This window comes from Nocardia sp. CC213A (assembly GCF_030766805.1).
Lineage (GTDB): Bacteria > Actinomycetota > Actinomycetes > Mycobacteriales > Mycobacteriaceae > Nocardia > Nocardia otitidiscaviarum.
Genome location: NZ_JASFXA010000002.1, coordinates 461,372 through 573,669, shown reverse-complemented (window position 1 = coordinate 573,669; position 112,298 = coordinate 461,372). Strand labels below are relative to the sequence as shown.

Annotated in this window: 115 protein-coding genes, 1 tRNA gene and 1 riboswitch (2 of these 117 running past the window's edge); of the genes, 51 read left to right on the top strand and 65 right to left on the bottom strand. The window is 69.3% G+C overall.

All coding sequences use genetic code 11. The annotated features are described in order from the left end of the window. From QJS31_RS05805 to QJS31_RS05765, 9 genes are all read right to left on the bottom strand, one after another. Positions 1-102 carry the beginning of a hypothetical protein gene (locus QJS31_RS05805; RefSeq protein WP_306356099.1) on the bottom strand. 2,145 nt of this gene lie to the left of the window's left edge, so the window shows 102 of its 2,247 coding nt (coding positions 1-102); it begins with the start codon at positions 100-102; its stop codon lies off the left edge, out of view. Between the two features lie 632 nt (positions 103-734). After that, positions 735-2,321 (bottom strand): FAD-dependent oxidoreductase, encoded by a 1,587-nt coding sequence (locus QJS31_RS05800; protein ID WP_282784853.1) that lies wholly within the window; start codon positions 2,319-2,321, stop codon positions 735-737. After that, positions 2,322-3,326 carry a diiron oxygenase gene (locus QJS31_RS05795; RefSeq protein ID WP_282784851.1) on the bottom strand — a complete coding sequence of 335 codons (1,005 nt, stop codon included), beginning with the start codon at positions 3,324-3,326 and terminating at the stop codon, positions 2,322-2,324. Positions 3,327-3,510: 184 nt separating this feature from the next. Further along, a complete protein-coding gene (locus QJS31_RS05790) occupies positions 3,511-4,515 on the bottom strand; it encodes an Hsp70 family protein (RefSeq protein WP_306356098.1) in 1,005 nt (334 codons plus the stop codon). A 345-nt stretch (positions 4,516-4,860) separates the two neighbouring features. Continuing rightward, positions 4,861-6,336, bottom strand: coding sequence for an N-acetylmuramoyl-L-alanine amidase (locus tag QJS31_RS37320; protein ID WP_372341488.1), 1,476 nt, complete (start codon positions 6,334-6,336; stop codon positions 4,861-4,863). Between the two features lie 152 nt (positions 6,337-6,488). Next, complete coding sequence (locus tag QJS31_RS05780) at positions 6,489-6,968, bottom strand: Rieske (2Fe-2S) protein (RefSeq protein ID WP_306356097.1); 480 nt, start codon at positions 6,966-6,968, stop codon at positions 6,489-6,491. 74 nt (positions 6,969-7,042) lie between these two features. After that, positions 7,043-7,618, bottom strand: a complete 576-nt coding sequence (locus QJS31_RS05775) for a DUF6529 family protein (RefSeq protein WP_282784846.1) — start codon at positions 7,616-7,618, stop codon at positions 7,043-7,045. Next, positions 7,602-8,261, bottom strand: coding sequence for a hypothetical protein (locus QJS31_RS05770; RefSeq protein WP_306356096.1), 660 nt, complete (start codon positions 8,259-8,261; stop codon positions 7,602-7,604). Before QJS31_RS05770 ends, QJS31_RS05775 begins: the two co-directional genes overlap by 17 nt. A gap of 29 nt (positions 8,262-8,290) precedes the next feature. Next, positions 8,291-8,875: a sigma-70 family RNA polymerase sigma factor gene (locus tag QJS31_RS05765; RefSeq protein WP_282786301.1), complete on the bottom strand. Its 585-nt coding sequence runs from the start codon at positions 8,873-8,875 to the stop codon at positions 8,291-8,293. Positions 8,876-9,296: 421 nt separating this feature from the next. Here QJS31_RS05765 and QJS31_RS05760 point away from each other — a divergent pair, with 421 nt between their 5' ends. The 4 genes from QJS31_RS05760 to QJS31_RS05745 all read left to right on the top strand — a co-directional run bounded on the left by QJS31_RS05760 (position 9,297) and on the right by QJS31_RS05745 (position 13,307). Next, on the top strand, positions 9,297-9,668 hold the full coding sequence (locus QJS31_RS05760; RefSeq protein ID WP_306356124.1) for a hypothetical protein: 372 nt from the start codon (positions 9,297-9,299) through the stop codon (positions 9,666-9,668). A 43-nt stretch (positions 9,669-9,711) separates the two neighbouring features. Further along, complete coding sequence (locus QJS31_RS05755; RefSeq protein ID WP_282786302.1) at positions 9,712-10,461, top strand: SDR family oxidoreductase; 750 nt, start codon at positions 9,712-9,714, stop codon at positions 10,459-10,461. A 205-nt stretch (positions 10,462-10,666) separates the two neighbouring features. After that, positions 10,667-11,125, top strand: a complete 459-nt coding sequence (locus QJS31_RS05750) for a hypothetical protein (RefSeq protein ID WP_306356095.1) — start codon at positions 10,667-10,669, stop codon at positions 11,123-11,125. Positions 11,126-11,540: 415 nt separating this feature from the next. Continuing rightward, the gene (locus QJS31_RS05745) at positions 11,541-13,307 is read left to right on the top strand and encodes a sigma-54-dependent Fis family transcriptional regulator (protein WP_306356094.1); all 1,767 of its coding nucleotides are present in this window, start codon (positions 11,541-11,543) and stop codon (positions 13,305-13,307) included. 102 nt (positions 13,308-13,409) lie between these two features. Here QJS31_RS05745 and QJS31_RS05740 read toward each other — a convergent pair whose 3' ends face one another. Next, positions 13,410-14,276 carry a LuxR C-terminal-related transcriptional regulator gene (locus tag QJS31_RS05740; RefSeq protein ID WP_282783552.1) on the bottom strand — a complete coding sequence of 289 codons (867 nt, stop codon included), beginning with the start codon at positions 14,274-14,276 and terminating at the stop codon, positions 13,410-13,412. Positions 14,277-14,345: 69 nt separating this feature from the next. On the opposite strand from QJS31_RS05740, the gene QJS31_RS05735 reads away from it, so the two are divergent. The 3 genes from QJS31_RS05735 to QJS31_RS05725 are packed head-to-tail and all read left to right on the top strand — an operon-like array spanning position 14,346 to position 17,939. After that, the gene (locus tag QJS31_RS05735) at positions 14,346-15,989 is read left to right on the top strand and encodes an AMP-binding protein (protein ID WP_306356123.1); all 1,644 of its coding nucleotides are present in this window, start codon (positions 14,346-14,348) and stop codon (positions 15,987-15,989) included. Beyond that, the gene (locus QJS31_RS05730) at positions 15,986-17,689 is read left to right on the top strand and encodes an AMP-binding protein (protein WP_306356093.1); all 1,704 of its coding nucleotides are present in this window, start codon (positions 15,986-15,988) and stop codon (positions 17,687-17,689) included. The genes QJS31_RS05735 and QJS31_RS05730 overlap by 4 nt, the downstream gene beginning before the upstream one ends. A gap of 58 nt (positions 17,690-17,747) precedes the next feature. Beyond that, on the top strand, positions 17,748-17,939 hold the full coding sequence (locus QJS31_RS05725; RefSeq protein ID WP_029932022.1) for a hypothetical protein: 192 nt from the start codon (positions 17,748-17,750) through the stop codon (positions 17,937-17,939). A gap of 7 nt (positions 17,940-17,946) precedes the next feature. Here QJS31_RS05725 and QJS31_RS05720 read toward each other — a convergent pair whose 3' ends face one another. The 4 genes from QJS31_RS05720 to QJS31_RS05705 form a co-directional block, all read right to left on the bottom strand. Continuing rightward, positions 17,947-19,266, bottom strand: coding sequence for a serine hydrolase (locus QJS31_RS05720; protein WP_306356092.1), 1,320 nt, complete (start codon positions 19,264-19,266; stop codon positions 17,947-17,949). A 134-nt stretch (positions 19,267-19,400) separates the two neighbouring features. Then, a complete protein-coding gene (locus QJS31_RS05715; RefSeq protein ID WP_282783560.1) occupies positions 19,401-20,171 on the bottom strand; it encodes a DUF4184 family protein in 771 nt (256 codons plus the stop codon). 78 nt (positions 20,172-20,249) lie between these two features. Continuing rightward, positions 20,250-20,708, bottom strand: coding sequence for a hypothetical protein (locus QJS31_RS05710; protein WP_282783562.1), 459 nt, complete (start codon positions 20,706-20,708; stop codon positions 20,250-20,252). A 138-nt stretch (positions 20,709-20,846) separates the two neighbouring features. After that, positions 20,847-21,287 (bottom strand): hypothetical protein, encoded by a 441-nt coding sequence (locus QJS31_RS05705; RefSeq protein WP_306356091.1) that lies wholly within the window; start codon positions 21,285-21,287, stop codon positions 20,847-20,849. A gap of 210 nt (positions 21,288-21,497) precedes the next feature. Between QJS31_RS05705 and QJS31_RS05700 the strand changes: the two genes are divergently transcribed. Together QJS31_RS05700 and QJS31_RS05695 are read left to right on the top strand one after the other, a co-directional pair. Further along, the gene (locus QJS31_RS05700) at positions 21,498-22,745 is read left to right on the top strand and encodes an MFS transporter (RefSeq protein WP_306356090.1); all 1,248 of its coding nucleotides are present in this window, start codon (positions 21,498-21,500) and stop codon (positions 22,743-22,745) included. 25 nt (positions 22,746-22,770) lie between these two features. After that, positions 22,771-23,205: a T6SS immunity protein Tdi1 domain-containing protein gene (locus QJS31_RS05695; RefSeq protein WP_157533845.1), complete on the top strand. Its 435-nt coding sequence runs from the start codon at positions 22,771-22,773 to the stop codon at positions 23,203-23,205. 23 nt (positions 23,206-23,228) lie between these two features. On the opposite strand, the gene QJS31_RS05690 is transcribed toward QJS31_RS05695, so the two are convergent. Then, a complete protein-coding gene (locus tag QJS31_RS05690) occupies positions 23,229-23,732 on the bottom strand; it encodes a flavin reductase family protein (RefSeq protein WP_306356089.1) in 504 nt (167 codons plus the stop codon). Positions 23,733-23,871: 139 nt separating this feature from the next. Between QJS31_RS05690 and QJS31_RS05685 the strand changes: the two genes are divergently transcribed. The 4 genes from QJS31_RS05685 to QJS31_RS05670 are packed head-to-tail and all read left to right on the top strand — an operon-like array spanning position 23,872 to position 26,580. After that, positions 23,872-24,690, top strand: a complete 819-nt coding sequence (locus QJS31_RS05685) for an RNA polymerase sigma factor SigF (RefSeq protein ID WP_282779178.1) — start codon at positions 23,872-23,874, stop codon at positions 24,688-24,690. 1 nt (position 24,691) lies between these two features. Further along, positions 24,692-25,696 (top strand): iron-containing redox enzyme family protein, encoded by a 1,005-nt coding sequence (locus tag QJS31_RS05680; protein ID WP_282779180.1) that lies wholly within the window; start codon positions 24,692-24,694, stop codon positions 25,694-25,696. Positions 25,697-25,727: 31 nt separating this feature from the next. After that, positions 25,728-26,384, top strand: coding sequence for a HemK2/MTQ2 family protein methyltransferase (locus tag QJS31_RS05675; RefSeq protein WP_282779182.1), 657 nt, complete (start codon positions 25,728-25,730; stop codon positions 26,382-26,384). Continuing rightward, positions 26,362-26,580, top strand: a complete 219-nt coding sequence (locus tag QJS31_RS05670; RefSeq protein WP_143979936.1) for a CDGSH iron-sulfur domain-containing protein — start codon at positions 26,362-26,364, stop codon at positions 26,578-26,580. Before QJS31_RS05675 ends, QJS31_RS05670 begins: the two co-directional genes overlap by 23 nt. Here the strand turns inward: QJS31_RS05670 and QJS31_RS05665 are convergent. From QJS31_RS05665 to QJS31_RS05635, 7 genes are read right to left on the bottom strand one after another with little or no spacing between them, the layout of a single operon-like run. Next, a complete protein-coding gene (locus QJS31_RS05665; RefSeq protein WP_282779185.1) occupies positions 26,577-27,047 on the bottom strand; it encodes a CinA family protein in 471 nt (156 codons plus the stop codon). The genes QJS31_RS05670 and QJS31_RS05665 overlap by 4 nt on opposite strands. A gap of 41 nt (positions 27,048-27,088) precedes the next feature. After that, complete coding sequence (locus QJS31_RS05660) at positions 27,089-27,820, bottom strand: hypothetical protein (protein ID WP_282779186.1); 732 nt, start codon at positions 27,818-27,820, stop codon at positions 27,089-27,091. Between the two features lie 43 nt (positions 27,821-27,863). Next, positions 27,864-29,585: an asparagine synthetase B gene (locus QJS31_RS05655; protein ID WP_282779188.1), complete on the bottom strand. Its 1,722-nt coding sequence runs from the start codon at positions 29,583-29,585 to the stop codon at positions 27,864-27,866. Between the two features lie 10 nt (positions 29,586-29,595). After that, positions 29,596-30,081 carry a hypothetical protein gene (locus QJS31_RS05650; RefSeq protein WP_306356088.1) on the bottom strand — a complete coding sequence of 162 codons (486 nt, stop codon included), beginning with the start codon at positions 30,079-30,081 and terminating at the stop codon, positions 29,596-29,598. Positions 30,082-30,109: 28 nt separating this feature from the next. After that, entirely contained in the window at positions 30,110-30,922 is an 813-nt protein-coding gene (locus QJS31_RS05645) for a hypothetical protein (protein ID WP_306356087.1), read from the bottom strand. After that, the gene (locus QJS31_RS05640) at positions 30,907-31,920 is read right to left on the bottom strand and encodes a hypothetical protein (RefSeq protein ID WP_282779192.1); all 1,014 of its coding nucleotides are present in this window, start codon (positions 31,918-31,920) and stop codon (positions 30,907-30,909) included. Before QJS31_RS05640 ends, QJS31_RS05645 begins: the two co-directional genes overlap by 16 nt. Before the next feature lie 52 nt (positions 31,921-31,972). After that, the gene (locus QJS31_RS05635; RefSeq protein ID WP_282779194.1) at positions 31,973-33,376 is read right to left on the bottom strand and encodes a condensation domain-containing protein; all 1,404 of its coding nucleotides are present in this window, start codon (positions 33,374-33,376) and stop codon (positions 31,973-31,975) included. Between the two features lie 546 nt (positions 33,377-33,922). Here QJS31_RS05635 and QJS31_RS05630 point away from each other — a divergent pair. Then, on the top strand, positions 33,923-34,237 hold the full coding sequence (locus QJS31_RS05630; protein WP_306356086.1) for a hypothetical protein: 315 nt from the start codon (positions 33,923-33,925) through the stop codon (positions 34,235-34,237). Positions 34,238-34,489: 252 nt separating this feature from the next. Next, positions 34,490-35,020: a hypothetical protein gene (locus QJS31_RS05625; RefSeq protein ID WP_282779197.1), complete on the top strand. Its 531-nt coding sequence runs from the start codon at positions 34,490-34,492 to the stop codon at positions 35,018-35,020. A gap of 12 nt (positions 35,021-35,032) precedes the next feature. Here the strand turns inward: QJS31_RS05625 and QJS31_RS05620 are convergent, their stop codons facing one another. Next, positions 35,033-35,620 (bottom strand): helix-turn-helix domain-containing protein, encoded by a 588-nt coding sequence (locus QJS31_RS05620; protein WP_282779199.1) that lies wholly within the window; start codon positions 35,618-35,620, stop codon positions 35,033-35,035. Positions 35,621-35,713: 93 nt separating this feature from the next. On the opposite strand from QJS31_RS05620, the gene QJS31_RS05615 reads away from it, so the two are divergent. After that, positions 35,714-36,925 carry a pyridoxal phosphate-dependent aminotransferase gene (locus QJS31_RS05615; protein ID WP_306356085.1) on the top strand — a complete coding sequence of 404 codons (1,212 nt, stop codon included), beginning with the start codon at positions 35,714-35,716 and terminating at the stop codon, positions 36,923-36,925. Positions 36,926-36,931: 6 nt separating this feature from the next. Here QJS31_RS05615 and QJS31_RS05610 read toward each other — a convergent pair whose 3' ends face one another. The 9 genes from QJS31_RS05610 to QJS31_RS05570 all read right to left on the bottom strand — a co-directional run bounded on the left by QJS31_RS05610 (position 36,932) and on the right by QJS31_RS05570 (position 48,040). Beyond that, positions 36,932-38,143 carry a glycosyltransferase 87 family protein gene (locus tag QJS31_RS05610; RefSeq protein ID WP_306356084.1) on the bottom strand — a complete coding sequence of 404 codons (1,212 nt, stop codon included), beginning with the start codon at positions 38,141-38,143 and terminating at the stop codon, positions 36,932-36,934. Positions 38,144-38,257: 114 nt separating this feature from the next. Next, positions 38,258-40,300 (bottom strand): M3 family metallopeptidase, encoded by a 2,043-nt coding sequence (locus QJS31_RS05605; RefSeq protein ID WP_282779205.1) that lies wholly within the window; start codon positions 40,298-40,300, stop codon positions 38,258-38,260. 53 nt (positions 40,301-40,353) lie between these two features. Beyond that, positions 40,354-40,680, bottom strand: coding sequence for a hypothetical protein (locus QJS31_RS05600; protein ID WP_306356083.1), 327 nt, complete (start codon positions 40,678-40,680; stop codon positions 40,354-40,356). Between the two features lie 29 nt (positions 40,681-40,709). Further along, complete coding sequence (locus tag QJS31_RS05595) at positions 40,710-41,012, bottom strand: hypothetical protein (protein WP_282779207.1); 303 nt, start codon at positions 41,010-41,012, stop codon at positions 40,710-40,712. Positions 41,013-41,086: 74 nt separating this feature from the next. Next, the gene (locus QJS31_RS05590; protein WP_282779209.1) at positions 41,087-42,310 is read right to left on the bottom strand and encodes a hypothetical protein; all 1,224 of its coding nucleotides are present in this window, start codon (positions 42,308-42,310) and stop codon (positions 41,087-41,089) included. Positions 42,311-42,351: 41 nt separating this feature from the next. Further along, positions 42,352-42,948 (bottom strand): alpha/beta hydrolase family protein, encoded by a 597-nt coding sequence (locus tag QJS31_RS05585; RefSeq protein ID WP_306356082.1) that lies wholly within the window; start codon positions 42,946-42,948, stop codon positions 42,352-42,354. Between the two features lie 45 nt (positions 42,949-42,993). Beyond that, complete coding sequence (locus QJS31_RS05580) at positions 42,994-45,468, bottom strand: ATP-binding cassette domain-containing protein (protein WP_306356081.1); 2,475 nt, start codon at positions 45,466-45,468, stop codon at positions 42,994-42,996. Continuing rightward, positions 45,465-46,442 (bottom strand): ABC transporter permease, encoded by a 978-nt coding sequence (locus QJS31_RS05575; RefSeq protein ID WP_306356080.1) that lies wholly within the window; start codon positions 46,440-46,442, stop codon positions 45,465-45,467. Before QJS31_RS05575 ends, QJS31_RS05580 begins: the two co-directional genes overlap by 4 nt. A 2-nt stretch (positions 46,443-46,444) precedes the next feature. After that, positions 46,445-48,040 carry an ABC transporter substrate-binding protein gene (locus QJS31_RS05570; RefSeq protein ID WP_306356079.1) on the bottom strand — a complete coding sequence of 532 codons (1,596 nt, stop codon included), beginning with the start codon at positions 48,038-48,040 and terminating at the stop codon, positions 46,445-46,447. Positions 48,041-48,077: 37 nt separating this feature from the next. Beyond that, a riboswitch (cobalamin riboswitch) is annotated at positions 48,078-48,204 on the bottom strand. A gap of 170 nt (positions 48,205-48,374) precedes the next feature. On the opposite strand from QJS31_RS05570, the gene QJS31_RS05565 reads away from it, so the two are divergent. The 4 genes from QJS31_RS05565 to QJS31_RS05550 are packed head-to-tail and all read left to right on the top strand — an operon-like array spanning position 48,375 to position 51,928. Beyond that, a complete protein-coding gene (locus tag QJS31_RS05565; protein ID WP_372341489.1) occupies positions 48,375-48,980 on the top strand; it encodes an ABC transporter permease in 606 nt (201 codons plus the stop codon). Further along, on the top strand, positions 48,973-50,202 hold the full coding sequence (locus tag QJS31_RS05560) for an ABC transporter ATP-binding protein (protein ID WP_306356078.1): 1,230 nt from the start codon (positions 48,973-48,975) through the stop codon (positions 50,200-50,202). The genes QJS31_RS05565 and QJS31_RS05560 overlap by 8 nt, the downstream gene beginning before the upstream one ends. Then, positions 50,199-50,948: an ABC transporter permease gene (locus QJS31_RS05555; RefSeq protein WP_282777944.1), complete on the top strand. Its 750-nt coding sequence runs from the start codon at positions 50,199-50,201 to the stop codon at positions 50,946-50,948. Before QJS31_RS05560 ends, QJS31_RS05555 begins: the two co-directional genes overlap by 4 nt. A 47-nt stretch (positions 50,949-50,995) precedes the next feature. Then, a complete protein-coding gene (locus QJS31_RS05550) occupies positions 50,996-51,928 on the top strand; it encodes a glycine betaine ABC transporter substrate-binding protein (RefSeq protein WP_282777952.1) in 933 nt (310 codons plus the stop codon). Between the two features lies 1 nt (position 51,929). On the opposite strand, the gene QJS31_RS05545 is transcribed toward QJS31_RS05550, so the two are convergent. Further along, on the bottom strand, positions 51,930-53,519 hold the full coding sequence (locus QJS31_RS05545) for an alpha/beta hydrolase (RefSeq protein WP_306356077.1): 1,590 nt from the start codon (positions 53,517-53,519) through the stop codon (positions 51,930-51,932). Positions 53,520-53,592: 73 nt separating this feature from the next. Continuing rightward, a complete protein-coding gene (locus QJS31_RS05540) occupies positions 53,593-53,853 on the bottom strand; it encodes a metal-sensitive transcriptional regulator (RefSeq protein ID WP_029931973.1) in 261 nt (86 codons plus the stop codon). Between the two features lie 127 nt (positions 53,854-53,980). On the opposite strand from QJS31_RS05540, the gene QJS31_RS05535 reads away from it, so the two are divergent. The 7 genes from QJS31_RS05535 to putP all read left to right on the top strand — a co-directional run bounded on the left by QJS31_RS05535 (position 53,981) and on the right by putP (position 58,676). Then, entirely contained in the window at positions 53,981-54,370 is a 390-nt protein-coding gene (locus QJS31_RS05535) for a carboxymuconolactone decarboxylase family protein (protein ID WP_143979922.1), read from the top strand. 24 nt (positions 54,371-54,394) lie between these two features. After that, entirely contained in the window at positions 54,395-54,556 is a 162-nt protein-coding gene (locus QJS31_RS05530) for a hypothetical protein (RefSeq protein WP_186000733.1), read from the top strand. Positions 54,557-54,571: 15 nt separating this feature from the next. Then, the gene (locus QJS31_RS05525) at positions 54,572-54,970 is read left to right on the top strand and encodes a DUF302 domain-containing protein (RefSeq protein ID WP_306356076.1); all 399 of its coding nucleotides are present in this window, start codon (positions 54,572-54,574) and stop codon (positions 54,968-54,970) included. Between the two features lie 95 nt (positions 54,971-55,065). Further along, positions 55,066-55,455 carry a YbaB/EbfC family nucleoid-associated protein gene (locus tag QJS31_RS05520; RefSeq protein WP_282777935.1) on the top strand — a complete coding sequence of 130 codons (390 nt, stop codon included), beginning with the start codon at positions 55,066-55,068 and terminating at the stop codon, positions 55,453-55,455. A gap of 165 nt (positions 55,456-55,620) precedes the next feature. Beyond that, positions 55,621-56,652, top strand: coding sequence for a hypothetical protein (locus tag QJS31_RS05515; protein WP_306356075.1), 1,032 nt, complete (start codon positions 55,621-55,623; stop codon positions 56,650-56,652). A 14-nt stretch (positions 56,653-56,666) separates the two neighbouring features. After that, the gene (locus tag QJS31_RS05510) at positions 56,667-56,951 is read left to right on the top strand and encodes a hypothetical protein (RefSeq protein ID WP_282777930.1); all 285 of its coding nucleotides are present in this window, start codon (positions 56,667-56,669) and stop codon (positions 56,949-56,951) included. A 219-nt stretch (positions 56,952-57,170) separates the two neighbouring features. Further along, a complete protein-coding gene (gene putP / locus QJS31_RS05505; protein WP_306356074.1) occupies positions 57,171-58,676 on the top strand; it encodes a sodium/proline symporter PutP in 1,506 nt (501 codons plus the stop codon). A gap of 78 nt (positions 58,677-58,754) precedes the next feature. Here the strand turns inward: putP and QJS31_RS05500 are convergent, their stop codons facing one another. Then, positions 58,755-59,210 carry a MarR family winged helix-turn-helix transcriptional regulator gene (locus QJS31_RS05500; RefSeq protein ID WP_306356073.1) on the bottom strand — a complete coding sequence of 152 codons (456 nt, stop codon included), beginning with the start codon at positions 59,208-59,210 and terminating at the stop codon, positions 58,755-58,757. A gap of 83 nt (positions 59,211-59,293) precedes the next feature. On the opposite strand from QJS31_RS05500, the gene QJS31_RS05495 reads away from it, so the two are divergent. Next, complete coding sequence (locus QJS31_RS05495) at positions 59,294-59,707, top strand: hypothetical protein (RefSeq protein ID WP_306356072.1); 414 nt, start codon at positions 59,294-59,296, stop codon at positions 59,705-59,707. Next, a complete protein-coding gene (locus QJS31_RS05490) occupies positions 59,707-60,090 on the top strand; it encodes a hypothetical protein (RefSeq protein ID WP_282777922.1) in 384 nt (127 codons plus the stop codon). The genes QJS31_RS05495 and QJS31_RS05490 overlap by 1 nt, the downstream gene beginning before the upstream one ends. Before the next feature lie 12 nt (positions 60,091-60,102). Here QJS31_RS05490 and QJS31_RS05485 read toward each other — a convergent pair whose 3' ends face one another. Next, positions 60,103-61,662 carry a DASS family sodium-coupled anion symporter gene (locus tag QJS31_RS05485; RefSeq protein ID WP_306356071.1) on the bottom strand — a complete coding sequence of 520 codons (1,560 nt, stop codon included), beginning with the start codon at positions 61,660-61,662 and terminating at the stop codon, positions 60,103-60,105. Positions 61,663-61,742: 80 nt separating this feature from the next. Next, a complete protein-coding gene (locus QJS31_RS05480) occupies positions 61,743-62,837 on the bottom strand; it encodes an esterase-like activity of phytase family protein (RefSeq protein WP_282777919.1) in 1,095 nt (364 codons plus the stop codon). Between the two features lie 333 nt (positions 62,838-63,170). Between QJS31_RS05480 and QJS31_RS05475 the strand changes: the two genes are divergently transcribed. Then, positions 63,171-64,304, top strand: a complete 1,134-nt coding sequence (locus tag QJS31_RS05475) for a beta-mannosidase (protein ID WP_306356070.1) — start codon at positions 63,171-63,173, stop codon at positions 64,302-64,304. On the opposite strand, the gene QJS31_RS05470 is transcribed toward QJS31_RS05475, so the two are convergent. The 5 genes from QJS31_RS05470 to QJS31_RS05450 all read right to left on the bottom strand — a co-directional run bounded on the left by QJS31_RS05470 (position 64,305) and on the right by QJS31_RS05450 (position 71,823). Beyond that, positions 64,305-65,963: a glycosyltransferase family 39 protein gene (locus QJS31_RS05470; protein WP_306356069.1), complete on the bottom strand. Its 1,659-nt coding sequence runs from the start codon at positions 65,961-65,963 to the stop codon at positions 64,305-64,307. Next, positions 65,960-67,423 carry a glycosyltransferase gene (locus tag QJS31_RS05465; protein WP_282777913.1) on the bottom strand — a complete coding sequence of 488 codons (1,464 nt, stop codon included), beginning with the start codon at positions 67,421-67,423 and terminating at the stop codon, positions 65,960-65,962. The genes QJS31_RS05470 and QJS31_RS05465 overlap by 4 nt, the downstream gene beginning before the upstream one ends. Then, entirely contained in the window at positions 67,420-68,859 is a 1,440-nt protein-coding gene (locus tag QJS31_RS05460; RefSeq protein WP_282777911.1) for a hypothetical protein, read from the bottom strand. Before QJS31_RS05460 ends, QJS31_RS05465 begins: the two co-directional genes overlap by 4 nt. A gap of 46 nt (positions 68,860-68,905) precedes the next feature. Continuing rightward, the gene (locus tag QJS31_RS05455) at positions 68,906-70,897 is read right to left on the bottom strand and encodes a hypothetical protein (RefSeq protein WP_306356068.1); all 1,992 of its coding nucleotides are present in this window, start codon (positions 70,895-70,897) and stop codon (positions 68,906-68,908) included. A 389-nt stretch (positions 70,898-71,286) separates the two neighbouring features. Next, positions 71,287-71,823, bottom strand: coding sequence for a carboxymuconolactone decarboxylase family protein (locus tag QJS31_RS05450; RefSeq protein ID WP_282777907.1), 537 nt, complete (start codon positions 71,821-71,823; stop codon positions 71,287-71,289). Positions 71,824-71,965: 142 nt separating this feature from the next. On the opposite strand from QJS31_RS05450, the gene QJS31_RS05445 reads away from it, so the two are divergent. From QJS31_RS05445 to QJS31_RS05435, 3 genes are all read left to right on the top strand, one after another. Beyond that, a complete protein-coding gene (locus QJS31_RS05445) occupies positions 71,966-72,616 on the top strand; it encodes an RNA polymerase sigma factor (RefSeq protein ID WP_282777905.1) in 651 nt (216 codons plus the stop codon). Continuing rightward, on the top strand, positions 72,609-72,887 hold the full coding sequence (locus tag QJS31_RS05440; protein ID WP_282777903.1) for an anti-sigma factor: 279 nt from the start codon (positions 72,609-72,611) through the stop codon (positions 72,885-72,887). The genes QJS31_RS05445 and QJS31_RS05440 overlap by 8 nt, the downstream gene beginning before the upstream one ends. 68 nt (positions 72,888-72,955) lie before the next feature. Then, on the top strand, positions 72,956-73,360 hold the full coding sequence (locus QJS31_RS05435; protein WP_306356067.1) for a DUF4383 domain-containing protein: 405 nt from the start codon (positions 72,956-72,958) through the stop codon (positions 73,358-73,360). A gap of 22 nt (positions 73,361-73,382) precedes the next feature. Here QJS31_RS05435 and QJS31_RS05430 read toward each other — a convergent pair whose 3' ends face one another. Then, entirely contained in the window at positions 73,383-73,925 is a 543-nt protein-coding gene (locus tag QJS31_RS05430; protein WP_282777900.1) for a dihydrofolate reductase family protein, read from the bottom strand. 142 nt (positions 73,926-74,067) lie between these two features. Here QJS31_RS05430 and QJS31_RS05425 point away from each other — a divergent pair, with 142 nt between their 5' ends. Both QJS31_RS05425 and QJS31_RS05420 read left to right on the top strand, forming a co-directional pair. Beyond that, positions 74,068-75,084: an AraC family transcriptional regulator gene (locus QJS31_RS05425; RefSeq protein WP_282777898.1), complete on the top strand. Its 1,017-nt coding sequence runs from the start codon at positions 74,068-74,070 to the stop codon at positions 75,082-75,084. 145 nt (positions 75,085-75,229) lie between these two features. Next, positions 75,230-75,670, top strand: a complete 441-nt coding sequence (locus QJS31_RS05420) for a hypothetical protein (RefSeq protein ID WP_306356066.1) — start codon at positions 75,230-75,232, stop codon at positions 75,668-75,670. A 214-nt stretch (positions 75,671-75,884) separates the two neighbouring features. Here the strand turns inward: QJS31_RS05420 and QJS31_RS05415 are convergent, their stop codons facing one another. Further along, positions 75,885-76,781 (bottom strand): TetR family transcriptional regulator, encoded by an 897-nt coding sequence (locus QJS31_RS05415; protein ID WP_306356065.1) that lies wholly within the window; start codon positions 76,779-76,781, stop codon positions 75,885-75,887. A gap of 74 nt (positions 76,782-76,855) precedes the next feature. Here QJS31_RS05415 and QJS31_RS05410 point away from each other — a divergent pair, with 74 nt between their 5' ends. Further along, a complete protein-coding gene (locus QJS31_RS05410; protein ID WP_282785504.1) occupies positions 76,856-78,076 on the top strand; it encodes an MFS transporter in 1,221 nt (406 codons plus the stop codon). Positions 78,077-78,186: 110 nt separating this feature from the next. Here the strand turns inward: QJS31_RS05410 and QJS31_RS05405 are convergent, their stop codons facing one another. Further along, positions 78,187-79,191, bottom strand: a complete 1,005-nt coding sequence (locus tag QJS31_RS05405; RefSeq protein ID WP_306356064.1) for a LacI family DNA-binding transcriptional regulator — start codon at positions 79,189-79,191, stop codon at positions 78,187-78,189. 159 nt (positions 79,192-79,350) lie between these two features. Here QJS31_RS05405 and QJS31_RS05400 point away from each other — a divergent pair, with 159 nt between their 5' ends. The 6 genes from QJS31_RS05400 (at position 79,351) to QJS31_RS05375 (ending at position 84,098) form a co-directional block, all read left to right on the top strand. Further along, positions 79,351-80,373, top strand: a complete 1,023-nt coding sequence (locus QJS31_RS05400; RefSeq protein ID WP_195120584.1) for a substrate-binding domain-containing protein — start codon at positions 79,351-79,353, stop codon at positions 80,371-80,373. Beyond that, positions 80,370-81,347, top strand: coding sequence for an ABC transporter permease (locus QJS31_RS05395; RefSeq protein ID WP_255222369.1), 978 nt, complete (start codon positions 80,370-80,372; stop codon positions 81,345-81,347). The genes QJS31_RS05400 and QJS31_RS05395 overlap by 4 nt, the downstream gene beginning before the upstream one ends. Before the next feature lie 8 nt (positions 81,348-81,355). After that, complete coding sequence (locus tag QJS31_RS05390; RefSeq protein WP_282785506.1) at positions 81,356-82,120, top strand: ATP-binding cassette domain-containing protein; 765 nt, start codon at positions 81,356-81,358, stop codon at positions 82,118-82,120. Then, positions 82,117-83,055, top strand: coding sequence for a ribokinase (locus QJS31_RS05385; protein ID WP_306356063.1), 939 nt, complete (start codon positions 82,117-82,119; stop codon positions 83,053-83,055). Before QJS31_RS05390 ends, QJS31_RS05385 begins: the two co-directional genes overlap by 4 nt. Before the next feature lie 29 nt (positions 83,056-83,084). Then, entirely contained in the window at positions 83,085-83,480 is a 396-nt protein-coding gene (rbsD, locus tag QJS31_RS05380) for a D-ribose pyranase (protein ID WP_282785966.1), read from the top strand. Between the two features lie 315 nt (positions 83,481-83,795). After that, entirely contained in the window at positions 83,796-84,098 is a 303-nt protein-coding gene (locus tag QJS31_RS05375; RefSeq protein WP_306356062.1) for a DUF6342 family protein, read from the top strand. 99 nt (positions 84,099-84,197) lie between these two features. On the opposite strand, the gene QJS31_RS05370 is transcribed toward QJS31_RS05375, so the two are convergent. The 6 genes from QJS31_RS05370 to QJS31_RS05345 all read right to left on the bottom strand — a co-directional run bounded on the left by QJS31_RS05370 (position 84,198) and on the right by QJS31_RS05345 (position 89,559). Next, complete coding sequence (locus tag QJS31_RS05370) at positions 84,198-84,851, bottom strand: LppP/LprE family lipoprotein (protein WP_306356061.1); 654 nt, start codon at positions 84,849-84,851, stop codon at positions 84,198-84,200. 513 nt (positions 84,852-85,364) lie between these two features. Then, a complete protein-coding gene (locus tag QJS31_RS05365; RefSeq protein ID WP_282785969.1) occupies positions 85,365-86,021 on the bottom strand; it encodes a TetR/AcrR family transcriptional regulator in 657 nt (218 codons plus the stop codon). Positions 86,022-86,177: 156 nt separating this feature from the next. Next, positions 86,178-86,687: a DoxX family protein gene (locus QJS31_RS05360; protein WP_282785970.1), complete on the bottom strand. Its 510-nt coding sequence runs from the start codon at positions 86,685-86,687 to the stop codon at positions 86,178-86,180. Positions 86,688-86,801: 114 nt separating this feature from the next. Continuing rightward, complete coding sequence (locus QJS31_RS05355; RefSeq protein WP_306356060.1) at positions 86,802-87,596, bottom strand: alpha/beta fold hydrolase; 795 nt, start codon at positions 87,594-87,596, stop codon at positions 86,802-86,804. Positions 87,597-87,799: 203 nt separating this feature from the next. After that, a complete protein-coding gene (locus tag QJS31_RS05350) occupies positions 87,800-89,065 on the bottom strand; it encodes a hypothetical protein (RefSeq protein WP_306356059.1) in 1,266 nt (421 codons plus the stop codon). Then, positions 89,062-89,559 (bottom strand): thioesterase family protein, encoded by a 498-nt coding sequence (locus QJS31_RS05345; RefSeq protein ID WP_306356058.1) that lies wholly within the window; start codon positions 89,557-89,559, stop codon positions 89,062-89,064. The genes QJS31_RS05350 and QJS31_RS05345 overlap by 4 nt, the downstream gene beginning before the upstream one ends. Before the next feature lie 154 nt (positions 89,560-89,713). Here QJS31_RS05345 and QJS31_RS05340 point away from each other — a divergent pair, with 154 nt between their 5' ends. From QJS31_RS05340 to QJS31_RS05310, 7 genes are all read left to right on the top strand, one after another. Then, positions 89,714-90,550, top strand: coding sequence for a helix-turn-helix transcriptional regulator (locus QJS31_RS05340; RefSeq protein WP_282784119.1), 837 nt, complete (start codon positions 89,714-89,716; stop codon positions 90,548-90,550). A gap of 348 nt (positions 90,551-90,898) precedes the next feature. Continuing rightward, complete coding sequence (locus QJS31_RS05335) at positions 90,899-92,857, top strand: ATP-binding protein (RefSeq protein ID WP_306356057.1); 1,959 nt, start codon at positions 90,899-90,901, stop codon at positions 92,855-92,857. Further along, complete coding sequence (locus tag QJS31_RS05330) at positions 92,854-93,225, top strand: DUF742 domain-containing protein (protein ID WP_282784121.1); 372 nt, start codon at positions 92,854-92,856, stop codon at positions 93,223-93,225. Before QJS31_RS05335 ends, QJS31_RS05330 begins: the two co-directional genes overlap by 4 nt. 188 nt (positions 93,226-93,413) lie before the next feature. Beyond that, positions 93,414-93,884: a VOC family protein gene (locus QJS31_RS05325; RefSeq protein ID WP_306356056.1), complete on the top strand. Its 471-nt coding sequence runs from the start codon at positions 93,414-93,416 to the stop codon at positions 93,882-93,884. 787 nt (positions 93,885-94,671) lie between these two features. After that, positions 94,672-94,968, top strand: a complete 297-nt coding sequence (locus QJS31_RS05320) for a hypothetical protein (RefSeq protein WP_282784124.1) — start codon at positions 94,672-94,674, stop codon at positions 94,966-94,968. A gap of 152 nt (positions 94,969-95,120) precedes the next feature. After that, positions 95,121-96,287 carry a sensor histidine kinase gene (locus QJS31_RS05315; protein WP_306356055.1) on the top strand — a complete coding sequence of 389 codons (1,167 nt, stop codon included), beginning with the start codon at positions 95,121-95,123 and terminating at the stop codon, positions 96,285-96,287. Then, a complete protein-coding gene (locus tag QJS31_RS05310; RefSeq protein WP_282784127.1) occupies positions 96,284-96,979 on the top strand; it encodes a response regulator transcription factor in 696 nt (231 codons plus the stop codon). The genes QJS31_RS05315 and QJS31_RS05310 overlap by 4 nt, the downstream gene beginning before the upstream one ends. A 127-nt stretch (positions 96,980-97,106) precedes the next feature. Here QJS31_RS05310 and QJS31_RS05305 read toward each other — a convergent pair. The 6 genes from QJS31_RS05305 to QJS31_RS05280 form a co-directional block, all read right to left on the bottom strand. After that, positions 97,107-97,182 (bottom strand) — tRNA-Ala (locus QJS31_RS05305). Positions 97,183-97,399: 217 nt separating this feature from the next. Continuing rightward, a complete protein-coding gene (locus tag QJS31_RS05300) occupies positions 97,400-97,837 on the bottom strand; it encodes a hypothetical protein (protein ID WP_282786371.1) in 438 nt (145 codons plus the stop codon). After that, a complete protein-coding gene (locus QJS31_RS05295) occupies positions 97,834-98,655 on the bottom strand; it encodes a hypothetical protein (protein ID WP_306356054.1) in 822 nt (273 codons plus the stop codon). Before QJS31_RS05295 ends, QJS31_RS05300 begins: the two co-directional genes overlap by 4 nt. Before the next feature lie 529 nt (positions 98,656-99,184). Next, on the bottom strand, positions 99,185-99,982 hold the full coding sequence (locus QJS31_RS05290; protein WP_306356053.1) for a DUF6585 family protein: 798 nt from the start codon (positions 99,980-99,982) through the stop codon (positions 99,185-99,187). Positions 99,983-100,127: 145 nt separating this feature from the next. Next, the gene (locus tag QJS31_RS05285; protein WP_306356052.1) at positions 100,128-101,261 is read right to left on the bottom strand and encodes a lipase family protein; all 1,134 of its coding nucleotides are present in this window, start codon (positions 101,259-101,261) and stop codon (positions 100,128-100,130) included. Positions 101,262-101,325: 64 nt separating this feature from the next. Next, positions 101,326-102,252, bottom strand: a complete 927-nt coding sequence (locus QJS31_RS05280; protein ID WP_306356051.1) for a cyclase family protein — start codon at positions 102,250-102,252, stop codon at positions 101,326-101,328. A 161-nt stretch (positions 102,253-102,413) separates the two neighbouring features. On the opposite strand from QJS31_RS05280, the gene QJS31_RS05275 reads away from it, so the two are divergent. Continuing rightward, positions 102,414-103,325, top strand: coding sequence for a triacylglycerol lipase (locus tag QJS31_RS05275; protein WP_282785176.1), 912 nt, complete (start codon positions 102,414-102,416; stop codon positions 103,323-103,325). A 62-nt stretch (positions 103,326-103,387) separates the two neighbouring features. Here the strand turns inward: QJS31_RS05275 and QJS31_RS05270 are convergent, their stop codons facing one another. From QJS31_RS05270 to QJS31_RS05260, 3 genes are read right to left on the bottom strand one after another with little or no spacing between them, the layout of a single operon-like run. Continuing rightward, positions 103,388-104,050 carry an isochorismatase family protein gene (locus tag QJS31_RS05270; protein ID WP_282785175.1) on the bottom strand — a complete coding sequence of 221 codons (663 nt, stop codon included), beginning with the start codon at positions 104,048-104,050 and terminating at the stop codon, positions 103,388-103,390. A 29-nt stretch (positions 104,051-104,079) separates the two neighbouring features. Then, positions 104,080-105,234 (bottom strand): isochorismate synthase MenF, encoded by a 1,155-nt coding sequence (locus QJS31_RS05265; RefSeq protein ID WP_282785174.1) that lies wholly within the window; start codon positions 105,232-105,234, stop codon positions 104,080-104,082. A 9-nt stretch (positions 105,235-105,243) separates the two neighbouring features. Then, the gene (locus QJS31_RS05260) at positions 105,244-106,050 is read right to left on the bottom strand and encodes an SDR family oxidoreductase (RefSeq protein ID WP_282785173.1); all 807 of its coding nucleotides are present in this window, start codon (positions 106,048-106,050) and stop codon (positions 105,244-105,246) included. A gap of 92 nt (positions 106,051-106,142) precedes the next feature. Between QJS31_RS05260 and QJS31_RS05255 the strand changes: the two genes are divergently transcribed. Next, a complete protein-coding gene (locus QJS31_RS05255; RefSeq protein WP_306356050.1) occupies positions 106,143-107,795 on the top strand; it encodes a (2,3-dihydroxybenzoyl)adenylate synthase in 1,653 nt (550 codons plus the stop codon). Between the two features lie 131 nt (positions 107,796-107,926). On the opposite strand, the gene QJS31_RS05250 is transcribed toward QJS31_RS05255, so the two are convergent. The 5 genes in view from QJS31_RS05250 to QJS31_RS05230 are tightly spaced (at most 38 nt apart) and all read right to left on the bottom strand, a layout consistent with a single transcriptional unit that may run on beyond the window. Continuing rightward, a complete protein-coding gene (locus QJS31_RS05250; RefSeq protein WP_282781345.1) occupies positions 107,927-108,166 on the bottom strand; it encodes a phosphopantetheine-binding protein in 240 nt (79 codons plus the stop codon). A gap of 6 nt (positions 108,167-108,172) precedes the next feature. Beyond that, positions 108,173-109,009: a siderophore-interacting protein gene (locus QJS31_RS05245; protein WP_306356049.1), complete on the bottom strand. Its 837-nt coding sequence runs from the start codon at positions 109,007-109,009 to the stop codon at positions 108,173-108,175. Between the two features lie 5 nt (positions 109,010-109,014). Further along, a complete protein-coding gene (entS, locus tag QJS31_RS05240) occupies positions 109,015-110,238 on the bottom strand; it encodes an enterobactin transporter EntS (RefSeq protein ID WP_306356048.1) in 1,224 nt (407 codons plus the stop codon). Next, on the bottom strand, positions 110,235-111,233 hold the full coding sequence (locus tag QJS31_RS05235) for an ABC transporter substrate-binding protein (protein WP_306356047.1): 999 nt from the start codon (positions 111,231-111,233) through the stop codon (positions 110,235-110,237). The genes entS and QJS31_RS05235 overlap by 4 nt, the downstream gene beginning before the upstream one ends. Before the next feature lie 38 nt (positions 111,234-111,271). Then, positions 111,272-112,298, bottom strand: partial view of a non-ribosomal peptide synthetase gene (locus QJS31_RS05230; protein ID WP_306356046.1) — the final stretch only. It continues 7,154 nt past the right edge of the window; the window shows 1,027 of its 8,181 coding nt (coding positions 7,155-8,181); the start codon falls outside the window, past its right edge; it ends in the stop codon at positions 111,272-111,274.

Sequence of the window (112,298 nt, the reverse complement as noted above, 5' to 3'; positions counted from 1 at the left end):
GGCCGTGCGCCGGACTCGGACAGCGGGTCGATTGCGTTCACCCGCCGCCCGCGAGGTCGAGCTGGTGATCGCCCACACGGAGTTCACTGTGCCGATGCTCATGCCAAAACCAACAGTCATCGCTATCCCGTCAACGCACCGTGACCACGGCCCCACGTCGCACAACCATGTGGTCGCGGTCGTTTACCAAACAGCGCGTTCAGGTTAGCTGGCTCGTGCCGGACGTGAATGTTGAATCGGTGGAAAAGTTTTCGTGAACGGTAGCCAAGTTTGCGAATCTACTGGTCGGACAGCATCAAGACCAAGATCGCAGCCAACTTACAGCCCAGAAATACCGACCAGTCTTGCTTTGTGGCTACAACTCAGCGAACGCCATTCAATACCAACCGGTACGCGAGAAGAGTCCGGAAAACAAAACCGCGACGTCCGTACGGCACGGCAATTTTCGGGTCACTGCTGGGTTGCTCACCCGAAACTTCGGTATTTGGAATGGAATAGACCGCTACCCGGTCGACACTCGGACGGTCACACGAAGGACGTCGTCCGGCCGCCCCGCGGTATTACACGCGATCACACAACTCACACATCCTGGACGGTCGCGCAGCGATTCTCGCCCGGAGGAAACTCTCGAATCGCGGTACGCAGCAGGATTATTCGCCCAAACAGGACGACCGCCGTATGCAGGTAGTTCGCATACGGCGGTCGTGAGGTCGGTTTCCGAGCCCTACTCGGGACTAGCGGCTCCGCACCAGCAGACGCAACGAACGTCGTGGATGGTTGGCGGCACCACCCCGGACGACCTGCGGCTGTCGAGTTCCAACCAAGCGGTCGAATTCGGCTGCGCTACCAGCCGGTTCGGGCAGCCGTCCCGCATTGAAGTCCGCGACCAGCTGCCGCACGGTTTCCTGTGCGCAGGACTTGTTGGTGCCGATAAAACCGGTCGGTCCCCGCTTGATCCACCCAGTGACATAGGCCCCGGACACCACCGCACCACCCGCGGCCTCCAACACCCGGCCGTCCAGATTCGGCACCACCCCGGCCCGCTCGTCGAACGGCAGCCCGGTCAGCGGCACACCCCGGTACCCCACCGAGGTGAGAACCAGTCCGGTATCCAGGGTTTCGGTCTGCTCGGTGGCCACGGCCCGCACCGCACCGTCGGCGTCGGCGACGAGTTCGTTGCGCACCAGCTCCATCCCGGTCACCCGGTCCACCCCGGTGAGCGCGGTGGGCGACGCCAGATACTTGAAGACGATGCGCTTGCGCCCGCCGGTCGGCCGCTCCGCCAGTCCGCGCAGCAGCTTCAGCTTCTGCTCGACCTTCTGCGGGGCGTCGGCCGGGGTCTCGGGAATCTCGCCCTCGACGACGATATCCACGTCGGCGCCCAGCAGACCCACGAATTCCGGCACGGTGAAGGCGGATTCGGCCGGACCGCGACGCCCGACGACCACTACCTCCTCGATCTTGCTGTGCCGCAGCGCCTGCAACGCCTTGGGCGAGACCTCGGTCCCGGCCAGCAGCTCCGGATCGGTGGTCAGCAGCCGCGCCACATCGAGGGCGACATTGCCGTTGCCGACGATGACCGCCCGCCGCTGGGACAGGTCGAAGTACCGATCGGCATGATCGGGATGCCCGTTGTACCAGGCCACGAACTCGGTGGCCGAGACGCTGCCCGGCAGCCCCTCGCCCGGAATGCCGAGCTTGCGGTCCGCGGAGGCACCCACCGCGTACACCACGGCGTGATGGTGCCGCAGCAGCTCCTCGTGCGAAATATGCTTGCCGATCTCGACATTCAGATACGAGCCGAAGCCCGGCTGCGCCGAGATGGTGTCGAAGAGCTTGGCGACCTGACGGGTCTTGGCGTGATCGGGCGCGACGCCGAAGCGGGCCAGACCGTACGGCGTGGACAGCCGGTCGAACACCGTCACCTGCACCCCGGCCTGGGTGAGCAGCTCGTCGGCGGCGTACATGGCCGACGGTCCGGAACCGATCACGGCCACCCGCAGCGGCTCCCGGCCGGGCTTCACCTCGGGCGCGGGAATAGGCCGCGCCAGCAGCGGCCGGGGCCGCTCCTGCCGGTAGAAGTCGGCGTTGATCTCGATGAACGGCTGCTGATCGGCGGTCAGCTTCTTGGAGGAGGTGATGGCGTCCACCGGACAGGCGGTGGCGCACGCGCCGCAGTCCACGCACGCCTTCGGGTCGACGTAGAGCATCTCCGCCGTCCGGAAGTCGGGCTCGTCGGGCGTGGGGTGGATGCAGTTGACCGGGCAGGCGTAGACGCAGGACGCGTCGCTGCAGCAGGACTGCGTGACGACGTACGGCATCTAGGCCACCTTGTTGCCGCGGAGGGGCTCCGAGCGGTAGCGGGAGGTGGGGCCGTCGATGCGCAGCAGCTTCCACACCGCCTTGGAGACCGGGTTCATCAGGCCGATCTCCTTGGCCAGGGCGCGCACGTCCACGAAGTAGTCGGCGAAGACCTGCTTGGCGTCGGAGGACCCGTAGAACAGCTCCTTGCGCACCTTCTCCGGGATGTCGAACTCCTGGAAGAACGCCTTGGGCGGGGTCGCGATGGAGCGGCCCAGAATCCACATGACGATCGGCATGGCGATGGAGAGCACGAAGCGCTGCGGCGCGCCCTGCTCGGGCACATGCTGCTTGAGGAATTCGTGCGCGAAGGAGATGTGACGGGCCTCCTCGGCGACGTGGATCGCCATGACGCCGCGCATGATCGGGTGCACGTCCTCGCCGGAGCGCAGGATCTGCTTCTGGATGTGGTCGATGGGCTCCTCGCCCGCGAGCACGGCCATGAAGAACAGGTTCGGGAACATGACGGCCACGGGTACGCCGAAGTGGCGCAGCTGGCGCACGAGCGGGCCCATGCCCGGCACGTCCATGCCGATGCGGTTCACCATCTCCTGGAACATCAGGGTGTGGTTGAGCTCTTCGGCCATCTCGTGGGTGCAGTACCGGAACTCGGGGTCACCGTTGGGCAGCGAGAAGGTGTGCTGCACCATGCCGCTGATCAGGATGGACTCGAACTGCAGGCCGACCTTGGCGACATTGGCCTGGCGGTACTTGCCGATGGCGATCTTCTGCTCATCGCTCAGCGCGCGGTACCAGGGGTGGCGACCCAGCGGGTCGGCGGACTCGGGCAGGATCCAGCGCTCGGGCTTGGTGTTCGCGTCGAAGTCCGGGTTCTCCCAGTCGATGTCCTCGTAGGGGTCGAAGTGCTTGTTCACCGACCCTTCCGACAGCAGCAGCAGCTTCTGCGCGTATTCCTGAGCTTCCGCGACGATCGGGTCGTCGATGGGCGTTGTGGCTACGGACATCGTCGTCACAGCCTCTCCAGTTCAGTGTCGGTAACTGTGTCCCATGGTTACACCAAACCGGAGTTACGTCAATAATGCTGTCACGGATATCTGGTTACCCGCGAGTCGTGACCGGGGAGGATGCGCGCGAAACCGCGAAGAGACCCGCATCACAGCGCACGGAAGTATCCGTAACCCGAACCGCTCAGATGGCGGCGACGCGGGCCAGGCGGCGACGGAAGAGGCTGAAGCCGGGGTGTCGGTGGGTCGCGGCCTCGTGGTCGAGTTGGGCGTCGCGGGCCGCGATGGCCGCGCCGTCGGCAATGGTGCGTTCGGGGTCCTGCGCAACGATGACAGGGCGTGCCAGTTCGGCCGAGAGCACCTCGGCGACCTCGGGCGGGCGGGCCGCACCGCCCACGACCAGTACGCGGTCGACATCGGCCATGGTGACGTCGGCGATGCGCAGACCCCGATAGACCAGAGCGAGGGAGCGGCGCACATGGCGGGCGCGCAGATCGCCGGCATCGGCGTCGGAGACGTGGGAGACGACCGAACCGCCGTGGCGCTTCAGATGCTGGGCGAGCATGCCGCCGAAGGCGCGACCGCCGTAGTCGGTCGAGCGCAACGGCTCCCCCACGATGGGATCGGCGGGCGCGCCCGCGCCCACGCGCACGAGGGTGACGGTGAGGCCGGAGCCGCCCAGGTCGTAGACGAGCGCCAGTCCCGGGGTGAGCGGTCCGCGTTCGGCGGCGAGCCAGGACACCGCGGCGAGGGGCTCGGCCAGCAGGGTGGCCCGGTCGAGCCCGACGCCCGCGAGCGCGGCACGCAGGTCGGCCACGTGATCGTCGGAGTACCCGGCCGGATGGGCCACCGTGACGGCGGTATCCGCGGCCGGAGCCTTCCCCAGCACCTCCTCGATCACGCTGTACGCCACGGTCGCCACCAGATCGGGTGCCGTGAGCGCGCGGTGGCCGACGCGCGCGGTCGGCGCGCCGCGCTGGGTCAGATCGGCGAATTCGGTGATGACGCGACCGTGTTTGGGTATCCGGCCGACGCGGGCATTGCCCGAACTGTCGAAGGTGAGGGTGGTCCGCCAGGTGACGGGGACCGCGCCGCGGCGACGGCCGGGCGGATTCTTGCCCGCACGGTCCGATGCCGTCGCGCACACCGTATTGACCGTGCCGATACTGAGACCAACGCCGAACACCATCAGTTCACCTCGATCGACGAGTCGTTGTTTCGCCAGTCACCATGACCCGACCCGTGTTTCAGGCAACCACCGCGCCGGATGCTTGCCAAGCAGAGGACACCCGGTTGTCCGCAGTTGCGCCTCCCGGTGACGGCACCGCCGGTGAGCGGGGGCTGGGTGACGCCACACCCGAGCGGACATCGAGATCGCGAGAAGTTTGCCCGAATCCCACGCACCGGTCGGTCCGTGTTGATCTCGGCGCCACGAACCGCCCGCCCCCGCCGCGCCCGTGCTCGCGGACAACGAAAACCGCCCTCGCACCGGGTAATTCGGTGCGAGGGCGGCACGGGTCGGCGGGCACGGCGCTCAGTTGGTCGGCGCGATCAACTCCGACATGAGGGTCGAGACCAGCGTGTAGGCGAGATTGACCAGACTGGAGGCGATCCCGGTCTCCTGACTGTTCATGCCGAGCATCTTGGCCATCGGCCCCAGCAGCTGCACGGCGGTTTGCACCAGCGTCTTCAGCGAACCGGATTCCGACGGCTTCGTCTGGTCCGCCCCCGGCGTGGCCGGTGCCGTCGCCCCCGGACTCGGCTTCGCGTTCGGCAGTTGCGGTGCGGCCGGTGCCGCCTGATTCGGCTTGGCGGCCGCGGCGGGCACCTGCGGATTCGGCTGTGCGCCGGGAGCCTGCGGGGCGGCCGGAGTGCCGGCCGGAATCGGCACACCCTCCGAGATCGGCCGGATGCCGTTGCCGACCGCGTCGCCCGGAACCGCCTGCTGCGGCGCGGTCGCGTCGTCGTGGGCCACCGGTTGTGCCTGGAGCCGCACCGGCGCGCCCTCCGCCCGCGGTTCGTCCGGAGTTCCCGGCTGCACCGCGGGTTGCTCAGCGCCCGGGGCCGGGTCCGGCTCGATCGCCTGCGCGGGCTGCACCGGATAGGCGGGGACCTCCGGCGCCGGAGCGGGCGCCTGCGCCTGCACCTGTGGGTCCGGTTCCGGAACGGCCGCCTGCTGCGGCTCGGCCGGGCCCGGGTCCAGTCCGAGCAGGAAGGCCGCCAGGCCGGTGGTGATGGCCACCGCGTGGCGCAATTGCCCCTCGGGCGATTCGAGCAGTCGCGCGTCCTCGGGGTTCGCGCCATTGCCCATTTCGAGGAAGACGTCGGGCACATGGGTCAGCGCCGGTCCGGCGATATCGGCGCGGGTCTGCAGGCCCTCGTTCCCGCCGTAGGAGGCGATGGGGAAACCGGCGCGCACGTAGGCGTCGCGCATGGCCTGGCTGGCGGCCAGCCCGGGTCCGCCCTGCACCTCGGTGGCCTTGGCGTCGGGCACCGGTAGTTGCGGAACGATGAGGTGGAAGCCGCGCAGTTCGGCGGGTGCGCTGTCGGCGTGGATGCTCACCGCGACATCGGCACCGGACCGGTTGGCCGCGGCGGCGCGTTCGTCGATGCAGCCGCCCCAGCCGGTGTCGTCGGACCGGCTGAGCACGACCTCCGCACCCAGGCCCTCCAGCGAGGTCCGCACCAACTGCGCGACATTCCAGTTGATGGTGTGCTCGGGGACGCCGTTGACGGTGACCATGCCGGTGGTCTGACACGGTTTGGAGCCGCCGCGGCCGTCGGAGACCGGCCGGGCGATGTTCTGATTGTGATTGGGGCCCTGGTGTCCCGGATCCAGGAAGACGGTCTTCCCGGCGAGCTTCTGGGGCAGTTCGGATATCGCGGGGCTGTCGGGCGCGGGGTTGTCGGGCGCGGCCAGCGCGGTAGCCGGGACGAATCCGGCCACGGTGGTGATCGCCGCGGCCGTGACGGCAGTGCGAATACCAGCCTTGATGATGCTTGGCTTCATAAGCGGTGACGGCGATCCGGGCGGAACGCCCCTCCCTTCCCACTAGTAACACCAAACCCAATGGTTCACTCTCGCAACGCTGGTTATCTTATGGCAAGTGCCAGGCTGCGCCGTGATAGAACTGTTACCAGTGGTCAGGAGGTATTATACCGTCACGCCGACACGATGCGGTCGCCTTCCACCCGGATCGAGCGATCTTTCAGCGGACGTGCCGCCGGACCGCTGGCGACCGTGCCGTCCAACCGGAAGCTGCTGCCGTGGCACGGGCACTTGATCAGGCCGTCGGACACCTCGTTCACCGTGCATCCGGCGTGCGTGCAGGTCGAGGAGAAGCCCTGGAAGGTTCCGGCCGCGGCCTGCGTGATCACCACATCACCGGCGATGAGCCCGCCGCCCACCGGCACGTCGGCGGTCTTGGCCAATTCGGCCGGGGGCTGCCCGTCCGCCCGCTCCTCCGGCGCGCCCGAATCGGCCTGGTCGCCGCCGTAGCTGGAACAGGCGGCCAGGGTCACGGCCGCCGCGGCCACGCCCACACCGGCCAGTGCGGTGCGGCGGTCCAGCCGCGGGCCGCCGGGCTCGGCGTCGGGCGTCGAGTTGTCAGTGTCGGTCGAGTTGTCATTGTCGTGGGTCATGGATTCACTCCTGTTCGCAGGGGGCCGACGAGACGACCGCTCACGGTTATCGACGTACGGGCGGGCCGCCGGGTTCACGCGCCGAAGCCCTTGACCCGGAAGTACCAGACCGCCGAGCTGAACCACAGCCCCACGAATCCGGTGAACAGCAACCCACCCGCGACCGGAATCACCCAGCCGGGTAACCCTTTTCGGGTGAGCAGCAGCATCTTGGTGACGAAGATGCCGTAGACCAGGCAACCGAGCAGCGAGTGCACCAGCACCCGGGTGTCGAAGGTGGCGAAACCGAAGGCGTAGAGACAGTGCACCGCGACCGGCAGGCTGATCAGCACCGCCAGGCGACCCGACCAGACGTGCCAGAACGAGGCCCACCGGCCGGGCCGGACCTTCGGCAACAGGCCGTACATGGCCAGCGCGCTGATGTCCTGCCCGACGGCCAGCACCACCACCGCGGTGGCGAGCCAGGATTTCACCGCGCCCGGGCTGGAGAATCCGGCCAGGCTCACGGCGGTGCCCGCCGGGGTGTGCACGGCGCCGTAGACACCGAGCGCGACGGCGGTGGCCGCGCCCGCGAGCACGATCAGGGCGATGGCCGAAGCCGTTGCGCTGCCGCCGGTTTCGCGGGCCGGAGGCTCAGAAGTCGTCGTCATCGCCGGTCACCTTTCGGGCGTCGGGGGCCAGGCTCGGGGCGGGTGAGGTGGTCCCGTCGGCATTGCGGCGCACACCCGTGACCGAGCCGTCGGGGGCGACCACCCAGCTGTCGCGCGCGCCCGCGCCGCGGTCGATGTAGATGCCCGCCGGATCGCGCACGGCGGGTGCGGTGAATTCCCAGCTGCGCTCCCCCATGGTCAGCACCCCGGTGAGGGCACCGTCGAGGAGGGCGGCCTCGATTCGGGATTCCTTGCCCGACAGCTCGGTTCGCCCGGCGGCGGCGTCGCCGCGCAGCCAGCTCTCGACGCTCGCGCCGTCGCAGACATAGGCGACGGAGCGAGCGCCGGCGACCGTCACCGACAGGGTGAGCGGACGCCCCTCGTTCGCGATGGTGGTCACGTAGTCGGCCTGAGCCGGGAACGGCGTCACACTGGCCGTGGGGGTCGCGGTGGTGGGAGTCGCGGTGGTGGGAGTCGCGGTGGCGGGAGTCGCGGTGGCGGGCGCCGTGACGGCGGTGGCGGGACCGGCGCTGTCGGCGGGCGCGGGGTCGCTGCCGCCCCCGGTGACGATATTGGTCAGCAGCAGGCCGCCGCCGACGGCGGCCACCGCGAGGAGGGTGAGGACGGGACCGGCGCGTTTCATGGGAACTCCTGGGGCGTCGGGACGGGGGATCAGGCACTGAGGGGCAGTCGGCGCAGGGAGCGCAGGGCGTAGTGCACGCGGGTTTTGACGGTGCCGACGGGAACCCCCATATCGGCGGCCACATCCTGGTAGGCGCGATCATTGAGGATCACCTGCACGACGGCGTCGCGCTGTGGCGCGGGCAGCCGGGAGAGCAGTTCCGCGACCAGCAGCCCGTCGGCGAGGGTATCGGCGAAATCCGGGCGGGCGTAGTGGCCCTCGGCCACGTCGCCGAGTTCGTCCCAGGCGCTGTCACCGGGGCGAGCGGCGCGCACCCGGGCGATATCGGTGAGGACATTGCGTTCGATGGTGAGCAGCCAGGTGCGCACGCTGCCGCGGTCGGGGTTGTAGGTGCCGCAAGCGCGCCAGGCCCGGAGCAGGGTCTCCTGGACGGCGTGTTCGGCCAGCCCGGGGTCGCCCAGGCGACGCAGGGCGCGCCAGTGCAGCAGGGCCTTGTCGGCGCCCAGCACCTCGGCGAGGCCGGAGTCGGTGCACAGCCGGGCGCAGCGGGCGGCGCACCCCGGCTGGCCGGTGCGGGTGGCGGTCAGGGTGGGGAGGGGCCGCAAGTGTGTCATGTCCTGAATATCGCGAGCCGACCCGGGAACGACATCGGTGGTTGATACCTAATTCCGAAACGTCCGGGCGGTCGGATTGCCGCCCAAAATCATTCGCAGAGCTAAGCGAATGGATGATTTGCCCAGTTGTGAAACCATCCGGTACCTTTTTCTACGCGCCACCGCCTCGAACCCGGCGGCGCGGTCCCCGTGGGTCCGAGGGGAACCCGCGGGGACGATCCGGGAACCGCCGCACGGCACCCTCGATCGAGCACATTGAAACCGGTTTGTACGCAATGAATTCGGGCGTTCCTCACATTTACCCACGTTTTCTCTGATAGACCTGCGCCCGGAGAGATTCGGGGATCTTTCACCACGGGGCCGCACGCACCGGAATTCCGTGTGCGGCCGTCGCGAACTGCGAGGGAGGACCGTCGTGCGTATGCGCACGCTTGCGATCGCGGGGGTCATGGCGTCCGCGCTCATACCGCTGACAGCGGGTGTCGCCGCCGCGGCACCGGCCGCGGAAATGCCGGGTGATGGTCAGTATCTGGTCGGCGTGGATATTCAGCCGGGTTACTACGAGGCCAGTGGCGTCGAAGATCCCGCCGTCGCCTGTTTCTGGCGGCGGTTGTGGAAAGTCCAGACCGATACCGACTACAACGATCCGAACTATTACATCATCGCCAGCGACTTCACCCGGGTCCGTCCCGTCCGGGTGGAGATAAAGGCCACCGATGTGGCATTCCGCAGCGACAACTGCGGGAGCTGGCGCATGGTTCCCAAACCACCCAGCACCGGCTCGTTCGGCTGACGAGCACAGCATTCCGACCGTGCGGTCCGGCTAGGGTGGCGGTATGACGAGGCGCAGAATTCTGATCACCGGGGCGAGTTCCGGACTCGGTGCGGGCATGGCGCGCGAGTTCGCCCGCCGCGGCCGCGATCTGGCGCTGTGCGCGCGCCGACTGGACCGGTTGACGGAACTGCGCGACGAACTGTGCGCCGCCCATCCGGACATCACCGTCGCGGTGCGCGCCCTGGACGTGGACGACCACGCGGCGGTGCCGAAGGTGTTCGGCGAGTTGCGCGAGGAACTGGGCGGGCTGGACCGGATCATCGTGAACGCGGGCATCGGAAAGGGCGCCCGACTGGGCACCGGCCGCGCCGAGGCCAATATCGCCACCGCCACCACAAATTTCGTGAGCGCGCTGGCCCAGGCCGAAGCCGCCCTGAGCATCTTCCGCGAGCAGCGGTCCGGTCATCTGGTGCTGATCTCCTCCATGAGCGCGGTGCGCGGGCTGCCCGGTAGGAAGACGGCGTACGCGGCCAGCAAAGCCGGGCTGTCAGCGCTCGGCGAGGGTCTCGCCATCGAATTGCGGAGCAGCCCGATCACCGTCACCACCGTGCAGCCGGGATTCATCGCCACCGAGATGTCGGCACAGGCGGGGGACGCGAAACTCGTTGCCTCGCTGGACAAGGGCGTGGCCGCCATGGTGGCCGCCATCGAGCGCGAGCCGGTGCGCGCCGATGTGCCCGCCTGGCCCTGGCGGCTGATCGGCGCGGTACTGCCCCGGCTGCCGCGCGCGGTGGTGGCACGAGTGAGCTGACCGCGACCGTTCATGCACCGCCCCAGCAAACCGCGCCGCGGACCGCACAATGGAGCCGACCGAACAATATGCGTAATGAAACGCCCAGTAGTGCAATATATTTCGTCGTATCCTGAAAGATCACAACGAGTCCCGGACCGCTGACGGACCGGGATATCGGCGAACGGCACGACAGGACAAGGGGTTGATGCGGATGATCGCGACCGTGGGTACGGCATATGCCGTCGTCGTGACCGCGGTGAGCGATCCGCGCGCCGTGGAGGGCCTGGAGTGGGACCGTGCCGTCGAGTTCCTGCCCAGTATCGCCTCCAACAATCTGCGGGCCTGGTTGCGCGCCCAGGAGGCGGCGGGCACGACACTGCGCCACGGCGTGGTCATCCCGGCCTCCGCGCGCGCCCGACCCGCGCACCGAACACCGGCCCGTGAGGTCTGCGTGCCCGCGGTGGAATACCTGCTCTTCGTGGACGCCCTCCGAGCGGACCTGCGCACCCGCCGCGCGGCGCTGGCGGAGCGGCGGCCGTCCGGATCCCAGCAGCGGGCCGATCGGCGAATGACCGCCCGGCTGGCGGCGGACGGCGTGATCGACGTGGAGGAACGACTAGACGAGCGCGAGTTCCCGACCGAACTCGACCGCATCGCGGCGCTCCTGACCGCTCGCCGCTGAGTAGATCAGGCGACTTCCAGCGCGCCCGAGCCATTTTCGAGACGCACCCGGAGCTATCGTGCGAAGCGGCCACCCGCTCGAACCCGAGGGCACTTCGGGCTCGTGCGGGTGGCCGAGGGAGGGGTGCAACCTGTTCCGAGGCAACGCGGCCTTGGGCGGGCGGCCACGGGCGACGACGTTGTCACCATGCTCCGGAGCAGACCGTCAACTGACGCCACGGCGCGAGACTCGGATTCGCTCACACCGCACGCGGATTCGTCGTCGGTTCTACCAGTGTGCGCAACCGAGGAGTCGGTCCGCTGTCCTACTTTGGGACAGTTACCCCTTGACGAGTCCGGCGCGCACTGCGGACAATCCGCTGACGGCGTATGCACCCCGCCGTTCCTTCCGACGATTCGATGGCTCGAGGAGTGCGGTGGACGCTGGAGATGACACGATCGGTGTCGAACGCGCACGAGAGGTATTCGTCTCCGCGGGCGATATTCCCTCCGGCGCGGTATCGGACCTGGTCGTGGCCTCGTGGCAGCGCTCGGTGAACGCCGGGGTCGACGATGTCGAGAATGTGCTCGACCGGACCTATCTGGACGATTTGGATCTGCACGGCCGATTCGCGCGCTGCGCGGTGCCGGTGATCGACCGGCTGGAACGCGAGCTGAGCGATATGCCGGTGAGCATCGCACTGGCGGATCAGAACGGTCGTGTGCTGCTGCGCCGAGACAATCAGCGCTTTCTGACCGGTCGCTTCGACGGCGTGTTCTTCGCGCCGGGTTTCGTCTACACCGAGGACACCGTCGGCACCAATGGCGTCGGCACCGCGCTCGCCGCCGGAAAGGCCGTGCTGATCCGGGGCGCGGAGCATTACGCGGAGAACATCACGGTCTTCGCGTGCGCGGGTGCGCCCGTGCGCGATCCGCTGACCGGGGCGGTGCAGGGCATTCTGGATCTGAGCTGCCTGGCCAAGGACGCCAACGGCCTCATGCTGGCCCTGGTACGGGAGGCGGCCCGCGGTATCGAGAGCGAACTGCGCGCCGCGGCGTCGCTGGGGCAGCAGGCGGTGCTGAACAGTTTCCTGCGCATCGGCCGGATGGGCCGCACCCCGACGGTCGCACTCGCGGGCGAGGTGTTCATGACCGATGCCCGCGCGGATGCGGAACTCGGCCCGCACGACCGCATCCGGCTGCGCGAACTCGCGGCGGGGCTGACGGGTGCGCGCGGCACGGTGGTGTCGGTCGATCTGCCGACCGGCCGGAAGGCTCGGGTGCGTTCGATTCCGGTACCCGCGGACGGGCCGGCGGCCGGTGTGGTGTTGCAGGTGGATCTCACCCCCGCGACTGCCCGTGCGATCCCCCACGCCACCAGGCGAATCGGGTTGGCGGAGGTACCCGGCGACTCACCCGCCTGGCGGATGGCCTGTTCCGATGTGCTCGAGACCGCGCGGATCCGCCGACCGCTGGTCATGCTCGGCGAGCTGGGCGTCGGCAAGCGCGCCCTGATCGCCGCCGCCCACCGCCACACCTATCCGACCCGGTCGCTGGTGGTGGTCGACTGTCGCGACGACGCCGTGCCGAGCGGCTTCGATGCAGCATGGAGCCGGTCGCGGCCGGCCACCATCGTGCTCGCGCACCTGAACGAGCTGCCCGACCGGTCGGTGGAAGAACTGGCGGCCCGGCTCGAGAACGCGGACGGCTCGGACCACTGGCTGGCGGTGACCATGACGACCACCGAATCGGCCGAGCCCGGGCGGCTGGACGCCGTGCTCCGGCATTTCGAGCATTCGATCACGGTGCCCGCCCTGCGCCATCACGTCGACGATCTGCGCCAGATCGTTCCGCGCCTGCTGCACACGCTGGCGCCCCGGCGGGCGGTGCACCCCACCCCGGATGCCATGCGCGTGCTGCTCGGCTACGACTGGCCCGGCAATATCGCCGAACTCCGCGACGCCCTGCGCACCGCCCTGGCTCGCCGTCCGGCGGGCGATCTGCGCCGCGCCGACCTGCCGGAATCCTGTTTCGCCGCCAGCCGACGGGTGCTCACCCCCATCGAGGTGGTGGAACGCGACGCCATCGTGCGGGCGCTGGTCCAGGTCGGCGGTAACCGCCATCACGCCGCCCGCATGCTCGGCATCGCCCGCTCATCGCTCTACCGCAAGATCGAGTCCTACGGCATCCGGCCCACCGCCTAGCCGGAAGCACCGCGCAGCCGGAAGCGCCAAACCTCCCGCGCCGCACACGAGATCCGACGCGGTGGCGACGCGCCCCGGGACCGGGTCACCCGCACACCCGGGCTACGGCAGCAGGCCGTGGCGGCGGGCCTGCACCACCGCCTCGTGGCGGGTGTGCGCGCCGAGTTTGACCATGGCGCTGCGCAGGTAGCTCTTCACCGTTTCGGGTTTCAAGGAAAGTCGCTGGGCGGCTTCGATATTGGTGCAGCCGAGGGCGATCTGGGCGAGGACGTCGACCTCGCGCGGAGCCAGGGTGACCGGATCGTCGGGCGCGGTGACACCGGAGACCAGGCGCGCGAGCCGTTCGGACATGGCGCGCAGGCGGTCGCGGGCGGTGGCGTCGGAGACTTCCTGGGTGAGACCGCGCAGTTCGGCGTGCAGGTCCCGAAGCTGTTCGGTCACAACGGCATCCGCCGCGGGCACGACGGGTCGCCGGGGTTGCGCGGTGTGCAGGCGCACGCGCCGGTCCACCTCGTCGCGAATGGTGAACTCCAGGCTCAGGCGGCGACCGGCCTGCACCATGAATTCGGCGATACGGTCGCCGATGGGGCTGGGGTCGCGGTTGGCGACGTAGAGCACCGCCCGGGACTCCCCCGCGACCACCACCGGCACCGCCACCACGGCCCGCAGCCCCTCGCCGAGCACCGGAACGTCGTAGTGGTGGGTGATAGTGGCGTCCGAGCGGTAGTCCGCCACCGAGGTCGGCCGCCGACTCGCCACCGCACGGCCGCCCAATCCCGACTGCGGTTGCACCGCGAGTCCGCGCATGCCGTTGGTGCGGGTGCCGATGAACTCGCTGAGCACCAGCGTCCCCGCTTGGACCGCGCCGCCGAAGGCGACCGGAGCCCCGGTCGCGGTCGCGATCCGACGCAGTTCGGCCCGCAGCGCATCGGCGTCGCGGGGCCGCAGCGAGTCGGCTGTGCGGGTCATCGGGATACACCTTTTCGGGGGTAGTCGTCGGATCGGTGTGATGTGGATCCTATCGGAGTGAGCAAGAGCATGGACCGGCTCCGGCCGGTGAGCTATACCTTCGGCGTCTGGGATGCGCCGCTGCTCGGCGACACCATCGGCGACAATCTCGACCGCACGGCCGCCGCGCATCCGCACCGTGAGGCGCTGGTCGACTACGGTACCGGCGAGCGCTGGACCTACCGGGAGTTCGTCGCCGAGGTCGACGCGCTGGCGCTGGGTCTGCTGGCGGCGGGGATCGGGAAGGGCGACCGGGTGGGCGTCTGGTCGCCGAACTGCCCGCAGTGGACGCTGACGCAGTACGCGACGGCCAAGATCGGCGCCATCCTGGTGAACATCAATCCGGCGTATCGTTCGCACGAGCTGCGCTACGTGCTGCGGCAGGCGGGAATTCGCGCGCTGATCGCGGCCCCGGCGTTCAAGACCTCGGACTACGCGGCCATGATCGACGAGGTGCGGGCCGACTGCCCCGACCTCGACCGGGTGATCCTGCTGGATTCCGGCGACTGGCGGGGACTGTTCGAGGCCGGACGCGCCGCCGATCCGAGCGAGCTGACGCGGGCACAGGCCGCCCTATCCCCCGACGACCCCATCAATATCCAGTACACCTCGGGCACAACGGGTTTCCCCAAGGGCGCGACGCTGAGCCACCACAATATCCTCAACAACGGATATTTCGTGGGCGAGCTGTGCGGCTACACCGAGCAGGACCGGATCTGCATTCCGGTGCCCTTTTATCATTGCTTCGGCATGGTCATGGGCAATCTGGCGGCCACCAGCCACGGCGCCACCATGGTCATCCCGGCCCCGGCCTTCGATCCGAAGGCCACCCTGGAGGCGGTGGCGGCCGAACGCTGCACCTCGCTCTACGGGGTGCCGACCATGTTCATCGCCGAACTGGCCGAGCCGGATTTCGACTCCTACGACCTGTCCTCGCTGCGCACCGGCATCATGGCCGGGTCGCCGTGCCCGGTGGAGGTGATGAAGCAGGTCATCGAGCGCATGGGCATGCGCGAGGTGTCGATCTGCTACGGCATGACCGAGACCTCCCCGGTCTCCACGCAGACCCGCCGCGACGACAGCCTGGTGCAGCGCACCGCCACCGTGGGCCGCGCGGGACCGCATATCGAGATCAAGATCGTGGATCCGGTGACGGGGCTGACGGTGCCGCGCGGCGAACCTGGCGAGCTGTGCACCCGCGGCTACTCGGTCATGCTCGGCTACTGGAACGATGCCGAGAAGACCGCCGACGCCATCGATTCCGCACGCTGGATGCACACCGGCGATCTGGCCACCATGGACGACGAGGGTTATGTCGCCATCACCGGCCGGATCAAGGACATGGTGATCCGCGGCGGGGAGAACATCTACCCGCGCGAGATCGAGGAGTTCCTCTACACCCATCCGGATATCCTCGACGCCCAGGTGATCGGGGTGCCCGACGCCAAGTACGGCGAAGAGCTCATGGCCTGGGTGCGGCTGCGCGAGGACGCGCCGGTGTTGACCCCGCAGGCGCTGCGCGAGTTCTGCACCGGCCGCCTGGCGCACTTCAAGATCCCCCGTTACGTCCACGTCGTCGACGAGTTCCCCATGACCGTCACCGGCAAGATCCGCAAGGTCGAGATGCGCGAGGTCGCCGCGCGCCTGCTCGGCCTGTCCGAGGAGGACCGATGACCGCGAATACCGATACCTACCGCGCCGCCCGGGACCAACTGGTCGCCGCCGCGACCGATTACGACGCCGCCGTGCGCGATTTCGCGTGGCCGCGGCTGACCGGAACGTTCAACTGGGCCACGGACTGGTTCGATGTGATCGCGCGCGGCAACGACCGCCCCGCCCTCTGGATCGTGGAGGAGGACGGCCGCGAACAGCGCGTCACCTTCGACGAGATGGCGAACCGCTCCGATCAGGTGGCCACCTGGCTGTCGGCGCTGGGCGTGGGCAAGGGCGACCGGGTCCTGCTCATGCTCGGCAATCAGGTCGAGTTGTGGGAGGCCATGCTGGCCATCGCCAAACTGGGCGCGGTCGTCATGCCGACCACGGCGGCGCTGGGACCCGCCGACCTCGCCGACCGGATCGAGCGGGGCGCGGTGCGTTTCGTGATCGCCAATGCGGCCGACGCCCCGAAGTTCGCCGAGGTCGCGGGTGACTACCGGCGCATCGTGGTGGGCGGGCAGATCCCCGGCTGGCACGGCTACGCGGAATCGTCGACCTACCCGTCGGCGGGCCCGTTCGCGGCCGTCACCACGGTCGAGGATCCGCTGCTGGTGTACTTCACCTCCGGCACCACCAGCAAGCCGAAGATGGTGCAGCATTCACAGATCAGCTATCCGGTGGGCCATCTGTCCACCATGTACTGGATCGGTGTGCGGCCCGGCGACGTACATCTGGCCATCAGCGCGCCGGGCTGGGCCAAGCACGCCTGGAGTTGCTTCTTCACCCCGTGGATCGCCGAGGCGACGGTCTTCGTCTACAACTACGGCCGGTTCGACGCGGCGGCACTGCTCGCACAGTTGCGCCGCGCCGAGGTGAACACCTTCTGCGCCCCGCCGACAGTGTGGCGCATGCTGATTCAGGCCGATCTGGGTGAGCGCCCGACCGGGTTGCGCGAAATCCTCGGCGCGGGCGAACCGCTCAACCCGGATGTCATCGCGCAGGTGGAGAAGGCGTGGGGGCTGACCATCCGGGACGGTTTCGGCCAGACCGAGACCACCTTACAGGTGGGCAATACGCCGGGGCAGCCGGTCAAGGCCGGTTCGATGGGCCGCCCCGCGCCGGGAGTGCCGGTGGCGCTGGTCGATCCGATCAGCGGTGAGTCCGGTGACGAGGGCGAGATCTGCCTGGATCTGAGTGCCGCGCCGGTCAATCTCATGACGGGCTACCTGGGTGATCCCGAACGCAATGCCGCCGTCATGGCCGACGGCTACTACCACACCGGGGATGTGGCGAGCCGGGACGCCGACGGCTACATCACCTATGTCGGCCGCACCGACGACGTGTTCAAGTCCTCCGACTACAAGGTGTCACCGTTCGAACTGGAGAGCGTGCTCATCGAGCATCCGGCCGTGGTGGAGGCCGCGGTGGTGCCGCAGCCCGACGACACCCGCCTGAGCGTTCCCAAGGCGTATGTGACGCTCGCGGCGGGGTGGGAGCCGTCTCGTGAAACGGCGCGCGTCATAATGGAATACGCCCGCGATCACCTCGCGCCCTACCTGCGTGTGCGACGCTTGGAGTTCACCGAACTACCCAAGACGATCTCCGGCAAGATCCGGCGCGTGGAGTTGCGCCAGCGGGAGGAGCAGGCGCACGCCGCCGGCACCGCCATCCCGACCGAATACCGATACGAGGACGTACTTTCCGACGCCAGGACGTAACCGGTCACTGCGGCCGGTTACCACGGCCGCACACCATTCAACGATGATTGGAGTTCGCATGCCACACACGATGGAAAGCGCCACCGCCTACGTCATCGCCGCCCTGGAAGCCAAAGGCACCGCCACCCGGGAGGACTTCGATGTCCCGGGCATCGTCGCCACCACGCACGCGCTCGCCGAGAGTTGGGATTTCGAGACCGTCCACGATCGGACCTTCTGGCATATCGCCTCGGTTCATCTGAGGTTCTGATGCGGCCCTACCGAATGCCCGGGACGGGGCCGACACAGCCCAGGACGAAGCAGCCCGCGGGCCAGTCGGCGAACGGCGGGGACAGCGGTTTGCCCAGGCAGTTCAGCGGGCCGCAACCCGGATAGGTCATCGGGCCCAGGCCGAGCGCGGCCAGGGTCGCGTCCGGGTTGGTGATCATCGGATCGGTGAGGCTGATATCCGGTTTCGGCGCGTACGGACCCGGATCCGGGAGTTCCGGGGACAGAAACGCCTGGGATACCGCGCGCAGCACATCGTGCGGGAAGCTCACCGATCCGCCCGGTACCGTGACGCCGGTCCAGCTGACCAGCAGTCCGAGGCTCGGCACGATGAAATTGTCCTGGCGCATCATGCCCGACATCTGGATGGCGTCCTTCGGCAGGCCGGGGAAGGCGCCGTCACAGCTCGGGCCGTTGATGGTGAACAGGAAGCCGTAGCAGGGATGGGTGGCGGCGGAACTGCTCGCCTGTTCCAGGTAGTCGGCCGGAATCAGTTGCCGCCCATCCCAATTGCCGCGATTGACCAGGAGCAGACCGAGTTTGACGAAGTCGTCGGGCGGTAGCACCAGATGGGCGTAACCGTAGGTGTTTCCGCTGCGGTCACGCGCCCAGTGATAGTCATCGGCTGGGATTCCCAAGGGATCGAACAGCTTTCGCTGCGCATACGCCTGGAAGTCCTCCCCGACCGCCTGCTGGACGACGTAGACGATGAGATCCACGGCGCGCTGACTGTACTGCCATGCGGTGCCCTGTTCGTGCACGATCGGCATGCCCAGCGCCTGGGCCACCACATTGGGATCGATCTGCGCCAGCCCGGTGATGCCCTCCGAGGCCACCGCCACCTGCATACCCGAGGACTCGGTGAGCAGATTGCGCACGGTGATGGCGCGGTGCGCGGCATCACCCAGCCCCGGGGGCAGATAGCGGTCGATGGGGTCGTCGACATTCAATTTTCCGTCGCCGACCGCGATTCCGGTCACCATGGACACCACGCTCTTGGTGCTGCTCCACAGATTCCACGCCATCCGGCCCGCGCCCGCATGGCTTTCGCGCTCGAGGACCAGACAGTTGTTGCGGTACACCCGGAAGGTGAAGCGGGTCGGATCGTTCGCGAAGTCCAGCGCCTCTCGCAGTCTTCGCGCGTCCAGCCCGACCTCCTCGGGGGTGGCGGTCTGCGGCTCCCGCCCACTGCTCACGGCACAGTGCTTCACCCCAGCAGGCTCACCCCCGGCCACGGGCGGTTCGAACCCCACGAACAGCATTCCCGCCGCCACCGCCGCCACCACGGCACTGATCAACGCTCGACGCACGCCAGCCTCTCCACTCCCCGACCCATCAGGACTCGAGAAAGGACGCTAGCGATCGACGACCCGCAGTCTCAGACCCCAGTTGCCGGGGCGAAAGTTATCGGGGCGCAGTGATTTCCGCCGTCACCCGGATGCGACTAAGGCCCGGTCCGCGGGGATCGGGCCTGGTCGGGCCGGCCGCTCACCACGAGCCACCAGCCGAGCGCATAGGCCAGGACGCCCAGCGCGCAGCCGCGCACCCCGCCGAGGAGGGCCAGCCGCACGAGGTCGTAGTCGCTGACGCGGGCTACCGGATCCATCAGTGCGAAGCCCGCGCCCGCTGCCGTCGCCGCCGCGAGTGCGGAGACGATCAGCGGCACTGCGCGCGGCGGCACACCCCGTACCGCCGCCCGGCCGGGCGGGGTCCTCCGATACCAGCGCACCGCCGCCAGACTCAGCACCACCATGCCGCCCACCGACGAGAGGTAGCCGAGGACGTTGTAGAGCCGATGCGGTTCCGCGACGGCGACCCGCAACCACTCCCACCGCTGGACCGCCGGACCGCCGGTCTGGGTGAAGGCATCCCAGACCAGATGCGTCGCCGCACCGAGCCACACCGCGAGCACGACCGCCACCGCGCCGCCAACCGATCGGATCTTCCAGCGTGGCAGGGTGATTCGCCGCCGCCACCCCAGCGGCGACAGCGCCAGCAGTGGGACCGCGACCACCCGGAGGACCGCCAGCAGCGCCAGCCCGAAGAACAGATCCCAGCCGAGCAGCCCGACCGGCGTATGCGTTCGCGGAATGTCCCCGGGCCAGGGCAGATAGTAGGGAACGTCGGGAGCGAGCGCGCCGGCCACCAGGGCCGGCACCGCCGCGTACCGCCGCAGCGGTAGGACGGCGGCCGGGTGCGCGAGAGTGAAGGGCACGACCGTCAACCTAGCCGTGATACGAGCGGCGGCGGCGCGACCCGGTTCGCGGGGACCGTGCCGTGGGGCTCCCCGCAGTCAGCTGGTTTGGGTGCCCGACCATCCGAAGGAGAAACTGTGGCCCTTCGACTGGCAGCTCAGACCGCCGCGCCCGCCCCCGTGGCAGGAGGCTCCGGCGTAGCTGATCGTCGAGCCGTAGCCGATCGGTCCGCCCGGCAGGCTTCGGCTGTCGGCGCGTCCCTGTGGTCCGAACGCGCCGAATGTCGGGTGCGCGGGTAGGAAGGGTACGTCGATCACCAGGTCGCGCACCGGAATAACGTTCAGCCACTTGGCGATTCCAGCCGGAATGTCACAACCGACATCGCCGTTGGCACGGATGGAGCAGTTGGCTCCGGCAGCGGTGAAGTAGACGGTGTCGCCGATCAGGTAGTCGGTGGGGTTCACGTGATCAGTGGGTTGCGCGTTCGCGACGCCGGTACCGGTGACGGCCAAGGCGGCCGCGGTGACCACCGCGCCGCAGAATGTTCGTGCCCGCATATCTTCCCTTCGTCCTGGTCCCCGACCGAACCTTCACCCTAGATTCGTGCCCCGTCGCGGACATGCCCCCGATTCGGGTGGCCGGACGCAACGCGCCGCGGGTGCGGCCCCGCGTCGCGTTGCTGGTATCGGGATCCGTCAGGCGCAGACGCCGCCGGTATCGACCGTGGTGATGGTGGTGTAGCCCGCTGTGGTGCGCACGCCGGCCGGGCCGCCGTAGTAGACGCCGCTGACGATGTGCTGGCCTTCGATATCGGGAACCCACGGGATGCTGGCGGTGCCGTCGTGTACCGGGGCGGTGCCGACGGTATTGCCGGCCACGCCGGGGAGGCGGCTGAAGAAGTCGACGAAGCCGCCGGTGACCGGGCTGCCGTCGGGCATGGTCACCCGGGCCGTCGCTGTCTGCGGGCAGCCGACCGCCGCTAGTCTGGCCGCGCCGAGCGCGGAACCTCCCATCGTCACCGACAGTGTCGGTGAGACCGCCGCCTGCGCGTGCGGGGCGATGACCGCCGGTAGTGCCAGACAGGCTGCCGCGCACGCGGTGCCGGCCATCAGGCGTGAAGTGTCGAATCCGCTCATCGTGCCCCGCCTTTCGGTGAACCCGGGTCAATCGTGGCCAGATCTTCGAATCGGCTCGCAGGGTATCCGACCGGTGCGCGGTTGTTGCGCAGGCGCGCACCGCCGAATCCGGAAATCGATTGCGTGAGATTCGACCCCCGGGGCACCATGGGGCGCTGCCGGGGCGTGCCCGCCGTGGCGAGAGATCCGATCCGGTGGAGGCCCATCCGCATGCCGACCCCCGCGCCGACCGCGCAGCGCGGCCGCGCGCTGCGACTGCTGCGCACCAACCGCCCGCTCGGCGCGCTGTTCACGGCGCGGGTGGTGTCCTATGCGGGCGACTCCATGAGCCTGGTCGCGCTCATGCTGCACGTCGCGCACACCACCGGGCAGGGGTTGGCGGTGGCGCTGCTGCTGCTCGTCGGCGATTTCGTGCCCTCCCTGCTGAGTCCGCTGACCGGTGCGCTCAGCGACCGCTTCGACCGCCGCCGCCTCATGATCGGCTGCGAGGTGGCGCAGGGCGTGCTGGTCCTGCTGATCGCGCTGTCCCTGCCGCCGCTGCCGCTGCTGCTGGCGCTGGTGGCGGCGCGGTCCGTCGCGTCGAACATCTTCCAGCCCGCCTCCCGGTCCGCGGTGCCCGCCATGGTGGCGGACAAGGATCTGGCGACCGCGAACTCCACCATCGGATTCGGGGCCAATGCCGCCGAGGCGTTCGGCCCGCTGCTCGCCGCCGCCCTGCTGCCCTTCCTCGGCATCCGGGGTGTGCTGCTGGTCGACGCGGCCTCGTTCCTGCTGTCGGCGCTGGTCCTGCTCGCCACCCGGCCGATGCCGCCGACCCCGGCGGACGGGAACCCGGGTTCGCTGCTGACCGACGCCCGGACGGGCCTGCGCTACATCCTGCGCACCCCGGTGGTGCGGATCGTGGCACTCGGCTTCTGCGCGGTGGTGGCGTGCAACGGCGTGGACGATGTGGCCCTGGTGCTGCTGGCCACGCAGACCCTGGGTTCCGGCGACGCCGCGGTGGGCCTGCTGCTGGGCGCGGTGGGCATCGGACTGCTGATCGGTTACGCGCTGATCGGCCGCCTGAGCACCCGTATGTCGATGACCGCGCTGCTCATCGGCGGTTTCCTGGTCAGCAGCGCCGGGAATCTGCTCACCGGACTGGCCTGGTCGGTGGCCGCCGCGTTCACCGTGCAGGCGGTGCGGGGCCTCGGTATCGCTGGCATGGACGTGGCATCCAGCACCCTGATCCAGCGGCTGGTGCCCGACGGCATGCTCGGCCGGGTGTTCGGAAATCTGTACGGCGCCATCGGAATCGCCGCCGCGCTGTCGTATGTCGGCGGCGGCCTGCTGCTCGATGCCACCGATCCCCGCACCACGCTCGTGGTCGCGGGGGCGGGTGGCACGCTGGTCACGGCGGCGGTGGCGGTCGCCCTGCCGCGCGCGCTGCGCCGCCACGGCCCGCCCGCCGGAGACTGACGGCCGCTCTGGTTGGATGGGCGCGGTGACCAGCGTGCCCTTCCGATTGCTCGACCCCGTCCGCTTCGACCGGGTGATGCCCGCGTGGGCGCCGCACTACCCACGGTTCGACACGGTGGTGGGGTACTCGGATCTGGGACATGCCTTCCTCATGAGCACCCGGACCGGCGAGTACGGGTTGCTCGATCCCTACAGTCCGGGGGTCAAGGTCTACGGCCCGTTCGCCGAGATCGCCGATTTCGTGGACCGAGTCCTGTTCGATCCGGACGTGGTGACGTATGTGCTACAGCCGCACCATGTTTCGGCGATTCGGGCCCGCCTGGGCGCGCTGGCGCCCGACGAGGTGTACATCGCCACGCCGTACCCGTTCCTGGGCGGCTCGGAAGCTCCGGAATCCTACGACCGGGGCGGGGTGTGGGTGTTCTTCGATCTGGTGGCGCAGGCGCACGGCATGGAGTGACCTCCCTTGCGCCACAGGCTTTCTCAGCTGGGATGTCCCGGTTCGAGATCGGCGACGTCGTGGTAGCGCAGCGCGGTCACCGGCGCGCCGGGTCCCGCCCCGTACTCCGGGGCCAGCACCACCCCCTCGTGATCGCCGAAGTCGTGGCGCGCCACCACCGTGCCGACGAACCAGGCGGCGGCCTCCTCGAGCAGGGGTGCGCCGTGCGGCCCCACATGCCACCGGCACCAGCTGAATTTGTCCATCTCGTCCCCGGTTTCGGCGCCGAACAACTGCGCGAGGGCGATGTTCTCGCGATCCACCAGATGAACTCCGAGATGGTTGGCCCGCCGCGCGACACCGTAGGTGTGATTGGCCTGGGAGACGCACACCAGGAAGCGCGGGGGTTCGATGGCGACCTGCGTGGCGAACCCCACCACACAGCCCGCCCGCTCGTCGTCGACGGCCGCGGTCACGATGACGATCGGCGCGTCGGCGGCGGCGACGAGCGCGTCGAACGCCGCTCGCGGCTCAGGTCCTTCGGACATGCCCCCGTGTATAGCAGTGATTCGCACGCGCCTCGCCACGACAGCCGTTACGGGGATCCCGGTCGCCGATCACGTTTCGATAACGAGAGTCGGGGTATCCGAAAGACATCGGATTTCCGAGGAGTGCGAGGAGCAGCCGATGCCGACCGCAGAGACCCGAACCGACCATCCGCTGAGGGCAGGCACTGACAGTTACGACAATATCGAGCCGTGGTTCGAGAAGCTGGCCGCGCTGGCCCCTGATGATCCGCACCGCGCCGAGATCCGCGAGCAGATCATGCACCTGTGCCTGCCGCTGGCCGAGCACATCGCGCGCCGCTTCGCCGGACGCGGCGAGGAATTCGAGGACCTGCATCAGATCGCCACCCTGGGCTTGGTGCTGGCCGTGGATCGCTTCGATGTGAGCCGGGGCAGCGGATTCCTGTCCTTCGCGGTGCCCACAATCATGGGCGAGGTGCGCCGCCACTTCCGCGACCACACCTGGGCGCTGCGGGTTCCCCGGCGTACCAAGGAGATTCAGCGGAATATCGGTCCGGCCGTGGACCGTCTCACGCAGCGGCTGCGCCGCCAGCCCACCGCTCGCGAGATCGCCGCCGAACTGGGCGTCGACCTCACCGAGGTGACCCAGGCGCTGATCGCCCGCACGGCCTACAAGGCCGACTCCCTGGACGCCGCGACCCACACCGAAGACGACAACCCCGCGCCCCGGACGGTGGACACGCTGGGCACCGAGGAGCCCTGCTATCGCCTCCTGGAGGACGCCATGGCGGTGCGCCCGCTCATCGCGGCCCTGCCCGAACGCGAGCGCCGGATCCTGACCATGCGCTTCTACCAGCACATGACCCAATCCCAGATCGCCGCCCAGCTGCGGGTGTCGCAGATGCAGGTGTCCCGCATTCTGAGCAAAACCCTGGCGAAGCTGCGGCACCAGGCACTCGGCGAGGAACGCGCGGCCTGAGATGCCGGCGACGAGCGCACCGGTCACGGCACTGCCCGCGCCCTGCGGAGAACTGTCCGCGGCGGTGGTCGAGGCGCTGCGCCGACCGCCGGGGACACCGGTGCCCACCCCGAGCCTCGCATCGGCCGATCCCTACGGCCGCGACCTGCACCTGGCCCTGCACACCTGCTACGAACTGCACTATCAGGGGCTGGCGGGGGTGGATGCGGCCTGGGAATGGGATCCGGAACTGCTGCGCTTGCGCGCCGGTCTGGAGCAGGCGTTCCTGGCCGCCCTGCGCGCCGACACCCCGGGCGGCGACGATCTGGACGGCGAACTCGACCGGCTGCTCGCGGTCCCCGCCGAGGCGGGCGGTCCGAGCGGGTTCCTGCGCGATCAGGGCGAGATGTGGCAGCTGCGCGAGTATTTCGTGCACCGATCGGTACTGCATCACCAGGAGGCCGACCCGTACGCCTGGCTGATCCCGCGCCTGCGCGGCTGGTCCAAGGCCGCCCTGGTGGCCGTGGAGTTCGACGAGTTCGGCGGTGGACGAGGCGACCGGGTGCACGCCGAGCTGTACGCCGATCTGCTGGCGGGCGCGCAGTTGCATCCCGGCTATCTGCACTACCTGGAGGTCGCGGCCACGCCCATGCTCGCCCTGGTCGACATGATGTCGCTGTTCGGGTTGCACCGCGGCCTGCGCGGTGCGGGCATCGGTCATTTCGCCGCCGTGGAGATCACCTCCCCACCGGCCTCGCAGCACATGGTGGCGGCGCTGACCCGCCTGGACGCGCATCCCGCCTGCGTGCGGTTCTATCGCGAGCACGTGGAGGCGGACGCGGTGCACGAGCAGCTCATGCGCCGCGATGTGATCGGCGATCTGCTGCTGCGGGAACCCGGGCTGCGCGAATCGGTGGTCTTCGGCATCCAGGCCACCGACCTGCTCGAACAGCGGTTCGCCGACCAGGTGCTCGCCTGCTGGCGGCAGGGCCGTTCGTCGCTGTGGGAGGCCGCCGCGGTCGATTAGCTCGCCGGTTCCTGGTTATCCGGTATTCGTGATGTTGATTCGCGCACCGGGCGTCTACCGCCCCCAGGCCGATACCCGGCTGCTCGCTCGCGCTCTGGCCGATGCCGCCATCGCACCGCACGGCCGGGTGCTGGACATGTGCACCGGCACCGGTGCGCTGGCCATCCATGCCGCGTCCCGGATCCGTCCCGCGGCGCTGACCGCGGTGGACATCTCCCGCGCCGCGCTGGCCTCGGCGTGGCTGAACTGCCGCATGCGGGGCATCGAAATCGAGCTGCTGCGTGGAGATTTCGGAAAAATGCTGCACGACAGGCGTTTCGATGTGGTCCTGGCCAATCCGCCCTATGTTCCGGCGGCTTCGGACGGTCCGGCCCGCGGCGCCGCGCGCAACTGGGCCGCCGGATCGGACGGCCGGGACGCGGTCGACGCGGTGTGCGGACTCGCGCCCCGCGTGCTGTCGCGCACCGGGATGCTGCTGCTCGTCCATTCGAGCCTCTGCGGCACCGACCGCACCCTGACGCACCTGCGCGAGGGCGGCCTGAAAGCCGCCGTGGTCGCCCGCGCCACCATTCCGTTCGGTCCGGTGCTGCGCCGCCAAGCCGACCGGCTGGCCCGCGCGGGTCTCATCCATCCCACCCAGCGACATGAGGAGTTGGTGGTGATCCGTGCCGACCGACCCCGACAGTGACCGGCGGCGGATCACCTACACCGCCGACGGACCGGCCCTGGTGGAGGGGCCGGTGGAACTCGTCACGGCCGACGGACGCACCATCCGGTCGGACCGCTGTGTGGTGGCGTTGTGCCTGTGTCGCCGTTCGGCGCTCTATCCGCTGTGCGACACCAGTCACCGCAAGCGCCGCCGCGCGCGCGAGCAGCCCCGCTAGCCGAGCGGGTCGAACGCCTCCACCAGCATGCGCAGCGCGGCCTCCACCGTCCGCGCCAGCACATCCTCCGGCGGGCCGTCGAACTGCCGGTGCCGCGCCCGGGAGCCGTACCCCGAGTCGACCGCCAGCCACACCGATCCGGCGGGCTCGCCGTCCTGCGCATCGGGACCGCCCACCCCGGTCACCGCCACCGCGAGATCGGCGTCCAGCAGCGAGCGCACCCCGGCGGCCATGGCCAGTGCCGCGGTCTCCGACACCACCGGCACATCGGGCACGCCGAGTACCTTGCGCTTGACCTCCGTGCTGTAGGCCACCAGTCCACCGCGCAGCCACTGCGCCGAATCCGGTGCGGCGCCGAGGGCGGCGCTGATCTTCCCGCAGGTCAGTGATTCCGCGACCGCGATGGTACGTCCGGACCGCAGGGCGATCCGGGCCAGCGCGAACGCGAGTTCCCCGGTGTCGGACACGGATTCCACCTTACCGACGCCCGCCGGTTGCCGACCGTCCGCTACGACAGGCTCGTACAGGTGGCGGCCGGGGGCAGTTCGTCGGCGAGGAAGACGGTTTGGGCCATCATCTTGGGGCCGGACATCCGTTCCCGGAACACCTCGATGGACTCCTCGGGGTGCACCGAGTCGATGACGGCGTGCGGGCCGATGGCGTTGAACTGGTGGCTGACGCCGCGCGGGATCTGCATATCGACGAAGGAGCAGGGCGGGACGACCAGGTTGTAGCGGGTGCGGTGGACGTCCGTCGGGGTGTTCGGCAGCGTGTCGGTGAATTCGGCCGGTGCGAAGGGGGTCACGCCCGGAATCTGGGTGACCGTGAAGGGGGACAGGCTGCCGACCCGGATATGGGTGTCGGGGCCGGTCATCATGCGGACGAAGCGCAGTCCGGTGTGCAGGTGCATACGTGAGCAGATGCCGCGTTCCTCGGCATCGTAGAAGTCCATCAGGTACCGGTCGGCGAAGAACCCGTCGAAGGGGGTCTCGATCAGATAGACCTCACCCTCCTCGAAGGTCTGGGCGCGCACGATGCCGTCGGCGTCCGGACTGGTGGCGATGCCGCTGGCGGCGGCATCGCGGACGATGCGCGCGAACGCCTCCACCACCGCGAGTGCGACCTCCGGCGGGAACTGCGCCACCGGTGTGACGACATTGCGGCCCGCGTCCACGAAGTCGGACAGGTCGTGGATCTCGTTCTCCGCGTCGGCGTCGCGCTTCAGGCGTGGTTCGGTCATGATGCTCCTCGAAACTGCTGCGGTGGTTCGTCTGTCGCCGGTGTCAGGGTCCGACTCCGAAGGAGCGCAGCCACAGTTCCAGCGACAGCACCAACCACAGCTTGCCGCCCTGGCGCGGCAGCAGCATGCCGTCACCGCGCAGCCAGGCCCGCACGGTGTCCTCGCGGAACAGGCCCCGGGCGCGCGCGGATTCGCCGAGCAACAGGTCGTGGCCGAGTTCGCGCAGCGGGCCGGACAGCCACTGCTGCACCGGTACCCGCATTCCGCTCTTGGGCCGGTCGACGATGGTCGACGGCAGCAGATCGCGCACGGCCTGTTTGAGGATCCACTTCTCCCGCGTCCCCGCCAGTTTGCAGCGGGGCGGCACCCGGAAGGCGTAGTCGATGACGGCACGGTCGAACAGCGGTGCGCGGCCCTCCACACCACGGGCCGCGGTGAGCCGTTCGACCTTGGTGAGAATGTGGTGCGCACCCTTGGTGCGCAGGTTGGCGTGCAACAGCTGATTGAGCAGGCTGCTCATCCGGCCTGGGCGGAGATAGGGCGCGACAAGCCGGGTCGGCGGTGGGGCGGCGGCGAGGTCGGCGAGCACCTCGGGGGTGAGCAGGACCGGCAGATCACCGTGGCATTTGCGGTAGCTGTGCAGGTAGGCCAGCGCCCTGGCCTCCGGGTCCGGATCGTCGCGGGCGAGTTCGAAGATCAGCATCGGCAGATTCTTCGGGCCGCCGAAGACCGGGTCACCGCCCTCGCCATTGAGCAGCACCCGGATACCGTCCGCGGCGGCGGCCTCGGCGAGCATCAGATTGGGAACGGTCAGCGGGTCGCCGACCGGGCAGTCCAGCAGCGCGACCGTCTCCGCCAGCCGCGCGGCGACCGCCGTTCCCGGCACGGTGAGCACCCGGTGCCGAGTGCGGCAGTGCGCGGCGACGAGTCCCGAGTAGGCGAGTTCGTCGGGCGCGTCCGGGCCGAAGCTGATGGAGTAGGAGTGCACGGCCCGGTCGTGGATGCTCGCGGTGAGCGCCGTGACCAGGCTGCTGTCGATGCCACCGGAGAGCAGCACGCCGACCGGTGCCGCGGCGGGCAGACGCGTGGACACCGCCGCCTCCAGCAGCACGCGCAGGGTGAGCGCGTGCTCCGCCTCGGCGCGCGGATCGTCGATCTCCGCTGGCTCCCAGTAGATCTCCTCGGTGGTGGAGCCGTCGGCGCGCAGTCGCACACAGCGGCCCGGCAGCACTTCCTCGACGCCGCGCAGCAGGGTCTCCCGCCCGGGCAGGTAGGCGAAGGTGAGGAAGGTGCGCACCGCGGGCAGATGCAGCCCGGTGCGCAGTCGCGGCCACCGCTGCAGGGCGCGCAGGGAAGTGGTTGCCGCCCAGGCGGTCCCGGCCCGCGCGTGGAAGAGGGTGCGGGTGCCGACGTGGTCGCGGATCAGCACCAGATCCGGGCCGTCGGCGACGGCGAGGGCGAACATGCCGTCCGCCGCGGCGATGCCGTCGAGGCCGAAGCGGCGGTAGGCGTGCAGCAGCAGTTCGCCGTCCGGGCGGTCCGGGGGCGGCGCGTCCGCCCCGAGCCGGGCACGCAAGCGGTCCGCGTGGAACAGCGTCACCTCGCCGACCGCGGTCAGTTCACCCGCGGTGAAGAACCCCGCGACGCCGGGACCCGCCAGCAGTCCCAGCGCATATCGGCCGCCCACCGCCACCGGGTCGGCGCCCATCGCCCGCAGCTGACCGCCCGGATCGTCCGGGGTCAGCACCGCGCACCAGCGTGACATCGGTTATCCCTCAGCCGAAATCGTCGTCATCGTCCGCATCGCCACCCCAGTAGCCGTAGTCGCCCGCGTCCCCGCCGCCGAAGTCCGCCGATCCGCTCTGCTCCGCCTGCCGCCGCAGCTCTTCCTCCTGCGGCGCGGTCAACGTCTGCGGCGGCACGGCCACGGCGCCGAGCAGCGCGCCGCCGGTCACCGCCGCCAGCAGCGCGCCGACCCGGCCGCCGAAGGAGGATCGGTTGACGGTGAGTTCCCCGTCGCTCCATCGGGTTCGGCCGTAGCCGCCCTCGCGTCCGTAGCGCACCCGCCCGTCGCGGTGGGTGCGTTTGACGATCGAACGGCCCAGGGGCTCATCGGTTCCCGAATCGCCGCGGTCGTCGCGCCAGTGCACCAGCCCGTGCGGACCCCGGGTACGCCATTCCTCGCGTCCGTCCGAGTAGCGCCGGTGCACGGTCGCGTCGGCGAGCAGTTCGTCGGTGTAGGTGGTCTGTCGCTGCGGCACGGCTGATATCTCCTACGCGCGGGCGGCCTCAGGTGGCGGGCCAGGTCAGAAAGCCCGCGGACCGCGCGGTGCGCAGCTCCGTCAGGGCCGATCGGGGCGGGCGCACGGCCCGTACGAGGCGGTGCACGGTGCGCAGCAGCGCCGCCGGTCGCACCGACTCCACGTCCACGGCTCGGCCGCGGCGCAGCCAGGCCCGCTCCCACGAATCCAAGTGCGGCACAGGCATATCCGGCTTGAACCCGGTGTGGTGCGCCAGATGCAGCGCACCGGCCTGGCGCGGCCGCAGGCCCAGGGGCACCACCCGGACGCCCGGCGGCACCTCGGTCCCGGCGGTGAACCGCGCCGGAAAGGTGAGCCCCGCCGGGCTCGCGTCGTGCAGCAGATAAATGGTCCCCGACGCCAGTGCGAGCATGTCGACGACGCGCGTGTCGAGCGGCAGCTCGGCCGCGCTCAGCACCGGACAGGCGGATTCCATGGGCACGCCGTTGGCGCGCAGCATCTGGGCGACGGCGTCGGATTCGGCGATCAGCAGGCGTGGCAGTCCGTAGTCGAAGAGATCGGGTTCGGTGGTGTGCCGACCGGCGGGCCGGGCGTGCGACGGAGTGCGGGTGAGCAGCCCGGGGATCTCGCCGTAGCGCCGCAGCGCGGACCGAAAGGCCGGATAGGGCACCACGGTCGGCACCGTGAACAGCGGCCGGCGCGGCAGCCGCGGCCACGCCGCCCGGCAGAGTTCGTGGTACAGCTGGCGTTCGGTGAACCGCAGCCCGCCCGGCGCGCCCGCCCGTTCGACCGCCCCGGGCAGCAGCCGGTCGAGCAGCGCCCGGCTCATCCGGTCGGCCATGAGAGGAACCCGATCCGACGGGCGCGGTCGTGGTCCGGATCGCCCGCGGCGTCCACCCGCTCGATCGCCCGCCCCAGTGCGGAGAGCAGTTTGGCGGGTGGTACGGCGGCGATCGGCGCCCACCAGCCCTCGGCCAGCCACTCGATCCCCGACTCCGGCAGGCCCTCGTGCCGCAACCGGTCCAGATCGACGTCGCCGTGCCACGGTTCCCGCAGTCGCAGGGCCGATCGGCTCATCGCGACGGTATGCGGCAGCAGGCCCACCGTGACGGCGCGGCTGCCCAGCGCCGCCCGCGCGTCTACGGCGAAGGTGACACCGCGCACGCTGGCATCGTGCAGGAGGAATACCGGAATGTCGGCGGGCAGCAGATCCATCCGTTCGGTCACCAGCATCGACCAGGTCCCGGCCACGTCATTGGCGGTCAGGCAGGCGAGCACGCTGCGGTCCTGACACAGCACCGCGTACCGGGGATCGTCCACCACCGGGGGCCGAATCGTGTTCTCGTCCACCACGCCCGGGGGCGCGGCACCGTAGGTGTGCGCCCACGCACCGATGATGTCGGCACGAAAGCTGTCGTAGGGCACCGGCATTCGGATCACGGCACGCTCGGCGAACCAGGGTCGCACCCGCCGCATGCCGAGTACGGCCAGCACCACCAGCACGGCGGTGATCACGATCGCCGCGAACCCCGACGCACCGCCCAACCAGACCAGGAGGCCGAATCCCACGACGGTGGCGCAGACCGCCAGCCGCACACCGCGGAACAGCCCGAGTCCGTCGGGCAGTTTCGTCCGGGAGGCCGCGTACCACAGCTGCGCCGCCGTGTAGCGCAGCTCCCGTTCGTCCCGGAGCCGGTCGACCAGTCTGCGCAGGCGCAGATCGTGCAGCCCGAGCGGACTCTCCTTGGGTTCCAGGGCGAAGGACCGTCCGCACGTCGAACACCGCCGATCACCCCGCTCTCGGCGCAGCAGATTCGCACTGCAATGCGGACAGATCACAACACGCCCTCATCTCGACCCATGGCGGCAGCCGAGTCCAGATTAGTGCGGACTACGAATTTTCTCGCGGGGATCGGCACCGCTGCGGGCGGCGCGGGCGGCGGCGCGATGTGCTGGACAGCAGCGGCTCGATCGGGCCGTCGTAGCCGGAGGCGATGAGAACTACGGTGGCGGTGAACTTCTCGACGAAGCGTTCGGCGGTCTCGCGGTCGAAGCGGGCCATCGGGTAGCGGAAGGGGCCGTCGATCCCGGCGGCAGCGCCCGTCTGGTCGTAATGCTCGGTGAGACCGAACTCCAGATCGTGTTTGGCCCGGATCACGCCGGTGGGCAACTCCGTCACGGACAGCTCGCCCGCCGCCCCGACCGCGGCCGGGGCGGCGTCGGCGCGCTGCAGGATGAGTGTGGCCTGGAAGAGCGGGTGGGATGGATCCTGCGGCAAGCAGCGCTGGAGCCGGGGGTTGGGGGTGTCGGGGTGGGCGAAGGCGGCCAAACCGACCCGGCGCACCTGGTCGAGGAGTTCGACCAGATCGGCGGTGCGGTGCAGGCGAATCCGCATGAGCACGTCATCGGCGAGGTTGCCGACCAGATCCGCCAGCAGCGGGTCGTCGCGGCCGGACACCGAGGTGGCCACCGTGACGTCGCGAGAGTTCGCGAATGCCGCGACACTCAGCGCGAACGCGGTCTGCAACAGCAGGAAAAGACTGGAGCCGCACGCGCGGGCGCGGGCGAGCAGATCGCGGTGCAGGTCGGCGTCGAAGTGCACGGCGACGGTGTCGCCGGTGGTGTCGGGGCGCGCCGGTCGCGGTCTGTCGTAGGGGAATTCCAGCGGTGTGGGGCGGCCCGCCAGATTGATCGCCCAGTACCGCAGCTGGGCACTGGCACGGCTGTAGGGATCGTCGAAGTCGCCGAGGCACTCGTGCTTCCACAGGGTGTAGTCGACATAGTCGATGGGCAGCGAGGGCCAGTCGGGCGCGTGCCCGGCGGCCCGCGCCAGATACGCGGTCACCAGGTCGCGCATGAGCGGGCCGATGGAGGCGCCATCCACGGAGATGTGGTGAATCACCAGGGCGAGCACCACGTCCCGCTGTCCGAGGCGGAAGACTCGCGCCCGGATGGGCAGTTCGGTCGCGAGATCGAACGCGGAGGAGCTGAACTCGGCGAGTTGCCCGGCGAGGCGGCCGGTGAAGGTGTCCACCACCCGGACGTCGAGGCGGGCGAAGTCGGCGTCCACCACCACCTGGATCGGACCGTCCAGGGCGGGCGGGTAGCAGGTGCGCAGCGGCGTATGCCGCCGCACCACATCCTCGAGGGCGGCGGTCAGGGCGGAAACATTCACCGCCTGTCCACGAATTCGAAAGGCGCGAGCAATATTCCAGTCACCCGAAAGTCCGGCCTGCGCGGCATGCCACATACGCTCCTGCGCGGGAGCCAGGGGAATTCGCGGTGATCTCCGCATTCGACGCAATGGAAGCGGTTCGGAAACGATTCGCAGGAATTCCTCGTCCTCCGCTGGTCGCCGCCGATTCTCCGGGCTCGACCAGGCAGGAACCGGTACGAGCATGGCGGCCTTCCTTTCCGCTGCCGCGCGAAACTTATCGCCGCCCGTGAATCCGGCAGCATTTCGGGGCGACGAGCGGAAACCGTAGCAAGAACTCGGCTATTCGGGCGTTCCTACGAAAGAGACACGAGTCACTCGACCTGGGACGGACTTTCGTGAACGCGACCGCTACCCACGGAGCCGTCGATCGACAAGGGTGCGGCGGCCCGGCCTCGACGCCCGGCGCTCGAGTCATGGGTTCTCGTGCCGCGGGCCGGTGCCGCGACGAGACCGCCGCGGCACCGGTGGCGCGTCCGTGATCACGACAACGCCGAGGCGCGGGGACCCAGCCCCTAATTCTTCCCGATGAGTAGCTGGAGTTCTTGGCCGGGACGGGGGTCGACCCGTACGGTATCCCGAGGTCGGGAATTGGAACCAAAGCATCCCCACAGCAAGGAGATTCATATGATCAACGTCCGGACTGCGGCACTGATGGGCGTCGCCGCGGCCGCGCTGACCGCCTTCGGCGGCGGCACCGCCAGCGCTGGTAACCCCGCCGACTTCGACGCGCAGGCCACCCAGGTCTGCCACGAGACCGGCAATGGTGAGTACCAGAAGGTCCAGTTCGCGATCCAGGGCTACCCGGCGTTCGTGAACTGCATCAGCGGCCCCGACATCAAGATCACCCCCATGCCCGCCGGAGCGTACTGCACCATCGCCGGCATCCCGCCGCGCGAGGGTGAGGCGGACGGCACGGGCGCCTGCCGCCTGATCGGCTGATAACTCCACGCTCAGCCATTCGGAGCCGACGAGGCCGGACACCGCGCCCGGCCACGTCGGCTCCGTCGCGTCCGCACCAGCCGGTCCGCGCGGGTGAACTGATGGGGTGGCACGAATCCGACCCGAAGACGCTTTCGGCGGACCGCACACCCCTCTGGACAGCAAACGTACCGCAAGCGCATGATTTTCATACCGTCCAGTGCCGTTCGTCGGGGGAACGTCAAAGGAAATCCCGAACGGATGGAAGAGATCATGTTTATCAAGAAGTTGGTGGCGACGGCGATACTCGCCGTAGCGGCCACCGGAATCAGCATGGCAACGGCACACGGTCAGGCGGGCCTCAGCGTCAGCGGAGTGGACGGCTCGGTCGGCTACACCGCGACCCTGGCCGCGGACCATTCGAATGCCTTGGTCACCCTCGCCTCCGGCAAATTCGTGCTCACTCCGGACGCCGTGCAGGTGGTGGCGGACAATGGCGCGGTGGTCGGCGCGATTCCGACCAGCCTGCGCACGGAGGCCGGCGCGAACCTCGCCGTCACGCCGACCCTGCACAGTGACACCGAGTTGACGCTCGCCCCGGTGGGCGGACCCACACCGGCCGCGGTCACTTCGCAGGACCTGCCCTTCGTGAACGAGGCCGGCGGACCCGGCCACATCTTCGCGGGCATCGCGATCGGCTGCGTCATCGGCGTGCTGATCGGTATCTGGTTCTTCCTGGTCGGCGCGATCGTCGGCTGCTTCGTCGGTGCCGTCATCGGCGGATTCATCGGCGCGGCGTGGTGAGAACCGCGTCGTTCACCGTTCCGGTGCAAGCGATTTCGCCGCCTCGGTGAGGGACCGAGCGCCCGTCGCCACCGCGATGGCGGCGGGCAGATCGAGTTGGAGTTCGAGGTCGGGGTCGACGGCGGGACCGTCGAAATGGGCGATCCCGCTGTCGGTGACCGTGTAGTGCAACACCGTATCGCCGATGCGCACGGTGACGGTGCCGTCCGGAACCAGTTGGGCCACAGCGCGTCCCAGCGGTAGCGCGAACCAGTGGGCGCGCACGGCGTCGGTGGCGCGGCGCTCGCCGAGCAGTGGCGTTCCCCAGGCGGAGAGCGCGTCCAGCACGGGCCGCAGCGCGAGTCCCGCGGGCGTGAGTTCGTACACGACCGTCGCGGCCCGCGTTCCGGCCCGCCCGCGCGTCAGGATGCCCTCGCGTTCCAGATCCTTGAGCCGGGCGGCGAGCATATCGGTGCTGATGCCGGGTAGATCGGCGAACAGATCGCTGTAACGGCGCGGCCCGGAACACAATTCGCGCACCACCAGCAGACTCCAGCGGTCCCCGACGAGATCGAGGGCCCGGCTGACGGCGCAATAGTGGTCGTAGCTTCGGCGTGGCACGAGCCCACTGTAACGTGTCACTTGGAAATTCCAAGCGCAAACTTTGATTTTCCAAGTAGAGTGTGCGGCAACCGGATCGAAAAGGGGTTGTTCATGCAGGTCAAGCAGTCCAGCAAGCTGGCGGGTGTCTCCTACGAGATCCGTGGCCCGGTGGCCGAACACGCCGCGCGGCTGGAGGCCGAGGGTCATCATGTGGTGAAGCTCAACACAGGCAACCCACTACCGTTCGGCTTCGAGGCGCCCGCCGAGATCCTTCAGGACATCGTGCGCAACCTGCCCGGCTCCAGCGGCTACTGCACCTCGAAGGGCCTGCTCAGCGCGCGCCGGGCGGTGGTGCAGTACTACCAGACGCTCGGTCTGCCCGATGTGGACGTCGAGGACGTCTTCCTGGGCAACGGCGTCTCCGAACTGATCATGATGGCGATGACGGCGCTGCTGGAGAACGGCGACGAAGTCCTCGTTCCCGCACCGGACTTCCCGCTCTGGACGGCGGCCACCACGCTCAACGGCGGCCGTCCCGTGCATTATGTGTGCGACGAATCCTCGGACTGGTTCCCGGATGTCGCCGATATCGAATCCAAGATCACCGACCGCACCCGCGCCATCGTCATCATCAATCCGAACAACCCGACCGGCGCGGTGTACTCCGACGAGGTGCTGCGCCAGATCCTGGAGGTCGCGCGCCGCCACAGCCTGGTGGTGTTCTCCGACGAGATCTACGACAAGATCCGCTACGACGAATCCCCGCACACCGCCACCGCCACCCTGGCCCCGGATCTGCTGTGCCTGACCTTCTCCGGCCTGTCCAAGGCGTACCGCTGCGCGGGCTTCCGCTCCGGCTGGCTGGTGGTCACCGGCCCCACCCAGCACGCCGAGAACTACCTCGAGGGCCTGACCATGCTCGCCGGATTGCGCCTGTGCGCGAATGTGCCCGCGCAGCAGGCGATTCAGGCCGCCCTGGGCGGTCATCAGAGCATCCACGACCTCACCCTCCCGGGCGGGCGGCTCCGCGAGCAGAGCGAACGCGCCTGGGAGGCGCTCAATGCCATTCCGGGCATCTCCTGCGTCAAGCCCAAGGGCGCGCTCTACGCCTTCCCCCGCATCGACCTGAACATGTACCCGATCCACAGCGACGAGCAGTTCATCCTGGACCTGCTGCTCCAGGAGAAGATCCACATCGTGCAGGGCACCGGCTTCAACTGGCCGCGGCCGGACCACTTCCGGATCGTCACCCTGCCGTACGCCGACGATCTGGAGGCGATCATCGAGCGCATCGGCCGCTTCCTGGCGACCTATCGCCAGTAGCGTCCGCTACCGGGCGGGCGTCAGCTCGGGTGCGGTGACGGCGGCGGGCAGCGACCGCCGCCGGGTGGCCACCAGGAACAGCGTCACCAGCAGCAGGCTCCACCAGATGTAGGTATTGCCGATGAAGTGCTGCCAGGGCGTCCAGGTCGTCTCGCGGTGCTCTCCGTCCGGCAGCCAGTTCTGCGGACCGATCACGTAGATCGCGGCCGTGACGGCGGCCGCCGCGTACCAGCCGATCCCCTGCCGCCACGGCAGTCGCGTCGCGTATCCGACCATGGCGAGCAGGGCCGGGGCGATCCAGATCCAATGGTGCGACCACGAGATCGGCGAGACCAGCAGCGTGAACACCGCGTTGACGGCCAGCAGCAGCGGCGGGAAGCCCACGGCCCGGCGCATGGCCACCACCACCAGCACCAGCAGCGCCGCCGCGATCGCCAACCACAGGATGGTGGACAGCGGTTTGTGCACCGAGAGCCGGGTCAGCACCGCCTGGATCGACTGATTGGTATGGAACGCCGACCCGCTGAGCCCGGAGGCATTGCCCAGCCCGCCGAACCAGTAGTCGATCGAACTCCGGGGCAGCACCAGGAAGGTGACCGCGGTCGCGGCGGCCCCCGTGACCGCGGCGGTGACGGCGGCGCGGTAATCGCGGCGGATGAGGAAGTAGAGCACGAAGGCGGCCGGGGTCAATTTGACCGCGGCGGCGACGCCGATCAGCACGCCGCGCCGCCAACGCGGCTTCTCCACCAGGCAGTCGGCCGCCACCAGCGCCATCAGCAGCAGGTTGACCTGGCCGAAGTCCAGCGTCGAGCGGGCCGGTTCCAGCAGCAGCGCCAGCGGGGTCGCGCACGCGGTGACGAAGACGGCGAGCCGACGGCGCTCCGCGCCCGGCCAGATCCGCCGGCCGACCACGTAGAGCGTGACCGCCAGCGCGGCCACCGAGGTCACGAAGAAGGCCACGGCCGCCACCGGCCAGGGCACCAGCGCGAACGGCATGAGCACCAGCGCGGCGAAGGGCGGATAGATGAACGGCAGCCCGATGCCGATGGTGGTCTGCGGCAACTGCCCGTACAGGTCACCGCCGCGCCGCAGCGTATCGATGCCCAGCCGGTACACCTGGAGGTCGATGAAGCCGCCGCTGATCTCCTTGAACGGCCAGACCGAGGCCGTCAGGCACAATGCGGCCAGGGCCGCGCACAGCAGCGGGAGGAGCCACATGACCGGCCTAGAGCGGCGGTCCGGTGACTTCGACACGGCAACAGCGGTGGAACAACTCATCCGCGGCGACTATACCGGCGATACCCGCCCGATATGAACCCGCGCGTGGGCGGCTCAGGCGGTCAGGCCGCGTCGGACCAGCAGTGGTTCGACCTCGGGCGCGCGGCCGCGGAAGGCCGCGAAGGCGGTGAGCGGATCGACCGAGCCGCCGCGCGAGAGCAGTTCCCGGCGGAAGGTCGCGCCCTTGTCCCGGATCGGGGCGGCACCGTCGGCGAACCATTCCACGGTGTCGGCGTCGAGCACCTCGCTCCAGACGTAGGAGTAGTAGCCCGCCGCATAGCCCCCGGCGAAGATGTGGGCGAAATAACCGGTGCGGTAGCGCGGCGGAATGGCGGCGAGCGCGATACCGGCCGTGCGCAGCGCCTCCTGCTCGAATGCCTCGGCATCGGTCGGGGCGTCGGCGGCGGCGATACGGTGCCAGGCCCAGTCCAGCAGCGCGGCGGCCAGGTACTCGACGGTGCGGAAGCCCTCGCCGAAGCGTTCGGCGGCGGCCATCCGCTCGACCAGCTCGGCGGGCATCGGCGCGCCGGTCTCGACATGTCTGGCGTAGTGGGGCAGCACCGCCGGATGCGACATCCACATCTCGTTCACCTGCGACGGGAACTCGACGAAATCGCGCGGCACCTCGGTGCCGGCGAAGAACGGATAGCGCACGTTCGAGAACAGCCCGTGCAGCGCGTGCCCGAACTCGTGGAAGAGGGTGCGGACATTGTCCCAGGTGAGCAGGGCCGGTTCCGACTCCGGCGGCTTCACGATATTGAGATTGTTGACCACCACCGGCCGCTGTCCCAGCAGCGCCGACTGGCCGACCAGTTCGTTCATCCACGCGCCGCCGCGTTTGGACGGGCGGGTGAAGAAGTCGCCGAGGAACAGCCCCAGCGGTGCGCCATCGGCATCGAAGACCTCGAAGACCCGGACCTCGGGGTGGTAGCCGACCAGATCCTTCCGCTCCCGCAGGGTGATGCCGTAGACCTGTTCGGCGGCGAAGAACACGCCGTCGAAGAGCACGCGTTCCAGTTCGAAGTACGAGCGCAGCGCCTCGGCATCCACCGAGAAGCGTTCGGCGCGTACCTTTTCCGACCAGAACTGCCAATCCCAGGAGCGCAGTTCGGCGTCGGCACCGACTTCCGCCCGCATGGCTGCGGTGAGTTCGTCGGCCTCACGCTCGGCATTGGCGACCGCGGGCGGGACCAGGCGGGTGAGCATATCCTCCACCGCCGCGACGGTTTTCGCGGTCTGGTCGGCGACCGCGTAGGCGGCGTGGTCGCGGTAGCCGAGCAGCGTCGCCCGCTCGGCCCGCAGCGCGGCCATGCGCGCCGCGAGCGCGGCGTTGTCACCATTGCCATCGAAGCCGCGCCCCAGCGAGGCGGCCATGACGCGCTGCCGCACCTCCCGGTCGGCCAGTTGCGCCAGCACCGGCTGATTGGAGACATTCTGCAGGCTCAATGCCCACTTGCCCTGGTGCCCGAGCGATTCGGCGAGTTCGGCCGCGGCGGCGACGGCCGTGGGCGCGAGCCCGGACAGTTGTGTCTCGCTGTCGAGGATCAGCGTAGCGGCATTGGCGGCCGCCAGGTTTCGCTGTCCGAATTCCGTTGCCGCCGCAGCGAGTTCGGCATTGATTTCACGAAGCCTGGCCTGGCCCGCCGCATCCAGCCGGGCGCCCGCGCGAACGAATCGAATGTGGTACTGCTCCAGCAGCCGTGCCTGTTCGGCGTCCAGATCGAGTTCGTCGCGCCGCTCGTACAGCGCTTCGACGCGGGCGAACAGGGCCGGGTCCAGGTGGATGGCGTCCCGGTGCGCCGCCAGCCGCGGCGAGATGTCCGCCTCGATGGCCTCGATCCGTTCGGTGGAGTCGGCGGAGGCGATATTGAAGAACACATTCGACACGCGGGTCAGCAGGGCACCCGAGCGTTCCAGGGCCTCGATCGTATTCACGAAGGTCGGTTCCGCACCGGTGGCGGTGATGGCCGCGACCTCGGCCAGCTGCTCGGACATTCCCCGTTCGAACGCGGGCAGGTAGTGCTCGTCGGCGATCTCCGCGAAGACGGGGAGTTCGTACGGAAGCGGGCTGCGCTCGAAGAACGGGTTGATCGTCATGGCGCAACCTTATGCGGCGCGCCCGACAGGCGGCGCCGCGGCCGGAACGCGGCTCAGCCCCGATCACCGAGGGTGAAGGCGGCGCTGCGTCCGCGACCGTCGAGCCTGCCGTCGCCCCAGCTGGCGCTGCCGTAGGCGTCGACCTCGATGGCGTAGTCACCGTCGGGGAGGACGGGCAGGCGCAGCACGGCCGCGGTGCGGCGGCCGTCCACGAGTTCCAGGTACCGCCGCGTTGCGTCGGTACCCAAGGGCACCAGGAAGATTCGCGTGTATTCGAACTTGACGCGGGCGTCCCCGGCGGGTGACCAGGTGATCTCCGCCGTATCGCGGCCCGTGACCGCGACCGTCACCCGCAGGGCCGCCACGGCCCGCTCCCTCACGACGACTTCCCGGTGCCGGACGCGGGTGTTCAGGCCCGCCGGTCGACCGCGACCCAGGCGGCCAGCGCCACCGCGCTCGACACCACCGCCACCGACGGCCAGGCCCCGATCTTCTTCGCCAGCGGATGCGAGGCCCCCATGGCCCCGATCGCCATCCCGGTCAACGCCGCCGCACCCCCGGCACCGGCGGTCTTGTACCACTGCGGCACCGCCGCGAGGGTCCCCGCCGCGAACACCGCCCCACCCAACTGCCGCTGCTTGGTCGCCTGCGCGAGCGCGAAACCACCGGTGAGCCCACCGGCCGCGAGCAACGACGTGGGAATCCGAGCCATCAGCACAACCTCCACCAGAGTTCGAACAATGCCCTTCGACAGTACTCGCGGCACGCGGGCGGATATCACCGCCGTCAGTCGATACGCGCGCAGGCTCGCAGCCGCGCCATGGTCTGCGCGTCGGGATGGTCCACGACGCGGTAGCGGGTCGGGTGGATACCCTCGACCGGCCGCAGATCGACTGCGTCGGCGAGGGTTTCCCAGGGCAGGCCGAATGTCTCGCCGGTGTCGACATCGGTGAGGGTGACGGTGTGCGCCCGTGGCAGCAGGGTCGGCACCGTATCGGTCCACGCCGCGAGGGTCGTCTCGCTGCCGTCCGGCTTGCGGGCGTGCATGAGCTGTGCCGCACGATCCTCGGTCAGGCCCGCGGCGAGATCGGCCCGCAGGTATTCGTACTGCTGTGTGTACACCTGGGCGGCGAGCGTCGACTCCGCGGAACGGATCTCCCGCCACGCCGGGTGACCCCGCTCGACGCGATACGGGACCAATGCTCCCGCCGCATCGACCGTGTAGGGAACGGGCGACACCGGCCGCACCGCGTTGTCGAACAGCTCCCGGGCAACGGACAGCAGCCGCAGCACATGTTGGTCGGAGAACTCCGCGCCGACCAGCACGCCGACGTTCTCGGCGACGAAGACGATCGGCCGTGCACCGGCTTTCGCGCCGATCCCGGCCAGCCAGCCCTCCACCAGCGGCAGCGAACCGGCGTACAGGTCGCCGTCGGTATCGGGCAGGTGCATCATGCCGCCCTGCGTCCCCGGGTCGTAGCGGGCGAGGGTGTCGAAGGCCAGTTCCGCCAGATTGCCTCGGGCGGCGGCGAATACGGTGTCGGCATCCACACCCCATTCGGCGAGCTGAGCCGGATGGACATTCTGCATCGACGTCGGCTGGTCGATGACCACGTACTCCATCAGGCACGGCAGCACAGGTCGCCACAGCTTGTGGTCGGCCACCCGCTGCCCCTCGACCCGCATATCCAGGCCGCCCGCCTGTCGGAGCAGCGGCCGTAGCCGCGGCATCCACTCCTCGTGCGTCGCGTTCGCACCGTATTCCGGTGTGATCGAGACGAATTCGAACAGCAGTCGCGCGGCCTCCGTCGGCGTGGCCCCACGACACCGCCGGTAGGCGGCGGTCAAATCGATGCGCCCCCGCATCCCGTCCTGCGTGCGGAACTCGATCTCGAACCGACCGGCATTGAATCGCGCCTCCACCACGCCGGGCCGCGCGCGCACCATGGACAGTGCCTGTTCCCCGAATTGTTTGCGCTTGGAACCGAATACCCCACCCAGAAAGCTCATATCCGGGAATCTACGGGATGCGACCGACCAGTTGCCTCTGGTCAGTGGGCGCGGAGGGCGTCGAGGATCATGGGGCGGGCCGTGGCGAGGGCCTGCTGCCAGTAGGGCCAGACGTGGGTGCCCTGGACGAAGTCGAAGCGGGCGGGGATGCCGAGGGCTGCGAGGCGGTCGTGGAAGGTGCGGGCGGCGGTCTGGGTCATGGCCTCCAGGGCCATGGCATTGGCGGTATTGCCGAGGCCGTAGCCGATATCGGGCAGGCCGGGGACACCGTTGCCGGTGGAGATGTACATCGGTAGCCCGCGCAGCCGTTCGGCCTGCACCGTGGCGTCATTGCGCCGCCAGGCGGGATCGCCCGCCGGACCCCACATGTCGTCGACGTTGAAACGGCCCTCATCCCACATCGCCGCTCGCATGGCTTCGTGCCACAGCGGGAAGGTCGGATTCACGAACCCCGAGAAGCTGCCCGCGAAGCGGAACTGGTCGCGGTGGTAAGCCGCCAGGACGAGTGCGGCATTGCCGCCCATGGAAGCGCCGACGATGCCGTTGTTGGTGCGGGATACGCCGTACCGCGCCAGAAAAGCGGGCAGCTCCCGCGTCAGGAAGGTTTCCCACCGGTAGGTCAGCCGCTGGCCAGCCATCCCCCCTTGGGGACGCTACTCCTACGTGACGAATCCTGCTGTGGCTCAGTGTGATTTATCGGATGGCGCAAGTGGGAACGCCTCCGGGGACACCATCGACGGCGATATCGCGCCACCGTCCGCACCGTGCTCCGGGAGCTCCAGCACCCGATCGGCCAGCCGGTCGATGACGGCTTCCTGATGACTGATCACGATGAGCGCCAGCCCCTCTCGCCGCAGCCGCTCGAGCAGGTCGAGCACGGTGTCCCGGGACGACGGGTCCAGCGACGAGGTGATCTCGTCGCAGATCAGCACGCGCGGTGCGGCGGCCAGCGCGCGGGCGATGGCGGCGCGCTGCTGTTGACCGCCCGAAAGGTGTTCCGGCCGTCGCAGGCCCAGCCCCGCGTCGAGCCCGACACCGGCGAGCAGCTCGCGGGTCCGTTGTCCGGCGGCGGCATCGTCGAGTCCGTGCAGCAGTCGTAGCGGCCGACCGATCTGCGCACCGATGCGGTAGGCCGGATTGAGCGAGGTGGCCGGATTCTGGAAGACCAGCTGAACCGCGCGCCGATGCTCGGTCGGCCGCCGGTCGACGCGCGGGTGCAAGGGGGACCCGTCGAGTTCGACCACACCCCGCACCGGCGCGTGCAGACCCGCCAATGCCCGTGCCACCGTGGTCTTTCCGGCCCCGGACCGCCCCGTCACGGCAAGGCACTCCCCCGCGCGCAGCTCGAACGACAACCCCTCCGCCACAGGGCGGAAGCCCCCACGCCGCCCATGTCCGACCGTGAGCCCGTCCACCCGCAGCACCGGCGCGGCCGCACCGGCGCACCGCGCCCCCGATACCGAGCCGCCCACACCGCCGGGCGTCGCGGATTCGCCGGCACACGGAGAGCCGGATGCGCCATTTCTCGGCGGCGGCGACACGCGTCCGTGCGTCACCGGTGGCACCGATCGCCCCGCGTCCAGCTCCAGCACGTCGTCGATGAGCGGTGCGACCGAGGTGCGGTCGTGGGTGATCACGAGCAGGGTGCTCGTGCGGTCGCGGCGGATGCGAAGCAGCGTGTCCACCAACCGATCCCGCGTGCGCGCGTCCAGCCCCGTGGTCGGCTCGTCGAGGACCAGCAGGGCGGGGTCGCCGATCATGGCCATGGCCAGCAGCACCCGCTGCTGCTGACCGCCGGACAGCTCGTGCGGGAAGCGGCGCTGGAAGGCGCGGTCGGCAGGCAGTTCGACGCGGAGCAGCGCCGCGGCCACACTCGCGGCGATGTCGGATTCGCCGTGCCGCCCGGCGATGTCGCGCAGGACGCTGCCGATCCGTAGCGCCGGGTTGAGGCCGGTCGCCGGATCCTGCGGCACGTATCCCACGGCGCGGCGCTGCCCGTTCTCGCCGAGCCCGACCGCGCCGGAGGCCGTCAGGCCGTCCGGGAGCGCGCCGAGCAGCGCCAGCGCGAAGGTGGTCTTGCCCGCGCCGGAGGGACCGACCACGGCCAAGCCGCTTCCCGCGGGCACGTGCACCGAGATATCCTCCAGCACAGCGTTTCCGGCGGCATCGCGAACATCGAGCCCGGCCACCGTCAACCCCGGTCCGGCCACCGGTACCACGTCACGCGACCCCCGTTGCCGCTGTCCCGCCCGGCGCCCGCCCGCCGTCCGCACGTCCACGTGCCGCTCTTCCGCCCGGCGCACACCCGCCGCGCGCACGCCCCCCTGTCGTATCCCGGCGCGCCGCACACCCGCCGACCACGTTCCCACCGTCCGCGCGGACCCGAGCGCCCGGTCGGTGACCATGTTGACCGACACCACCAGCACCATGATCAGCAGCGCGGGTGCCAGCACCGCCCACGGCTGCATCCCGAAGCCGGGCCGGTTCTCGGTGATCATGAGCGCCCAATCCGCGGACGGCGGCCGCAGCCCCAAACCCAGGAATCCGCTCACCGCGACCATGGAGATGCTGGCCGACATGCGGACTCCGGCGTCGGCCAGCACCACGGACCGGAGATTGGGCAGCACTTCGACCAGCGCGAGCCGCCACAGCGGTTCGCCCCGCGCCCGCGCCGATTCCAGATAGCCGGTGGCGGCGACCTCCATCGTGCCGGTGCGCACGATGCGGATGATCCACGGCACCGACGCCAGGGCCGTGGTCACCACGATCGCGGCCGGTCCCGCACCCATGGCGGTGGCGATCACCGCGAGCAGCAGGAACCAGGGAATCACCACGATGGCGTCCACGGGCCGCATGATCCAGCCGTCCACCGCCCGGCGCAGCCCCGCGATCAGCCCCAGCCCGAGCCCCAGCGCATAGGCGACCACGAGAGCCAGCCCAGCGATGGACAACAGCGGCAGTCCGCCGTGCAACACCCGCGAGAGCACATCGCGGCCCACCACATCCGTGCCGAGCGGATGACTCCCCGACGGCCCCTGAAACGGCGGCGCGACGGCCGCGGTCGGCCCGTACGGCGCGAGAACCGGCCCGAGCAGCACCACCAACAGCACCGCCAGCGTGACGAACAGCCAGCCGGAACGAATCACCCTAGGATTCATGAAGATTCCCCCGCGACGGTCAGGTGCCGCACCTTCGGACTCACCAGCAGGGTGAGCAGATCCGCGACCAGATGGACCCCGATGCCGACGCCGGCCAGCAGCACGGCCGCCGACTGCACGAACGGGAAGTCCCGCACCTCGATGGCGCGCAGCAGTTCCTGGGACAGGCCCGGGTAGCTGAACAGCGTTTCCACCACGGCGATTCCGCCGATCAGCCCGACCACCGATCCGGCGAGCGGTTGAATCGACGCCGACACCGCATTGGGCGCGACATGCCGCAGCAGCAGCCCCGGCCCGCGAATGCCGTTGAGCCGCGCCGTCCGAACGAAAGGCCGGGATATGACCTCCGCGGTCTGCGCCCGCACCAGCCGCACCGGATGCGGCGAGAGTCCGATCAGCAGGCACAGCACCGGCAGCACCAGAATTTCCGGGCGGCTCCACGGGCTCGTGCCGGTCGGCAGCAGCGATACCGCCGGCAGCAGCCGCAGCGACAGCGATACGGTCGCCACCAGCAGGACGCCGAAAACGAAGGACGGCACCGATTCCGCGGCCAGGGCCGCCGTGCTGATCAGCCGATCGGTGCGCGACCCGACCCGCGCTCCCGCCAGCAGCCCGAGTGTCAAGGCGAGCGGAATCAGCAGCGCGACGGTGATGGCCGCCAGGGTGGCGCTATTGGCCACCCGGCCGAGCAGCACCTCGTCCACCGGCCGTCCCGAGATGAGCGAGGTCCCGAAGTCACCGCGGACGAAGCCGGTCAGCCACGCCACGAAGCGCACCGGCGCGGGCCGGTCCAGCCCGAGTTCGGTGCGCACCGCGGCCAACTGCTCCGGGGTGGGGTCACCGCCGCCGGTGCGCGACAGCTTCACCGTGGCCGCATCCGAATCCAGCGATTCGAACAGGCCGAACACCGCGAGCGCGACGGCGAGCAGCACTCCGAGGCCGCCGCCGACGCGCCGTGCCAGGTAGCCGAGCATGCCTAGGTGGCGAGCCAGGTGGTGGCGTAGTTGGCCCAGTCATCGGTGCCGGGCACGCCGTCGCGCACGCCACCGACGTAGTTCTTGGCCGCGTCGGGACGTTTGGCGAAGCTGTGCAGGATGTAGCCACCCTCGTTCCAGAGCTCTTCCTGGAGTTCGCGATACAGCGCCGCGCGCCGCTGCGGATCCATGGCGGCACGGGCCTGCGCGAAGGTGGCGTCCCACTCGGGCCGCCGCCAGCCGGTGCCATTGCTCGGTGAGCCGCTGGTCATGGTCTGGCCGTAGAAGTAGTCGAGACTGTAGTTCCACCAACCGATATGCGACAGCGGCGCTTTTCCGCTGACCTGCGAGAAATAGGTGTCGGCCGGCACCGACTCCAGGTTGATGGTGATGCCCGCGGCCTTGGCCTGCTCGGCGAAGAGTGTGGCCGATTCGAGCATGCCCGGTGTGCCGTCGGCGGTGGGCAGGGTGACGGTCAGATTCTCCTTGCCCGCCGCGCGCAGCAGTTCTCGCGCACGGTCCGGATCGTAGGAGCGCTGCGGCAGTCCGTCGTGGTAGAACGGCGCGCCCTTGCCGTAGATGTCGTTGCCGACCTCGGCGTAGCCGTAGTACACCGCGTCGACCATGGCCTGCCGGTCCACCGCCAGACGCATCGCCTGCCGCACCCGCACATCGTCGAAAGGCGGTGTGTCCACCCGCATCTGGAACGCGCCCATCAGTCCGGCGGGCGGCACCACCACGGTGGTGTCGGGATCGCTGGACAGCGTGCGCGCCTGGAGGTACGAGATCTCGTGCACCACATCGGCTTCCCCGGACAGGAAGGCGTTAACCCGCGCCTCGGTCTCCGCGATCTGGATGATCTCCACCTCGTCGAGCAGGGGACGCCCGTCCCAGTAGCGTTCGTTGCGGCGCAGCAGCGTCCGGTCGCCGGGAGACCAGCGTTCCAGCGCGAACGGACCGGTGCCCACCGGCAGTACGGAGCCGTCGATGACGCCGGTGCCGTCCTTGACGATGTAGCAGTACCAGCCCGCCAGCACCGAACCGAAGTCGGCCAGCGGGGTTTTCATCGCCACCAGCACCTCGAGGTCGCCCGCGGCGCGGCTGCGGGACATGTCGACCACCGAGAGGTCACCGGAGGACTTCTTGGCCGGATCCAGCATGCGTTCGAAACTCCACAGCACATCCCGCGAGGTCAGCGGCGTACCATCGCTGAAGACCACCCCGGGGCGCAGCCGGATCCGCCACTGGCTGCCGTCGGCGTTGGGTTCCAGCGACTCCGCGAGCCGGTAGCGCAGGGTCAGGTCGTTGTTGTACGCGACCAGCTTGTCCCACACGTTCTTCGAGACCGCGCCGCCCGCCGAACTCCCCGCCTGGTGCGGATCGAGTACGTCGGAGGTCGCGGAGCGGCCCGCGATCACCGACCGCAGCCGCCCGCCCGGGCGCGGCGGTCCATCCGGTGCGCCCGCCGGACCGCTCTCAGTGCCGCAGCCCGTGAGCATGCCGGTGCCGCCCAGCGCGACCGCGCCGAGTGCGCCCATGCCGCCGAGCAGAAAACGCCGGCGACCGAAGCCGGGCCGGGCTGATGTGTAGTTGTTCATTGCCATCCTCGTGGGTGTGATCCCGTACCGCTGGCGCAGGTATCCTGGCTCCCGGATCGATGCTCTCCACCGGCCTTCCAACCTGGGCAGGTCGTGGCCGTACTCGGCGGATCGCTCCTCGGTGACAGTTGCGGGACAGCCCCGGATTCGCACCGGTGTTCCCTGCGTCGGGTCAGACCATACCGTTCGGTCAATCGGCGTCGGTGCGACGGTGCCCGGCGAAATCCCCGGGCGTCGCGGTTTCCCCACTATGCTCGGCCGCGACACCGACCAGTGGGAGGGGTGAGCACTGGACACCCTGTGGAGCTATATCGTCGACCATCGCCATCAGCTGATGACGGATTCGTATCTGCACGTCTCCGCGGTGGTGCAGGCCATCGCCATCGCCTCGGTGGTGGCGGTGCTGATCGGGGCGCTGGTGCACCGCAGCCCGCTGGGGTCGGCGGCGGCGACCGCCACCGCGAGCATCATCCTGACCATTCCGTCGTTCGCACTGCTCGGGATACTGATTCCCGTTCTGGGCCTTGGTGTTCCGCCCACCATCACCGCGCTGGTGCTGTACGCGCTGCTGCCGATCCTGCGCAACACCATCGTCGGGCTGTCCGCGGTGGATCCGGCGGTGACCGATGCCGCGCGCGGCGTGGGGATGAACCGGCTGCGGGTGCTGGCCCGCATCGAACTGCCGCTGGCCTGGCCCGCCATCCTCGCGGGCATGCGGGTCAGCACCCAGATGATCATGGGGATTCTCGCCATCGCCGCCTACGCCAAAGGTCCCGGCCTGGGCAATCTCATCTTCTCGGGACTGGCCCGGCTGGGCACGCCGACGGCGGTGCCGCAGGCGCTCACCGGCACGGTGCTCATCGTGGTCCTGGCCCTGCTGCTCGACGCACTCCTCGTCCTCACCGGGCGACTGACCACATCCGGGGGTATCCGTGCCTGACACCAGCAGCGCCGAACCGGCCGTCTCCGGGGCCGAGATCGTGCTCGATGCCGTCACCAAACACTATCCGGGGCAGCGTGATCCGGCGGTGGACCGGGTCTCGATGACCATTCCGGCCGGTGAGACCGTGGTACTGGTGGGGCCGTCGGGCTGCGGCAAGACCACCACCATGCGCATGATCAACCGGCTCATCGAACCCAGCTCGGGCACCATCACCATCGACGGGCGCGACACCGCGGCGGTGAACCCGGACCGGCTGCGCCGCGGTATCGGTTACTCCATCCAGCAGGCCGGACTGTTCCCGCATCTCACGGTGGCGCGGAATGTGGCCACCGTACCCGGCCTGATCGGCTGGGACCGCACCCGCATCGCCGAGCGCGTCGACGAAATGCTCGATCTGGTGGGACTCGACCCGGACACCTTCCGGGACCGCTATCCGCGCCAGCTGTCGGGCGGTCAGCAGCAGCGGGTCGGAGTGGCGCGGGCGCTGGCCGCCGATCCGCCGGTACTGCTCATGGACGAGCCGTTCGGCGCGGTCGACCCCATCACCCGCGGCCTGCTCCAGGACGAATTGCTGCGGCTGCAAGCCGAATTGCGCAAAACCATCGTCTTCGTCACCCACGACTTCAACGAGGCGGTCAAGCTCGGCGACCGTATCGCGGTGCTGGGCAACCGATCCCGCATTCTGCAATACGACACCCCGGCCGCGATCCTGGCCGAACCGGCCGACGAGACCGTGGCCGGGTTCGTGGGCGCGGACGCGGCGCTCAAACAGCTCACCCTCACCCGGGTCGCGGACGTCGAGCTGGGCGACTGCCCCACCGTGGTGGAGAGTTCCTCGGTCGACCTGCTGCGCGAGACCCTCACCAGGGGTCAGCGCGACTTCGGCCTGATTCTCGACGACCACAGCCGCCCGCTGCGCTGGGTCACCCTCCCCCAGCTCGCGCACGCGACCTCACTGCGGGAGGCGGGAACGCCGGTGGGCGAGGCGGTTTCGCTGCGGTCCACCTTGCAGGAGGCACTGGAGGCGCTGCTCGCGGACAGCACCGCCAATGCCGTCGTCACCGGCCGCCGGGGCGCCTACGCCGGTCTGATCACCATCGACACGCTGGTCGCGCACCTGTCCGCCATCCGGACCGCGCACGCCCGCGCGGACGCGGGAGATCACGCCAGCGCGGACGCGGGAGATCACGCCAGCGCGGACGCGGGAGATTCGGCGTGACCGCGCGGGCCGAACGGCGCGCCGACCGCATCCGGCTCGTGGCGCAACCGCTGCTCGCGGTGCTGCTGAGCGCGGGAGTCCTGGTGTGGGCCTTCGCGCGCGACCTCACGGCCACACAGCGGGCCAGCCTCACCGCCGACAATATCGCCACCGTCACCCGACAGCACGTGCTCATCACCGTCACCGTGGTCGCGATCGTCGTCGTGATCGCCGTACCGCTGGGCACCCTGCTCACCCGCCCCCGATTCCGGCGTCTCACACCGCTGTTCGTCGGTCTGGCGAATATCGGCGCGGCGGCCCCGGCCATCGGCCTCATCGTGCTGTTCTACCTGATCACCCGCACCACCGGCTTCTGGATCGGGGTCGCCCCCATCGTGCTGTTGTCACTGCTCCCGGTGCTGCGCAATACCATCCTGGGCTACGACGAGGTCGATCCGGCGATCGTCGACGCGGGTCGCGGGCAGGGCATGTCGGCGGCGACGGTGCTGCGGCGCATCGAATTCCCGCTCGCCGTGCCCTACATTCTGGCGGGACTGCGCACCTCGCTGGTGCTGGCGGTGGGCACCGCCACCCTGTCGTTCCTGGTGAGCGCGGGCGGGCTGGGCATCCTCATCGACACCGGCTACAAGCTGCGCGACAATGTGACGCTCTGGGTGGGCGCGCTGCTGACGGTGGCGCTCGCCCTGCTCATCGACTGGCTGGGGGCGCTGGCCGAGCGGTTCCTCGGCCCGAGGGGGTTGCGGTGAACGGTCGGATCCGGCGCGGCTGCACGGCCGTGCTGCTCGCCATCGGAATGCTGGCGGCGGCCTGCGGCCTGGAGGCGGGCAGCGCGGTGCCGCTGCGCGTCGAGCCCGGCTCGGTTCAGCCGGTTCCCGCACTGGACGGGGTGTCGATCACGGTCGGCTCCAAGGACTTCACCGAGCAGATCGTGCTCGGGTACCTCATCGAGTTCGCGCTCTCGGCGGCCGGGGCACAGGTGCGCGACCTCACCAATATCGTCGGCTCCAACAGTCTGCGCGCCGCGCAGGAGCGCGGGCAGATCGATATCGCCTACGACTACACCGGGACGGGCTGGATCAACTACCTGGGCAACGAGACCCCGGTGCCGGGGTCCCGGGAGCAGTTCGAGGCGGTGCGCGACGCCGATCTGGCCGCACACGGAATGGTCTGGGCGGCAATGGCTCCCATGAACAACACCTATGCCATCGCGACCAGCGCCCGCACGGCCGAGGAGACCGGGGTGCGGACCCTGTCCGACTACGCGGCGCTGGTCGCCGCCGATCCGGCCGCCGCCGCCACCTGTGTCGGCACCGAATTCAATGTGCGCCAGGACGGTTTCCCGGGCATGACGCGCACCTACGGTATCGACGCCGGTCGGGTGCCGAAGCAGATCGTGCAGGACGCGCTGGTCTACCAGGCCGTCGCCGATGCCCGCCAGTGCCGCTTCGGCTCCGTCGCCGCCACCGACGGGCGTATTCCCGCACTGGATCTGCGACTGCTCACCGACGATCGCGGCTTCTTCCCGACATACAATGCGGCCCTGGTGATGCGGGAGGATTTCGCCACGGCGCATCCGGAGGTGATCGAGGTGCTGACCCCGATCTCGCGGCTGCTCACCAACGAGACCATCACCGAATTGAACCGGCAGGTGGATGTGGAGGGTCGCGAACCGGCGCGGGTGGCGCGCGAGTGGATGGCGGAGCGGGGATTCGTCACCATCGGATGAGTCAGGCCGGATCGAACGGCGACCGGTCCATCTCGCATCGGGTGTCCACCGGAGGCAGCTCGCCGGTGAACAGATACTCCCGCTTCACCCGTTCGGCACAGGTGCTGGGCACGTACATGCTGCTGTGGCCCGTCCCCTCGACCACCACCACGCGGGCGTCGGCCAGTTGCGCGGCTCCCGCGTACGCGCCCGCCAGCGGTGTGGCCGGGTCGAATCGGCTGTTGAGCACCAGGATGGGGGCGGCGGTCCGGCGGTTCCAGGAGCCGGTGTAGCGGTCGGCGTCCTGTGCCTGCCAGAACGCGCAGGCCATCATGTCGAAGACGCCGATGCGGCCGAAGTACGGCACCCGTCGGTCCTCGGTGACGGCGGCGCGGCTGTACACCGCGAGATCGGTGGGCACCGTGCTGTCGACGCACTGGGTCGTGAAGAACGCCTCCGTGCGATTGCCGGTGTAGTTCGCCCCGCCGGAGACCGGCGCGATGCCCGGCAGACCGAACACCGCGTCGAACAGCGACTGCAGCAGTTCGGCCAGCTCGGGATAGGTGGACGGGCGCGAAAGGTCCGACGCCGCGTTGACGATGGCGGAGTACGTCCAGGTGTACCCGTTCAGCTGGATGGGCGCGAAGCGCGCCCGTTCGGCGATCAACCGCCACTTGAGTCCGGGGAACCCGGCGGAGAAGGCGCAATTCGGTCCCGCCTGCGCGCACTGCCGCAGGAAGGCGTCGAAGGTCTCCGCGATACCGGTGGCAACGTCCTGGCGGGCGTCCAGCGGCATGGTGGTCCCCTGGGTCCCGTGGCCGGTGACGCTGCCCTGGAAGTCCATGGATCCGTCGAACGCCATGGCCCGAACACGTCCGGGGAACATGTTGGCGTAGGTGGCGCCGAGCAGGGTGCCGTAGGAGATGCCGTGGTAGGTCAGTCGCGGGTCACCGACGGCCCGCCGCAGCAGTTCCAGGTCCCGCGCGGTGTTGGCGGTCGAGGCGTGGCGCAGTATCGGACCCGCCGATCGCGCACAGCGCTCGGCGAATTCCCGGTTGTAGGAATAGAATTCGGCCTCGCCAGCCGGATCTCCGGGCATAGCCGGGAACGCCCCCAGAAATGCCAGCTGCGCATCGGTATTCGGAAAGCACCGAGCCGCCGCGCTGCGCGCCACCGCCCGCGGATCCCATGAGACGATGTCGAAGCGCGCCCGCAGCTCCGCGGAGAACAGCCACGGCCAGCGAGCCCGTTCCCGCAGCCGATCGACGCCGGACGCGCCGGGACCGCCGAAATTGACGAACAGGGTGCCGATTCGGGCATTCGGATCGGCGGCGGGCAGTTTGATCACGGCCAGCTCGATGCCCTCGTCCCGCGGACGGTGGTAGTCCAGCGGCACCGCCGCGCTCGCGCACTCGAACCCGTCACCGCAGTCGTTCCAGCGCAGCACCGGTGTTGCCGCCGCCTCGGCCAGCTCGTCGACATGGTTGTCGACGGCGTCGGCCGCGGCGGGCACGGGCACCGCACCCAGCCCGGCCAGCACCGCCGCGAGGGCGACTAGCCACGGAAATCTGCTGCGCCCCAACCGCGAAACCACACCGAGCCTTCCGAACACCGAACGACACCTGCCCGGACCACCCTGCCACAGCGTGCGCGATGACGGGAATCCCGCTGGCGACCGGTCGAACTCAGGCCAGGGAGAGGAAGAGCTTCTCCATCTTCTTGGTGTCGACGCTGTCCGGGCCGCCGGTGGTCAGGCAGTGCTGCAGGCCGGTGGCCACCAGCGCGTAGCCGCTGCGGCTGAGCGCCTTGTTGACGGCGGCGAGCTGGGTGAGGACGTCCTCACATTCCGCGCCCTCCTCCATCATGCGGATGACGCTGGCCAAATGGCCGTGGGCGCGCTTCATCCGGGTGAGCACGGCCCTGGTGTCCTCGGGCTCTAGTCGCATGGGTCCATCTCCTTCGGCTGATCGGCCGAATCGCGGCCGGACTCGTTCATTGTATATCCCCCCAGGGGGATGTACGCTGGGTCTCGTATCCCCCCAGGGGGATAAGTGAGAGCCGAAAGGAACACCGATGTCACCTGTCACCGAGCACACGTCCCGGCACGGCACGGCGGTACTGCGCGAACTGTCCCCACAGCACCGTGAGCTGCGCCGCAGCATTCCCGAGGTCTACAAGGGCTTCGGCGAGCTGAGCAAGGCGGCGTTCGCGCCGGGGGCGCTGGACCGCAAGACCAAGGAACTCATCGCCTTCGCCATCGGCGTGGTGGAGGGCTGCGACGGCTGCATCGCCTCGCACGGGCAGGCCGCGGCCCGCGCCGGAGCCACCCGGCAGGAGGCCGCCGAGGCCATCGGCGTCACCTTCCTCATGCACGGCGGACCCGCCACCATCCACGGCGCCCGCGCCTACGAAGCCTTCTGCGAATTCGCCGACGCGGTCGACAACGGCGACGGCCCGGCATGACCCACCACGGAAAGGTAATCCCGCATGTGTAGCCCCGTCCGCTGCCGAACCTGCGGCAAGACCACCTGGTCCGGCTGCGGCCACCATGTCGCGCAGGTCCGCGCCGCGGTCCCCGCCGACCAGTGGTGCCCCGGCCACCAGACCGATACCGACCGAGGCTGGCTGCGCCGCCTCCGCAACCGATAGCGAGCAGGTGACGAGATGAAGACGAACCCGGAACTGTCTACCACCCTGCACACCTCCTTCGCCGATGCCGTCGAACGCACCCGAACGGCCCTGTCGCAGCAGGGTTTCGGAGTGCTCACCGAAATCGACGTCCGCGCCACCATGAAGGCCAAGCTCGACGTCGACATGGAGGACTACCTCATCCTCGGCGCGTGCAATCCCCCACTGGCCAACCGCGCCCTCGACGGCGAGCGCCGCATCGGCCTGCTGCTCCCCTGCAATGTCGTGGTCCGCGGCACCGGACCCGACACCGTGCTGGTGGAGGTAGCGGACCCGCGCATGATGGCGGATCTCGCCGACGCACCCGCCCTCGAGGACGTGGCCGACGAGGCCACCGACCGGCTGCGCGCCGCCATCACGGCACTCGGCGACTGAGCGTCCGCTCGCCGCCGCACGCGTGCGGTGCTCCCCACACTGGGAAGAACCGACAATGGCAGCGAACGAACCGGATCGCGAGACGAGGAGATGCGATGGACAGTGCGGAACGAGTAGACCTGCGCTCACCCGCCGATTCGGCGCGCGAGCAGATCGATCAGGTCGTCGGCGCACTCGGCGAGCAACAGGCACGGCTCGCCGACATCCATCAGCGGCTGAACACGCTGCGCTGCACCGCCGAGTCGGCGGACGGCCTGGTGGAGGTCACCGTGGACGCCTCCGGTGTACTCACCGACGTGCGCTTCGGCGCCGACGCCCGGCGAATCTCCCTGGAACAGCTGGGCACCGCCGTCGCGGCGGCCGGCCGCGAGGCGTCCAAGCGCGCCCAGGCGCGCACCTGGGAACTGATGGCCTCCTTCACACCGCCCCCCGGCCAGCTCCCCTCCCCGGCCGCCGCGGTCCCCGGCGCACCGAGCTTCGGGTAGGAGGCCCCGACACGCGTTGCCCGCCGACCCAACTCTTCCTGCCGATCCACTCTTCCCCGTAATGGGAATACCGTAATCGGTGCATCCCGCCGTCATCTCGGATGATCACCAGGCGGCGTGACGACTCACGTCGGTTGACCGATGCCGGGTGCGGGGAGCGATGGGATGAGTGGGTTGCTCTCCCGGCTGGGACAGCAGATCTTGCAGCGGATCAGCACGGCGCTCCAGAGCGGAGCCAATCAGGCCGCCGCCCCGCCCATGCGCGATGCCGCCGGCGAACTGCGCGCGACCGGCTCGAACGCCGTGGGGGCCGATCGGCACAGCGTGCGAGCCGTGGAGGGGCACTTTCCTTCCGAATCTCCACGGCACGTCCCCGACACGCCACCTGCCACGGCAACCGGCTACCGGCCGAGCCGCGAAGAACTGGAGATGCGGCGTGGCCTGTCGGGGCCGGATCCGGGACGGCGGGTCGACTCGCTGCACGGACCCGACGCCACGCTGGGGAACGATCTCGAGCGGGGTCAGCGCGAAAAGCAGGTCTACCGTGCCGAATCGAGCGATGGCAGCCGCTATGTAGTGAAGCCGTTCACCGGCGAGATACGAACACGCGCCTGCATTCCGGCTGGCGGGGGCGCTCAGGGCGCACGGGAGGTCGCGACATATCGGGTGGACCACCTGCTCGGCTGGGATCTCGTTCCCCCGGCAGGGATCGCCGACAATGCCGCGGACTTCGGCCCCAGCGCGGTAATGAAGTTCGTGGAATCGGACGAGGCTCGCAGCCTGGAGGACTACGACATCGTCGACCGGCATCGAATGGCGGTGCTCGACTACATCACGGGCAATACCGACAGGCATGCGGGCAATTACCGGACGGTTGTCGAGTCGGATCGAATCCGCCCCGTGGCGATCGACCACTCGCTGACGTTCCCGGAGTATCGAGATACGGAATTCGGTATACGGTCCGACTTCATCTCGCACTACATGAACGACCGAGGACCCGATGCCCCGAGCGACGGCTCGCTGCATTCCGACGTTCTGCGGGACGTCCGCGCGTTGCACCCCGATCAGCTGCGGTCCAATCTCGGGGATCTCGGCCTGAGCGACGACGCCATCAAGGGGGCCGTCGATCGCCTGGTCGAGATCCAGCAGGACGGTAAGATCACCGGAAGAGAATGGCGGCCAGGCATAATCGTTTAGGAAATCGAAGCCGTATGGACGAACATCTACCGACCCTTGTCGCGATATACGATCTCGGCTCCTGGGATCCCCGGCGCGTGGCCGAGTTCCGTCTGACCGAGACCGGTACGGCGGCACTCACGTTCACGACACCCGGGGGATGCGCTCTCGCCGAGCAATGGCATCGATCCGGTATCGAGATCCGCGGTACGGGCAGGTACGTGCACCCCGACGACGGACCCGGGTTCATGCGCGCGCTGCTGCAACCCTTCGGCATGAGCTACTACGACATCGTCGACGAATCCGACGGTCAGCGGTAGCACGGCGGAGCGCCGATCGAACTCACCCCCCGGACGCACCGGCGCGGACCGCGTGAAAATCGACCGGCATGGAAATCCCGGGGAGTCGCCACCCTGCGGCGTGATCATCGTCTACCGTGATCCGACAAGTCGGGCATCAGCTGTCGGGCACACCCGTTCCGGCGCGGTGCCGTACGTTCTCGCGGCCACAAGCCGCTGCGGACCCGGGAGGTGCCCGTCATGGTCGAATTGGACGCGGTCACGCTGACCACGTTCGTCATCTATCTGGTGGCGATGGTGGCGATCGGGGTGTGGGTGTATCGCCGTACGGCGACGCTCGCCGATTTCGCCCTGGGCGGCCGGAAACTCAACGCTCCCACGGCCGCACTGTCGGCACAGGCCAGTGATATGTCCGGCTGGCTGCTGCTCGGACTGCCCGGGGCCGTGTACGCGGCCGGGATCGGCGCCACCTGGATCGCCGTCGGGCTGGCGGTGGGCACCTATCTCAACTGGTTGTTCGTCGCACCGCGCTTGCGCACCTACACCGAGCGGGCCGGTAACGCGGTGAGCCTGTCCTCGTATTTCGAGGCTCGGTTCGAGGACCGCACGCGGCTGTTGCGGGTGGTGTCGGCACTGGTGATCCTGGTGTTCTTCACGGTGTACGTGGCCAGCGGACTGGTCGCCGGGGGCGTGCTGTTCGAGGAGGTGTTCGGCGTCGACTCGACGCTGGCCATCACGGTCGCGGTGCTGGTGATCGTCCTGTACGCCTTCCTGGGCGGTTTTCTCGCGGTGAGCTTCACCGATGTGGTGCAGGGCCTGCTGATGTTCTTCGCCCTGGTGCTGGTGCCCATTGTCGCCGTCGCCGGCTTCGGCGGATTCGGCGCGGTGCGAGACGCGTTGCGGGACAAGACGCCCGACCTGCTGGATATGGGCGCGGAGGCGAGTTTCGCCGACGGCGTCTGGGGTGACGGCGGTTCGCTCGGATTCGTGGCCATCGTGTCGCTGCTCGCCTGGGGGCTCGGCTATTTCGGCCAGCCGCATATTCTGGCGCGGTTCATGGGCATTCGCAGCGCCGACGACGTGCCCACCGCCCGCCGCATCGGAATGAGTTGGGTGCTCATCACGCTCACGGCCGCCTGCCTGGTCGGCCTGATCGGCGTGGTGGCGCTCGATGAGCCGCTGGACAATCCCGAGACGGTGTTCATCGCGCTCACCCAGCAGGAGTTGGCGCCCTGGATCGCCGGTCTGGTGCTGGCCGCGGTGCTGGCGGCCATCATGTCCACCGCCGACAGCCAGCTGCTGGTCTCCTCCACCGCCCTGACCGAGGACTTCTACCACGCCTTCCTCAACCGCGATGCCTCCGAACGAGTCCTGGTGTGGGTGGGCCGCGCGGCCGTGGTCGCGGTCGCTGTCGTGGCCTATGTGATGGCGCTCAGCGGCGGCGCGGTCCTCGATATCGTGGCGTACGCCTGGGCGGGATTCGGCGCGGCCTTCGGCCCGGTCATCCTGCTGTCGCTGTACTGGCCGCGCATGACGGCCGCCGGCGCGATGGCGGGCATTCTCGGCGGCGCGATCACCGTCGTGGTCTGGCGCCAGGTCGACGCCCTGGCCGATACCGGCTGGTACGAGATCGTGCCGGGCTGGATCGTCGCCACCGCCGCCGCCCTCCTCTGCGGCCGCTTCATCGGCAGTCCGCCGGAACGCGCCTGGGAGGGCACGACCGGCGAACCCGCCCCCGCCCGCTAGGCCGTCCACACGGCCTCGACCGGCGGAAATCCGTGCGGCACCGGGCAATCCGGCTACCGCAGCAGCGACGTATCGGAATCAGGCCGGGTCACATGATGGATCGTGCGCACGGAACAGCCGCTCGACCATGGCGTGGAACTGCCGCCGCTCCTCCGGGGTGAACGGAGCCAGGAAGTCGGCCTGCGCGGTGGCGAGTTCGGCCACCGCCTGCTCCAGGGTGCGCGCCCCCGCCTCGGTCACCGCCACCAGGAAGCGCCTGCGGTCGTGTTCGTCGCGCTCCCGGCGCGCGTAACCGATCGATTCGAGTCGGTCGAGCACGCCGACCATCGTGGTGCGGTCCAGTCCCGCGGTCTCGGCCAACTCCCGCTGCGACATCGCCCGAGCGGCGGCGAAACCGAGTACGCGGAGGTCCCGGGCGCTCAGATCCCATCGCCGCAGCAGGATCTCGGTGCGCTCCCGCAGGAATTCGCCGAGTCGCAGCATGAGATAACCGGTCGACGAGGTGACCAGCTCCGAGGGGGATGCGGAAGCCATGGCATCACCTTACGCCGCTCTTGCGAGCCTACTGACAGTCACCTAGCCTGATTGTCAGCACTACTGATGAATTGGAGTACGATGTGACCGAACGATCATCCGGCGAGAGAGCCCTGCGGGTAGCGCTGATAACGATGGGCCTCGTCACCGCGACCCCGGCCGCGGCCCTGCTGAATGTGTACGCGCTGGAGTGGACCTACCGGGTCACCGACCCGGACCCCATGACTCTCGCCCTGCTGCAGCACCGCGGCATGCTGCAACTCCTCCTCGGCGCGGCACTGGTGTGGGCCGCGTTCCAGCCCTCCGTCCGCCTGGGCACGGCCGTGGCCGCTGTCACCGGCAAATCGGTCTTCCTGCTGCTGATCCTCCCCAACCCGGCCATCCGCGGCGATCTCGCGATGTTCAGCATCGTGTTCGATCTGCTGTGCATCGCCGCACTGACCGGTGTGGCGATCCGGTACTACCGTCCCCGACGCACGATCGGCGCGATCGCCTGATGGGCGGCGTGCTGCTGATCGCGGGCCGCTTGGCCGCCGTCACCGTCAGCCTCCCCACCCTTCTCTACCTCTTCCTGCAGAATCGATTCCACGCGGCCAACCTGTTCCTCTGGCCCGATCTGGTGTTGTGCGCATGGCTGATCACCGCCGCACTGCTGCCTCGACGACATGCGGTCCCGGCGCTCGGCTTCGGTTTCGCGTTCGCCGCCGGCGTGATCGCGACGGCCGTGTCCTCCTACCTCACCCGCGGCGCGTTCAACGTGTTCACCGCCCTGATCGCGGCGCTATGCGTCGCCATGGGACTGACGTTCGCCTGGCATCGTCGCGACCGGAGCCGCACTCCCCCGCGCGCTACGGCCCCGGCGGTCACCGCAGGCTCGTGAGGACGACCGGGGTCAGAGGTCGACGCCCAGGATCGGTCCGGCGAGGGTGAACATGGCCAGGGTGATCAAGACCATGCCTATCACGTTGAGACCGATTCCGGCCCTGATCATCTGGCCGATGCGGATATGTCCCGAACCGAAGACCACGGCGTTGGGCGGAGTGGCCACCGGCAGCATGAAGGCCGATGTCGCGGCCAGCGCCACGGGGACCGCGAGCAGCATCGGGTCCAGGCCGAGGCCGCCCGCCACGCCGATGATGATCGGGAGGAAGGTGGCGGTGGTGGCGGTGTTGCTGGTCAACTCGGTGAGCAGCAGCACCAGGCCGGTGACCACGGCGACCAGCAGCAGGATCGGTATGCCGCCGAGCCCGGACACCTGATCGCCGATCCAGGTGCCTAATCCGGTCACCCGGATCTGGTTGGCCAGCGACAGCCCGCCGCCGAAAAGCAGCAGAATGCCCCAGGGGATGCCCTTGGCCGTCTCCCAGTCCAGCAGGCGTTCGCCGCGGCCGACCGGAACGATGAACAGGGCGATGGCCATCACGATGGCGATCACCTCGTCACCGATGCGGGTCAAGAATGGCAAGGTGTCGCGCAGCGCGTCGATTCCGTTGGAGCCGAACAATGTCGGGATGAGGATCCAGGCCAGCGCGGTGGTCACGAACACCACCAGCACCGTGATCTCCCCGCGCGACATCGGCCCCAGTTCGCGGTACTGCTCGTCGATGGCCTCACGACCGCCGGGTATCTCGGACATGCGCGGCGGAAATACCAAGCGGGTCAATACGATCCAGGCCAGCACCAGGAACACCGCGGCGATCGGCACCCCGAACAGCATCCACTGGCCGAACGAGATGGCTATGCCCTCCTCGGCCAAATTCGACACCAGCAGACCGTTGGGCGGGGTGCCGATGATCGTCCCCAGCGAGCCGATCGACGCCGCGTAGGCGATACCGAGCATGAGTGCCGCGGCGAAGTTGGGATCGCCGTCCCCGTCACCCAGCCGGGTGGTCAGCACGATCACCGACAGTCCGATGGGCAGCATCATGACGGCGGTCGCGGTATTGCTCACCCACATCGACAGAAAGGCTGTGGCCAGCATGAATCCCGCGATGAGCGACACCGGCCGGGTGCCCACCGCACGGATGGTCCGCAAGGCGATGCGGCGGTGCAGTCCCCACTTCTGCATGGCCGCCGCCAGCAGGAAGCCGCCCAGGAACAGGAAGATGATCTTGTCGGCGTAGGGGGCGGCGGCGCCGAGCACATCACCGGTGGTCGCGTCGTCCCCGACGGCATCCAGCCCCCGCGTTCCCATCGGCGCGACATTCAGCAGTGGGAACGCCACCAGCGGTACCAGCGCCGTAGCGGGCAGCGGCAATGCCTCGGTCATCCACCACACGGCCATGAGCACGGCCACCGCCGCGGTCGACCGGGCGGGCGTCCCGAGCGAATCGGGCAGGACCCAGTACACGATCACGGCCAGGATCACGCCGAGGCCGAGGCCGATCCAACGTCGCGAGGCCGCGCCGCTGGAATCGTCCACGACGACCGCGGAATCAGTGGAATGTGACATAGCCCACCTCTCAACGCGCTGTGTCCGTGACGGTACCGGGCGGTCCGGCCCCGTACGTGGGAAACGCGTGGGTCGCCCGGTCAGCGCATGGCGAGCGCGACGAGCTGGGTGACCTGTTCGGCGCTGAAGTTGTTGTCGCTCACCAGGATCAGGGTGCGTTCGCCGGTGGCGAGACGCGGCCCCCAGGTCATGCCCTCGATATTGTCGACGTGGGACAGGCCGAGCTCGCCCAGGTCGGCGACCAGCCGTTTGGTGGCCGGGCGGGCGTCGGTCACGCTGGTGCCGTGCACGTCGGTGGCGGCGGTGAGGTCGGCTTCGTAGAGACGGATCTTGGTGCCGACGCCCGGGACGAAGCCGCGTTCCAGGACGAGCAGCGTCGACGGGTTCAGGGCGTCGGCGGCGAGGATGGAGACGATGCCGTTGTCGCCGCGGCCCGGTTCGGGGCGCGACGCGGCGAAGACCGGCTCGGTCGGATACAGGTACTGGGCCAGCACCGGACCGAATCGAGCCTGCACGGTCAGGCGGTTGAGCGATCCGGCGCCGGTGGTGGGCCCGGGACCGTCCTCGAGCAGCGGACCCTCGAGCGCGGTCACGAACAGGGTGCCGCCCGCGGCGAAGGTCGCGGCCTCCAACGCGGCATTGCGGCGCGGACCCGTGTCCGGGCGCATTCGTTCGTTGTCGGGAATCGGGAGAGCTCCGGCGTAGGTGCCGTCCGGACGGGCGATCCGCACCGACGGGTCGATCAGCACCGCGTCCGCGCGCTCCCCCTCCTGGGTCCAGAAGTACTCGCCGGTCCACGGATCGACCCGAATCTCCTCGGGGTCGACGGATTTCGCCGGATACTCGGCACCGGCGGGATCGAGCAGCGGGTGCGTGCCGGTGAAGGTGACCGGCCCGACCCCGTCGCCGTCCACCGTGAAGCGCGCGGTGTAGAACCGCGCCGGATCGCGTTCCGACCGATCATCGCTGATCAGCACGTAATCTCCGGTACTCGCGCGATAGTCGATTCCCGACAGCCCACCGAGCACGGTCCCCCGCACGTCGAGATCGTGGGCGATCACCCGCTCCCCCAGCAACCGCACCCCCGGTTGCGCGTGCGCCGTCGGCGCGCCCAGCACCCCTACGACCGCCACCGCCAGTGCTACCTGTCCAGCCCTACGCCATCCATGCGCCACGGGCCACACGCTAGTGGCGGGCCGGGACCGACAGGTGAACGGCCGGGAACCATCCGATGCCCGGTGTCCGCGTCTCACGCACGCCGACTGTCGGCCTCGGCGACCGCGGGCAGCATTTCGGCCGATAGCCGGAATCGGAGCGCGTACCGCGGGTCCGGCCCGGACACCATCGACGCTGCCCCTGTTCTCCGATCGGCAACAGCTCGGACGTGACTACGGCGGGCACAACGCGAGGACGAGGTATTCGGTGCGTCCGACGAGGCTGGGTCGGCGCATCTGCGATCGTGAGACGGTCGTCGTCCCCGCTCGCCTCGCTCGCAGTCAGGAGGACCGTTGTCCGCACGTGTTCGCGTTCTCGCCGTGGTGGCCGCGCTGTGTCTCGGGGCGGGATGCGCCGACGGCGGCCCGGACGCGCCGGGAGCTGCTGTTCCCGATGGACCGCCGGCTGCCGGTGCGGCGGTGAGCGCCTCGGCATCCGGGCTGCTGCTCAATGGAAAACCGTGGTGGCCCGCGGGTTTCAATGCTCCCCAACTCGCCACCGACTACGGGCTCAATATCGGCTGCGGTGCGGAGGTGAATCTCGACGAGTTCTTCGAACGGCTACCCCGCCATTCCCTCACCCGTTTCAATGTCTTCCAGGCGCTGGCGGTGAACAAGACGACGGGTGCGCTCGACTTCCGGGCCGTGGACGCCGTATTCGCGGCCGCGGAACGGCATGCGCAGCTGGTGCTGCCGGTACTGGTGCCGCAGGACGGGGCCTGCGATGACGAGACATTCAAGCAGCGGGAATGGTTCACGCGAGGTTGGGCCGAGGCCAGGCCGATCGAAGGTCGCGCGGTGCTGAGCACCCGGGACTGGATCAGGGCGGCGGTACAGCGGTGGCGCAGTTCCCCGGTGGTGGCCGGGTGGGAGGTGATCGGCGAGCCGGAACCGGGTGTCTGCGCCGGCGATTGCGCCGACGACCGCCAGTCCTGCCCGGACGACGCCGCGGCCGTGCTGCGCACCTTCATGGACGAATCCGGGGCGCTGGTGCGCCGATTGGACCCGGGGCGGCTCATCTTCGCCGGATTCATCGGCGGCGGGCAGTGCGGGACGGCGGGTGAGGAATTCGTCCGGGTCGGCGCTTCGCGGTTCATCGACGTCCTGGAGTTCCACGACTACGGCGAGGAGGACGTCGCGGTCCCCGGTGACGCCTTCAACGGCCTGGCCGTACGCCTCGATCAGGCCGAACTGTTGCGGAAGCCGCTGCTGGTGGCCGAGATCGGGGTGGCGGCGGGCAGTTGCCGCAGTCTCCCGGCGCGGCGGGCGGCGATCGAGCGCAAGATGATCGGGCAGCGCGCGGCCGGGGCGGCCGGAGCACTCGTCTGGGCCTTCGTCCCCGACCCGCGAGCCGACGCGTGCACCTTCGACGTGGGACCCGATGATCCGCTCTGGGACCTGGTGGCCGAGCGGATCACCGTCGGGTGATCAGCGCGCGCCCAGCACCCGGTAGAGCCGCCAATCCGGTTCGCTCGCACCGTCGGCCGGAACTTCCAGCTCCAAAGTCGCTATCTGCGCGCCGTTCTCGAACATGGTGGGGTACCTGCGGTTCACCGCATCCGAGGCACCGCGCCCGGTGGGCGGCACCGCCAGGATGTAGCGCACCCCGCGTTCGGCGGGCCGGTTCAGGATGCGCACGAAATCACGGTCGGACGGCACCACGAACTGGTCCGGCCGCTCGGAGGCGACCACCACCGAGAAGCCGTACACGGTATCCATGAGCACCGCGCCGGGTGGCAGCCGCAGCGAGTCCAGATAGCGCGCGAGCTTGCGCCCCGTGGTGAAGGTGGCGGCGATCCGCCGCTGATCGGCGTAGCGTTCGGAGGCATTGTCCGGCCGCGGGAACAGCACCGCGCCCAACGCGTACTCCTGCACCGCCAGGCGCGAGCTGTTCATGCCGAGTGTGGTCAGCGGCAGCGACGCCGCCAGCACGAGGACGGTGGCGACCAGAGCGGCGACCGGCACGGCGCGCGGCATCGGCACTGCCGCGGCGTGCTCCCCGAGACGACGGCTGGGCGGCTGCCCGCGGGCGGGCGCGAGCAGCAGCGTCAGCACGGCCACCAGCGGTATCGCGGCGATGTAGAAGCGTAGGAACGCGAAGGTGGAACCGGTTGCGTAGCTGAGGGTTTGAAAGGCGAGCACGGCACCGCACAGCAGCATGGGCACGAGCACCTGGAGGTCGCGGCGGCGAACGCCGAGGGCTCCCGCCACCGGCACGAGCAGTGGCAGCGCCGGACCGAGTACCAGCATCGCGGCGACCGAGTACTCCAGCGCCGCGACCGAATCGCCCGCGGCGGTCGTGCCGGACTGCTCCAGTATCGCGGTATTGCCGTACTGCGAGGTGAACTGCTGAAACGCCTGACCGGTGATCAGCCAGCTGGTGGCCGCCCACACGAAGAAGGCCAGCCCCACCGGCGCGAGCACCAGACAGACATCCATGGCCGCCGCCCACCAGCGCCGCGCCTCACCGCGCCGCCGCCACAGCGTGTACGCGCCGACGAACGCACCCGCGGCGGCGGCCGGGGCGAGGGCGTCGTAGCGGGTCAGATAGCCGAGGCCGAGGGCGATACCGCAGGCGGTCAGATCGTGCGCGCCGTCGGTGCGCACCCAGCGCATGAGCCGCCGGATCGCCCAGCACAGGCAGAACAGGAACAGCGCCTCGCTCATTCCGTTGCCGCCGTAGAACACGATCATCGGATTGAGCGCGAACAGCACCGTCACCGCGAGAGTGAGCCATGCGGGCGCGCCCCGATCGGTGCCGATGCCGTGGACGGTGGTCACCGCGCCGCCCATGAACAACGCCGTCATGAGCACCCCGGACAGGCCCCAGGTGGTCAGGCCGGGCAGCAGCGGGGAGAGCGCGACCGCGGGCAGCTGCGCCAGCGCGGTGAGCGGGGTGAAGACGAAGCCGATGGCCGACAGGTGCGGGTCACGGCTGAACAGTGCCGCCTGCGCGGCCGACACCCGGCTGAGCGCGTCTCCCATCAGATAGCCGTGGCCGGCCGTCACCAGCCACCCGGTGATCAGGTACAGCGGGCTCGCGGTCGCGAAGACCGCCAGCGACGCCCATGACCGTGTGCGCGTCACGCGCTCTTCTCCGTCGCACCCAGGCCGTGGAAGGTCTTCTCCCAGTAGGACGGATTGCGCAGCAGCTGCCAGCAGCCCTTGGTCGCGGCGATACTCATCAGCAGCCAGTACAGCGGTGAGGTCAGACAGGCGAGCAGCAGATCGGAGCGATCGTTCTCCCGGCAGGCGAGCAGGTTCATGTAGATGGTCGCGGCATTGCCGAGCACCAGCGCGACCAGGGCCGGAAAGTAGACGGCGGTCGGGAACAGCTGCTCGATCACGAAGGGCTGGCCCAGAATCCAGGCCAGGCTCATCGCCCAGAACACCAGGTTCAGGCAGGCGATGATCGGAGTGCCCGCCAGGAACAGCGTGAAGCGCAGGAAGGCCACCGTCCCGATCTGCCGCCACAGCCGCACCGGACGGCGGGTGTGCACCAGCCAGCTCTGCAAATAGCCCTTGTACCAGCGAGATCGCTGCCGAATCCAGTTGATCGGGTCGGGGTTGGCCTCCTCCAGCGTGGTGGAGTCGATGACCGCGGTGGCATAGCCGCGGGCCGCGATGCGCACCCCGAGGTCGGCGTCCTCGGTGACGTTGTAGGGATCCCACGCGCCGATCGCGGTCACCACCTCGCGTGTGAAGTGATTCGAGGTGCCGCCCAGGGGAATCGGGGCGGAACTGCGCATCAGGCCGGGCAGCAGATAGCCGAACCACAGCCCGTAGTCCATGGTGAACCAGGCGGTGAGCAGATTCTGCCGGGCATTGTGGAAGGCCAGTTTGGCCTGTACGCACGCCACCGTGGGCGGCAGTTCCCGGAAGGCGGCGACCACGCGGCGCAGTTGCAGCGGATCCGGGATGTCCTCGGCGTCGTAGATGGTGACGATATCGCCGGTGGCGCGGCGCAATCCGTAGTTGCACGCCTTGGGCTTGGTGCGCGGATCGGCGGCCGGTACCAGCACGATGGTGATGTGTTCGGCTCCGCCCGAACCGATTCCGGCCGCCCGTGCCGCCGCGATGGTGGGTTCGTCGTCCTCCTCCAGAAGCAGCAGCACCTGCATCCGGTCGCGCGGATACTCGATGGACTCCAGCGCGGCGACCAGATCGCCGACCACCTCCGGTTCCCCGTAGGCGGGCACCAGAATGGTGTAGGGCGGCAGGTCGTCGGCGGGCAGGGCGCGGGCGCGGGCATCGTCGACGGTCATGATGGCATCCCGGGCCATGCCGCGGGTGAAGATCAGCACGCGGTCACCGAGCACCGCGAGATACCCCAGCGTGCACAGCGCCACCAGTACGGTGCCGGTGGCGAGCGGAAAGAACACCGCGCACACCGCGACCGTCAGCATCAGCGCGAGGAACGTATTACGTTGCCACGGAAGGAAAGCCACCGCAGCCGAGGCCAGCGGATCGGATTCCCGCAATCCGTGCACGGCCGCGTGCAGGGCGTCGGCCTTGAACTCCGGGGATTCCGGATCGACGGCGGTCATGACGTCCTCGCCCGCACCATGGCTCGCGCTACCGTGGTCAGCAGGTCCTCGTCCTTGGGGGCGAGGTCGGCCTCGACAGCGTGCGAATGGCTGTCCAGCACGACAGCATTGCCGCGGAACAGCTGATTCATGAGGTTGTCGAGATACTCGGTGAAGGCGGGCTGCAGCGGCGGGAACTCCGCGTCGGGCAGATGATTGTCGGCGGCGATGAGGGTGATCCGCTCCGCTCCACCCGTGCCGGTCCAGTTCCAACTCAACCAGGTCCAGCTGAGTAGCCTGCGGTCGTCCAGAACGACATTGAGCCGGGCGGTGACTCCGCGACCGAGGTCGATATAGGAAGGTGGACTGATGCGTGGCTGCTGGAGGCGGTACAGCACGAACTCGGGCACATTGTTGATGCTGTATGGATCATCGCCGCGTGCCGTATCCACGACGATGCGGCGGCGACGGGATTCCTTGTCCCAGTCCGAATTCCCGCGCTCGGCGCGAATCAGCTGTCTGGTGAGCGTGGCATCTGAGCCCAAATAGCGGCGAGCCCAGGGATATTCGTCCTCGCTGAGCAGTTGCCAGCCCGGCGGGACCAGGTGCTGACCCATGACGACGAGCCCGGCGACCTCCGGAAATTCGACGCTGTAGTCCTTGTACACCGGAATCAGACCCAACACCACCGCGCCGGAGACGACGAGTGCCAGGGCCCCGTACGACTGTCCGGCCGTCAGCGCGGCCAACGGCCGGTCCAACGGCTCGAGAGCCGCACCGCGCCGCTGGTACAGGTACATCACCGCACAGGCCGTGCTCACACCGATCACCGACGGCAGGGCCTGATAGAGGATGCCCCGTCCGTCGGGCAGCACGGACCGCACCGCCAGCAGGCAGAGCCCGCCCACGACGAGGGCGATAGCCGCGGCTGCGCATCCACGGGCCGGGGTCCGCCCCGTCGCGATGGCCGCGGTCACGGCCGCGATCAGGAGCATGACCAGCCCGGAGGCGACCACACCGCCGCCGAGAGCCGCGATCGCCAAACCGTAGGGCAGCGGCGCGGCGGCGAGCAGCAGCAGCCATACCGGCCAGAACCGACACGTCGGCCGCAGTCCGAATACCAGCACGCACGCGCTGAGCAGGAACAGCCACGCCGCGAGCACGTCCAGATGCAGCAGCTCGTAGTGGTAGCGGTAGCGGCGCACCAGCAGACCCACCACCGCCATCGACAGAGCCAAGACGATGAGTCCGACGATGATGTCGGTCTGCCGATCGTGGATGGGTAGCTCACCACCCCGGCGCAGGGCGATGCCGATGGCCGCGAACCCCGCCAGTACCGGCATCAGCAGCAGATATCCGAGGTGCGAACCCTGTGTGATGTCCTCGGCGATCTCCACCACCGTGCTCCAGAAGGCCGTCACCACCGCCACGGCGATCAGCGTCCCCCGCGCGACCATCGCGGTAGCCGGATTCGGCCGCCGTGCCGACACTTTCGCGTGCATGTCAGTGGTCGCGCCGACGCCGCGCCAGGATCAGCAGGCCCGCGACCAGCCCCAGGCCGAGCACCACGGCTCCGGCGATGGTCAGGATGCGGGCGACCGGAATATCGGCGGAGTCACCGGGTGCGCCGGCGACCACCTCCTGCGGGTCGAAGTACTCCGGATCGCGATCACCGGTCTGGTACAGCACATTTCCGGTGAGTCGGGACCAGCGGTCCGGATCGCCGTCCAACCAGTCCAGCATGCGGTCCACCCGTTCGGGCTCCGCGGTGGAGGTGGCGACCAGCACTGCTCGGTCGTTCGACCAGGTGGCCTGAAGGGAGCCGAAGGGAATCAGCGGATCGATGCGCAGTTCGGCGCGCGACGGTCCGCTGTACACGGTGATCCGATCGCCGGATCGGCTCAGGGGCAGTCGAATCGACTCGGGCACATCGCCGTCGGCCGCGATCAGGACGACGGGGTCGGTGCCGTTCACCGCGGTGTCGAACGACACCAACTCCGGCCGTAGCGGCACCGGGGTCAGGCGCTGCATGCCGACCAGAATGCGCGCGGCGCGGCGCGTGTCGGCGAAACCGGGCTCACGCAACCCGACCTGCACGGTGGGCAGCATCGCCTGCGGCATTGACTGGAATCCTGGGGGCACAGGCGGTTTCGCCTCATCTCCGGTGATCTCACTGGCCGGGTCGATGGTCAGGGTGACCGGCTGCTCCAAACCGCAGCCGTGGGTCAGACCGGTCTGCGCCAGGGTGACGGTCAGCGTCGTGAACCGGCCGAGCAGTTCGTCCGGAATCTCGATCCAGCGTTCGATGCGGCCACTCGCGTCCACCGGCCAGCTGTCGATCTGCCGGTCGCGGGCGGTCACCGTGATCTGCCCGTTCAGCGTCTGCGGCAGCGGGGTGTAGTTGCCCAGCAGGCGCACCCGGATATCGCGGGTGGGGCGGCCGAGGCGGGATTGGTCGATGCCGATATCGACGCTCACCACGCCGATGGCGGTGGCGCTGAGTCGTGTCTCACCCAGATCGCTCAGCGTGCTGACCTCCGGTGGCAGTTGTGGCGCGGCGGGCAGTGATACCGCCGTGGCCCCCGAGGTGAGGGCGATGCGCGCGAGATCGCTGGTGAGCAGCCGGATCTGGTCGGGCAGGGTGTCGCGGGTGCCGGACACCGTCAGCAGTGGGCCGGGACCGTCGGCAGTGAGCCGCAGCCCGGTGTCGGCGGATTCGGCGAGGGCGATCTGCCGTTCCAGGAATTCCGGGGCGTGATCCGGCGCCGTGGCCCCGCGACCCATCGACCGCAAATCCACGGCAACCGGTTGGCCGTCGTAGCGAGCGACCACAGCCGTGAGCATTTCCAGGGCCGCCGCACTCTCCACCTGTGACGGCCGCTCCGGCAGATAGACCGTGAGCCGGCGCAGCACGGGCGGCAGGAACTCGGCGACGGTGGACGGCTGCACCTCCCGGCCGGAATAGCCCACGGCCGGATCCGACAGCGTCATCGGTCGCCCGAGCCAGTCGGTGATACAGGTCCCGACCTCCGGCACCAGCGCCGAACTCAGCGTCACCGCGATGGCATTGTTCTCGACCTCCGCGCCGGCCAGCGACAGCCGCACCGGCGCGTCGCGCTCCAGCGGCAGATTCACCCGATCCAGCAGCCGCTCCCCCGATATCACCTCCAGCGTTCCGCGCGCCACATACGGCGGCAACTGCACCGTCCCCACCAGCTCCATCGGCGCCATCCCCGGTAGCACCGGCAGCGTCAGCGCCACCTCGTGCTCCTGTCCCGGAAACGCCAGCACGCGACCCATGCCGAGCGTCGACAGCGGTACCGCCGCCACCCCCGGCACCGGCGCCTCCGCCGGGGATGGCGGCGGCGCCGGCGGCGAGTCGGGCTCCGAAGGCTGCGCCCCCGCCAGCCCCGACGCGCCCACGACAAAGCTCACCACCAGCACGCCGACCGACCCGAAGAGACGCCACCGCGAACGCGATGAAGACAGAGACACCAGCAGCCTCCCGCATGCGACAACCCGGAACCCGAACCAAGTCACCCACTGAAGCTAACTATCAGCTACCGAACGTCGCATCACTATAGGACATGCATCGGGGCTATCGCTGCAGGCCGCGACGCCCCCACCGGGTCGATATCAGCCGGGTTCGATCGAGCCACCGCCGACGCGGCTCGTGCGCTCGCGCCACCGGGGACACCCGCTGCCGTCAGACCCGAATGCGCCCTGCGCGGGATGTGACGCGCCGACCGATTGGCAATGGGGTCGTGATCGAAGAGACCGCCGCACACGCCGCGCCTGATCCCAGCGAATACCGCAAACGCAGCACCCCCTGAGCCGAACACCCTGCGGCGGATCGGAATTGCGCTCCGCCGCAGGACGATTCGTCAGGCCTGCACGACCGGGAAGTCGATCTCGGTGCGTGCCGCATTGTTCAGGTAGTTGGTCAGCACATTGAGCGCGACGTGACCGATGACCTCGGCGATCTCGGCCTCGGTCGCTCCGGCCGCACGCACCGTCGCCACCACGTCGTCGCCGACGTCGCCGCGCTGCTCGTTGACCGCCACCGCGAAGGCCAGCAGTGCCGCCGTCTTCGGGTCGTCGGCGTCGGCTTTGCGTGCCGCGCCGACCTGTTCGCGGCTGAGACCGGCGACGTTCTCGCCCAGGTAGCTGTGCGCCGACAGGCAGTACGAGCAGCCGTTGGACTGCGCGACAGCGATGGCCAGCCGCTCCCGCGTCGCCGCCGACAGCACGCCCTCGGCGAGATTCCCCGCCATGGCCAGATACCCGTGCACGAGCGCGGGGCTGTGCACCATCACCCGGGTGAGGTTGGGTGTCGAGCCGAGTGCCTGCCGCACCGCGGACAATGCCGTGGTCTGCTCGGGCGTTTCACGATCCGCGCTGACGAGAGGCAGTGTGCTCATGAGTGTCCTCCAGTATCGTTGGTTGTCGTTGTGCCGCGCTGTCGCCCCTACCGACGGCGCGAGGTATGGACACCCCGGCGGCCCCCGGCGTTACAGCGCGGCGGCCGCGAATCCGAGATTTCGAGAATGGGGATGCGAAGTCGTGGTTCCACGCACGCGCACCATCGTCGATGACCGCTGGCCGACCGAGGACGACCTGCTCACCGCGCTACGCGGCGGGAACACCGAGGCCTTTCGCGCGCTGGTGGAGGCGCTGCACGCCCCCCTGGTGCGGCTGGCCTGCGGTTACCTCCCCCGTGCCGCCGCCGAGGACGCGGTGCAGGACACCTGGATGGCGGTGGTGCGCGCCATCGGCGAGTTCGAGGGCCGGGCGAGCGTGCGCACCTGGGTGTTCCGGATCATGCTGAACCGGGTGCGGACCCTGGCCCGTCGGGAACCGCGCACGGTGCCTTTCGCCACCGCCGGTCCGACGGCCGATCCGCGCCCCGCGGTCGATCCGGATCGGCTGGCGCATCCGGAACTCGGCCCCCACTACTGGCCGGACGTACCGGTCCGCTGGGAGCTGCTGCCGGAGCAGCGGCTCATGTCCGCGGAGGTGCGTGCCGTCGTCGACACCGCATTGCACACATTGCCGCCCGCGCAGCGCGAGGTGGTGACCATGCGCGATATCGAGGGGTGGTCGAGTGAGGAAACCTGTGCGGCGCTGGGGATTTCGGCGGTGAATCAGCGGGTTCTACTGCACCGGGGCCGCGCCGCCCTGCGTGCCGCGTTGGAGGAGTATCTCGATGAATGACAACGGTTTCATCGACAACGAACTGCGGATCACCTGTTCGGACGCCGTCGAGCTGGTCACCGAATTCCTCGATGACGCGCTGGACGAATCCGACCTGCGCAGATTCGAACAACACACCGCGATCTGCGAGGCATGCCGGGTGTACGTCGACCAGATCCGCCGCACCATCCGCATCGTCTCCGCCACCCGCGACGACGCGGTGGAGCTGCGACCCGCCGGGTTCGACGAGTTGCTGGCCGAATTCCAGCGGCGAAATCCGGACACGCTGTAACGGGCCGGGGCTCCGCGAGTCCATATCTGTGCACGGCCGCAGCACGCGGCCCGTCGAAAGGTACGGATATGACGCGCAACCAGATCTTCGCCGCCGTCTCGTCGGTGATCTACTTCGCCGCCGGCCTCATCGGTTTCGCCGTGACCGGTTTCGGTGACTTCGCCGGCAGCCATGACGCGAAAATACTGATCCTGGCGCTGAATCCACTCCACAATGTCGTGCACCTCGTGCTCGGCGCGGTCTGGCTGGCCGCCGCCGTGCTGCCCCCGGTGACGCGGACGGTCAATATCGTGCTCGGTGCGGGCCTGCTGGCCGCATTCGCACTGGGCGTGACCGGCGCCGCCGGATTCCTGAATATCCACGGGGTGTCCGAGCCGGACAACTACCTGCACCTCGGGTACGGCGTGTTGAGCATCGCGATCGGCTGGCGCTTCGCGGATACGCCGCAGCCACTGCGCGGGCAGCCGGCGTGAGCGCACCCGCTCCTGCGCCGATCTAAGCCGGGTGATAGGTGTTGATGACGATGCCGCTGCCGGTGCGGGTGGAACCGACGAGTTCGAGTCGGCGCAGCAGGCCGGTGTCGGTGAACAGGCGCGTGCCCTTGCCCGCGACCACCGGGTAGATCATGAGTTCCAGTTCGTCGAGCAGATCGGCCTCGAGCAGGCGGCGGACCAGGGTGGGGCTGCCCGCGGTGCCGATGTTGTTGCCCGGCTGCCGCTTCAACTCGGCGAGGGTGGCAGCCAGGTCGGCGCCGCGCAGCAGGGTGGCGTTGGTCCAGCCGACCTCGTCGAGGGTGTCGGATACGACGTACTTCCGGACGCTGTTGATATGTCCGGCGAAGGGCTCGTCGGTGGAGGTGGGCCAATAGTCGACCCACTCCGTATAGGTGTTGCGGCCCAACAACATGGTGTCGGTGGCGGCGAGCACCGTTCCCATATGCGCGCCGAAATCCTCGTCGAACAGATCGAACGACCATTGATCGGGTGATTCCACGACGCCGTCCACGGTGATGAACAAGCCGCCCACTACTTTGCGCATTGCACTGTCCCAACGTTCTCGATCCGGTCCCGGATGGACCGAACTCCTGACATATCGAAGGTAAAACCGCTGCTCGTCCTGCTGTCAGACCACAATGCGCCGTGCGCGGGACAGAACGCGCCAACCGCTTTATCGTGAGCGTGTGATCGCAGGAACGGTGCCGCCGCACATGCTGCGCCTGATCCTCGCCGCGGCGCTCGAAGCCGGGGTGAAGGACTCCGAGCTCGTTCGAGTGCGCGGGATGGCGGCCATTCACGAGGACGGCGTCCGACTGTCTTCCGCCATGGCGCTGGATATCTGGCAGATCGCCGGAGACGAGGTGGAGGCATGGGGCGGCGGCGCGCGGATCGCGACCCTGTGGCAGCCGGGACTGCTCAGTTCATGGGACTACCTGTTCCGCACCGCCCCCACCCTGACCGGAGGTCTCACCGCCGGGGCGAGCCTGCTCGCGGCGGTCCGCGACCCGCTGGAGAGCGCGGAGGTCACCATGGACGCCGCGGGCGCGGCCACCGTCGTCTACCGCACGCCCTACGCCGACCTGTCGTGTGGCTCGATGATCAACGAACTGGCGATGGGCCTCATCCTGCGCGAGGCACGCGCCGCCGCGGGGCGGCACCTCCGCCCGCAGCGGGTGACGTTCACGACCGCGCCGCCACCGCACCACCGGCATCTGGTGGAACTCTTCGGCACCGACGACATGCACTTCGGCGCGGAGCACACCACCATCACCTTCACCGAAGCCGACGCGGCACAGCCCCTTCCGGAGGCCGATCCGGTACTCGCCGCGATCATGCGCTCCTACACCGAGACCACCATCACCTCCGCCCGCCCGATGCTGGGCTGGCTGGACCAGTTGCACACCGCGATTCGCGAAGCGCTGCAACAGGGTTCGACACCAACCCTCCGCGCCGTCGCACACCGCATGGCGACCAGCCCCCGTACCCTTCAGCGCCGCCTGTGCGAGCAGGACACCACCTGGCGCACCGAACTGGAACGCGTCCGCCACACCGAATCCGCACGCCTGCTACGGGAGACAGCACTCGGTGTCGAGTCCATCGCCACCCGGGTCGGCTACGCCGACGTGCGCGCCCTGCGCCGCGCCTTCCACCGCCTCCACGGCGTCGCACCCAGCGAATACCGCAGGCGCACCGCCCGCTGAATCACCGCCGCGCTCCGTGTCGTCGCGACGGCTCCGCCGCACCGCGGCCGCGTGGACCAACGGCGCGAATCAGCCGCGCGATAATGTGAAGAATGTTAGTTTCACTCCGATTCGGGGCGAGAGCTACACGGCCGGAAGGGATCTCATGGCTACTACTCGGGTGCGCGGCACCGGATTGGGTGCGACGACGCTCGGCATCGGCGCGGCGCTGGTGATGCTGGCGCCGCACGCGGCGGCCGAGGGCCAGGGGTATGTGGCGATGGCGGCATCGAATCCGAAGGTCGGGTGCGGCTACGCGGTCACCAGCGGTGACCTCGTCGGCGGCGGCAGCAGTTCGAGCAATGGGCTGCCGATCACCTTCTACGACAACGGCGTCGCGATCGGGACCGACGAGGCGGGCGGCGGCCTGGTCGGCAAGGCCGCCAAGGTGACCTGGACACCGGAGACCACCGGCCAGCACGTGCTCACGGCCATCGGCAGTTGGGGCGATGACCATGTGATCACACTGACGCCACTGACCGTCCAGGTCGCCGCGAGCACCGCCACCGGCAGCTTCGGCTGCCCGTTGCCGAGCATCTCCGGATAACCCACCGCCGAAGAGGCTCGGTTACATCGGAAACCGCTACCGTCCGCGAGCGGTGACGGCATCGGCGGCAGCAGGGACGTCGGTGTCGACGGCAGCAGGGACAGCAGAGTCGGCGGCAGCAGAGTCGGCAGCGTCGGCAGCAGCAGCGTCGGCAGCAGCAGCGTCGGCAGAGTCAGCAGCAGAGTCGGCAGATTCGGCAGCAGCAGCGTCGGTGTCAGTGGGTGTCGGTGGCAGTGTCGGCGGCGTCAGCGGCATCGGCGGCGAGGAGCTTCAGCACTACCGGCCGGGAGAGCGTACCGGCGACCTGCCGGGCCAACTGGTTCGCGCTCACCCCGGCGGCATGGGACTCCCGCAGTGCGGCGGCGAGGTCGTCGCGGGCGGCCGCGGCAACCGCCTGCGCCTCCCGCAGGCGGCGGGCGGCCGCGGCGACCACTCCGCCCGCACGTACGTCCTCGCTGAGCGCGGCCGCACGCACATCCTCGCTATGCGCGGGAGCCTCGTCGGTCAAGGTATTGACCAGTTCGAGGTCCCCGCGCCCCGCCCGCATGGCCGATCGCGCGAAGTCGGCCATGAACCGCTTGGTGGCCTCGGTGTCGTCGGCCGCCTCGCCGAGCAGCAGTCGGGTGGTCTGCGGCACCGCCAGCGACCAGTTGGCCAGCCCGCACAGGGCGAGCAGCACCAAACCGGCCCGGCGTTCGTCCACACCGAACTGCTCCTGGGCCCGATTGAACTTGCGCACATAGTGATCGGCGCGCCAGCCGTCGATATCGTGCGCGTCCGCACCACGGTGCAGGCCCTCCCACAGCAGCAGCCGCAGCAGCTGCGGATGCGCGCGGTGGTAGTCGAAGAGCTTGCCCACGTACTCGCCCGGTTCGGTCTCCGACAGCGGCTGCACCACCTCGAGGAACTCGCGCATGGTGTCGATGAGGATGACGTCGAACAGCTTGTCCTTGCTGCCGAACAGGCCGTAGATGCGTTCCTTGTTCACCCCCGCCGCCTCCGCGATGCGGTCCACGCGCGCGCCCGCGAGGCCGTACTCGGCGAATTCCGCGCGGGCCGCACGCAGCAGGGCCCGCCTGGTCGCGTCACTGCGCTTGGCCGGAGCGTTCATGACGGCGACTCTAACATCCACTAATCCAACTATTTGGTTGACATGATGGTCACCGGCGTCCTACCGTCGTCACCATGCCGACCACCGCCCTGCCGAATTCGACCGACACCCAGGTCTCGACCGCCACGCACCGCGCCCACACCGCGCGCACGCTACCGGTCTTCGTGCTGTCCGCCCTACTGGCGACAGGGCAGATGTACATACCGATTCCGCTGTTCACCGCCATGCAGTCCGACTGGCAGGTGAGCGCGAGCGCCATGACGTGGATCATCAGCGCCTTCGCCTTCGGGTACGCGGGCGGTTTCGTCGCCTTCGGCCCGCTGTCGGACCGGTACGGCCACCGGCGTGTGCTGATGACCGGGATGCTCGCCGCCGCAGTGGTCACCCTGTTGACCGGTTTGGCTCTCAGCGCGCCGATCGCCATCGGTCTGCGGGTCGTCCAGGGCCTGGTGGTCGGCTCGATACCGCCCGCGATCATGGCCTATGTGGCCACGCGGATCACGCCCGCGCATCGCGCCGTCGTGACCATGTCGGTGGCCACCTCGTTCCTGGCCGCGACGGTGCTGGCGCAGATCGCGTCGCAGGCCGTGGTCGCCTCGCTCCCGTGGCGCACCATGTTCCTCGGGTCTGCGGTGGCCTTCGCGGCGCTGGCACTGGCGCTGCGCGCGGTCATGGTGCCCGACGCGCCGACCGGCACGGATCGACCGCTGCTGCACAGCTACGCCACCGTGCCCGCGGTACTACGAATCAGGCCACTGCTGCCTCTGCTGATCGCAGGCGCACTGTCCATGGCCGTCATGGTGGGTGTCTACACCGGCATCGAGATCACCGGCCTGGTCCACGGTTCGGGCGAACTGCTCGCCCTGCGCGCGGGCGCGCTGCCGGTCATGGTGGCGCTGCCGCTGCTCGCCGTGCCGCTCGCCCGGCTCACCAAACACCGTCAGATCATGCTCGGCACCCTGGTGGCCGCGGCGGCCATGGTGGCCGCCACCTTCGAGGGCAGTCACATCGGCATCCTGACCGCCCTGCTCGCCGTCCTCGTCGGCGGTCTCGGCGTTATCGCCCCGGCGGTTCTCCAAACCACGGGCGAACTCGGCGGCGACGCCAGGGCCGCCGCCTCCTCGGTCGCCATGTTCAGCTTCTACGTGGGAGCCACCGTCGGTCCGATCGTCGCCTCCGTCACCGCGCCGCATGGGTTTTCGGCCCTCGCGTGGACGCTGGCGGCACTGCTGCTCGTGGCGTTGGGATTGACGGTGCTCGGCGCGCGCTTGCAGCACCTGGCGGTCGCGGGCTGAGCCACCCGGCAGCGACCGCGACCGTCCGTTCGTCGGCGCGCGGCCGCTGTCGCCTGGTCGCAGTCGGTCACCGCGCACGACCGCCGCACACGCATCCGCGCTCGGCAGCCTCAGAATTCGTCCGAGCAGCCGCAGGACCCGCGGGTGCGCAATTCGGCGGCGAGGCGGATGATGCCGGGATCGGGTGCGCTGCTTTCTATTTGCTCGAGAAGCAGGTCCACCGCCAGTTCTCCCATGCGGCGGGCCGGTTGGACCATGGTGGTCAGGCCGGGGCGGGTGTATCGGGAGTATTCGATGCCGTCGAAGGCGACAACGGCCAGATCGTCGGGAACCCGCAACCCCGCGTCGTAGGCGGCGCGGAGCATCCCCATGGCCTGGAGGTCACTGGTGACGAATACGGCGGTCGGGGGCTTCGGACCGGCTGTCAACTCGGCCAGCGCGTGGTACCCGGCCGAGCCGCCGAAATCGGTGCGCACAATGACGCCTTCGGGCAAGCCCTTGGCCGCCAAGGCATTCCGATATCCCCGCACCCGATCCTCGGCCGTGGAGACATGCGGTCCACTCAAGCAGGCGATCCGGCGGTGACCATGGTCGATGAGATGGTCCACGGCCTGTCGCGCCCCCGCCACCGAATCGCACAGCACATGCGTGCACCGAGTCGGGTCGATGATGCGGTCCAAGGCGACCAGCACCATCCCGGCCTGCTCGCAGGCATCGGCGATACCGGTCTCCCACGCGGACGAAATCGCCAGCAGCCCTTCGACGCGGCGGTCGATGAACGAGCGCACATAGGCCTGCTCGCGCGCGGGGTCTCCATCCGCGTTGCCGACGAAGAGCGGATACCCGCGCGCGAACGCCGCCGCCTCGATCACCGCGGACAGTTCGGCGAAGAACGGATTGGCCCCGTCCGGGATCACCATGCCGAGGGCGTGGCCGCGGTTGGTGCGCAGGCTGCGGGCGGACATATTGGGCCGGTAGCCGAGTTCGGCGATGGCGGCCTCGATGCGGGCCCGGGTCGCCGGCGCGACCTGTCGCGGACCGCCATTGATCACATAACTGACCAGCGCCGGAGACGTACCCGCCAGCCGAGCCACGTCGGCCCGTGTGACCGCCATCGAGTCATCTCCTTCTCGCGCACCGTCCATCCAAGCATCGAACCGGCCGACGGTGAAAGACCAGCCCCTTGACAGCTCGTGACCCGCATCACACACTGTCATTCAACTCGTGTTGATCAACACGAGTTGATACTACGAAACAGATTAGGTCGGTTCACGATGAATGCACGATTTCGCCGCGCTCTGATACCTGTCGCCCTGGTCACCGCGGTTGCCGCACTGACGACCGGCTGCGGCCGCGGTGATGACTCCGGCTCCGACGATTTCAAGATCGCGATCGTCACCCGGAACTTCACCAACCCGTACTGGGCGGCGCTGCGCGACGGTGCGAAGGCCGAGGCGGAGGCGCTGGGCGTGCGGGTCGACGTCCAGGCCGGACAGTCCGAGACCGATGCCGACGGCGAGAACGCCCAGATCTCCACCATGGCGGCCCAGGGTTACGACTGCTTCGGCGTGGTCCCGGTCAACAGCACCAATGTGATCACGCCGCTGACGCCGGTCGCGCGCAAGGACATTCCGATCCTGAACCTCGACACCCAGATCGACGCGAAGGCGTCCGAGGCGGCGGGTGTCAGCTACGCCAGCTTCATCGGTTCGGACAATCTCGATGCCGGGCGGATCGCCGGCGAGCGGATGGTGCAGGCGCTGGGCGGCAGCGGCAAGGTGGTGATGCTGCAGGGCATCGCGGGCGAGCAGAACGGCATCAACCGTGACCAGGGTTTCAGCGACGCCGTGGCGGGCAAGCTGGAGATCGTGCAGAAGGCGCCCGCCGACTACGAGCAGGACAAGGGCCTCCAGGTCACCGAGGCGATGCTGCGGGCGCATCCGGACATCACCGGTGTCTTCGCCGCGAACGACACCATGGGACTCGGTGCGGCACAGGCGATCAAGAACGCGGGCAAGTCGGAACAGATCAAGGTGATCTCGGTCGACGGCATCCAGGCCGCTCTCGACGCCGTGCGGTCCGGGGATCTGTACGGCACCGTGACCCAATACCCCTATGCGGAAGGCCAACTCGCCGTGCAGGGGTGCCTGGCCCTGCACCAGGGCAAGACCCTGCCCTCGCGCGTCGTGGCCCCGATCGCGTTCATCGGCGCGGACAATGTCGAACAGCAGATCGAGGCGTTCCCGCGCCCGATCGTCGCCTTCGACAACCCGATCGAAGGGCTCCTGGACAAGTGACGGCCATCGTGGACACCGCATCGGTCGACTCGCGCGAGCGCGCGGGACGCACCGAGATCCTGTCCAGAATCGCGGAATTCGCGGCTCCCCTGGCCCTGGTGGTGCTCTGGGTGGTGTTCTTCATCGCCACCCCGCACTTCCTGACGCTGGACAACATCAGTGACCTGCTCGTCGCCTCGACCATTCTGACCGTGCTGGCCCTGGGCCAGCAGTTCGCGATCACGGCCGGTGGCATCGACCTGTCCGTGGGAGCCAACCTGCCGTGGGCCGCCGCGATTCTCGGCTATCTGACCGCGCAGGGCTATCCGCTGGCGATCGGCATCACCGGCGCGATTCTCGGCGGACTGGCGGTCGGCGTCGTCAACGGGGTGCTGGTCGGTCGGCTGGGCATGACCGATTTCGTGGTGACCCTCGGCATGCTGAGCGTGCTCAACGGCATCACGCTGCTGTTGACGCACGGCAATACGCAGGCGGTGAGTTCCCAGTTCCTGCAACGGCTCGCACTCGACGGCATCGGCCCGGTGCGCTGGTTCTGGCTACTGGCGCTGCTGGCCGCGCTGGCGGTGGCGGTGATCATCTTCCGGACTCGGATCGGCACCCATCTGCTCGCGACCGGCGGTCGGCTGGAGGCGGCCCGCGACACCGGGATTCCGGTGAACCGGATTCGCCTGTTCGCCTACGCCATGTCCGGATTGCTGTGCGGTATCGCCGGTGTCATGCTGGTCGCCCGCAATGGCGGGGCGGATCCGTCGTTGCAGACCACCTATCTGCTGAGTTCCATCGCGGCCGTGGTGCTGGGCGGCTCATCGCTGTCCGGCGGCAAGGCATCGGTCCTCGGAACCGTCTGCGGGGCGGTGCTTTTCACCTCGCTCATCAACGGGTTCACCATTCTCGGCATCTCGCAGTACTACCAGCCGGTCGCGGTCGGCGCGGTACTGCTGCTCGCCGCGGGCATCGCCCGCTTCCGAAAGTAGGTCAGCACATGGCGATTCCACTGCTGGAGGCACGAGATCTCACCAAGTCGTTCGACTCGGTACGGGCGCTCGCCGGGGTCAGCATGACGATTCCCGAGGGTGAGGTCACCGCACTGGTCGGCGACAACGGCGCGGGCAAGTCGACGCTGGTGCGCTGCCTGACCGGCGTCCAGCCGCCCGACACCGGGCAGATACTGTTCCGCGGCGAGCCGGTGCGGTTGCGCTCGCCCGAGCATGCCCGGCGGATGGGTATCGAGACCGTCTACCAGGATCTGGCGCTCATCGACGACCTGACCGTCTGGCAGAACCTGTTCCTCAATCGCGAGCTGGTGTATCCGCTCGGCATCGTCAACCGCAAGGCCATGATCGCCCGCGCCGGGGAGATCCTGCGCGACCTGGATGTCGACGTGCCGTCGGTGCGCACCACCGTCCGGCGGATGAGCGGCGGTCAGCGCCAGAGCATCGCCATCGCGCGGGCGGTGGCCTGGGGTAAGTCCATGGTCATCATGGACGAGCCCACCGCCGCACTCGGTGTCCGGGAAACGGCCGCGGTGGAACAGCTGGTGCGCGGGCTGCGCGAGCGCGGCGTCACGGTGCTGATCATCAGCCACGATCTCGACCAGGTGCTGCGCATCTGCGACAACGTAGTGGTGCTGCGGCGCGGCAGATCCGTTGCCGCACATCGCATCGACGAAGTGGACGGTGACCGGCTGGTCGCGCTGATCACCGGTGCCGCACCCGGCAACCTCGATGTCGCCGAGGTGGCCTCGTGACGGTGGTGGTGCTCGGGTCGGTCAATCGGGATGTGGTGTGCGAGGTGCCGCGGCTCCCCACCCCCGGTGAGACCGTCCTCGCGGTCGGCACGCGAACCAATCTGGGCGGCAAGGGATCCAATCAGGCGGTGGCGGCGGCCAAAGCTGGCGGGCGCGTCGAATTCGTGGCCCGAATCGGTGCGGAGCCGGACCCCTCGCTACGGAAGTCGCTGCGTGAGTACGGCGTCGGACTCGAGGCGGTGTGCGAGGTGCCGGGCGCCCACACCGGAACGGCCTACATCACCGTCGCCTCCGGTGAGAACCAGATCGTGGTCGACCCGGCCGCCAATTTCCAGTGGGAGACCGATGCGGAACTCGACGCCGCCACCGCGGCCCGGCTGATCGCGGACGCGGACGTGGTAGTGGCGCAATTGGAGGTGCCGGTTCGGGTGGTGGCCTGGGCGGCGCGGCGCGCACGGCGGTTCATCCTCAACGCCGCCCCGGCGGCGGAACTGCCCACCGATCTCCTGCATCGGTGTGATCCGTTGATAGTCAACGAAACCGAGCTCGCGACCTTCACCGGCGCGACCGCGACGAACCCGCCGGAGGCGTTCGACCAGGCGCGTGAACTGTGCCGCAGCGGTGTTCCCGCCGTGGTCGCCACCCTGGGTGCGGCCGGGGCCGTCTGGGTTCGCCGCGACGGCGGCACCGTCGTCGGCGGGCATCAGCCCGCTCCACGAATCGACGCCACCGATTCCACCGGAGCCGGGGACGCCTTCGTCGGCGCACTGGCCACCGCGCTCGCTCGCGGCGACGATCTGCCCGCCGGGGTGGCCGTCGCGACCGCCGCCGCCGCGCTCGCGGTCCAGTCCTCCGGCACTCATACCGCCTACCCCAGCCACGAGCAGATCATCGCCGCCCTCGGCACCGTCCCCCCGGCCGCCCAGCTGCCCTGATCACTCCAGCCCCGCAAAGGATTTCGATCGTGCGATCCACCGGAATCATCCATGCTGACCTACTGTCGGCTCTCACCTCGCTACGTCACACCGATCTGTTCGCCGTCAGCGACTCCGGCCTCCCCGTCCCCGCCGACATCCCGGTCATCGACCTCGGAATCAGCTACGGCCTCCCCCGCTTCGAGCCGATACTCGACCTCATCCTGAGTGAGGTCACCGTGGAGGCGGCCTGGGGCAGTAGCGACGTCACCGTCCACAACCCCGACACCGCCACCCTGCTCACCACCCGCCTACAGGCGAAGCTCCTCGACCACGCCGAGTTCAAGGCCCGTATCGCCCAGTGCCGCTTCGTGGTTCGCACCGGCGAGGCACAGCCCTACGCCAATGTGCTGTTGCGCGCGGGGGTGCCGTGGTTGTCGACCTGACGCGCCCACGGCAGTCGCAACAACGGGACCGGTCGGATATTTACGGCTATATCATCTCTCCCACAAGGGAATTCACCGCGAATGAGCTTTCGAAACGACCATGCTTCCGCACGCTCACTATCTATACTTCATTGCAGCGCGATATTTCGAGCATGGCACTCGCCTTCGGCTCGACACCTACCGGGACCCGAATTCCGCAGCACGCCGCGCGGCACCTGCGGACCGCAATCGGCGCGGTCCGCGAAGCCCTGAAGCAACGGAGCTTCGCCACAGCTCCCGGGGATACGCCTCGGGGAGGCAAGGAAGGTGATCAGCATGCCCGATATCGACCTGGGCCTGGCGACCGACTGGAACGAAGGGGACACACACGGCCGAATCCGGCTGCGGCAGAACCAATGCTACCCGGAATCACCGAAGAAGGACGTTCTCATCAGCTCTCCAGTGAGCATCGAACTCTCGGTCAACACCAATTACAGCACCAGCCAGGAAGCCGACAAGATCTTCTTCACTACCCACCACGGCGATACGAAGAAGATCATCGCCGTATTGGATTCCGACGGCAACCTCTTCATCGCCGGGCGGCTCATGCAGGAGATCAGAGATCTGAAGTACAGGTAGTCGACACAATTCCGTCCCGATAACGACCGTGCCACTCGCCCGCGCTCGGAGAGCCCGTCGAGTGGCACGGCCACCTGGTCGTACTTCCTGCGAGAACCGCTACCGAGGAGCGCTCGGATTGGCAACCTCGTCCGGAATCGACGGGTTCGGAGTGACCGTGGCGCCGTCCGAGCCGAGCGTGAAGGTGATGACCGCCGGACCGCCGGACGGGCAGCAGTTGGCGTCGTCACCCTTCAGCCAGCGGTATTGCACCTGCACGGCACGGTCGGAGGAGCCGACGACGCTCGTGTACGACGTGGCCTTGGACGTCGCGGTGCCGAGGTAGCCGTCGTGGTTGAAGAACAGCACGTGGTACGGCGAGCTGGCCGTACCGCCCGGTGTCGTCGCCATAGCCCAGAGCAAATCCGGGCACTCGCCGACGGCCGCGGGGATGGAGCTGTCGAAGGTGTACGGATCGCCACCCACCGACGGCCCGAGCGAGGCGATCGCCGCGGTGACCGCGTCCGACCCCGGATCGAGGCACAGACCGCTGCCCGCGGTCGCGGGAAGGCCGTCGGCCGGCGGACTGGTCGTCACCGGCGGCTGGTCCGGCCGCGACGTGATCGTCGGCGCGGCGGTCCCGGTCACCGTGCCCGGCTCCGAGGGGCCGGGTGCCGGCGAGCCGGGCCCGGGCGGTGTCGTGGCGTCCTCGCAGCCCGCGACCGCACCGGCCACCAAGAATGCCGCCAGCCCCGTACCGATGAGTTTGTTCATTACATTTCCTCCCGATTTTTCGTCCCCACTCGGGTGTCGGTCCGGGAAGGCCGCCGGTTACGCCCCCAATTGCATGGTCATACCGCAGCAAGGTCGAAAAACGCAGTACACCACCGTGATTGCCCTACTACGCTACCGGGCCAACCGGCGACGACCTGACGTTGCTCAGCCGAGTCGCGGCGGCTTCGTCGAGTCGACCGCCGGTGTGGTCGACGGCCTCGGGGTCGGCGATACCGGCTGGCGGTCGGCGTCGCCGAACCCCCGAACCGAAGCGAGGCCGGCGACCGCTGGACGACCTCATCGGCCACCACATCGTGCCTGTGAACTGACCGTGCTCGCCGTCGACCGTGTACCCAGCCGGAAGACGGTCCCGGACGGCCACCGATTGCCCCGAACGCGGTTCGGTAGATCGGCGGAGCGGATCAGGCCGTGGCCTTCGGGACGACCGCGACTCTCCCACATGATCATGGAACGGATCGACGTCGAGGTCGACGTGCGGGCGATGAGTCCTGGTCAGTGCTGGGTGTCGGTGCTGAGGGCGGGCCACAGGGTGGCGGTGATTTTGTCGGCGAGTCCGGCGCGGGTAGTGGCGTCCTCGCCGCGCAGGAACGCCCCGAAGTAGGCGCCGAAAACCATGGTGGCGACGGTGTGGGAGTCGATGTCAGGCCGCACCGCGCCACGGGCGACCAGCTGCGCCAGGACCTGTTCGACTTGGGAGACGCGGGGTTCGACGGCGCGTGTCACGAGGTGGTTGAGGAGTTCCGGGACACGGTCGGCTTCGCTGATGAATCCGCCCTGCAGGACGATGGCGTCGGGGTTGTGGTAGCAGGGGTCGACACGGCGTATGGCTTCGGTGAACGCCTCGCGCGGGGTCAGCTCGTCGATGGGACATGGTGGGGTGACGGCGGTTTGGGCGCGTAGCCCGTAGTCGAGGGCGTCGATGACGAGTTCGAGTTTGCCCGGCCAACGCCGGTAGAGGGTGGGGCGGGTGACACCGGCGTCGGCGGCGATGTCGCCGAGCGCCATGCGGGTGTAGCCGTCGGTGACCAAGCGGCGACGTGTCGCGACGAGGATGGCCTCGTCGACGGCGGGATCCCGGGGTCGCCCGCCGCGCGAGCCGGACCTTTCGGCCCGTGGCTGGTTGCCGGGTTCGGTGTGCGGGCGGGTCATGGCCTCCCTTTCGCTACGACGTTGCGTTACAAGACTGGACTGTAACCCTCAGGATGTGTGCGGCGGCGGCACGGCAGGCGACGTGCGTTCTTCATCTCGATCGTCACAGCGGCGGTTCCTTGCCGCATCCTGTTGTCGCACGGTGGTCCGGCGCGGTCACTCCGTCGGCGCGGGGGTGGGCCGGTAGAACACCAGCAGTTGCGCGGTCCCGGCGGCGAGCCCGCCCACCAGAGCCAGGGCGAGCCCGGTCCAGCCGGTGAGCACCGGGTGGCCGAACAGCAGTTGTTCGGCGCTGACGCGACCCGCACCGAGGGTGGCGACAGCGACGGCGGCCAAGGCGATCAGGAAGTTGTATTCCCAGCCGGAGTCCATGACGTAGAACCCATTGCGGCGGTGCACGGTGACGACGGCGACCAGCATCAGCGCCACGAACGCCGACGCGGCGGGGGCGGTGAGGAATCCAGCCGCGAGGGCGAGCCCGGCGCCGACCTCGGTGGCGGCGGCCGTCCGCGCGTGCAGCGGACCGGGTGTCATCCCAAGACTCTCGAACCAGGCCGCGGTCCCGGCCAGCCGCCCACCGAGAAAGATCTTGTGACAGCCGTGCGCGATCAGCATCGCGCCGAGTCCGGTGCGCAGCCCCAGCACGGCGATGTCGAACGAATCCATGTGTGCCCCTTGGTGATTACCGGCGCGCGATGGCGGTGCCGTGGATGGAGAGGGAAGGGTGCCGGTGGGCGGGCAGCGACGCCGATGCCCGCCCACCACCGCAGACCCGGACGGTCAGCGGGTGCCTCGGTGGGCCTGCTCGACAAGGTCGGCGACGGCGTCGGGGTGGCTGAGCATGACCGCGTGCGAGGAATCGACCTCGGTGACGGTGGCGCCGGCGCGTTCGGCCATGAACCTTTCCAGGCTCGGCGCGATGGCGTGGTCCTTGGTCGCGACCAGTGCCCAGGACGGGACGGTCTTCCAGCCCGCGGCCGTGGCCGCCTCGCCGAACGCCTCGGCGGCGACCGGGCGCTGCGAGATCGCCAGGTAGGCGGCGGTGGCGGCGTCGACGTCGGCAGCGAATGCGGTGCCGAACCGGGCGTGGTCGAGCCAGACCTCGGCGCCGGTGGAGCCGTCCGGGCGGGTGAATTGGAAGACCTGCTGCGGCAGCGACGGCACCGACGCGTCGGCGTGCGCTTCCAGGAGCCCGCCGAGGGCTTCGCCCTCGTCCGGCACGAACGCCGCGACGAACACCAGGGCCGTCACGTCGGCGACGGCGGGGGCGGCGTTGGAGATGACCGCGCCCGCGTAGGAGTGCCCGACCAGGATCTTCGGCCCCGCCACCCCTGCCAGCAGGCCCTGCAGATAGGCGGTGTCGTAAGCCAGGCCGCGCAGCGGATTGGGCACCGCGATCACCGGGAAGCCCCGCCGATGCAGCCGCGCCGCGACCGGCTCCCAGCCCGAGGCGTCGGCGAACGCGCCGTGGACGAGGACCACCGTCGGCTTGGGCTGCCCGTCGTCGTCTCGGTCGGCGCCGTCCACCAGGGAGGCCAGGGCGGTCTCGAGCGAGGCGACGAAGTGGTTGCTCATGGAAAGTTCTCCTTCAACGAGAGGTGTCGTCCCGCTCCGCCGCGGAACGATCACCGATTTTCGTTACAGCGAGTGACTGTAACGTAACTGCGGACGGTTGCCAACCAGGACTCCGACCGGCTGCTGCGCCCGCACCCCGGGAGCATCGGTCCCACACACGAACACCGCTGTGCCCGAACGGCTCTCGCGGTGGCAGGATCGAGTCAGGGCAGTGCGGCGCGGGTCAGTTCGCCGAGGTTGGCGAGCAGGGACTCGCGCAGTCGCATGATCTGTGCGGGACGGTGGAAGCGTGGGGAGAACCCCGGCTCGATGCTGCACCGCCCGGCGAAGGTGGACACGAAGTAGCCGACCCAACTCACCGGCTCGGAGGTGGCGAAGCCGCGGAAGTCGACGACCTCGATTCCTGCCGGAACCGCGAGATCGGGCACCACACCCCAGTTGGTGATGAAGTTCCCGACGCCCTTGCGCGGGCCGCCGTGCGCGGCCACCGCCGCCGCGGCTCGCATCACCGCCAGTGCGGACCCACCCGCTATGCCGGCGACGATCTGCGCCTTCACCTGCGTGGCCAGCGTTTTCAGGGCGGCGCCGGGAGTGCACGCGGTGACCGTCGGCGCGAACCCCAACGCGTTGGTGACCTCGTCGGAGCGTGCCGCGGGACGCAGGTGGCCGCGCAGGTCGACGAGATGAAACATGACCATCGGCAATTCGGCGGCATCCCCGGCCGTTGCGGTGAGCAGCTCGCGTTCGGCCCGCACGATCGCGGCGGACAGCAGAGCGTGCAGCGTCGTCCCCGACGCCCGCGCACGTGCGCGCAGCGCGCCGGTGTCGGCTTGGGACAAGGTGATCCGCCCGCCCGGCGCGGGAGCGAACCCCGGGCCGTCACCGCGGTCGGCGGCCGGGATGCTGTGCACCTGACCCGCCACCGGGGCGGCGAGGTCGGGCAGGGCCATGCCGCGGGCGTGATAGGCGTGTTCGAGGCTGTACGGGTAGACCGGCGTGACGTCGGGGAACGCGGCGCTCCCGGCCAGCGTGGCGGCGATGCGCCAGAGCACGGCCAGCAGTTCCGATCCCAACGTGGCGTCGTTGATCGCATGACACACCCGCAGCGCGACCGCGGTCCTCGCGCCGTCGCACACGATGGTGAGTGTCGCCAGGCAGCGTGCGGGATCGAGCGGCGTGCGCCCCGCGCCCGCGAGCCAGTCCGCGATCGGGCCCGCCACGACCTCGGTGGTGGCCGCGCTCGTGCCGTCGCCGGGAATCCGCAGCCAGCACTGGTCACCGGTGACCTCGATCGTGCCGGTCAGCATCGGATACGTGCGACACAGCAGCCGAAAGGCATCGTGCAGCAGCGCGATATCGACCTTTCCGGCGCAGATCGCCACATAGCTGACGGTCAGCTTGCGCGGCACGAAGCCGTGATCGATCAGCCCCAGACGGTGCTTCGTGCCGCTGTCGAGCCCTGGCCTCACGCGAGACCCAGTAGCTCGGGGTGGGTGGCGCGGGCGCGCAGTTCCCGAGCCGGGTCGGCGACCAGGCGTCGGGTCCGCATGTCGAGCAGGCCGCTGACACTGGTGACCTCGGCGACCAGAGTGCCGTCGGGTGTGGTCAGCACGTGTTCGACGCGGTGGGTCTTGCCCGGCCCCCACACGAACGCACACGTCACGTCGACTTGGTCGTCGGCGCGCAGCTCGGCATGGTGGCGGACGGTGGTTTCGAGGTTGATCGGCCCGAACCCGTCGGCGAGCAGCTGCCGCGGTGACAGCCCGGCGGCCTGCCCGCACGCGAAGCGGGTGTGCTCGGCGTACTGCAGATACACCGTGGAAGCGAGATGGTGATTGGTGTCGAGCTCGTAGCTGCGCACCGCGAACCGCAACGTGAAAGGCGCACCGTCGATCCCGGCCGCACCCGCGGATGTGGATCTCCGCCGCGCGGACGTCGTCGCGCACGTATCTGTTTCGGTCATGAGCTATGGACTCCTTATCCGGTGAATGTCGAATGGTGCGAATCGCAGCCTGCCGGGGCCGTGGCACCGGTACCAAGACACTGCTGACACTGGTGTCAGCAGCACCCGGCAACCGCCTGGCATCCGGCGCCGGGTGTGTCCGATGATGTACGCCGTGCCTCCCGCTCCCCGCCGCACCGAACTGGCTGCGTTCCTGCGCAGCCGCCGCGACCGCCTCACCCCCGCCCAGGTCGGCCTGGCACCCGGATTGCGGCGCCGGACACCAGGATTGCGGCGCGAGGAGGTCGCCGGGCTGGCCGGGGTATCGGTGACCTGGTACACCTGGCTCGAACAGGGACGCCCCATCAACGTCGGCGCGGCAATCCTCGACGCCATCGCACGCTCGCTGCGCCTGGACGACGCGGAACGCGCCCACCTCTACCGACTGGCCGAGGTCCCGATCCCCACCACGGCCACCCGAGCGCGGGCGCTGACCCCCACCCTGCAATCCATCCTCGACGCCATCACCGGGTATCCGGCCGCGGCCATCAACACCCGCTGGGACCTGCTCGGCCACAATGCCGCCGCGGCCGCGCTGTGGCCACGGCTGACCGCCCCCGAGGGCTCACGCAACGTGCTGTGGGAACTGTTCACCACCCCCGCCGAGGCGCGCTGCTTCGTCAACCGCGACGCCGGCCTCCCCCACATGGTCGCCTCATTCCGTGCCGACTTCGCCCACCACCTCGACGACCCCACCTGGACCGACCTCATCCGCGCCCTCGCGACCGCCAGCCCCGAATTCACGCGACTGTGGGCCACCCGCGACGTCGCCGCACCACCCACCCACACCATGATCTACCGCCACCCCGCGGTCGGCGACCTCGCGTTGACCCTGACCCGCATGGAACTACCCGCCACCCCCGAAACCATCCTCACCGTCTGGACCCCCGTCGACGACGACAACCGCGCACGCATGGACCGGCTCCTCACCCACCCCGACCACGCCCGCTAGGAGCGCTCCGCGGCACGCTGGGTGCGGCCCCCGCATCCGAAGTTCTCGCCCGACGCGTCGGACGGCCGCGGCGGTCGTCCTCCCGAAATGCTGGCGCAGATCGCGAACTAGCGGCCGAGCGGCCGACGTGGCGCTGTGATCCGGCACGCCCTGGCGGCCTCCCGGTTGAGCGACCTCCCTACGAATTCGGATGCGGCTGATCGGCGAAAGTGTTGCGGGGGTGGCGTTTCAGTGACTAGCTTTGCGAGCACCGCTGGCGGATAGCCAGACCTGTGAGTAGACGAGAATTCGGTGATCGGCAGCAGATTCCTCCATAAGATCTCGGCACTGCGGCAGCGGGCTGCCAGCGTGCGGACCAGAGTGCTGGTCATTGTGCTCATTCCGAGTATCGCGTTGCTCGCGATCGGGGTCGGCGGATCCGCCTATCTGGTGCAGAGCGGGCGGGAAGCCGATCGGTTCGCTGAACTGGCGCGCGGCACCTCCGGGCCGTCGATCATGATGATCGAGGCCTTCCAGGAAGAACGCAGGCTTTCGCTGTTGTTCCTGGCCGGGGACGACTCGGCCGGATTCGCGTTGCCGGCGGCGCGCAAGCAGTCCGATGCTGGGTACGCGGCGGTGGTGGCCCAGGCCAATGCGCTCTCGGAGCTGCGGCCCGACCTGAAGGACGGGTTCTTCCGGGTCGGTGTCGGCCAGAAGGTGCCCGCCCTGCGGGCCGCCATCGACGCGCGCGCCATCCCGGCCGCGGACGCGTTCACCGCGTACAGCATGGCGGTCGCCGCCATCGTCAACGGCTGGCTGATCTCGGCGGACGTCGCGCCCGAATCCCATATCGCGGTCGAACTGTACAAGTCGGTGCATGCGCTGCGGGCCGCCGAATCCATCTCGCAGACCAGCGGTTTGGGTTCACTGATGATGCTCACCGAGGAGCTGTCGCCGCAGCTGCTGGTGGAGCTGACCGGATACATCGGCGACGGACGCGGCGAGGTCGCCTACCTCGGGTCGGTGCTGCGGGGGGCGCACCTCGACCAATGGAAGGCGATCACCGCCAGCACGGAATGGCAGCGGCTGCGCGCCATGGAGGACGCGATCATCCAGCGCGGCCCGATCACCGCCGACAGCGGTCGAACATCCGGCGAATCCGCCGATCCGCTACCGCTGACACTGACCGAATGGCAGCAGGTCGCGGGCAAGGTGCGGCGCGATCTGCTGAACCTGTGGGAAACCCAAAGCGTCGACGCGCATTTCGAGGCGACCGAACGGGGCAATCGGCTCGAGCGGAACTCGTTGTCCGCCGGGGCGGGCGTACTCTCGCTCGCGCTGCTGGCCTTTCTCGGTGCGCTGGTGCTGGCCAACAGGTTCATCGCACGCTTGCGCCGGCTACGCCGGGACACGCTGGAATTGGCCGACGAACGACTGCCGGAGACGATCCGCCGACTCTCGGCCGGCGAGGAATTCGATCAGGACGCCGACCGATTGGATTTCGGGTCCGACGAAATCGGCCACGTCGCAGACGCTTTCAACCGCGCACACCGGGCGGCGGTCAACGCGGCGGTGGCCGAGGCCAAGACCCGGGCGGGCGTGAACGCGGTGTTCGTGAAGATCGCCCACCGGTCCCAGGGCGTGGTGCACCGCCAACTTGCCCTGCTCGACAAGGCCGAGCGGGAGGAACCGGAACCGGACCGGCTGAAATTGCTGTTCCAGCTCGACCACTTGGCGACCCGGGCCCGGCGCAACTCCGAGAACCTCATCGTGCTCGGCGGAGAACAGCCGGGCCGCAAGTGGCGCAACCCGGTGCCGCTGATCGACGTGGTTCGCGGTGCGGGCGCGGAATCGCTGGACTACACCAGAATTCACGTCCGCAAGCTGCCGGAGACACAGATCATCGGACCCGCCGTCACCGATATCATCCACCTCTTGGCGGAACTGGCCGACAATGCCACCACATTCTCCCCACCGGAGTCGCCCGTCGAAATCACCGGTGGTCTGGTCGGCAAGGGAATCGCCATCGAGATCTCCGACCAGGGCCTCGGCATGACCGCGGAGGATATGGCCGCCCGCAACGCGCTGCTGGCACAGCCACCGGATTTCAGCGTCGCGACCCTGGCCGGAGATATCCGGCTCGGCTTGTTCGTGGTCGCGAAACTGGCGGCCCGCCACGGTATTACCGTGCGGCTCACGGAATCCGACTACGGCGGCGTGAAGGCCATCGTGCTGATCCCGAACGCGCTCACCACCTCCGCTCCGGATACGGGCGCCGCCGATCCTGTTCGGGAGCAGCGAATTCCGACGCAGCCCGAGTACACATGAACGATTCACCGGATTCGTGGTACGACGAGGAAGCCGGGCCGGTGGTGCGGCTCTACGCGGTGACGCGGGGCCGATCCGAGACCCGCCGCACCGATGTGGACATGGTCACCCGGGTGGTCGCTTCCAGCCTCGGCAGGCTGCGCCGCCACGAACCCGAATACGCCGCCATCGTGGAGTTGACGCGATCGCCGCTCTCGGTGGCCGAGATCGCCGCCCGGCTGCACCTGCCGATCACCGCGACCAAGATCCTGGTCGGCGATCTCATCGGTGACGGCGTCCTCGACTTCCGCGCTCCCGCCGTCGGCCCGGGATCTTCCGATGACCTCACCGTGCTCCGTGCGGTCCTGAAGGGGATTCAGGCACTGTAATTCCTTCGGCTCGAGGCGCTACCCCAACACCACCGATTACGCCCGAACGCGGCCGCGTCGATGAGTTTCGGTTGGTTTCCCCGTCTGATCCACAGAATCAACCGGATGCCGCTGCTACAACCGAGTGGTTCGAACCAAGCGCCAACACACACGCCACCTGACCGGCGGCGCGCCCGAAGGGAGCCATCATGGGCGACACCGACCCGCACAACCGCCAATCCGGGATAGTTCAGCGATTGGACAACATCGCCATCGTCGTCGACAACCTCCCAGCGGCCACGGCATTCTTCACCGCGCTCGGACTCGAGCTGGAAGGCGAGGCGACCATCGAGGGCAGCTCGGTTGACCGCCTCATCGCACTCGAGGGAGTCCGCACGGACATCGCGATGATGCGCACCCCGGACGGCCACGGACGCCTCGAGCTGACCGAATACCAGTCACCCCCAGCCCGAGACGCCGACCCCAATCCGTCGGCCAACACCCTCGGCATGCACCGCATCATGTTCGCCGTCGATAATATCGACGCAACCCTCGACCGCCTGCGTCCCCACGGCGCCGAACCCCTCGGCGACCTGGTGCAATACGAGAACAGCTACCGCCTGTGCTACCTGCGCGGTCCCGCAGGCATCCTCATCGCACTCGCCGAGCAGATCGACTGATCGGTAGCTTGACGGGCCAGCATGTGCACCAATCGGTGCGGTTCGAGGCTGGAGTTACCACCCGTCCGACAGTTCACCAGGGCGCACGGAAGGCATTCGTCGACGCATTCATTGCGGCCACACCCGTCGAAGATCACACCCTCGATGTCGCACGCGCACACGCCCGGCTGATGGCATACGTCCGCCGGGCAGGCCAGCCACGTGGCGCCCACGACCTGATCATTGCCGCCACAGCAGTGGCCACGCGCCGGACAGTGGTCACCACCGACGCCAAGGCCAACCTCGGCACACTGCCCGAGGTAGACCCCCACTCCAGGCCGGTTCTATACGACCTCCGCACAGCAGGCGGCGGGACCTCGGCGGTCTGATCGCCTGGCTTCTCGCACAGTTGTCGGCCACTGTCGGGAGCGCCTGACCGAGATAGCGACGGTGACCACGGTGCTGGTACCGCGTGGTCCCGCGCCACAATGTGGGCGAAAGCTGCTGTCGTATCAGATCGCCGAGGACAGTCTGCCGAATCCGAAACCCTGCACGCGACCCTGGAGCTGGTTCGCTGGCCGCACACCGCAACCCCGCCCGCCACCGCGACCCAGCACACCCGGACCGGGCGGAAGGGCTGACGTAGTGGTAATCGGCGCGCCAGTGTGGTCCACGCGCGGCTGCGGTCGACTACCTCCGTACACCTCGACCGGTACTTGCGGCTACTCGTTCGATACCTCGGGAGGAGGTATCGCCGCCGACGGCCGACGACAGTGGGACTCGTTCACATGAAGCCGAAGGAGAACCCATGAATTCCCGTGCCAACGCCGTCCCCGTTCGTACTCCGCGCCTGCGCGATGTGGCCTCGCGTGCGCAGCTCAGCATGTTCCGGGCGGTATGGGTGGGCGGCGGTCTCGCCGTTGTCGCCGCGTTGGTGTTGTTGATCGGCGCTTTCACCGCCAACTCCGCGGCGGGGGCCTCCGGTGAGATGGCCGGGGTGCTCGGTCTCATCGCCTTGTCGTTCGGTGCGGCTGTCCTGGTTGTCGGCGCGCTGGTTCGATCGGCCGTCATCACCGCGGGCTCGCGGGCCGTGCACGACCACTGAGTTGTCCGTACTCGGCCCCGCGGGTGTGCGGGGCGACGGGTTGGGAGGTCCGATCCGCACCACGCGAAACGACCGTGCTGGTGTGGAACCGGACCTCGCCGTCCGTGGTTCGATTGCCTGCGAATATCTCTTCCGCGCTACCAGGAGGTCGGGTGAGGGCCATCCGAGAGGGCCGGCGTGACTGGATCCCAGCGGGGACGGCTGCGCTGGTTGTGCTCATCGGCGGAATTGTCGAGCTGTGGCTCAGTGTCCGCTTCGACGTGTTCCCCAATCGCGGCAGTGTGGTGCCCGTCGTCGTCGCCACCGCGGCGGCGGTTGGGCTCACTCGGCGGTGGCCCGCTGCCGCGCTGGCCGTGGTGTGGCTGACCTTCGCATTTCAGCTGGCCGCGGGAGTTCCGGTGCTGTTGGTCGAGATGGCTTGGGCTGCGGTGATATTCGGTACCGCGCACTGGGGTGGTACGGCCACCAAGGTGGCGGGTGCGCTGTCGATTCCGGTGTTCGGGACGATGGCGGTGAACTCGGGCGTCTACGTTGCGCTCCTGATCACCACGCTCTTCGGCGGCTCCTGGCTGGCCGGGCTGGCGCTGCGGCGCTACTCCGACCGCGCGACGCACTCCCACGCCGCGCAGCGCACGGCCGAGGCGGATGCCGAGCTGGCTCACCAGGAGAGCGTGCAGGCCAAACAGATCGCGCGGCTGCGTGAAGGGCAGGCCCAGCTCGCCCGAGATGTGCACGATGTGGTCGGACATTCGCTGGCGGTGATTCTCGCGCAGGCCGAATCGGCGCAGTTCATCGCCGATACCGATGCGCTGCGGGTGTCGATGGCCGCGATCGCGAAGCTGGCGCGCTCGTCACTGCAGGATGTGCGCCAGGTCCTCACCTCGACCGAACCGCCGGATGCCGGACCGGGCGAGCTGCTCACCCTGGTGGAGGGGGTGCGTGCCAGCGGGCACGAGATCACCTTCGACGAAATCGGGAACGCCCGGACACTGGCTCCCGAATTGGCCACGGTCGCCTACCGTGTGCTGCAGGAAATGCTGACCAATGCGATGCGGCACGGCAGCCGAGCCACGCCGGTTTCTGTCGAATTACATTGGACCTCTGAGGAATTGCGGATCGCAACAACCAACTCCCGCACCCCCGGGGATGCCGCGCAAACGAGCGCGGATGGACGGGGACTCGAAGGAATGCGGCGGCGGGTCGAGGCGGTGGGCGGGCGGCTCGATATTCGCCCGCGGGGCGATCAGCACACCGGTGAACCGAACACGCCCCGCTTCACCGTCATCGCCCGGGTTCCCTTGCGTAGGCTCGCCCCGTGAGTAAGCCTGCCAGCGAAACCACCGTGAGCGGCGACGATGACATCCGGGTACTCCTGGTCGATGACCAGGAGCTGTTCCGCACCGGCGTCGCGGTGATCATCGACGCCCAGCCGGGTATGCGGGTCGCCGGGCACGCGGCCGACGGATTCGACGCGCTGCGCCTGGTCGACGAACTCGAGCCGGATGTCGTCCTGATGGATATCCGTATGCCGGAAATGGATGGCGTGGAGGCAACCCGCCAGCTCTTCTCCCCCGAACGCGCCGCCCGCCGCACCAAACCCCTGCGCGTGCTGGTGCTGACCACCTTCAACCTCGACGACCGGGCCGCGACCGCGATTCGCTACGGCGCCAGCGGTTTCCTGCTCAAGGACACCAATCCCCGCATGCTGTGTGAGGCCGTCCGCACGGTCCACACCGGCAACGCCGTACTCGCCCCACACGACCTCGCCATCCTGCTCGATGGCCAATTCCGCTCCCGCACCCCCGTTCCAGCGGCCTACACCGGTCTGACAGAGAAGGAACAGGAGGTGTTCACCGCGGTCGCGAAAGGACACTCCAACCTCGAGATAGCCCAACTCCTGTACGCCGGTGAGTCCACCGTGAAGAGCCATGTCGGCGCGATCCTGCGAAAACTCGGCCTGCGCGACCGCGTACAGATCGTGGTCTTCGCCCACGAGCACGGACTGGTCTGAGCGGCTGGAGATTTCGCGAAGCGGCGGATAGCTCACCGCAACCGGATCGAGGACGTCTACTTCGCGGGCGGTCAGGGCCGCGACCGGGACGGTGTGGCCTAGGAGTCGGTTCGTGCAATGCCACCTGTGGTGGAGCTAAGGGGACTCGAACCCCTGACCCCCACACTGCCAGTGTGGTGCGCTACCAGCTGCGCCATAGCCCCGAGTGTTTGCTCTCGGAGTGCTCCGAGTGCGCGGATGAAAATTACACGGGGTGGGGGTGTGGGGGCAAATCGGGTGGGAGGGGGCACTCCCGGCCGCTGTGAGGCGGGCGGCCGGGAGTGCGTCCGGGGCCGGGCGTGCGGTGGCGGTCCGACGCCTGAGCAGCGGCACCCGGAGGTGTGGGGAAGGTGGGTAGCTGAGTAATTGCCCTGCGAAAGATTAAAGGCGGCCGGTATCTTTCAGGACTCGGCGGGCCTGGGCGAAGAGCATGCCGACATTGACGGTTTTGCGGCAGACGGCTACGACGACCACGTCGTCTCGGCTTTCGGTGCGGATGAACAGGTGGGTGAGGTTGTCGCTGTTGACCAGGATCTCCTGGAAATAGTGGCGGTCGGTTCGTACGCCGCGGCGTTCCTTCCAAATGTCTTCGATCATGGTCACATTGCGGCCCTGGAAAATTTCCAGGGTGGCGGCGGCGAGGAGATCGAGAACTTCCTGGGGGTGATTATCGACGGTTTCGACCGCGAGCAGCATGCCCGTCGCCATATCGATGGCGCCGGCGGCGATGCATTCGGGTACCTCGGAGCGCATCACCTTCACGAGAATCGCGATTCGATCGGAGAGGCTTCCTTGCGCGGCGGGGTTGGAGGTATTCATGGCTTCCTTTCTGGTTCCCGCGCGACGGGGATGAGCTGTTGGCCGATCCGGGCGCGCGGCGGAGGTGGTCGGAGGGTGTCGTTGATGCCGCTGGCTCCGCGGCGGCGACGCGGCAGCAGGGAGCGGCCCGAGGGCGTGCGCGGTGGCTCGGGGATCGCCCGCTGCGGCGGGGTGATCGCGAGGATGTCGTCGCCGAGCATGCGGGAGACCTCCACGGTGACCGGGTAGAGACCGCGGCAGAGCTGCATGGCGATATCGCGGCAGCTACGGCGGCCGTTCACCCACAGCAGGATCTCCGCACGCGGATTCGGTACGGCCCCGGCCAGTAGGGTGCGTCCGCGATCGGTGAGCGCCAAGTGGTTTCGATGCGGTGACACCCCGGCGTGTGCGAGGGCGCGCAATCGCCGGTCGGTCTCGAACAGCAGCCAGCCGGGCTCGATACCGGGTGTGGGCGGCGCGAAGACGGGTGGTGGCGGTTCGATCGGCTCCTGCCAGTAGCAGCTGCCGAGCCAGCCCGCGGCTATGGCGAACGCCCCGTCCAGCGCCGCCATCATCGCCACCACCCGCATTTCCGCGACACCGGAGGAGGGCCGTCCGGGGCGGGCCAGCAGATCGCCGACGCCCGGCGCACCGGGCGAATCGACGATGACTATCCGGCCGCGGACGATATGGAAATCACCTCCCGGATCTCCGGTGACACGTAATACTCCCGTCCGCGATTCCTTTGCTCCATCGGATAATTCGAGAAGTAGCTCCCGAGCGGTCTCTCGCCCCAGGGCGAGAAATTTCCCCGTATCGGAGAAGATCCCCGCAGTCATGGCCTAACTCCTGAAATTGGACACACGCCGATGAATACTGTTCTCGCAAAAGGGAATACATCGCGACCACACCCTGATCGGAAGCGGTCACGTGCGAGATATCCTGACAGCACAGCAGTTTTAGAGCAACCGATTCCGAGGAATTGCTCACCGGATGCGCGCGTCCCGTCGCGACACTCCGGTACCGCACCCCCGCCACCTGCGCTCCGGCGGTGTCACGTCCGGCGGAAGCGGTCAAGTTGACTTGACCCGCTGTGGGATTCGCCCCCGGGCGCCCGCGCGGCTCTCGCGGGCGTCGTCAAACGCCTACCAGCGCCGGATTGTCCTTCGAGTTCAGAATGTGTGTCGGCACACCCCTGGCACCCACAACGATTCGGAGCCGGTGACGGCCCACTCCGGGGCGATGCCCGCACCATGCCGCTGAAGGCGGGACACGGGCCGGTTGGCGGCGACGACGAGGTATTCCGGTCCGGGCCGCCTCGGTAGCGGATGAACGCGATCGTGCCAGGCGGCTATGCCGCGCTACCGGTCAGGCCCGTGCTGCGGTCGCCGACCGCATCCGCTCGGCGACCGTGCGGAACAGCGTGAAGTTCCCGATCACGTTCGCGGGCAGTGATTCCAGCGGCAGCGATTCCCCGCGGATGCGCACCGAGACCCAGTCCTTGTGCACCACGATGCCGCTGACCCGGGCCCACGACACCGAGCGGTGCTCCACACCGATCTCGGTGGACGTCATCCAGAAGGGCGCGAAGTCGAGGCGTCCGCCCGACTCCAGGACGGCCAGCGCCCGGGGCAGTTGCGCCTCGGTGACGGCGCGGTCGATCTCCGGACCCCACTGTTCCGGATGGTCGATGGTCTGCCGCAGCACGATCGGATCGCCGCCGGTGTCGGTCACCGTGTACGGGTGCGCGGTCCGGTCGGGCGCGTGGCGGTCGGCGTCCTCGGTCACCGCCCGCCGCACCGTGGCGGTGTCGTATCGGATGGTCCGTGCGCGGCCGCCGACCACGGCCACGCAGCCGCCGTCGTACAGCTCCAGCCGGGTGTCGCGGTCGCGTCCGTTCAGATAGGCCAGCCGCGTCAGCTCGCACAGCAGGCGCACGCCGAGCATGAGCGCGCCCGCGAGGCCGGGAATGACCAGGACCGCCGCACCGGTGGCCGCGCCGATCGCCGCGACCGTCCCGCAGAGCAGCAGGCCCATGACCTCGAGCGCGTGCCGCCGGGTGGGCGGCCGCACGGCGACATAGGTGTTCCGGTGCGCGCCGAGTCCCGCACCGGAGTCGCCCCGGACGGTGGCGGTGCGGATGTCGAGATCCTTGACTACGTCCATTCCCGATCAGGTGCCCACCCGCGCAGCGGCCCAAACCACCCGTGGCAACCCTCCTTGACAGAGGTGTGGCAGATGCCCCGCACACGGGCCGGAGCGCGGCGGGGTCGGCGAAGATCCGGGGTTGGGGGGCACACCCCGCATTCGGTCAGGAGACGGCGGGCGCCGCGAAGATCCGGGCGATGAACGCGGCGGTGGCCTCGTGCATCGCCGCGTTCATATCGGTGTGCGCGCCGAGGCCGAGGACGGTCCGGAAGTCCACGCCGTGCGCGGCGAACTGAGCCATCAGGGCGGCGTGCAGCGGGGAGGGCACCGTGGTGTCGGTAGCGTTGACCAGCAACAGGATCGGGCGGTCGTACCCGGCGACGGGTACCTCCATGTAGCCGGTGAGCGTGCTGCGGAATCGGTCGTCCACCAGCGGCTGGGCCAGCAGGTCGCCGAGGGACAGTCCGGCCAGGCGCTCGGCGATCTGCGCCGAGCACAGCCCACCGATACTGTCGAGCACCGCGCGACCGGTGGGGCTGAGGTAGTGGTTCACGTCGAAATCCGGTCGGGCGGCCCGCAATCCGGCGAGAATGTAGGCGGAGAAATCGGTGATCTTGTCGAGCGCGCGGGCGTTCGGTACCCACGGACCCATCAGGGGTGCGACCTTCTCCACATCGGATTCCGGATCGAGGGCGATGGTGCCGCGGAAGTCGAGTTCGGGAGCGTAGGTGGCCTGGAGGTGGGCCGCGCCCAAGGCCGCCTGGCCGCCCTGTGATTCCCCGAAGACCGCCCAGGTGCGGGAGAGACCCGGATTCGCCGCCCGCGCGGCCCGCACCAGATCGATGGCCGCGGTGGCTTCGGTGCGGATCTCCAGGTAGGGGTGCGTGCCGGTGTCGAAGCGCCCCAGGCCCAGATAGTCGGGGGCCACCACGGCCACCCCCCGGGCCACCAGGTCGCGAAACAGCGGCCACAGGTCGTCGGCGTCCGGGGTGGTCTGTCCGCCGCAGTTCGGCCCGAGACCGCTGGTGCCGTGGTCGTACACCATGATCGGCCAGCCGTCCGGCGGCGGCGGTCCGGCGGGAACGAACAGTGCGCCGCTGGCGGGGACCGGTTCGCCCTGCGATCCGGTCATCCAGTAGTCGATCACCGCCCCCTGGGCCATGCCGCGCCAGCCCGCCGGTTGGGCGATGACGTCGATGAGGCCGCCGGGCGTCGCGGCGGGTGCGGCGGTGGCCGGTGCCGCCGTGGCCAGCAGGGCGACCGCGGATCCGATCAGTGCCCGACGCAGCGCGCCCATGAATCAGCCTCCTATCGCCTGTGCGGGCCGCCGCCGACCCGGTCCGACGGTAGCTGATCCATAGCTAGAGAATGGCGGCCGGGGCGACCGGTGTTCCGGTCGCCCCCACGAAGGGTTCCGGCATGGCGGACAGCAGAAACTCGTATCGCCGTTCCTCCGCGCACACCGCCGACAGTTCCTCGAGATTCCAGTTCTGCCCCTGCAGCATGCCCATGTCGACCAGGTGCAGCGCGTGCACCGCCAGGAAGAGGTTCTCGATCTCCGGCGGGAAGATCTCGAAGACCAGCGTGTCGTTGGCGACGGCCGCGACATCGCGCGCGTGGAACCATTCCGGGCATCGAATCGACAGTCCGGGCGAGGGCATGGCGTAGGCGTCGCGGTCACCGGCGAGAAAGAGCCGCAGCTGTCCGGTGCGCACCAGCACCACATCCCCGGCCCGCACCCGCACTCCCCCGAAATCCTCGGCCGCCGTCAGATCCTCCGGTGTGACAGCGTGATTCGACGGCAGGCTCGCGACGCCGTGGGCGGCCGCCACATCCAGCAGCACACCGCGCGACACGATGTGGCGCGCCTTCTCGATGCCGCTGAAGGCGCAGCCGTGGTGGGCGGTGATGCTGTCGGCGGGGCGTCCGTTGTAGATGCGGCCGTGGTAGGAGATGTGGGTCAGCGCATCCCAGTGCGTTCCGGCCTGCAATCCCATGGTCACCGCGTCGTCGCTGGTGGCGATGGTGTCGGGGCCGAACATCTCCCAGTTGACCGCGAGCATGGTGTGCAGCGGGTTCACCCGGCCGGGAATCAGCCCGGTCTGGATCCCCTGCTGGCGCAACGGCACCGCCAGCGGCACCCGCCGTCCCGTCCGCACCGTCGCGGCCGCGGCCCGCACCACCTCGTCGGTGATCAGGTTGAGCGTGCCGATCTCGTCGTCGGAACCCCAACGCCCCCAATTGTTCACGCGCTCGGCGACGGCCAGGAACTCGGACGGTAGCGCCATGGTGGGCAAACTACCGGAAAAATCGCCCGCGCCACACCGGCGTGAAGATTGCCGACCGGTAGCCCTAGTGGTTCCATGAGCCCACGACCTGATGGTTTGGCATCCCGCACACCGAACGCTGCCCACCCGAAACACTGTGCTGGCGAAAGGGGCTGCGCCGGATGCCTGCGCGCGAGAAACGCTGGTGCCATTGCGGAATCACACTGCTCGCGGCGATCGCGACCCTCGCGCTCACGAGCGCGCCCGCATCCGCACACGACGGGGGCCGCGCACCGGTCGGCGCGAACGACTGGAGCTGTACGCCCACGGCGGCGCACCCGGAACCGGTGCTGCTGGTGCACGGCACCTGGGGCAACCAGAACTCCTGGGACACACTGGCTCCCGTGCTGAAGACACACGGCGTCTGCGTGTTCACGCTCAACTACGGTCACGCCGCCGCCAGCCTGCGCGGCACGGCCCCGGGCGTCTTCGGGACGGCGGATATGCGCACCTCCGCCAAGGAGCTGGCGGCCTTCGTCGACCGGGTGCGCACCGCCACCGGCGCGGCGAAGGTCGATGTGGTGGCGCACTCCCAGGGCGGCCCCCTGGTTCGGCAGTATCTGCGCTTCGAGGGCGGTGCGCATCGAGAAGACCCGAGCCGCACCAGCATTCGGCGTCTGATCAGCATCGCCGCCACCCATCACGGCACCACCGCCGAAGGCCTGCGCTACCTGCTGCCCTCCGGCAGCGCCGGTGCGGTGGCCGACAGCCTGATCGCCCGGGTGCTGGGGACCGCGGCAGCGCAGCAGCTCATCGACAGCGAGTTCCTGGCCACGCTCAACGCCGCCGGTGACACCGAACCCGGTGTCGCCTACACCGCCATCGCCAGCCGGGTGGACCGCGTGGTCACTCCGCCGGAGGCCACCTTCCTGCGCGCCGGACCGCGCGCCACCGTCACCAATGTCTGGGTGCAGGACGTCTGCCCGACCGACACCCACCACCACGGCATCCTCCCCGAATCCCCCGCTGTGTCCTATCTGGTGCACCGGGCGCTCGGCCTGCCCTATCGCGGCACACCCTGCCCCGCGGACTGACGCTCCGGCCGATCCCGCCGCAGCGCTCCCGGCCGGGGCGGTCCGGCCGGTCCGTCACCCTCTCATGACGCGCGCCGCGCGGGCACCGACGCACCGTCGAGTTGGCGCAGCAGCTCGGCGGTGGTCGACACCGCGCCGCAGCGGCGGGCGGTGTAGTTCAGGGCCATCAGGTGCTCCTCGCGGCTGAAATCCGCCGTGGCGTCCAGGGCCAGGAAGGGCCGCACATCGCTCATGAAGGCTTCGGCGGCGCTGAGCATGCAGCCCATATGGGCGTAGACGCCGGTGACCAGGAGATGGTCGCGGTTGTAGTAGCCGAGCAGTTCGCGCAGGTCGGTGCGCTGGAAGGCGGAGTAGCGCCATTTGGTGACCTGGATGTCGCGGTCGTCGGGGCGCAGTTCGGCGATCACCTCGGTCTCGGGGCCGTGCGACATGCCGGTGCCCCAGAAGTCGGCGAGGATGCCGCGGCGGGACGGATGCTGGTCGCCCGGCTGCATGGTGTAGATGACCGGAATCCCCAACTCGTGGCAGCGGTTTCGCAGTCGCGCGATATTGGCGATGAGGGTGCGCGCCGGTTCCGCCCCGGTGTCGTAGGCGGCCAGGAAGTACTGCTGCATATCGTGGATGAGCAGCGCGGTGCGGGCCGGATCGACGGTCCACTCCACCTGATTGGCGGTCACCTCCTCGGGCGTGGGCATCGGATAGGGCGCGATCGGCGGAATAGGCATGAGATCTCCCGAAGTCGTGTGCGTGGCGGTCAGCCGACGGTGAGCGGTAGGTCCGCGATGCCGAGCGGAGCCAGGATGCGCTGGAATTTGCCGGTGGTCTCGGCCAATTCGGCCACCGGATCGGATTCGGCCACGATGCCGCCGCCCGCGTGCGCCAGCAGGCTCAGACCGTCGGCGGCCAGTTCGGCGCAGCGAATGCTGACCATCCACTCGCCATTGCCCGCGGCGTCGCACCAGCCCACCGCGCCCGCGTAGAAGCCGCGGTCGCCCTCGAGTTCGGCGATCAGCCGCGCCGCCTCGGCGGTGGGGGTACCGCAGATGGCCGGGGTGGGGTGCAGGGCCGCCGCCAACTCCAGTGCGGAGGGGCCGTCGGCGCGCACCGTGGCGGTGATCGGGGTGCCGAGATGCCACATCTCGGGGGTGCTGGTGAGTTCGGGGGCGGGCGCGACCACCTCGGCGCAGCGGTCGCGCAGCACGCCGCTGACCTGGTCGACCACATAGCGGTGCTCGTGCTGATCCTTCGAGGAGCCGAGCAGTGTCTCCGCCACCACCCGGTCGGCCCGCTCGTCGTCGAGAATCCGCCGTGCCGATCCGGCCAGCGGATGGCTGAGCACCTCGGTGCCGTCGCGTCGGAGCAGGATTTCCGGGCTCGACCCGACGAGATGCCTGCCGGTGTACGGCGCGCCCGCGGCGGACAGGTCCACCAGGAAACCATTGCCCATGGGATCGGTCGACACCAGGCGGTCCAGGATCTCCACCGCCCGCGTCGCGACGGCGGCACGGGCGCGAATCGACCGGGCCAGCACCACTTTTCGAATGGGATGCGTCTCATCGGCCAGCAGCCGCACCGCCGCGGCCACCCGCCGCACGTGGGTGTCGGGCTCCGGAACGGCGGCCTCGAAGTCGAAGACCGGACGGCTACCGGCGTCGGGTACGTAGCCGGATTCGGTCACGGTGATCGAGTCCGGCGCCCACAGCGCCGCCGGGGCGTCCGGCGCGAAGGGCAGCGCGCCGACGATATGGCCGACCTCGCCCGCGCGCAGCGCCGACACCGCATCGTGTGCGGATCGGAAGACGCGGCCACCGCGCCCCGCCACCACCGTGCGGTAGGGGCGGGCGAGCACGAAGGCGGGGTCCGCGCTGTCGGTCGAATCGGTATCTGGTGTGGCGGAAATAGGGATCATCCTCTCGGGTCACATATCGAGGGTCGCGCCGCCGTCCACCCGCAGATCGTGCAGGGTGATGTGGCGAGCGTCGTCGGATACCAGAAAGCGCACGGCCGCGGCGATATCGGCGGGACGCGCGATGCGGCGCAGCGGGATGCCGAGCCGGAACTGCTCGGGATCACCGGCCAGCAGACCGGCGTGGGCGGCATCGTCGAGGGGGTGGTCGTCGCCGTCGGCGTACAGGCCGCGCAGCATGGCGGTGTCGGTGGAGCCGGGTGAGACCAGGTTCACCCGGACGCCGTGCGGAGCGACCTGGAGGGCGAGCGCGCGGGTGTAGGCGGTGGCGGCGGCCTTGGCGGCGCAGTAGGCGGCCATGCCGACGCGGGGCGTGCTCGCGGCGTTGGAGGAGACCACCACGATGGCGCCGCGTCCGGCGGTGACCATCTCCCGGGCCGCCCGCTGGGTGACGTGCATGGTGCCGGTGGCGTTGACTGCGAAGCTGCGGTCCCACACCTCCGGCGTGATATCCAGTGCCGTCCCGGAATCCATGACTCCGGCGGCGTGCACCAGCACGTCGGCCGGGCCGAACTCGCCGGTGAACCGGTCGAAGGCGGCTCGCACCGATGTCGCGTCGGCCACATCCACCTCGGCGGCGTGCACGGATCCGCCGGTGCGGTCGGCGATCTCGCGCGCCACCTGGTGCACCCGCGGATCACGGTCCCAGAGCGCCAGCACTTGCGCTCCGCTCGCGAGTTCGGCGGCGACGGCCGCTCCGATCCCCGCGGCCGCGCCGGTCACGACGACCGCGCGCTTACCCGAATCGATCATGAGCATAAGGTTAGCCTAACCTGATAAGAATAGGGGGCGCGTGCCGCTCCCCGGTGTGCGCGAGTGTCGACAGAATCCGTGAAAGAAGGTGTGCCCCAATGCCATCGACCGTTCTCCCCGGCTTCGTCCCGTGGCCGACCGATGAGGCGCGACGGTATCGAGAACTCGGCTGCTGGACCGGAGAGACCTTCGGCGACGTGCTCGCCGCCCGCGCGGCCACCGCCGGAGCGGCCGTCGCGGTCGTGGACGAGCGGCACCGCTGGACCTACGCCGAACTCGACCACCGCTCCCGATCGCTGGCCACCGGGCTGGCCCGGATCGGCATCCGCCCGCGCGATCGGGTGCTCGTACAACTGCCCAATCGCGCGGAATTCGTGGAGGCGGTCTTCGCGCTCTTCCGGCTCGGCGCGCTGCCGGTGTTCTGCCTGCCCGCGCATCGGCAGGCGGAACTGGTGCCGATCGCCACGGCCAGCGCCGCCACGGCCGTCATCACCAGCGGGGTGCATCAGCGCTTCGACTATGTGGCGCTGGCGGATTCGGTCCGCGCGCAGGTGCCGTCCCTGCGCCATATCCTCGTGGTCACCGACGACGCGGACGCCGCGCTGCCGGAGGGGGCGCACGATATCGCGGCCTTGCGGGACGAACCCGGTGAGCTGCCCGCGCCCGCGGCGAGCGATGTCGCCTTCCTGCAACTGTCCGGCGGCAGCACCGGTATTCCGAAGCTCATTCCCCGCACCCACGACGACTACCTCTACAGCGTGCGACGCAGTGCCGAGATCTGCGAACTCGACACCGACACCGTCTATCTCGCGACCCTGCCGGTGGCGCACAACTTCCCGATGAGCTCGCCCGGCATTCTGGGCGCGCTGTGGGCGGGCGGCACGGTGGCCATGACCCCGGACCCCACGCCCGCGACGGCCTTCCGGGCCATCGAACGCTTCGGGGTGACCATCACCGGGCTGGTGCCGCCGCTGGCCCGGCTGTGGGTGGAGAAGGCCGAGAGCGGCGACACCCCGGACCTGTCCAGCCTGCGGGTGGTGCAGGTGGGCGGGGCCCGCTGCCAGGAGGAGTTGGCGCGCCGGGTGGGTCCGGCGCTGGGCGTGACCCTGCAGCAGGTCTTCGGCATGGCCGAGGGCCTGGTCTGCTACACCCGGCTCGACGATCCGCTCGAGGTGGTGGTGAGCACCCAGGGCCGCCCGATGTCCGAACACGATCGCGTCATGGTCGTGGACGACACCGGCGCGGAGGTGCCGCCCGGCGCGCCGGGAAATCTGATCACCCACGGCCCGTACACGATTCGCGGCTACTACGACAATCCCGAGGCCGATGCCCGCAGCTTCACCGCGCAGGGCTGGTACCGCACCGGCGATATGGTACGCATCCGCCCGGACGGCAATCTGGACGTGCTGGGGCGGGCCGGGGACTGGGTGAACCGCGGCGGCGAGAAGGTCTCGGCCGAGGAGTTGGAGGCGCATCTGCTGGCCCATCCGGGAATTCGGGACGCGGTCATCGTCGGAACCCCGGATCCGGTGCTGGGACAGCGCATCTCCGCCTTCGTTCAGCCCACCGACCCGGCGGACCGGCCCACCCTGACCAGCGTGCGGGCCTTCGTGCGCGAGCGCGGGGTGGCGGCGTGGAAGATGCCGGACACGGTGGTGGTCGTGGACGAGTTCCCGGAGACGGGCGTCGGCAAGACCAGTCGCAAGGAACTGCGGCGGCTGCTGGCCGACGGGGCACAGCGGGTTCGATAGCGCCGGCCCCGGCATCCCGGTGCGGCCGACCGCCGCCGCGGGCGGAATCCCGCCACGGTCGGCCGCCGCCGGGTGCGGCACCGCGGAGGCGGCCGGTCGCGGTCGGGTCGGCGCGCCGGGGCACGCGAGCATCAGCCCAGGGCTTCGATCCAGGACCCCAGCACGGGGTCGGAGGCCAGCGTGGGAAAGTCGATGTGCTCGAATCCGGCGGAGCGCCACCTCTCCACCAGCGACATGATGCGCACCGAATCCAGTCCGGCATCGAGCAGATCGGTCTCGTCGGTGAGCTCGGCGGGGTCCACGCCCAGCGCGGCCGCCACATCGGCGATCACGCGCGCGCGCTCGGCCACGATGGTGTTCTCGTTCGTCATGATCCCTCACTCGTCTCGGTCGTAATCGGCCACGCCGCGCTTCCAGTACCCGGCGATCAGGCTGTCCTTCGGTCCCACCCCCAGCTCGGTGCGCACCCAGCGGCGCAGCGGTTTCAGCACGCCGGCCTCCCCGGCGAGCCAGACGTACACCCGTTCCCCGGCAGGCACTTCCACACCCCGGACCGCCTTCTCGAAGGCGTCCCCGGTGCCCGGTTCGGCATCGCCACGGTGCACCCACCGCACCTCGAAGCCGAGCGGGGCGTCGATGTCGATCTCCTCGTCCGGACCGCCCACCTCGATGACGGCCCATCCGGCCGCCTCACGCGGCAGCCACTCCAGCCAGCGAGCGATGGCGGGCAGCGCGGTGATATCGCCCGCCAGCAGGAACTTGTCATAGTTCGTCGGCACCACGACGCCGCCGGGCGGCCCGGCGATATGCATGGGGGTGCCCGGTGTGGCGGCCAGGGCCCAGTCCGAGGCCAAACCGCCGGGGTGGATGGCGAAGTCGATATCGAGTTCCCGGTCCGCGGCGCTGAAGCGGCGCACCGTGTACTCCCGCGACACCGGGCGCGGTTGGCCCCATTCCAGGGACAGGCCGTCCTTCCTCGGCAGCCGCAGCACCCCGTCGTCGTCCGGAAAGACAAGGCGCACATGCTCATCCGGCACATAGCTGTGGAAACCGGCCAGCTCCTCGCCGCCGAAGGTGATGCGCACCAGACCGGCTCCCACCGTGACGGTGCGTTTCACCTCCACCGCGCACAATCCGATCGGATAGCCGACCTTGGCTCCGTGCTCGCCGGACAGCACCTCGGTGATGCGTTCGGCATAGGCGGCACGATCCATGGGCGCTACTCCTTTCCCAACAGGGGCGCGGCGGCCAGGGCCGTGACCGCGCCGAGTACCAGTACGGACAGCCCGTAGACCACGAGAGCGGTTCCGGGCGCGAAGAATTGGCCAACCAACCCGGCCACCATGGAGCCGACGGCGGTGCCGGTGACGGCCTGCACCATGAGCAGGCCGGACACCCGGCCGCGCAACTCCTCGGGGGCCTGCTGCTGGAGCACGGTGTAGCGCAGCACCATGTTCACCGCGCGGGCCAGGCCGAATCCGGCGAGACCGAGGAAGACCACGGCGGCGTGCGGCGCCAGTCCGGCCACGATGACGCCGAGCGGCATGAGTGCCAGCGAGATCAGCAGGGCACGGCCGGGCCGGGCGCTGCGCCCGATCCAGCCGCTGGTGAGCGAGCCCAGCACCGCGCCCGCACCGGGGGCGGCGTAGAGCAGGCCGAGCGTGGTCGTGCCCGCGTCGAGATCGTGTTCGGCCAGGGCGGGCAGCAGCACCAGCGGGCCGCTCACCAGCATGGCGATCAGCCCGGTCAGCAGTGCGGCGCGAATCGCGAGGTGCCGCATCGCGAACCGAATGCCGATGGCCAGCTCCCGCAGCGGGTGCTGGATCTCGCGGGCCGGGGGCGGCTGCGGTCCGATGGCGCGGATCAGGCCGACCGTGGCCACGGTCGCACCGGCCGCCAGGAAGAACGCCAGCCCCACACCGGTTTTCGCGATCAGTAGACCGGCCACGGCGGGGGTGACCATGGTGCCCAGATCGGAGGTCAGCGCGGTGAGGGCACCGGCGGCGGCCACCTTCTCCCGGCCGACCAGCATGGGGACCAGCGCCATCAGCGCCGAGCCGCTGACGCCACCGGCCAGACCGTCCACCACGCCCGCGGCGTAGATGACGGCCAGGAACGGTTCCGGCAGTAGGGCGTTCAGGCCGAGCGCGAGGAACCCGAGTCCCGCCGCGGTGCGCGACCACTGAATGACGTCGCGGCGGTCGTAGCGGTCGGCGATCACCCCGCCCGCCAGACTTCCGGCGAACAGGGCGACCGCGGTGACCGTGGTGACGCCGGCGACCTGCAGCGAGGAGCCGGTCAGCTGGTAGACCTGCACGGGCAGGGCCACCATGAGCAGCCCGATCCCCAGCACCGATACCAGCCGGGCCGCGAAGGCGCAGCGGAACTCCCGGCTGGCGCGCAGGGGCGAGGTATCGATGAGCAGGCCGCCGACGACTGTCACCGGAAGCGCTCCGCGAGCAGGTCGAGGGTGGCCATCACATTGCGGTAGTCGGGGCGCTGGCTGGTGGCGGGCAGATCGTAGACCTGGCCGGACCGGAAGGCCGGGAGGGTGCCCAGCATCGGATCCTGCTTCAGTTCGTCGATGCTGCGGCCGCCGTCGAGCCGCACGACGAACAGCACGGGAGCGTCGACGACGGTGCTGGTCAGCTCGGGGCTGAACGACACCCAGTCGGCGGCCGCGGGTCGGGTCGGGTTGCCCGCCTTGGCCTCCACCTGTTCGTCCATGGTGAAGCCGACCTCGGTCAGCAGCGCAGCCAGCGGACCACTGGGTGCGATGACCGAGGGCTTGAGATCCTTGCGCGACTGGAAGACCGACACCGCTCCCTGCGGAACCTTGATGCTGGACTTCACCTCGGCGACCTTGTCGTTGTACGAGCTGATCAGCCCCTCGACCTCGGCCGACCGGTTCACCGCGTCGGCGACCGACTTCAGCTGGTCCTGCCAGTTGGTGAGATCCGAGGGCACCAGCACGGTCGGGGCGATGGCGGTGAGCTTGTCGTAGGCGTCGATGGACTGCTGGCCCGGGTAGCCCTGGCCGCCGCCGATGATCAGATCCGGCTGCTGGGAGGCGATGAACTCCAGGTTGATGTCGTCGCCGGAGGGCAGCACCTCGGTGCCCTGCGCCTTGGCGTCGTCCGCCCAGGCGGCCGGGAACTCACCGGGCTTCAGGGTCACGCCGAGTACGCGCGGGTCGGCGGCCTTGACCTTGGCGCCCAGATCGTAGAGGTATCCGGCGAGCGATCCGTTGACCACGACGATGCGCTGCGGATCGGCGGGCACGCTCACCGCACCGCGATCGGTCCGCACCTCGCGGGTGCCGGATGCGCTCGCATCGTCGGAGGCGGAACTGCTACAGCCCGCCACCACCGCGATCAGCGAGAGCAGGAACAGGGCGACGGCGGTGCGGAGGCGGGCCGTCATTCGGTACAGCGACATGGATGGTGTGTTCTTTCTTTTCTTCTTCTGGGGGAGGGTCATGCGCGGATCGCCGGGTCGGCGTCCAGCAGCGCCGCGACCTCGGTCCAGCCGGTCGGGGACACGATGTCGACATGCGAGTAGGGCAGGCGGCGCACCACCAGCCGCGCGCCGTCGGCCAGCCAGCCGGACAGCTGAGCCTCGGCTCGACCCGGCTGGGTGCCGGTGTCGGCGGCGTAGAGGGCCATGGAGCCGTGGTAGCGCGGCGGCGTGGAACGGGTGACCATACCCAGCAGCGCGGTCGCGGCGGTGCGCACGGCGGCGGCGAGTTCCGGTGCGTCCGAAGGGAGTTCGGGCAGCAGCCGGTCCAGCTCGGCAGGGGTGGTGAGCGCCCGCGCGGCCTGCTCGGCGAGGGTGGCCAGCGGATGCGAATCCACCAGGCCCATATAGGCGAGCGACTCCCCCTCGGCCTCGAGGGCAGCCGCCATGGCGTGCACGATATTGCCGCCCAGCGAATAGCCGAGCAGGCGGTACGGTCCGTGCGGCTGGATGCGGCGGACCGTGGCCAGGTAGTGGCGGGCCAGTTCTTCGAGGGTGTCCGCGTGGAAGTCCCGGTCGCGCAGGGTGGGCAGTTGCAGGCCGATGATCGGCCGGTCCGCCCGCAGCAGCCGGGCCAGCGGCCCGAACTGCCAGGCGGTGCCGCCGACCGGATGCACGCAGAACAGCGGCGCGGCCGAACCCCCGGACCGCAGTTCCAGCACGTGGTCCAGGCGGCCGCCGAACAGCGCGAGACCGTCGGCATGGGCGGCGGCGCTGATCGCCGCACGGTCGCTGCCCACAGTTCCTTCCGGCTCGGCACCACCATCGATGCGCCCGGCTCCATCGGTACCGGGTGTTCCGTTGGTACCGGGTGTTCCGACGGTGCCCGGTGCTCCATCGACAACCCCTGGCCCTTCGGTGCCCCCAGCGCTGATTCCGCGCGCGCTCCCGTCGCTACCGCCCGTCATATATGCATCCGCCAGGCCGCCGGGGCCCGCGGTTCCATTGCCGACCACGCCACGATTCGTGCCCGCTGGGACCGGGGCG

Bases quoted from the DNA above. Each gene is read 5' to 3' on its own strand.
- QJS31_RS05800 (WP_282784853.1), bottom strand. From the start codon at position 2,321: ATGCCGTACGTCGTCACGCAGTCCTGCTGCAGCGACGCGTCCTGCGTC.
- QJS31_RS05795 (WP_282784851.1), bottom strand. From the start codon at position 3,326: ATGTCCGTAGCCACAACGCCCATCGACGACCCGATCGTCGCGGAAGCT.
- QJS31_RS05790 (WP_306356098.1), bottom strand. From the start codon at position 4,515: ATGGTGTTCGGCGTTGGTCTCAGTATCGGCACGGTCAATACGGTGTGC.
- QJS31_RS37320 (WP_372341488.1), bottom strand. From the start codon at position 6,336: ATGAAGCCAAGCATCATCAAGGCTGGTATTCGCACTGCCGTCACGGCC.
- QJS31_RS05780 (WP_306356097.1), bottom strand. From the start codon at position 6,968: ATGACCCACGACAATGACAACTCGACCGACACTGACAACTCGACGCCC.
- QJS31_RS05775 (WP_282784846.1), bottom strand. From the start codon at position 7,618: ATGACGACGACTTCTGAGCCTCCGGCCCGCGAAACCGGCGGCAGCGCA.
- QJS31_RS05770 (WP_306356096.1), bottom strand. From the start codon at position 8,261: ATGAAACGCGCCGGTCCCGTCCTCACCCTCCTCGCGGTGGCCGCCGTC.
- QJS31_RS05765 (WP_282786301.1), bottom strand. From the start codon at position 8,875: ATGACACACTTGCGGCCCCTCCCCACCCTGACCGCCACCCGCACCGGC.
- QJS31_RS05760 (WP_306356124.1), top strand. From the start codon at position 9,297: ATGCGCACGCTTGCGATCGCGGGGGTCATGGCGTCCGCGCTCATACCG.
- QJS31_RS05755 (WP_282786302.1), top strand. From the start codon at position 9,712: ATGACGAGGCGCAGAATTCTGATCACCGGGGCGAGTTCCGGACTCGGT.
- QJS31_RS05740 (WP_282783552.1), bottom strand. From the start codon at position 14,276: ATGACCCGCACAGCCGACTCGCTGCGGCCCCGCGACGCCGATGCGCTG.
- QJS31_RS05735 (WP_306356123.1), top strand. From the start codon at position 14,346: ATGGACCGGCTCCGGCCGGTGAGCTATACCTTCGGCGTCTGGGATGCG.
- QJS31_RS05730 (WP_306356093.1), top strand. From the start codon at position 15,986: ATGACCGCGAATACCGATACCTACCGCGCCGCCCGGGACCAACTGGTC.
- QJS31_RS05725 (WP_029932022.1), top strand. From the start codon at position 17,748: ATGCCACACACGATGGAAAGCGCCACCGCCTACGTCATCGCCGCCCTG.
- QJS31_RS05710 (WP_282783562.1), bottom strand. From the start codon at position 20,708: ATGCGGGCACGAACATTCTGCGGCGCGGTGGTCACCGCGGCCGCCTTG.
- QJS31_RS05705 (WP_306356091.1), bottom strand. From the start codon at position 21,287: ATGAGCGGATTCGACACTTCACGCCTGATGGCCGGCACCGCGTGCGCG.
- QJS31_RS05700 (WP_306356090.1), top strand. From the start codon at position 21,498: ATGCCGACCCCCGCGCCGACCGCGCAGCGCGGCCGCGCGCTGCGACTG.
- QJS31_RS05690 (WP_306356089.1), bottom strand. From the start codon at position 23,732: ATGTCCGAAGGACCTGAGCCGCGAGCGGCGTTCGACGCGCTCGTCGCC.
- QJS31_RS05685 (WP_282779178.1), top strand. From the start codon at position 23,872: ATGCCGACCGCAGAGACCCGAACCGACCATCCGCTGAGGGCAGGCACT.
- QJS31_RS05680 (WP_282779180.1), top strand. From the start codon at position 24,692: ATGCCGGCGACGAGCGCACCGGTCACGGCACTGCCCGCGCCCTGCGGA.
- QJS31_RS05675 (WP_282779182.1), top strand. From the start codon at position 25,728: ATGTTGATTCGCGCACCGGGCGTCTACCGCCCCCAGGCCGATACCCGG.
- QJS31_RS05660 (WP_282779186.1), bottom strand. From the start codon at position 27,820: ATGACCGAACCACGCCTGAAGCGCGACGCCGACGCGGAGAACGAGATC.
- QJS31_RS05655 (WP_282779188.1), bottom strand. From the start codon at position 29,585: ATGTCACGCTGGTGCGCGGTGCTGACCCCGGACGATCCGGGCGGTCAG.
- QJS31_RS05645 (WP_306356087.1), bottom strand. From the start codon at position 30,922: ATGGCCGACCGGATGAGCCGGGCGCTGCTCGACCGGCTGCTGCCCGGG.
- QJS31_RS05635 (WP_282779194.1), bottom strand. From the start codon at position 33,376: ATGCGGAGATCACCGCGAATTCCCCTGGCTCCCGCGCAGGAGCGTATG.
- QJS31_RS05630 (WP_306356086.1), top strand. From the start codon at position 33,923: ATGATCAACGTCCGGACTGCGGCACTGATGGGCGTCGCCGCGGCCGCG.
- QJS31_RS05625 (WP_282779197.1), top strand. From the start codon at position 34,490: ATGTTTATCAAGAAGTTGGTGGCGACGGCGATACTCGCCGTAGCGGCC.
- QJS31_RS05615 (WP_306356085.1), top strand. From the start codon at position 35,714: ATGCAGGTCAAGCAGTCCAGCAAGCTGGCGGGTGTCTCCTACGAGATC.
- QJS31_RS05610 (WP_306356084.1), bottom strand. From the start codon at position 38,143: ATGTGGCTCCTCCCGCTGCTGTGCGCGGCCCTGGCCGCATTGTGCCTG.
- QJS31_RS05605 (WP_282779205.1), bottom strand. From the start codon at position 40,300: ATGACGATCAACCCGTTCTTCGAGCGCAGCCCGCTTCCGTACGAACTC.
- QJS31_RS05595 (WP_282779207.1), bottom strand. From the start codon at position 41,012: ATGGCTCGGATTCCCACGTCGTTGCTCGCGGCCGGTGGGCTCACCGGT.
- QJS31_RS05590 (WP_282779209.1), bottom strand. From the start codon at position 42,310: ATGAGCTTTCTGGGTGGGGTATTCGGTTCCAAGCGCAAACAATTCGGG.
- QJS31_RS05585 (WP_306356082.1), bottom strand. From the start codon at position 42,948: ATGGCTGGCCAGCGGCTGACCTACCGGTGGGAAACCTTCCTGACGCGG.
- QJS31_RS05580 (WP_306356081.1), bottom strand. From the start codon at position 45,468: ATGAATCCTAGGGTGATTCGTTCCGGCTGGCTGTTCGTCACGCTGGCG.
- QJS31_RS05575 (WP_306356080.1), bottom strand. From the start codon at position 46,442: ATGCTCGGCTACCTGGCACGGCGCGTCGGCGGCGGCCTCGGAGTGCTG.
- QJS31_RS05570 (WP_306356079.1), bottom strand. From the start codon at position 48,040: ATGAACAACTACACATCAGCCCGGCCCGGCTTCGGTCGCCGGCGTTTT.
- QJS31_RS05565 (WP_372341489.1), top strand. From the start codon at position 48,375: ATGACGGATTCGTATCTGCACGTCTCCGCGGTGGTGCAGGCCATCGCC.
- QJS31_RS05550 (WP_282777952.1), top strand. From the start codon at position 50,996: ATGCTGGCGGCGGCCTGCGGCCTGGAGGCGGGCAGCGCGGTGCCGCTG.
- QJS31_RS05540 (WP_029931973.1), bottom strand. From the start codon at position 53,853: ATGCGACTAGAGCCCGAGGACACCAGGGCCGTGCTCACCCGGATGAAG.
- QJS31_RS05535 (WP_143979922.1), top strand. From the start codon at position 53,981: ATGTCACCTGTCACCGAGCACACGTCCCGGCACGGCACGGCGGTACTG.
- QJS31_RS05530 (WP_186000733.1), top strand. From the start codon at position 54,395: ATGTGTAGCCCCGTCCGCTGCCGAACCTGCGGCAAGACCACCTGGTCC.
- QJS31_RS05525 (WP_306356076.1), top strand. From the start codon at position 54,572: ATGAAGACGAACCCGGAACTGTCTACCACCCTGCACACCTCCTTCGCC.
- QJS31_RS05520 (WP_282777935.1), top strand. From the start codon at position 55,066: ATGGACAGTGCGGAACGAGTAGACCTGCGCTCACCCGCCGATTCGGCG.
- QJS31_RS05515 (WP_306356075.1), top strand. From the start codon at position 55,621: ATGAGTGGGTTGCTCTCCCGGCTGGGACAGCAGATCTTGCAGCGGATC.
- QJS31_RS05510 (WP_282777930.1), top strand. From the start codon at position 56,667: ATGGACGAACATCTACCGACCCTTGTCGCGATATACGATCTCGGCTCC.
- putP (WP_306356074.1), top strand. From the start codon at position 57,171: ATGGTCGAATTGGACGCGGTCACGCTGACCACGTTCGTCATCTATCTG.
- QJS31_RS05500 (WP_306356073.1), bottom strand. From the start codon at position 59,210: ATGGCTTCCGCATCCCCCTCGGAGCTGGTCACCTCGTCGACCGGTTAT.
- QJS31_RS05490 (WP_282777922.1), top strand. From the start codon at position 59,707: ATGGGCGGCGTGCTGCTGATCGCGGGCCGCTTGGCCGCCGTCACCGTC.
- QJS31_RS05485 (WP_306356071.1), bottom strand. From the start codon at position 61,662: ATGTCACATTCCACTGATTCCGCGGTCGTCGTGGACGATTCCAGCGGC.
- QJS31_RS05465 (WP_282777913.1), bottom strand. From the start codon at position 67,423: ATGACCGCCGTCGATCCGGAATCCCCGGAGTTCAAGGCCGACGCCCTG.
- QJS31_RS05460 (WP_282777911.1), bottom strand. From the start codon at position 68,859: ATGGTCGCGCGGGGGACGCTGATCGCCGTGGCGGTGGTGACGGCCTTC.
- QJS31_RS05450 (WP_282777907.1), bottom strand. From the start codon at position 71,823: ATGAGCACACTGCCTCTCGTCAGCGCGGATCGTGAAACGCCCGAGCAG.
- QJS31_RS05440 (WP_282777903.1), top strand. From the start codon at position 72,609: ATGAATGACAACGGTTTCATCGACAACGAACTGCGGATCACCTGTTCG.
- QJS31_RS05435 (WP_306356067.1), top strand. From the start codon at position 72,956: ATGACGCGCAACCAGATCTTCGCCGCCGTCTCGTCGGTGATCTACTTC.
- QJS31_RS05430 (WP_282777900.1), bottom strand. From the start codon at position 73,925: ATGCGCAAAGTAGTGGGCGGCTTGTTCATCACCGTGGACGGCGTCGTG.
- QJS31_RS05420 (WP_306356066.1), top strand. From the start codon at position 75,230: ATGGCTACTACTCGGGTGCGCGGCACCGGATTGGGTGCGACGACGCTC.
- QJS31_RS05415 (WP_306356065.1), bottom strand. From the start codon at position 76,781: ATGAACGCTCCGGCCAAGCGCAGTGACGCGACCAGGCGGGCCCTGCTG.
- QJS31_RS05410 (WP_282785504.1), top strand. From the start codon at position 76,856: ATGCCGACCACCGCCCTGCCGAATTCGACCGACACCCAGGTCTCGACC.
- QJS31_RS05405 (WP_306356064.1), bottom strand. From the start codon at position 79,191: ATGGCGGTCACACGGGCCGACGTGGCTCGGCTGGCGGGTACGTCTCCG.
- QJS31_RS05400 (WP_195120584.1), top strand. From the start codon at position 79,351: ATGAATGCACGATTTCGCCGCGCTCTGATACCTGTCGCCCTGGTCACC.
- QJS31_RS05390 (WP_282785506.1), top strand. From the start codon at position 81,356: ATGGCGATTCCACTGCTGGAGGCACGAGATCTCACCAAGTCGTTCGAC.
- QJS31_RS05375 (WP_306356062.1), top strand. From the start codon at position 83,796: ATGCCCGATATCGACCTGGGCCTGGCGACCGACTGGAACGAAGGGGAC.
- QJS31_RS05370 (WP_306356061.1), bottom strand. From the start codon at position 84,851: ATGAACAAACTCATCGGTACGGGGCTGGCGGCATTCTTGGTGGCCGGT.
- QJS31_RS05365 (WP_282785969.1), bottom strand. From the start codon at position 86,021: ATGACCCGCCCGCACACCGAACCCGGCAACCAGCCACGGGCCGAAAGG.
- QJS31_RS05360 (WP_282785970.1), bottom strand. From the start codon at position 86,687: ATGGATTCGTTCGACATCGCCGTGCTGGGGCTGCGCACCGGACTCGGC.
- QJS31_RS05355 (WP_306356060.1), bottom strand. From the start codon at position 87,596: ATGAGCAACCACTTCGTCGCCTCGCTCGAGACCGCCCTGGCCTCCCTG.
- QJS31_RS05345 (WP_306356058.1), bottom strand. From the start codon at position 89,559: ATGACCGAAACAGATACGTGCGCGACGACGTCCGCGCGGCGGAGATCC.
- QJS31_RS05330 (WP_282784121.1), top strand. From the start codon at position 92,854: ATGAACGATTCACCGGATTCGTGGTACGACGAGGAAGCCGGGCCGGTG.
- QJS31_RS05325 (WP_306356056.1), top strand. From the start codon at position 93,414: ATGGGCGACACCGACCCGCACAACCGCCAATCCGGGATAGTTCAGCGA.
- QJS31_RS05320 (WP_282784124.1), top strand. From the start codon at position 94,672: ATGAATTCCCGTGCCAACGCCGTCCCCGTTCGTACTCCGCGCCTGCGC.
- QJS31_RS05300 (WP_282786371.1), bottom strand. From the start codon at position 97,837: ATGAATACCTCCAACCCCGCCGCGCAAGGAAGCCTCTCCGATCGAATC.
- QJS31_RS05295 (WP_306356054.1), bottom strand. From the start codon at position 98,655: ATGACTGCGGGGATCTTCTCCGATACGGGGAAATTTCTCGCCCTGGGG.
- QJS31_RS05290 (WP_306356053.1), bottom strand. From the start codon at position 99,982: ATGGACGTAGTCAAGGATCTCGACATCCGCACCGCCACCGTCCGGGGC.
- QJS31_RS05285 (WP_306356052.1), bottom strand. From the start codon at position 101,261: ATGGGCGCGCTGCGTCGGGCACTGATCGGATCCGCGGTCGCCCTGCTG.
- QJS31_RS05280 (WP_306356051.1), bottom strand. From the start codon at position 102,252: ATGGCGCTACCGTCCGAGTTCCTGGCCGTCGCCGAGCGCGTGAACAAT.
- QJS31_RS05275 (WP_282785176.1), top strand. From the start codon at position 102,414: ATGCCTGCGCGCGAGAAACGCTGGTGCCATTGCGGAATCACACTGCTC.
- QJS31_RS05270 (WP_282785175.1), bottom strand. From the start codon at position 104,050: ATGCCTATTCCGCCGATCGCGCCCTATCCGATGCCCACGCCCGAGGAG.
- QJS31_RS05265 (WP_282785174.1), bottom strand. From the start codon at position 105,234: ATGATCCCTATTTCCGCCACACCAGATACCGATTCGACCGACAGCGCG.
- QJS31_RS05260 (WP_282785173.1), bottom strand. From the start codon at position 106,050: ATGCTCATGATCGATTCGGGTAAGCGCGCGGTCGTCGTGACCGGCGCG.
- QJS31_RS05255 (WP_306356050.1), top strand. From the start codon at position 106,143: ATGCCATCGACCGTTCTCCCCGGCTTCGTCCCGTGGCCGACCGATGAG.
- QJS31_RS05250 (WP_282781345.1), bottom strand. From the start codon at position 108,166: ATGACGAACGAGAACACCATCGTGGCCGAGCGCGCGCGCGTGATCGCC.
- QJS31_RS05245 (WP_306356049.1), bottom strand. From the start codon at position 109,009: ATGGATCGTGCCGCCTATGCCGAACGCATCACCGAGGTGCTGTCCGGC.
- QJS31_RS05235 (WP_306356047.1), bottom strand. From the start codon at position 111,233: ATGTCGCTGTACCGAATGACGGCCCGCCTCCGCACCGCCGTCGCCCTG.